This window comes from Georgenia subflava (assembly GCF_009193155.1).
Classification (GTDB): Bacteria; Actinomycetota; Actinomycetes; order Actinomycetales; family Actinomycetaceae; genus Georgenia; species Georgenia subflava.
In genome coordinates this window covers 630,141-744,216 of record NZ_VUKD01000002.1, presented here as the reverse complement: position 1 = coordinate 744,216, position 114,076 = coordinate 630,141, and the positions used below count along the sequence as shown (strand labels likewise).

100 protein-coding genes, 6 tRNA genes and 2 pseudogenes (1 of these 108 running past the window's edge) are annotated in these 114,076 nt (G+C 72.8%); 48 read left to right on the top strand and 60 right to left on the bottom strand.

From position 1 onward, the window contains the following. Nucleotides 1-600, bottom strand: partial view of a CoA-acylating methylmalonate-semialdehyde dehydrogenase gene (locus GD748_RS09910; protein WP_152194977.1) — the beginning only. It extends 903 nt beyond the left edge of the window; 600 of the gene's 1,503 nt are visible here — the first part of the coding sequence; it begins with the start codon at nt 598-600; the stop codon falls past the left edge of the window. A gap of 252 nt (nt 601-852) precedes the next feature. Here GD748_RS09910 and GD748_RS09905 point away from each other — a divergent pair, with 252 nt between their 5' ends. Beyond that, the gene (locus GD748_RS09905) at nt 853-1,089 is read left to right on the top strand and encodes a FitA-like ribbon-helix-helix domain-containing protein (protein WP_152194976.1); all 237 of its coding nucleotides are present in this window, start codon (nt 853-855) and stop codon (nt 1,087-1,089) included. Then, a complete protein-coding gene (locus tag GD748_RS09900) occupies nt 1,086-1,484 on the top strand; it encodes a type II toxin-antitoxin system VapC family toxin (RefSeq protein ID WP_152194975.1) in 399 nt (132 codons plus the stop codon). Before GD748_RS09905 ends, GD748_RS09900 begins: the two co-directional genes overlap by 4 nt. A 57-nt stretch (nt 1,485-1,541) precedes the next feature. On the opposite strand, the gene GD748_RS09895 is transcribed toward GD748_RS09900, so the two are convergent. The 8 genes from GD748_RS09895 to ileS all read right to left on the bottom strand — a co-directional run bounded on the left by GD748_RS09895 (nt 1,542) and on the right by ileS (nt 11,278). Continuing rightward, on the bottom strand, nt 1,542-2,351 hold the full coding sequence (locus GD748_RS09895; protein ID WP_152194974.1) for an LLM class flavin-dependent oxidoreductase: 810 nt from the start codon (nt 2,349-2,351) through the stop codon (nt 1,542-1,544). Nucleotides 2,352-2,453: 102 nt separating this feature from the next. Further along, on the bottom strand, nt 2,454-2,888 hold the full coding sequence (gene ndk / locus GD748_RS09890; protein WP_152194973.1) for a nucleoside-diphosphate kinase: 435 nt from the start codon (nt 2,886-2,888) through the stop codon (nt 2,454-2,456). 170 nt (nt 2,889-3,058) lie between these two features. Beyond that, on the bottom strand, nt 3,059-3,706 hold the full coding sequence (locus GD748_RS09885) for a DUF4233 domain-containing protein (protein WP_152194972.1): 648 nt from the start codon (nt 3,704-3,706) through the stop codon (nt 3,059-3,061). A gap of 112 nt (nt 3,707-3,818) precedes the next feature. Further along, on the bottom strand, nt 3,819-4,643 hold the full coding sequence (gene dhaM / locus GD748_RS09880) for a dihydroxyacetone kinase phosphoryl donor subunit DhaM (protein WP_226921065.1): 825 nt from the start codon (nt 4,641-4,643) through the stop codon (nt 3,819-3,821). Beyond that, nucleotides 4,640-5,281 carry a dihydroxyacetone kinase subunit DhaL gene (gene dhaL / locus GD748_RS09875; RefSeq protein ID WP_152194971.1) on the bottom strand — a complete coding sequence of 214 codons (642 nt, stop codon included), beginning with the start codon at nt 5,279-5,281 and terminating at the stop codon, nt 4,640-4,642. Before dhaL ends, dhaM begins: the two co-directional genes overlap by 4 nt. 15 nt (nt 5,282-5,296) lie before the next feature. Beyond that, complete coding sequence (gene dhaK / locus GD748_RS09870; RefSeq protein WP_152194970.1) at nt 5,297-6,298, bottom strand: dihydroxyacetone kinase subunit DhaK; 1,002 nt, start codon at nt 6,296-6,298, stop codon at nt 5,297-5,299. Nucleotides 6,299-6,407: 109 nt separating this feature from the next. Continuing rightward, nucleotides 6,408-8,003: a bifunctional folylpolyglutamate synthase/dihydrofolate synthase gene (locus GD748_RS09865; protein ID WP_152194969.1), complete on the bottom strand. Its 1,596-nt coding sequence runs from the start codon at nt 8,001-8,003 to the stop codon at nt 6,408-6,410. Continuing rightward, nucleotides 8,000-11,278, bottom strand: coding sequence for an isoleucine--tRNA ligase (gene ileS, locus GD748_RS09860; RefSeq protein ID WP_152194968.1), 3,279 nt, complete (start codon nt 11,276-11,278; stop codon nt 8,000-8,002). The genes GD748_RS09865 and ileS overlap by 4 nt, the downstream gene beginning before the upstream one ends. A 507-nt stretch (nt 11,279-11,785) precedes the next feature. Here ileS and proC point away from each other — a divergent pair. The 3 genes from proC (at nt 11,786) to GD748_RS09845 (ending at nt 16,004) form a co-directional block, all read left to right on the top strand. After that, nucleotides 11,786-12,601, top strand: a complete 816-nt coding sequence (gene proC / locus GD748_RS09855) for a pyrroline-5-carboxylate reductase (protein WP_152194967.1) — start codon at nt 11,786-11,788, stop codon at nt 12,599-12,601. Nucleotides 12,602-12,735: 134 nt separating this feature from the next. Continuing rightward, nucleotides 12,736-14,448 (top strand): DUF222 domain-containing protein, encoded by a 1,713-nt coding sequence (locus GD748_RS09850; protein ID WP_152194966.1) that lies wholly within the window; start codon nt 12,736-12,738, stop codon nt 14,446-14,448. 281 nt (nt 14,449-14,729) lie between these two features. After that, entirely contained in the window at nt 14,730-16,004 is a 1,275-nt protein-coding gene (locus GD748_RS09845) for an endonuclease/exonuclease/phosphatase family protein (RefSeq protein ID WP_152194965.1), read from the top strand. 159 nt (nt 16,005-16,163) lie between these two features. On the opposite strand, the gene GD748_RS09840 is transcribed toward GD748_RS09845, so the two are convergent. The 4 genes from GD748_RS09840 to GD748_RS09825 are packed head-to-tail and all read right to left on the bottom strand — an operon-like array spanning nt 16,164 to nt 20,794. Further along, nucleotides 16,164-17,477 (bottom strand): aspartate aminotransferase family protein, encoded by a 1,314-nt coding sequence (locus tag GD748_RS09840; protein ID WP_152194964.1) that lies wholly within the window; start codon nt 17,475-17,477, stop codon nt 16,164-16,166. After that, entirely contained in the window at nt 17,474-18,490 is a 1,017-nt protein-coding gene (locus tag GD748_RS09835; protein ID WP_152194963.1) for a TIGR03842 family LLM class F420-dependent oxidoreductase, read from the bottom strand. Before GD748_RS09835 ends, GD748_RS09840 begins: the two co-directional genes overlap by 4 nt. 13 nt (nt 18,491-18,503) lie before the next feature. Next, a complete protein-coding gene (gene hydA / locus GD748_RS09830; RefSeq protein WP_152194962.1) occupies nt 18,504-19,925 on the bottom strand; it encodes a dihydropyrimidinase in 1,422 nt (473 codons plus the stop codon). A gap of 20 nt (nt 19,926-19,945) precedes the next feature. Continuing rightward, entirely contained in the window at nt 19,946-20,794 is an 849-nt protein-coding gene (locus GD748_RS09825; RefSeq protein ID WP_152194961.1) for a nitrilase-related carbon-nitrogen hydrolase, read from the bottom strand. A 250-nt stretch (nt 20,795-21,044) separates the two neighbouring features. Between GD748_RS09825 and GD748_RS19500 the strand changes: the two genes are divergently transcribed. The 4 genes from GD748_RS19500 (at nt 21,045) to GD748_RS09810 (ending at nt 24,581) form a co-directional block, all read left to right on the top strand. Beyond that, nucleotides 21,045-21,185 carry a hypothetical protein gene (locus GD748_RS19500; RefSeq protein WP_193312904.1) on the top strand — a complete coding sequence of 47 codons (141 nt, stop codon included), beginning with the start codon at nt 21,045-21,047 and terminating at the stop codon, nt 21,183-21,185. A 308-nt stretch (nt 21,186-21,493) separates the two neighbouring features. Continuing rightward, a complete protein-coding gene (locus GD748_RS09820; RefSeq protein WP_152194960.1) occupies nt 21,494-22,531 on the top strand; it encodes a putative F420-0 ABC transporter substrate-binding protein in 1,038 nt (345 codons plus the stop codon). A 158-nt stretch (nt 22,532-22,689) separates the two neighbouring features. Next, complete coding sequence (locus tag GD748_RS09815; protein WP_405002672.1) at nt 22,690-23,814, top strand: putative F420-0 ABC transporter permease subunit; 1,125 nt, start codon at nt 22,690-22,692, stop codon at nt 23,812-23,814. Beyond that, nucleotides 23,811-24,581 carry an ABC transporter ATP-binding protein gene (locus GD748_RS09810; protein WP_152194959.1) on the top strand — a complete coding sequence of 257 codons (771 nt, stop codon included), beginning with the start codon at nt 23,811-23,813 and terminating at the stop codon, nt 24,579-24,581. Before GD748_RS09815 ends, GD748_RS09810 begins: the two co-directional genes overlap by 4 nt. 76 nt (nt 24,582-24,657) lie before the next feature. On the opposite strand, the gene GD748_RS09805 is transcribed toward GD748_RS09810, so the two are convergent. From GD748_RS09805 to GD748_RS09785, 5 genes are all read right to left on the bottom strand, one after another. After that, nucleotides 24,658-25,140 carry a CYTH domain-containing protein gene (locus tag GD748_RS09805; protein WP_152194958.1) on the bottom strand — a complete coding sequence of 161 codons (483 nt, stop codon included), beginning with the start codon at nt 25,138-25,140 and terminating at the stop codon, nt 24,658-24,660. Nucleotides 25,141-25,284: 144 nt separating this feature from the next. Further along, a complete protein-coding gene (gene cofE / locus GD748_RS09800) occupies nt 25,285-26,058 on the bottom strand; it encodes a coenzyme F420-0:L-glutamate ligase (RefSeq protein WP_152194957.1) in 774 nt (257 codons plus the stop codon). After that, on the bottom strand, nt 26,055-27,053 hold the full coding sequence (locus tag GD748_RS09795; protein WP_152194956.1) for a TIGR03557 family F420-dependent LLM class oxidoreductase: 999 nt from the start codon (nt 27,051-27,053) through the stop codon (nt 26,055-26,057). Before GD748_RS09795 ends, cofE begins: the two co-directional genes overlap by 4 nt. A 149-nt stretch (nt 27,054-27,202) precedes the next feature. Then, nucleotides 27,203-27,610 (bottom strand): cupin domain-containing protein, encoded by a 408-nt coding sequence (locus GD748_RS09790; RefSeq protein ID WP_152194955.1) that lies wholly within the window; start codon nt 27,608-27,610, stop codon nt 27,203-27,205. 91 nt (nt 27,611-27,701) lie between these two features. After that, complete coding sequence (locus GD748_RS09785; RefSeq protein WP_152194954.1) at nt 27,702-28,115, bottom strand: VOC family protein; 414 nt, start codon at nt 28,113-28,115, stop codon at nt 27,702-27,704. Between the two features lie 39 nt (nt 28,116-28,154). Between GD748_RS09785 and GD748_RS20260 the strand changes: the two are divergent. Then, nucleotides 28,155-28,325, top strand: a pseudogene (locus tag GD748_RS20260) (hypothetical protein); the annotation flags it as partial. Nucleotides 28,326-28,352: 27 nt separating this feature from the next. Here GD748_RS20260 and GD748_RS09775 read toward each other — a convergent pair. Continuing rightward, the gene (locus GD748_RS09775) at nt 28,353-29,750 is read right to left on the bottom strand and encodes a family 4 glycosyl hydrolase (protein ID WP_152194952.1); all 1,398 of its coding nucleotides are present in this window, start codon (nt 29,748-29,750) and stop codon (nt 28,353-28,355) included. 38 nt (nt 29,751-29,788) lie between these two features. On the opposite strand from GD748_RS09775, the gene GD748_RS09770 reads away from it, so the two are divergent. From GD748_RS09770 to GD748_RS09755, 4 genes are all read left to right on the top strand, one after another. After that, nucleotides 29,789-30,925, top strand: a complete 1,137-nt coding sequence (locus GD748_RS09770) for a PfkB family carbohydrate kinase (protein WP_152194951.1) — start codon at nt 29,789-29,791, stop codon at nt 30,923-30,925. Next, the gene (locus tag GD748_RS09765) at nt 30,922-32,217 is read left to right on the top strand and encodes an alpha/beta fold hydrolase (protein WP_226921062.1); all 1,296 of its coding nucleotides are present in this window, start codon (nt 30,922-30,924) and stop codon (nt 32,215-32,217) included. The genes GD748_RS09770 and GD748_RS09765 overlap by 4 nt, the downstream gene beginning before the upstream one ends. 61 nt (nt 32,218-32,278) lie before the next feature. Next, nucleotides 32,279-34,954, top strand: coding sequence for a valine--tRNA ligase (gene valS / locus GD748_RS09760; protein ID WP_152194950.1), 2,676 nt, complete (start codon nt 32,279-32,281; stop codon nt 34,952-34,954). Between the two features lie 110 nt (nt 34,955-35,064). After that, nucleotides 35,065-36,897, top strand: coding sequence for an AMP-dependent synthetase/ligase (locus GD748_RS09755; protein WP_405002671.1), 1,833 nt, complete (start codon nt 35,065-35,067; stop codon nt 36,895-36,897). A 139-nt stretch (nt 36,898-37,036) separates the two neighbouring features. Here the strand turns inward: GD748_RS09755 and GD748_RS09750 are convergent, their stop codons facing one another. The 9 genes from GD748_RS09750 to GD748_RS09710 all read right to left on the bottom strand — a co-directional run bounded on the left by GD748_RS09750 (nt 37,037) and on the right by GD748_RS09710 (nt 45,876). Beyond that, the gene (locus GD748_RS09750; RefSeq protein ID WP_152194949.1) at nt 37,037-37,402 is read right to left on the bottom strand and encodes a chorismate mutase; all 366 of its coding nucleotides are present in this window, start codon (nt 37,400-37,402) and stop codon (nt 37,037-37,039) included. Nucleotides 37,403-37,411: 9 nt separating this feature from the next. Then, a complete protein-coding gene (locus GD748_RS09745) occupies nt 37,412-38,854 on the bottom strand; it encodes an MFS transporter (protein ID WP_152194948.1) in 1,443 nt (480 codons plus the stop codon). Between the two features lie 146 nt (nt 38,855-39,000). Next, nucleotides 39,001-40,233, bottom strand: a complete 1,233-nt coding sequence (locus tag GD748_RS09740; RefSeq protein WP_152194947.1) for a baeRF2 domain-containing protein — start codon at nt 40,231-40,233, stop codon at nt 39,001-39,003. A 177-nt stretch (nt 40,234-40,410) separates the two neighbouring features. Continuing rightward, nucleotides 40,411-41,688, bottom strand: coding sequence for an ATP-dependent Clp protease ATP-binding subunit ClpX (gene clpX, locus GD748_RS09735; protein WP_152194946.1), 1,278 nt, complete (start codon nt 41,686-41,688; stop codon nt 40,411-40,413). 240 nt (nt 41,689-41,928) lie between these two features. Then, nucleotides 41,929-42,576 (bottom strand): ATP-dependent Clp protease proteolytic subunit, encoded by a 648-nt coding sequence (locus tag GD748_RS09730; RefSeq protein WP_152195098.1) that lies wholly within the window; start codon nt 42,574-42,576, stop codon nt 41,929-41,931. Between the two features lie 77 nt (nt 42,577-42,653). Next, nucleotides 42,654-43,262 carry an ATP-dependent Clp protease proteolytic subunit gene (locus tag GD748_RS09725; RefSeq protein ID WP_152195097.1) on the bottom strand — a complete coding sequence of 203 codons (609 nt, stop codon included), beginning with the start codon at nt 43,260-43,262 and terminating at the stop codon, nt 42,654-42,656. Nucleotides 43,263-43,486: 224 nt separating this feature from the next. Beyond that, on the bottom strand, nt 43,487-44,935 hold the full coding sequence (gene tig / locus GD748_RS09720) for a trigger factor (RefSeq protein ID WP_152195096.1): 1,449 nt from the start codon (nt 44,933-44,935) through the stop codon (nt 43,487-43,489). 169 nt (nt 44,936-45,104) lie between these two features. Further along, nucleotides 45,105-45,626 carry a GNAT family N-acetyltransferase gene (locus GD748_RS09715; RefSeq protein WP_193312903.1) on the bottom strand — a complete coding sequence of 174 codons (522 nt, stop codon included), beginning with the start codon at nt 45,624-45,626 and terminating at the stop codon, nt 45,105-45,107. 173 nt (nt 45,627-45,799) lie between these two features. Beyond that, nucleotides 45,800-45,876: transfer RNA gene (locus tag GD748_RS09710), tRNA-Pro, on the bottom strand. 153 nt (nt 45,877-46,029) lie between these two features. Between GD748_RS09710 and GD748_RS09705 the strand changes: the two genes are divergently transcribed. After that, nucleotides 46,030-46,103, top strand: a tRNA-Gly gene (locus GD748_RS09705). A gap of 252 nt (nt 46,104-46,355) precedes the next feature. Here the strand turns inward: GD748_RS09705 and rpmF are convergent. Continuing rightward, complete coding sequence (gene rpmF / locus GD748_RS09700; protein WP_043496948.1) at nt 46,356-46,523, bottom strand: 50S ribosomal protein L32; 168 nt, start codon at nt 46,521-46,523, stop codon at nt 46,356-46,358. Between the two features lie 184 nt (nt 46,524-46,707). Between rpmF and GD748_RS09695 the strand changes: the two genes are divergently transcribed. The 5 genes from GD748_RS09695 to epsC all read left to right on the top strand — a co-directional run bounded on the left by GD748_RS09695 (nt 46,708) and on the right by epsC (nt 50,608). Further along, entirely contained in the window at nt 46,708-47,343 is a 636-nt protein-coding gene (locus tag GD748_RS09695) for an IMPACT family protein (RefSeq protein WP_226921060.1), read from the top strand. A 52-nt stretch (nt 47,344-47,395) separates the two neighbouring features. After that, complete coding sequence (locus GD748_RS09690; RefSeq protein WP_152194944.1) at nt 47,396-47,755, top strand: GntR family transcriptional regulator; 360 nt, start codon at nt 47,396-47,398, stop codon at nt 47,753-47,755. Then, entirely contained in the window at nt 47,752-48,759 is a 1,008-nt protein-coding gene (locus tag GD748_RS09685) for an SdpI family protein (RefSeq protein WP_152194943.1), read from the top strand. The genes GD748_RS09690 and GD748_RS09685 overlap by 4 nt, the downstream gene beginning before the upstream one ends. A gap of 321 nt (nt 48,760-49,080) precedes the next feature. Next, nucleotides 49,081-50,016, top strand: a complete 936-nt coding sequence (gene cysK, locus GD748_RS09680) for a cysteine synthase A (protein ID WP_152194942.1) — start codon at nt 49,081-49,083, stop codon at nt 50,014-50,016. Between the two features lie 22 nt (nt 50,017-50,038). Further along, complete coding sequence (gene epsC / locus GD748_RS09675) at nt 50,039-50,608, top strand: serine O-acetyltransferase EpsC (protein WP_152195094.1); 570 nt, start codon at nt 50,039-50,041, stop codon at nt 50,606-50,608. A 46-nt stretch (nt 50,609-50,654) separates the two neighbouring features. Here epsC and GD748_RS09670 read toward each other — a convergent pair whose 3' ends face one another. After that, nucleotides 50,655-51,617, bottom strand: a complete 963-nt coding sequence (locus GD748_RS09670; RefSeq protein WP_152194941.1) for an Fpg/Nei family DNA glycosylase — start codon at nt 51,615-51,617, stop codon at nt 50,655-50,657. Next, nucleotides 51,610-51,972 (bottom strand): MGMT family protein, encoded by a 363-nt coding sequence (locus GD748_RS09665; protein WP_152194940.1) that lies wholly within the window; start codon nt 51,970-51,972, stop codon nt 51,610-51,612. Before GD748_RS09665 ends, GD748_RS09670 begins: the two co-directional genes overlap by 8 nt. Before the next feature lie 21 nt (nt 51,973-51,993). On the opposite strand from GD748_RS09665, the gene GD748_RS09660 reads away from it, so the two are divergent. Further along, complete coding sequence (locus GD748_RS09660) at nt 51,994-52,680, top strand: hypothetical protein (protein WP_152194939.1); 687 nt, start codon at nt 51,994-51,996, stop codon at nt 52,678-52,680. Between the two features lie 252 nt (nt 52,681-52,932). Beyond that, nucleotides 52,933-54,234 carry a GNAT family N-acetyltransferase gene (locus GD748_RS09655; protein ID WP_152194938.1) on the top strand — a complete coding sequence of 434 codons (1,302 nt, stop codon included), beginning with the start codon at nt 52,933-52,935 and terminating at the stop codon, nt 54,232-54,234. A 175-nt stretch (nt 54,235-54,409) separates the two neighbouring features. Here the strand turns inward: GD748_RS09655 and GD748_RS09650 are convergent, their stop codons facing one another. Both GD748_RS09650 and GD748_RS09645 read right to left on the bottom strand, forming a co-directional pair. Next, nucleotides 54,410-56,476, bottom strand: a complete 2,067-nt coding sequence (locus GD748_RS09650; RefSeq protein WP_193312902.1) for a cytidylate kinase family protein — start codon at nt 56,474-56,476, stop codon at nt 54,410-54,412. 247 nt (nt 56,477-56,723) lie between these two features. Then, nucleotides 56,724-57,173 (bottom strand): ribose-5-phosphate isomerase, encoded by a 450-nt coding sequence (locus GD748_RS09645; protein ID WP_152194937.1) that lies wholly within the window; start codon nt 57,171-57,173, stop codon nt 56,724-56,726. A 172-nt stretch (nt 57,174-57,345) separates the two neighbouring features. Between GD748_RS09645 and GD748_RS09640 the strand changes: the two genes are divergently transcribed. Continuing rightward, nucleotides 57,346-59,364, top strand: coding sequence for a M13 family metallopeptidase (locus GD748_RS09640; RefSeq protein WP_152194936.1), 2,019 nt, complete (start codon nt 57,346-57,348; stop codon nt 59,362-59,364). 16 nt (nt 59,365-59,380) lie between these two features. On the opposite strand, the gene GD748_RS09635 is transcribed toward GD748_RS09640, so the two are convergent. From GD748_RS09635 to GD748_RS09620, 3 genes are all read right to left on the bottom strand, one after another. Next, nucleotides 59,381-60,607 (bottom strand): MFS transporter, encoded by a 1,227-nt coding sequence (locus GD748_RS09635; protein WP_226921058.1) that lies wholly within the window; start codon nt 60,605-60,607, stop codon nt 59,381-59,383. Between the two features lie 4 nt (nt 60,608-60,611). Then, nucleotides 60,612-61,205, bottom strand: coding sequence for a hypothetical protein (locus GD748_RS19495; protein ID WP_193312901.1), 594 nt, complete (start codon nt 61,203-61,205; stop codon nt 60,612-60,614). A 337-nt stretch (nt 61,206-61,542) separates the two neighbouring features. After that, entirely contained in the window at nt 61,543-62,166 is a 624-nt protein-coding gene (locus GD748_RS09620; protein ID WP_152194934.1) for a mycothiol-dependent nitroreductase Rv2466c family protein, read from the bottom strand. Nucleotides 62,167-62,555: 389 nt separating this feature from the next. Here GD748_RS09620 and pepN point away from each other — a divergent pair, with 389 nt between their 5' ends. Continuing rightward, nucleotides 62,556-65,135, top strand: coding sequence for an aminopeptidase N (gene pepN / locus GD748_RS09615; protein ID WP_152194933.1), 2,580 nt, complete (start codon nt 62,556-62,558; stop codon nt 65,133-65,135). 499 nt (nt 65,136-65,634) lie between these two features. Here pepN and GD748_RS09610 read toward each other — a convergent pair whose 3' ends face one another. Genes GD748_RS09610 through GD748_RS09600 form a run of 3 tightly spaced genes read right to left on the bottom strand, consistent with a single transcriptional unit; the run spans nt 65,635 to nt 67,000 of the window. Further along, nucleotides 65,635-66,318, bottom strand: a complete 684-nt coding sequence (locus GD748_RS09610) for an HAD family hydrolase (RefSeq protein WP_193312900.1) — start codon at nt 66,316-66,318, stop codon at nt 65,635-65,637. Next, complete coding sequence (locus tag GD748_RS09605) at nt 66,315-66,773, bottom strand: PTS sugar transporter subunit IIA (protein ID WP_152194932.1); 459 nt, start codon at nt 66,771-66,773, stop codon at nt 66,315-66,317. The genes GD748_RS09610 and GD748_RS09605 overlap by 4 nt, the downstream gene beginning before the upstream one ends. Next, the gene (locus GD748_RS09600; protein ID WP_152194931.1) at nt 66,770-67,000 is read right to left on the bottom strand and encodes a glucose PTS transporter subunit EIIB; all 231 of its coding nucleotides are present in this window, start codon (nt 66,998-67,000) and stop codon (nt 66,770-66,772) included. Before GD748_RS09600 ends, GD748_RS09605 begins: the two co-directional genes overlap by 4 nt. 328 nt (nt 67,001-67,328) lie before the next feature. On the opposite strand from GD748_RS09600, the pseudogene GD748_RS09595 reads away from it, so the two are divergent. Further along, nucleotides 67,329-68,657, top strand: a pseudogene (locus tag GD748_RS09595) (PTS transporter subunit EIIC); the annotation flags it as partial. A gap of 413 nt (nt 68,658-69,070) precedes the next feature. On the opposite strand, the gene malQ reads toward GD748_RS09595, so the two are convergent. Beyond that, nucleotides 69,071-71,233, bottom strand: coding sequence for a 4-alpha-glucanotransferase (gene malQ, locus GD748_RS09590; protein WP_152194929.1), 2,163 nt, complete (start codon nt 71,231-71,233; stop codon nt 69,071-69,073). A gap of 96 nt (nt 71,234-71,329) precedes the next feature. Further along, complete coding sequence (locus GD748_RS09585) at nt 71,330-71,560, bottom strand: glucose PTS transporter subunit EIIB (RefSeq protein WP_152194928.1); 231 nt, start codon at nt 71,558-71,560, stop codon at nt 71,330-71,332. Nucleotides 71,561-71,877: 317 nt separating this feature from the next. On the opposite strand from GD748_RS09585, the gene ptsP reads away from it, so the two are divergent. Genes ptsP through GD748_RS09570 form a run of 3 tightly spaced genes read left to right on the top strand, consistent with a single transcriptional unit; the run spans nt 71,878 to nt 75,026 of the window. Beyond that, on the top strand, nt 71,878-73,611 hold the full coding sequence (ptsP, locus tag GD748_RS09580) for a phosphoenolpyruvate--protein phosphotransferase (protein WP_152194927.1): 1,734 nt from the start codon (nt 71,878-71,880) through the stop codon (nt 73,609-73,611). Between the two features lie 35 nt (nt 73,612-73,646). Then, entirely contained in the window at nt 73,647-74,045 is a 399-nt protein-coding gene (locus GD748_RS09575; RefSeq protein WP_152195090.1) for a globin, read from the top strand. A 42-nt stretch (nt 74,046-74,087) separates the two neighbouring features. Continuing rightward, nucleotides 74,088-75,026 (top strand): acyl-CoA thioesterase, encoded by a 939-nt coding sequence (locus tag GD748_RS09570; RefSeq protein WP_226921056.1) that lies wholly within the window; start codon nt 74,088-74,090, stop codon nt 75,024-75,026. Between the two features lie 67 nt (nt 75,027-75,093). On the opposite strand, the gene GD748_RS09565 is transcribed toward GD748_RS09570, so the two are convergent. From GD748_RS09565 to GD748_RS09535, 7 genes are all read right to left on the bottom strand, one after another. Then, complete coding sequence (locus tag GD748_RS09565) at nt 75,094-76,668, bottom strand: family 10 glycosylhydrolase (protein WP_152194926.1); 1,575 nt, start codon at nt 76,666-76,668, stop codon at nt 75,094-75,096. Between the two features lie 158 nt (nt 76,669-76,826). After that, complete coding sequence (locus tag GD748_RS09560) at nt 76,827-77,789, bottom strand: N-acetylmuramic acid 6-phosphate etherase (RefSeq protein WP_152194925.1); 963 nt, start codon at nt 77,787-77,789, stop codon at nt 76,827-76,829. Then, on the bottom strand, nt 77,786-78,979 hold the full coding sequence (locus tag GD748_RS09555) for an anhydro-N-acetylmuramic acid kinase (protein ID WP_152194924.1): 1,194 nt from the start codon (nt 78,977-78,979) through the stop codon (nt 77,786-77,788). Before GD748_RS09555 ends, GD748_RS09560 begins: the two co-directional genes overlap by 4 nt. Next, on the bottom strand, nt 78,976-80,505 hold the full coding sequence (locus GD748_RS09550; protein WP_152194923.1) for a glycoside hydrolase family 3 N-terminal domain-containing protein: 1,530 nt from the start codon (nt 80,503-80,505) through the stop codon (nt 78,976-78,978). The genes GD748_RS09555 and GD748_RS09550 overlap by 4 nt, the downstream gene beginning before the upstream one ends. Further along, the gene (locus GD748_RS09545; RefSeq protein ID WP_226921053.1) at nt 80,502-81,326 is read right to left on the bottom strand and encodes a carbohydrate ABC transporter permease; all 825 of its coding nucleotides are present in this window, start codon (nt 81,324-81,326) and stop codon (nt 80,502-80,504) included. The genes GD748_RS09550 and GD748_RS09545 overlap by 4 nt, the downstream gene beginning before the upstream one ends. After that, nucleotides 81,323-82,321, bottom strand: coding sequence for a carbohydrate ABC transporter permease (locus tag GD748_RS09540; protein ID WP_152194922.1), 999 nt, complete (start codon nt 82,319-82,321; stop codon nt 81,323-81,325). The genes GD748_RS09545 and GD748_RS09540 overlap by 4 nt, the downstream gene beginning before the upstream one ends. Next, nucleotides 82,321-83,640: a sugar ABC transporter substrate-binding protein gene (locus GD748_RS09535; protein ID WP_152194921.1), complete on the bottom strand. Its 1,320-nt coding sequence runs from the start codon at nt 83,638-83,640 to the stop codon at nt 82,321-82,323. Before GD748_RS09535 ends, GD748_RS09540 begins: the two co-directional genes overlap by 1 nt. Before the next feature lie 154 nt (nt 83,641-83,794). Here GD748_RS09535 and GD748_RS09530 point away from each other — a divergent pair, with 154 nt between their 5' ends. From GD748_RS09530 to GD748_RS09520, 3 genes are all read left to right on the top strand, one after another. Further along, nucleotides 83,795-84,787, top strand: coding sequence for an N-acetylglucosamine kinase (locus GD748_RS09530; protein WP_193312899.1), 993 nt, complete (start codon nt 83,795-83,797; stop codon nt 84,785-84,787). Next, on the top strand, nt 84,780-85,403 hold the full coding sequence (locus GD748_RS09525; RefSeq protein ID WP_152194919.1) for a GNAT family N-acetyltransferase: 624 nt from the start codon (nt 84,780-84,782) through the stop codon (nt 85,401-85,403). The genes GD748_RS09530 and GD748_RS09525 overlap by 8 nt, the downstream gene beginning before the upstream one ends. A gap of 67 nt (nt 85,404-85,470) precedes the next feature. Continuing rightward, nucleotides 85,471-86,487 carry a DNA topoisomerase IB gene (locus GD748_RS09520; protein WP_152194918.1) on the top strand — a complete coding sequence of 339 codons (1,017 nt, stop codon included), beginning with the start codon at nt 85,471-85,473 and terminating at the stop codon, nt 86,485-86,487. A gap of 110 nt (nt 86,488-86,597) precedes the next feature. Here GD748_RS09520 and GD748_RS09515 read toward each other — a convergent pair whose 3' ends face one another. The 8 genes from GD748_RS09515 to GD748_RS09480 form a co-directional block, all read right to left on the bottom strand. Continuing rightward, nucleotides 86,598-87,116, bottom strand: a complete 519-nt coding sequence (locus tag GD748_RS09515; RefSeq protein ID WP_152194917.1) for an acyl-CoA thioesterase — start codon at nt 87,114-87,116, stop codon at nt 86,598-86,600. 153 nt (nt 87,117-87,269) lie between these two features. Beyond that, nucleotides 87,270-89,705, bottom strand: coding sequence for a glycoside hydrolase family 31 protein (locus tag GD748_RS09510; RefSeq protein WP_152194916.1), 2,436 nt, complete (start codon nt 89,703-89,705; stop codon nt 87,270-87,272). Nucleotides 89,706-89,796: 91 nt separating this feature from the next. After that, nucleotides 89,797-90,885 carry a serine hydrolase domain-containing protein gene (locus tag GD748_RS09505; protein WP_226921050.1) on the bottom strand — a complete coding sequence of 363 codons (1,089 nt, stop codon included), beginning with the start codon at nt 90,883-90,885 and terminating at the stop codon, nt 89,797-89,799. Nucleotides 90,886-91,081: 196 nt separating this feature from the next. Then, nucleotides 91,082-92,764, bottom strand: coding sequence for an energy-dependent translational throttle protein EttA (gene ettA / locus GD748_RS09500; protein WP_152194915.1), 1,683 nt, complete (start codon nt 92,762-92,764; stop codon nt 91,082-91,084). Nucleotides 92,765-93,017: 253 nt separating this feature from the next. Continuing rightward, nucleotides 93,018-93,563: a single-stranded DNA-binding protein gene (locus tag GD748_RS09495; RefSeq protein WP_193312897.1), complete on the bottom strand. Its 546-nt coding sequence runs from the start codon at nt 93,561-93,563 to the stop codon at nt 93,018-93,020. A gap of 129 nt (nt 93,564-93,692) precedes the next feature. Continuing rightward, nucleotides 93,693-95,132 carry a GTPase gene (locus tag GD748_RS09490; RefSeq protein WP_152194913.1) on the bottom strand — a complete coding sequence of 480 codons (1,440 nt, stop codon included), beginning with the start codon at nt 95,130-95,132 and terminating at the stop codon, nt 93,693-93,695. Then, complete coding sequence (locus GD748_RS20135; protein WP_152194912.1) at nt 95,129-96,733, bottom strand: GTPase; 1,605 nt, start codon at nt 96,731-96,733, stop codon at nt 95,129-95,131. The genes GD748_RS09490 and GD748_RS20135 overlap by 4 nt, the downstream gene beginning before the upstream one ends. An 83-nt stretch (nt 96,734-96,816) precedes the next feature. Beyond that, a tRNA-Arg gene (locus GD748_RS09480) sits at nt 96,817-96,889 on the bottom strand. 208 nt (nt 96,890-97,097) lie between these two features. On the opposite strand from GD748_RS09480, the gene orn reads away from it, so the two are divergent. Further along, on the top strand, nt 97,098-97,796 hold the full coding sequence (gene orn / locus GD748_RS09475; protein ID WP_152194911.1) for an oligoribonuclease: 699 nt from the start codon (nt 97,098-97,100) through the stop codon (nt 97,794-97,796). Between the two features lie 105 nt (nt 97,797-97,901). Further along, nucleotides 97,902-97,977 (top strand) — tRNA-His (locus GD748_RS09470). Nucleotides 97,978-98,042: 65 nt separating this feature from the next. On the opposite strand, the gene GD748_RS09465 is transcribed toward GD748_RS09470, so the two are convergent. Beyond that, nucleotides 98,043-98,957, bottom strand: coding sequence for an ATP-grasp domain-containing protein (locus GD748_RS09465; RefSeq protein WP_152194910.1), 915 nt, complete (start codon nt 98,955-98,957; stop codon nt 98,043-98,045). 436 nt (nt 98,958-99,393) lie between these two features. Between GD748_RS09465 and GD748_RS09460 the strand changes: the two genes are divergently transcribed. From GD748_RS09460 to GD748_RS09420, 9 genes are all read left to right on the top strand, one after another. After that, on the top strand, nt 99,394-100,710 hold the full coding sequence (locus GD748_RS09460; protein ID WP_405002675.1) for an ABC transporter substrate-binding protein: 1,317 nt from the start codon (nt 99,394-99,396) through the stop codon (nt 100,708-100,710). A gap of 77 nt (nt 100,711-100,787) precedes the next feature. Next, entirely contained in the window at nt 100,788-101,792 is a 1,005-nt protein-coding gene (locus tag GD748_RS09455; RefSeq protein WP_152194909.1) for a carbohydrate ABC transporter permease, read from the top strand. Continuing rightward, on the top strand, nt 101,789-102,700 hold the full coding sequence (locus GD748_RS09450) for a carbohydrate ABC transporter permease (protein WP_152194908.1): 912 nt from the start codon (nt 101,789-101,791) through the stop codon (nt 102,698-102,700). Before GD748_RS09455 ends, GD748_RS09450 begins: the two co-directional genes overlap by 4 nt. After that, the gene (locus GD748_RS09445) at nt 102,697-104,160 is read left to right on the top strand and encodes a GH1 family beta-glucosidase (RefSeq protein WP_152194907.1); all 1,464 of its coding nucleotides are present in this window, start codon (nt 102,697-102,699) and stop codon (nt 104,158-104,160) included. Before GD748_RS09450 ends, GD748_RS09445 begins: the two co-directional genes overlap by 4 nt. A 92-nt stretch (nt 104,161-104,252) precedes the next feature. Next, a complete protein-coding gene (locus tag GD748_RS09440; protein WP_152194906.1) occupies nt 104,253-105,284 on the top strand; it encodes a LacI family DNA-binding transcriptional regulator in 1,032 nt (343 codons plus the stop codon). Nucleotides 105,285-105,482: 198 nt separating this feature from the next. Beyond that, nucleotides 105,483-106,379 (top strand): MetQ/NlpA family ABC transporter substrate-binding protein, encoded by an 897-nt coding sequence (locus GD748_RS09435; protein WP_152194905.1) that lies wholly within the window; start codon nt 105,483-105,485, stop codon nt 106,377-106,379. A gap of 25 nt (nt 106,380-106,404) precedes the next feature. Then, nucleotides 106,405-107,472 carry a methionine ABC transporter ATP-binding protein gene (locus GD748_RS09430; RefSeq protein WP_152194904.1) on the top strand — a complete coding sequence of 356 codons (1,068 nt, stop codon included), beginning with the start codon at nt 106,405-106,407 and terminating at the stop codon, nt 107,470-107,472. Next, nucleotides 107,469-108,131: a methionine ABC transporter permease gene (locus GD748_RS09425; protein WP_152194903.1), complete on the top strand. Its 663-nt coding sequence runs from the start codon at nt 107,469-107,471 to the stop codon at nt 108,129-108,131. The genes GD748_RS09430 and GD748_RS09425 overlap by 4 nt, the downstream gene beginning before the upstream one ends. A 247-nt stretch (nt 108,132-108,378) precedes the next feature. Beyond that, nucleotides 108,379-108,786, top strand: a complete 408-nt coding sequence (locus GD748_RS09420; RefSeq protein WP_152194902.1) for a DUF6632 domain-containing protein — start codon at nt 108,379-108,381, stop codon at nt 108,784-108,786. Between the two features lie 56 nt (nt 108,787-108,842). Here GD748_RS09420 and GD748_RS09415 read toward each other — a convergent pair. Then, nucleotides 108,843-108,915, bottom strand: a tRNA-Lys gene (locus GD748_RS09415). A gap of 238 nt (nt 108,916-109,153) precedes the next feature. Here GD748_RS09415 and GD748_RS09410 point away from each other — a divergent pair. From GD748_RS09410 to GD748_RS09385, 6 genes are all read left to right on the top strand, one after another. Further along, on the top strand, nt 109,154-109,855 hold the full coding sequence (locus GD748_RS09410; protein ID WP_193312896.1) for a GAF and ANTAR domain-containing protein: 702 nt from the start codon (nt 109,154-109,156) through the stop codon (nt 109,853-109,855). Nucleotides 109,856-109,981: 126 nt separating this feature from the next. After that, nucleotides 109,982-110,446, top strand: coding sequence for a DUF6098 family protein (locus tag GD748_RS09405; protein WP_152194900.1), 465 nt, complete (start codon nt 109,982-109,984; stop codon nt 110,444-110,446). Between the two features lie 91 nt (nt 110,447-110,537). Further along, nucleotides 110,538-111,014 (top strand): peroxiredoxin, encoded by a 477-nt coding sequence (locus GD748_RS09400; protein WP_152194899.1) that lies wholly within the window; start codon nt 110,538-110,540, stop codon nt 111,012-111,014. A 54-nt stretch (nt 111,015-111,068) separates the two neighbouring features. Further along, nucleotides 111,069-111,150: transfer RNA gene (locus GD748_RS09395), tRNA-Leu, on the top strand. A 320-nt stretch (nt 111,151-111,470) separates the two neighbouring features. Further along, nucleotides 111,471-112,007: an NUDIX hydrolase family protein gene (locus tag GD748_RS09390; RefSeq protein ID WP_152194898.1), complete on the top strand. Its 537-nt coding sequence runs from the start codon at nt 111,471-111,473 to the stop codon at nt 112,005-112,007. Continuing rightward, entirely contained in the window at nt 112,007-112,411 is a 405-nt protein-coding gene (locus GD748_RS09385; RefSeq protein ID WP_152194897.1) for a DUF3054 domain-containing protein, read from the top strand. The genes GD748_RS09390 and GD748_RS09385 overlap by 1 nt, the downstream gene beginning before the upstream one ends. 156 nt (nt 112,412-112,567) lie before the next feature. Here GD748_RS09385 and rdgB read toward each other — a convergent pair whose 3' ends face one another. Together rdgB and rph are read right to left on the bottom strand one after the other, a co-directional pair. Further along, the gene (gene rdgB, locus GD748_RS09380; protein ID WP_226921046.1) at nt 112,568-113,218 is read right to left on the bottom strand and encodes an RdgB/HAM1 family non-canonical purine NTP pyrophosphatase; all 651 of its coding nucleotides are present in this window, start codon (nt 113,216-113,218) and stop codon (nt 112,568-112,570) included. A gap of 11 nt (nt 113,219-113,229) precedes the next feature. Then, nucleotides 113,230-114,006, bottom strand: a complete 777-nt coding sequence (rph, locus tag GD748_RS09375) for a ribonuclease PH (protein ID WP_152194896.1) — start codon at nt 114,004-114,006, stop codon at nt 113,230-113,232. Nucleotides 114,007-114,076 lie beyond the last annotated feature (70 nt).

Sequence of the window (114,076 nt, the reverse complement as noted above, 5' to 3'; positions counted from 1 at the left end):
GCTGAACACGCCGTCGGGCAAACCGGCGGCGGCGAAGAGGTCGGCGAGCACGACGGCGGCCCCGGGGTCGCGCTCGGAGGGCTTGAGCACGAACGCGTTGCCGGCGGCGATGGCCAGCGGTGCCATCCAGAGCGGCACCATCGCGGGGAAGTTGAACGGGGTGATGCCGGCGCAGACGCCGACGGGCTCGCGGTAGGAGTAGGTGTCGACGCCGGTGGAGACCTGGTCGGCGTACTCGCCCTTGAGCAGGTGCGGCAGCCCGCAGGCGAACTCCACGATCTCCAGGCCGCGGGTGATCTCGCCCTGCGCGTCGGGCAGGGTCTTGCCGTGCTCGCGGGAGATCACCGCGGCCACCTCGTCCCGGCGGGCGACGAGCTGGTCGCGCAGCGCGAAGAGCACGGCTGCCCGCGCAGTCAGGGACGTCTGGGCCCACTTCTCCTGGGCCGTCCGGGCGGCCGCCACCGTGGCGTCGAGCTGCTCCGCGGTCGCCGCCGCCACCTCGGCGATGACCGCACCCGTCGCGGGGTCGGTCACCGGGATGCGGCGGCCGCCGTCGGCTGAGCGCCGGCCGGCGATGACGTGCTCGATGGTCGCACTCATGGCGCGGACCTTTCGTCGTGTCCGGAGGTGCGGCGGCTGCGCTGGGGCGCCGCGGCACAGCCCCGGGCGTCGGTGCCCGGGGTGCCTCACATGCTACGTCGCAAAGGTACGGCGGGCTGCCGTCCTGGCACCCCATCACCTGCGCCGTCGACGCAGCGCCTGTCGTCCACCGGCCCTGGAGCCGCACCCGTCGGGACGATCCGACCGTGACGACTACTGCCAACCTGTCGGCAACGCTGCTAGAATAGCTGCATGGGTGTTGCCGTCACCGTTCGGGACGTCCCGGACAAGGTCAGGGACGAGCTAGCAGCGCGGGCTGCCCGCGCCGGGATGTCGCTGCAGGAGTACCTCCGCGGCATGCTCGTCGCGACTGCGTCCCGTCCGGTCGTCGATGACGTCATTGCCCGCGCTCGAGCGCGAGTTGAGGCCACCGGTGTCCGAGTCGACGCCCAGGCGATCCTCTCCGCGCGAGACATCGACCGCCGGTGAGACCGCGGGTCGTCTGCGATGCCTCGGCAGTGGTCGCGATGCTGCTCGACGCGGGAGCCGATGGACGTTGGGCCACCAACGCTCTCATCGGCGCAGATCTCGCCGTGCCCAGCCTGTTCGCCTTCGAGGCCGCGAACATCATCCGCCGACACGAGGTCGCGGCGCTCATCACGGCCGACCAGGCGGCCCAGGCTCACGCCGACCTGCTCGACCTCACCATCGAGCAATGGCCGTACGAGCTCCTGGCGTCCAGAGCATGGCAGCTTCGCCACAACCTGACGACGTACGACGCCGGCTACGTCGCCCTGGCCGAGCTGCTCGACGTCGTGCTCGTGACCCTCGACCGTGGCATCGGCCGTGCCCCCGGCCTGCGCTGCACCGTCGCGACACCGTAGGCCGACCTGCCGGCTGCCTCGTCCGCCTGTTGAGTGCCACCTCGTGGGCGGAGGTGATCAGTCGGCGTGCTCCCGCTCGGCGAGCGCGGCGACAAGCGGGCGCGGGTCGGGGTCGTCTGCGTCGGACTGCAGGATCACGGAGTCGGCTCCGGCCTCTACGAGCCGGCTGACTCGCCCGGCGACGCCGTCGGCAGAGACTTCGGCGGTGGCGATCTCGGTGTAGGCCGCGACATAGGTGGCGCCGGCGCGACCCGCGGCCTCCCGACCCTCCTGGGCGGTGGCGCGGCCGCGGACGACAACCTCCGGCTCGACCACGCCGTCGAGCAGGACGCCGTCGGCGACCTCGCCGGCCAGCCGGACCGTCTTCGGGCCTCGGGCGCCGACCAGCAGGCGCGGTGGCTGCACCGGCGGCCAGTCGAGCGTGACACCGTCGAGGTGCACATAGTCGCCGGCGACATCGACGCGCTCGCCGGAGAGCAGGTCGCGGACCGATGCCGTGTGCTCACGCAGCAGCGTCATGGGCGACGCGGCACGCGCACCCACCTGCGCCATCCAGTCGAGCACGCCGTGCCCGAGGGCGACCACGAAACGGTCGGGGAACAACCGGGCCAGCGTCGCGATCTCCATGGCCGCCAGCGCCGGGTTGCGCAGCGGCACCGGCAGCAACCCCACGCCGACCCGGACGTGCGTCGACCACGCCAGGGCCGCCGCGGCCGTGGTGAGCCCACCCTCGAGGAAGCAGTCCTCCCACACCCAGAGCTCGTCGACGCCGCCCTCGGCGGCCGCGGCGTCGGCGGCCTCGACCACGGCCCGCAGGTGCTCGGGCGGCGACTGAGGGCGGAAGACGACTCCGGTGACGGTGCCCATGTCGCCACCCTGCCGCAGCCGGCCGACATCCGCACGGGCCGTCACGCCGCACGGCAGGCCCCTGCGGTCACCCCGTTGCGCGCGCGCCGTCGGGTGCGAAGGTCACAGAGCGGGGAACCACAGGCCGATCTCGCGGGCCGCGGACTCAGCGGAGTCGGAACCGTGGACGAGGTTCTGCACGACCGTGGTGCCCCAGTCGCGTCCCAGGTCGCCGCGGATGGTGCCGGGTGCGGCGGCGGTTGGCTCGGTGGTGCCGGCCAGGCTGCGGAAGCCCTCGATGACGCGGTTGCCCTCGACGACGGCGGCGACGACGGGGCCGGACATCATGAAGTCGACCAGGGGGTCGAAGAACGGCTTGCCCTGGTGCTCGGCGTAGTGCTCGCCGAGGAGCTCTGTGTCCGCGGAGCGCTGCTCGAGGGCGACGATGGTGTAGCCCTTGGCCTCGATGCGGCGGAGGATCTCGCCGGTGAGGTGGCGGGCGACGCCGTCGGGCTTGATCAGGACGAGGGTGCGCTCAGGCTGCGAAGGGGTGCTCACGTGGAGCCAGCCTACCGGGCGGTCGACACGTCCGGTCACCGAGTGGCCGGCAGCCGACCAGCCCGGTCATCGGGTAGCAGACGCCGACCACGTCCGTCGTCGGGGAGCCGGCAGGCCGACGACGTCAGGTCGGTGAGGTGCCGATCGTTCGGCTCCGGCTCACCGGTGTGTCATCGGTGAGTCTCGTAGTACTCGACCTCGGCCCGGTACCGCTCCTCCCGCTCGACGTCGATCCGGGCCCCCACGGTCAGGCTGGCGGCCCACAGCACCGCGAAGATGCCACCGACCACGAACATCGTCGGCAGGACCAGCCCGGCGACGACGAGCAGCACCTGGACCACCGAGCCGATCACGTAGCCGACCCGGTGCCGCAGCAGCCCCGCGGTGACGGCGCAGGCCACCATGGCGGCGCCACCCACGCCCCAGACGGCCGACCGGTCGGCCAGGTCGAGCCCGTGGGCGACGAGAGTCGCGAAGAGCACCACGAGCACCTCGCTCACCAGGACCGTCATCGCGAACATGCGACGCGCGGAACCCGGGCGGCGGGGCGGTCCTGCCGGCGCCGACCCGTCGACCGGCGACTGCTCCGCCGGGGCCGACCCGTCGACCGGCGAATGCTCCGCCGCAGCAGCTCCGACCGTCGGCTCCTCGCGGGCCGCCCCCGCAGCCGCCGACCCGGTCGTCGCTGCCGGTCCGGCGGCAGCCGAGCCGGCGGCCGCGTCAGGGACCGAACCGGCGGCCGTGCCGGCGGGTTCGGCGGGTCGTGCGGGGACGTCGCCGGCGGCCTCGTCGTGGGAGGTGGGGGACGGTGTGGTCACCGCACCAGGCTACCTACTGCGCTGCTGCTGCCCCGCCCACGGCTGCCGCACGCCTCCCGCCGCTCACGGCTGCCGCACGCCTCCAGGTGCGTCGCCCACGGCCGCCGCGCCGTCACTGCTCGCCGAAGCCGTCCGCCACCGCCTGCTCGACGGCCTCGAGCGCGGCAGCCGCCTCGGTCCCGCCGGCGCGGACCTCCATGCGGTCGCCCTTCTCCAGGCCGAGCCCCATGAGGGCGAGCACGCTCGCCGCGTCCACCTCGTTGACGGTCACGCGGGCGTCGAAACCTGCGACGAGCCGGGCGAGCAGCGCAGCCGGTCGGGCGTGCAGCCCCACCTCGTTGTGCAGGGTGAGCGACCGGGCAAGGACCTCGCCGTCCTGCGCGGGTGACTCCGGATGCCCAGCCCCGGCGGGTTCCGTTCCGGGCTCAGCTGCCGCGGCACCTGGACCTGCCCCCGCGGATGCGCCTGCCTCGTGAGCAGGTTCGCCCCCGGCCGGCGCCGCTCCAGGCGGCGCCGCTGCGGACGCTCCCCCGCCGAAGCTGCCGGCCGCCTCCGCGACCGTGCGTGCCACCGCGGCGGCGTCGGCCCCGCCCTGCGCGGCCACGGCCCCGGCGACGGCGCCCTCGACCAGCGGTCCGTCGGCCAGCACCACCCGGGCCGCGACGTCGTCGTCGAGCATGTCGAGGACCGACTCGGCAGTCATGGTGGCCGAGCCGAGGTCGGTCAGGACGACCACACCGGCAACGCCGCCGTCGTCCAGGAGCTCGGCGACGGCGGCCTCGACCTTCTCGAAGCTGGTGCCGATGCCGCCGTCGTCGGTCCCGCCGGCGGCGCGGAGCGCGACATCGGGCGCCATCTGGGCGGCCACCTCGACGACGCCCTCCGCCAGGCGCGCGGAGTGCGAGACGACGACCAGCCCGGTGCCGGGACTGCTCACGCCTGCGCCTCGGCCGCCTCGGCGGCGGCGACCAGGAGCAGCGCCGAGGACTGCGCGCCCGGGTCACGGTGCCCCGCGGACCGCTCCCCCAGGTAGCTCGCCCGCCCCTTGGTGGCGACCAGCGGCTCGGTCGCCTCGGCGCCCGCGGTCGCGGCGTCGGCGGCCGCGCGCATCGCCTCGGCCGGACCGGCGCCCGAGCCGGCGGCGGACCGAGCGGCCTCGGCGGCGGGGAGCCAGGCGTCGACCATGGTCTTCTCCCCCGCCTCGGCCTTGCCCCGGGCCTTGATGCCCTCCAGCGCAGCCTCGAGCACCCCGGCGACGCCGGCCGCGTCGAGCTCGCCGTCGGCCACCTTCGCCCCGCGCAGGAACGCGGTGCCGTACAGCGGGCCGGCCGCGCCGCCGACGGTGGACATCAGGGTGGTCGCCACGGTCTTGAGCACCTCCGCGGCGTCCGCGGGCCGGGCGTCGGCCAGCTTGGCCGTCACGGCGGTGAAGCCCCGGTCCATGTTCTCGCCGTGGTCGCCGTCGCCGATGGCCCGGTCGAGCTCGATGAGCTCGATCCGGTTGGCGGAGACGACCTTGGCGGCGCGGGCCATCCAGTCCAGTGCCCAGGCGGTGCCCAGGGTGGCAGCAGTCATGCGTCCTCTTTCTCCTCAGACGCCGCGGCGCAGCGCGGCAGTGTTGACCGGGGCGTCCCACAGCTCCGTGAGCGTGGAGTCCAGGCGCAGCACGGTGATCGAGGCGCCCTGCATCTCCAGCGAGGTGATGTAGTTGCCCACCAGCGAGCGCGTCACCTCCACGCCACGGGAGTCCAGGACGTCGCGGGCGTGGTTGTAGACGAGGTACAGCTCGGACAGCGGGGTGCCGCCCATGCCGTTGACGAACAGCAGCACCTGCTCGCCGTCCGCGAGCTTCAGGTCCTCAAGGACGGGCTCGAGCAGGCGGTCGGTGATCTCGTCCGCACCGGCCATCGCGATCTTGTGCCGGCCCGGCTCGCCATGGATGCCGATGCCGATCTCGATCTCGTCGTCGGCCAGGTCGAAGGACGGCTTGCCGGCGTGCGGCACAGTGCAGGCGGTCAGCGCCACGCCCATGGAGCGCACGTTGCCGATGACCTGCTCGGCCACGGCGACCACCGCGTCGAGGTCGTCGCCGCGCTCGGCGGCGGCGCCGGCGATCTTCTCCACGAGCACCGTGCCGGCCACGCCGCGCCGGCCGGCGGTGTAGAGGGAGTCCTCCACGGCGACGTCGTCGTTGACGACGACGGAGCGCACCGTGACGTCCTCGGCCTCGGCGAGCTCGGCCGCGGTCTCGAAGTTGAGCACGTCGCCGGTGTAGTTCTTCACGATGTGGAGCACGCCGGCCCCGCCGTCGGCAGCCTTGGTGGCCTCGAAGATCGGCTCGGGCGTGGGCGAGGTGAACATCGCGCCCGGCACCGCGGCGTCGAGCATGCCGACCCCGACGTACCCGGCGTGCAGCGGCTCGTGCCCGCTGCCGCCGCCGGAGACGAGTCCGACCTTCCCCTGGACCGCACCGCCTGCGCGGGAGACGAACAGCGGGTCCTCGTTGACCCGCACGAGGTCCGGATGGGCGAGACCGAAGCCCCGGACGGACTCGGTGACCACGTTCTGGGGGTCGTTGATGAGCTTCTTCACCGACGGGCTCCTCTCGGGACGGGGCGGGGTCCGCACCGGACCCCGCCCCCATCTTGGCCCCTGCGGCCCGCCGCGGCTACGGCTTCGGTGGCCTCCTCTGCGCCGTCCCTCAGGCCCGGCCCATGAGGGCGCGCACCTCGGCCGCGAGCAGCACCGAGCCCGCCACCAGCACCCCGGTGGTCGTGACCACCTCTTCGACGTTCGCCTCGGCCAGCGTCGCGGCGGTGTCGATGGCGTCCTCGAGTCGCTCGGCCACGTGCACCCGGTCCTCGCCGAAGACGTCGCGCGCCACCTCGGCGAGCTCGTCGACGTCCATCGCCCGGTCGATGCTCGCCCGGGTGATGACGACCTCGGCCAGCATCGGCTCCAGGCCGGCGAGGATGCCGTCGGCGTCCTTGTCCGCCATGACGCCGACGACGCCGACCAGGTGGGAGAAGTCGAAGGCCTCGTCGACGGCGGCCCGCAGGGCCTCGACCCCCGCGGGGTTGTGGGCGGCGTCGACCAGCACGGTGGGGCTGCGGCGCACGACCTCGAGCCGCCCGGGGCTGTCCACCCCGGCGAAGCCCTGCTCGACGACGCCCGCGTCCAGGGCTCCGCCGCCGAAGAACGCCTCGACGGCGGTCAGGGCGAGCAGCGCGTTGCGTGCCTGGTGCTCGCCGTGCAGCGGGAGGAAGACGTCGGTGTACACCCCGCCCGGGGTGCGCAGGGTGAGCAGCTGCCCGCCGACCCCGAGCTGGCGGTCGAGCAGGGCGGCGTCCTCGCCCTCGCGCAGGAGCTGGGCGCCCTGCTGGGCCGCGGCGGACATGACGATGCCCGCGACCTCCTCGTCCTGCTCGGCCACCACCACCGTGGAGCGGGGGGTGATGATGCCGACCTTCTCGGTGGCGATGTCCGCGAGCTCGTGGCCGAGCCAGCGCTCGTGGTCGCGGGTGACGGTGGTCAGGACCTCCACCGTCCCGTCGGCGACGTTGGTGGCGTCCCAGCGTCCACCCATGCCGACCTCGACGACCGCGACGTCCACGGGTGCGTCGGCGAAGGCCGCGTAGGCCATGACGGTGAAGACCTCGAAGAAGCTCAGCCGCGGCCCGCCGGCGGCCTGCGAGCGCTCGTCCACCATGGCCACGTAGGGCGCGACGTCCTCCCAGGTGGCCACGAAGACCTCGGGGGCGACGGGCTCGCCGTCCAGGGCGATGCGCTCGCGCACGCTGTGCAGGTGCGGGGAGGTGAAGCGCCCCGTGCGCAGCCCCTTCTCGCGCAGCAGCCGCTCGATCATCCGGGCGGTCGAGGTCTTGCCGTTGGTGCCGGTCAGGTGGATGACCGGGTAGGCGCGGTGCGGGTCGCCCATGAGCTCCAGGACACCCTGGACCCGCTCGAGGCTGGGCTGGACGTCGTGCTCGGGCGCGCGGGCGAGGATGTCGTTGTAGATCCGGCGGACCTCTTCCTCGGCCTGGGCGTCGGCGACCGCCGCGGCATGCTGCGCGGCGTCGTCGGCCGGTCCCTCCCCCTCGGCCACGACCTCCTCGGCCACCTCGGGGTCCGGGCCGGTGAACAGGGCCGAGGAGAGCAGCGTGCGCAGGCTGGCGTCGTGCTCCTCGTCCGCCGCGGCAGCCGCCTCGGCGGCCTCGCGCGACGCGTCGTCGCCCTCCAGGCCGGCGAGGCGCTCGCGGGTCTCCCGGTCGGCGTCCTCGGGGGTGCGCTCGGTCATCGTGCCTCCACCTTCGTCACGCCCACGCGGGGCGCCTCGACGTCGTCGACGGCGAGGTCCAGCTCGACGGCGAGGGTCTCGCCGGCGAGGAGCTCACGGTGCGCCTCGACCCAGGCGAGCCGGTCGGCGGGGACCGTGACGGCCAGGGCGATGCGGTCCGCGACGTACAGGCCGACGGCCTTGCGCTCGTCCTGGACCTGGCGGACCAGGTCGCGCACGTACCCCTCGGCGGCGAGCTCGTCGTCGAGGGCGGTGTCGAGGACGACGAAGCCGCCGTCGCCGAGGACGTCCGCGGCCGCCTCGCCGGCCTGCTCCCCCAGGTCGATGCGGGTGGAGAGGTCGTACTCCCCGGCCACCAGGGTGAGCGGTGCGCCGTCGAGCATCAGCCCCTCCAGGGCGATCTCGCCGTCGGAGGCGGACCAGCGCCCCTCCCGTGCGGCGGCGAAGATCTGCTGGGTGTGCCGGCGCTTGGCCGGGTCGAGCTCGCGCGGGAGCACCTTGAGCTCGGTGGTCAGGCGCAGGTCCGACTCGGCCGGGGTGATGAGCTCAACGTCCTTGACGTTGACCTCGGAGGCGATGAGCCCGGTGAACGACGCCAGGGCGGCCGGGTCCTCGACCACGACGGTCAGGGTGCGCAGCGGCTGGCGCACCCGGATCTTGGCGGCCTTGCGCAGGGCGTGGGTGGTGGAGACGACGTCGCGCACGGTGTCCATCGCGGCCACCAGGGCGTCGTCGGCGGCCGGGTCGGCCCCGGCGGGCAGGACGGGCCAGTCGGTCAGGTGCACGCTGCGTCCGCCGGTCAGGCCGCGCCAGACCTCCTCGCTGACGAGGGGGGCCAGCGGTGCCATCACCCGGGTGAGCACCTCCAGCGCGGTGTAGAGGGTGTCGAAGGCGCCGCGGTCCTCGTCCCAGAAGCGCTGGCGGGAGGTGCGCACGTACCAGTTGGTCAGCAGGTCGAGGTGCTCGCGCACCGCCTGCGTGGCGCCGGGGACGTCGTAGGCCTCCATCTGCTCGCGCACACCGGCGGCGAGGTCGCGCGTGCGGGCGAGGAGGTAGCGGTCCATCACGTGCAGGCCGGCGACCTTCTCGGCGTCGTGGAGGTCGACCGGCCGCGCGAGGTACCCGGCGCCGTCGTCCACCGTGCCGGCGTATAGGGCGAAGAAGTACCAGGCGTTCCACAGCGGCAGCAGCACCTGGCGCACGTTCTCGCGGATGCCCTCCTCGGTGACGACGAGGTTGCCGCCGCGCAGGATGGGCGAGCTCATGAGGAACCAGCGCATGGCGTCCGAGCCGTCCCGGTCGAGCACCTCGGTGACGTCCGGGTAGTTGCGCAGCGACTTGCTCATCTTGCGCCCGTCCGAGCCGAGCACGATGCCGTGCGAGACGGAGGTGCGGAAGGCCGGGCGGTCGAACAGCGCGGTGGCCAGGACGTGCAGCGTGTAGAACCAGCCGCGGGTCTGGCCGATGTACTCCACGATGAAGTCGCCGGGGTAGTGGTCCTCGAACCACTCGCGGTTCTCGAACGGGTAGTGCACCTGGGCGTAGGGCATGGAGCCCGAGTCGAACCAGACGTCCAGGACGTCGGGGATCCGGCGCATCGTCGACGCGCCTGTCGGGTCGTCCGGGTTCGGGCGGGTCAGGTCGTCGATGAACGGCCGGTGCAGGTTGGGGTTGCCGTCGCGGTCGAGCGGCAGCCGTCCGAAGTCGGCCTCGAGCTCGGCGAGGGAGCCGTAGACGTCGATGCGCGGGTGGGCCGGGTCGTCGGAGACCCACACCGGGATGGGGGTGCCCCAGTACCGGTTGCGGGAGATCGACCAGTCGCGGGCGCCGGCGAGCCAGTGGCCGAACTGGCCGTCCTTGATGTGCTCGGGGACCCAGGTGATGTCCTTGTTGAGCTCGACCATGCGGTCGCGGAACTCGGTGACCCGCACGAACCAGCTGGAGACGGCCTTGTAGATCAGCGGTGTGCGGCAGCGCCAGCAGTGCGGGTAGGAGTGGTCGAAGGTCTCCTGGCGCACCAGCACGGCGCGCTCGCCCTCGGGCCGGCGGGCGACGGGGCCGGTGGCGTGCTTGAGGTCGGCGATGATCGCCTTGTTCGCCTCGAAGACCTGCATGCCGGCGTAGTCGGGCACCTCGGCGGTGAACTTCCCGGCCTCGTCGACCGGCACCACGGTGCCGATGCCGGCGGCGGCGGACACGGCCATGTCGTCCTCACCGAACGCGGGCGCCTGGTGGACGAGACCGGTGCCGTCCTCGGTGGAGACGTAGTCCGCGGCGAGGAGCTGCCACGCGTTCGGGCCGGGGGTCTCGTCGTCGGGGCGGCCCATGAAGTAGTCGAAGATCGGGGCGTAGCGCCGCCCGGCGAGGTCGCGGCCCTTGACGGTGGCGAGGACCTCGGGCTCCTCGCCGAGCTCACGGGCGTACGCCGCGAGCCGGGAGGCGGCGACGACGACCCGCTCGCCGGCCAGGGCCCCCTCCGCGGGTGCGACCGTGACGTAGTCGATGTCCGGCCCGACGGCGATGGCGAGGTTCGACGGCAGGGTCCACGGGGTCGTGGTCCAGATGAGGGCGAGCTCGCCGGTGTCCAGGCGCACCCCGACCGTGACCGAGGGGTCCTGACGCATCTGGTAGACGTCGTCGTCCATGCGCAGCTCGTGGTTGGACAGCGGGGTCTGGTCGTGCCAGCAGTACGGCAGCACCCGGTAGCCCTCGTAGGCCAGGCCCTTGTCGTACAGCTGCTTGAACGCCCAGATGACCGACTCCATGAAGGTCACGTCGAGGGTCTTGTAGTCGTTCTCGAAGTCGACCCAGCGAGCCTGGCGGGTGACGTACTCGCGCCACTCGCCGGTGTAGCGGAGCACCGAGTCCTGGCAGGCCTTGTTGAAGGCCTCGATCCCCATCTCCTCGATCTCGGACTTGTCGGTGATCCCGAGGATGCGCTCGGCCTCGAGCTCGGCGGGCAGGCCGTGGGTGTCCCAGCCGAACCGGCGCTCGACCCGGCGCCCGAGCTGGGTCTGGAACCGTCCGACGACGTCCTTGACGTAGCCGGTGAGCAGGTGACCGTAGTGCGGCAGGCCGTTGGCGAACGGCGGGCCGTCGTAGAAGACGAACTCGTTGTCACCGTTCTCGCCGGCCGAGCGGTTGTCGATCGACGCCTGGAAGGTGTCGTCGCTCTTCCAGTACTCCAGCACCTCCTTCTCCAGCGCGGGGAAGGACGGCGAGGCGTCCAGGGCGCCCGGACGGTGCAGGGGGTAGCGCTGGGGCTGGTCGGCCAATGGTGCTCCTCGGTCGGTGCGGCGGTGCGTGCACTGCTGCGAGGACGATCGTCTCGGACGCCGGCCGTGCCGGCGACCCGCGACCGCGGTACCACCCCGCTTGCCGCGTCCTCGCGTGAGGACGTGACCGCTCGAGCAGGCTGTGACGGGCCCTCCCGTCCGGTTCTACTGAGGGCCCGCCGGGGCGGGTCCTGTTCTTCCGGAGGCTCGCCGGTGATGGCCGGGTCGACGCCTGTGCCAAGCAGTCTAGCGTCGTCGGCACGTTGCTGGCGGTGAGCGCTCGCTACGCCGAAGTCGTCCGGCCCGCGCGCGGGCGGATCCGCCGCAGCCACGCGCCGACCACGGCCTGGCCTCGACCTGGCTTCCAGGCCGTGACCGCCACGGTAGCGCGCTGCCCCAAACACCTGGGAAGCGGTTTGTCCCTCCGTGGGACGCACCGCGGTGGTCCGCAGCGGAACTCGGTCGTGGCAATACTCTGGCGCCAACACAGACGAGCGAGGAGCAGGAATGCGAGTCGGATTCATCGGTGCCGGGAACATGGCGGGCGCGATCGTGCGCGGGATCGTGGCCGAAGGCACGCTGCCCGCGGAGGACCTTGCAGTCACGAGCGCGCACGGGCGCTCGGCCCAGGCGCTGGCTCGGGAGACCGGGGTGGATGCACCCGGCTCCAACGAGGAGCTGGTTGAGCGGACCGGGCCGCGTGGCGTCGTCGTGCTCGCCGTGAAGCCGCACCTGATCGCCGAGGTCCTCGAGCCGCTGGGCGATCTCCTCGCCGAGCAGGACTCCCTGGTCGTCTCGCTCGCCGCGGGCACTCCCCTGGCGACGCTGGAGTCGTTCCTCCCGCCCGGGCAGGCGGTGGTGCGGGTGATGCCGAACGTCAACGCCCTGGTCGGCGCCGGGATGGCGGCGGTGTGCGGCAACGCGAGCACCAGCGAGGACCAGGTTGACGCCGTCGTCGGGCTCTTCGAGACGGTCGGGAGCGCCATCGTGCTGGCGGAGCGCGACTTTCCCGCCTACACGGCGATCGCCGGCTCGGCGCCCGCGTTCGCGGCCCACTTCGTCGAGGCCCTTGCCCGCGCTGCGGTGCGCAACGGCCTGCCGAAGATGCTGGCCACCCGGATCGCGGCGCAGACCATGCTCGGGACGGCCCGCACGATGCTCGAGCGTGGCACGACGCCGGCCCAGCTCGCGGACATGGTCTCCTCCCCCGGCGGGACGACCATCGCCGGGAGCCTGGCGATGGAGGACGCGGGCTTCTCGCCCGCCGTGGTGCGCGGCGTGCAGGCGGTCATCGACCGGGACCGGGAGATCGCGGCGGGCTGACCGGCCCAGCTCCCACTCGCAGCCACGATCCGCAGCTCAACCGCGTTGGCGTCTCTCGACGATCTGGCTCGCACTCGCAGCGATGATCCACAGCCCGATTCTGGATGTCAGTGGTTCGAACTAGTGTCTGGATCATGGTCGAGGACGACGCCGCGGGAGTCATCGGGGACGGGTGCCCGGTGTCGGTCGTGGTGCGCGCGAGCGACGACGGTCCGCAGCTGGAGCTGGTGGTGCCGGAGTCCGCGGTCGGGACACCTGAGGCGGACGTGGCCCGCGAGATGATGCGCCTGGAGATGGGCCTGCCGTGGTGGGAGTGCGAGCCGGGGCTGTCGGTGCGCGATCCGGACGCGTCGGTGGTGCGTGCGGCGGCGGGGGTGGCGGCTGCTGGGTTCACCTCGCCGGCGGCGCGGCTGCTCGCTTCGACTGCTCCCGGTCCGACGTTGGTGGACAGGTTGGACCGGACCTCGCTCGCCGATGCCGATGACGCGGCGGTGGTGGAGCTGGTCGCGGCGTGGGAGCGGATCGGGTCGTGGGCGGTGTCGCAGCAGGCCCGGGCGATCACCGAGCTCGGGGCGCGGCGGCGGGCGGCGAACAGCAGCGCGGGGGCGAGGTCGGCGGTCTTCGAGGTCGAGGCCAGGTTGGGGGTCACTCAGTACGCCGCGGAGTCCAAGACCTCTCTCGCGCTGGGGCTGGAGGACTACCCGGTGGTGGCCGACGCGCTGAACAGTGGGCATATCGATGCCCGTAAGGCCGAGGTCCTCCTCCACGCCGAGCCGGGTCTGCCTGCCCGGGTGCGCCGGACGGTCCTGGACGAGCTGGTGCCGGAGGCGGACACGCTGACGGTGCCGCAGCTGCGGGAGAGGATCCGCGCGGCCGCCCTCGCGGCGGACGCGGCGACGGCCAGCCGGCGTCATGCCGAGGCGGTGGCCCGCCGGCACGTGTCGATCGAGCCGGCCGGGGACGCGATGGCCTGGGTCAGCGCGTTCGTGCGCGCCGACCACGCCATGGCCGCCCGCACCGCCCTGGACGCCCTCGCGGTGGCCGCGAAGACCCCCGGGGACACCCGCACGCTGGACCAGCGTCGCGCGGATTCGTTCACCGATGTCTTCACCTCGATCCTCGACAACGGCGTCGACTTCTCGGGGCGGGCGTTGCCGGTGCTGCAGCGCCGCCGCCCGCACCTGCAGGTCACTGTCGCCGGTGGGACCCTGCTCGGGCTGGACGACCAGCCGGGCGTGCTGGGTGGGTACGGGCCGATCCCGGCCGAGCTGGCGCGGCGGATCGCGCAGGACGCGACCTGGCAGGCGTTGTTCACCGACGCCGGCACCGGTGAGTTCGTCGCGCTCGGGACGAAGGCGTACCGCCCGGGTGCGGACCTGACCCGCACCGTGCTCGCCCGCGATGTCACCTGTGTCTTCATGGGGTGCCGGATCCCGGCGTGGCGGTGTGAGATCGACCATCAGAAGTCCTACGACAGGGCCCTGGCCGACAGCGTCGTCCAGACCGATCAGGACAAGGTCGATGTCAAGTGTCACTCCCACCACGACGTCAAGACCGCCAAGCTCTGGGACACCTCGCGCGACCCCACCACCGGTATCACCTGGTGGAGAGCACCGACCGGACACCGCTACGCACGCAAGCCCGTCCGACCGCCCGGGCCACGGACCGGGGCGCCACCTACTGGCCCGCCGCCTGCTAGACCACCGACGGGTCCAGGTGCCGGGCGACCGCCCGCGGGCCCAGCCCCGGGCCGGCCACCCAGGAGCACACCGGCGACTGACAAGCCACCTGCCGCGGGCGGATCAACCGACCCCCGGGGTACGCCAGATGACGACGTCCCGTTCTGACCTGAGTTCGGCGGCGCGCGTCTGGCCGGCCTGACGAGTCGTCATGCCGAACTGCGGTGTGCATGGCTGCAGACATGCACACCGGCACTTCGCCCAAACCTGCCGGGGATTGAGTCGCCCGACCGAGGATCGAATGGACCTCGCGCGACAGCTCTCAGGCTGCGGTGCACTCCTCGAGCAGGATGACCACGCGGTTCCCGCCGCTGGGGACGTTCGACGGACCGCCCACCGAAACGGTCAACTGGGTTCCCCCGTGCTGTCACGGCGGCTACGGTGGACATATGCGCAGGTCGCGGGGTGTGCTCGGCGGGCTCGCGGCAGTTCCCCTCGCCGTGGGCGGCCTCGTTCTGCCGATCGCTGCCGCACCGGCGTCTGCCGACGAGAGCCCGGCGACCACGGTCAGCGTGCGACCGGACCAGGCTGCGGCGCTCCGTGTCGCCACGTACAACGTCTCGTTGAACCGACCGGAGGCCGGCCAGCTCGTCACCGACCTCACCGGTGGGGCGGACGAGCAGGCCCGCGCGGTGGCGCAGGTGCTGCAGACCACCCGGCCCGACGTCGTGCTCCTCAACGAGTTCGACCACGACGCCGACGAGGAGGCGATCGACCTGTTCCGGTCCGAGTACCTCGCGGTCTCCCAGCACGGCGAGGCGCCGATCCGGTATCCGCACGTCTACACGGCGCCGGTGAACACGGGTGTGAGCTCAGGTCTCGACCTCGACAACGACGGTGAGGTCGCGGGCCCGGACGACGCTTACGGGTTCGGGGAGTTCGAGGGCCAGTACGGGATGGTCGTGCTCTCCCGGTACCCGATCGACACCAAGAACGTGCGCACCTTCCAGCACTTTCTCTGGAAGGACATGCCCGGCGCGCTGCTGCCGGACCAGCGGACGACCGATGCACCGCGGGACTGGTACTCCGCGACCGAGTTGGCCGCCGTACGCCTGTCGAGCAAGTCGCACTGGGACGTGCCGGTCAAGGTCCGTGGCAGGACCGTGCACGTGCTCGCCTCGCACCCGACGCCCCCGACTTTCGACGGCCCCGAGGACCGCAACGGACGGCGTAACCACGACGAGATCCGCTTCTGGGCCGACTACGTCGCGGACGACAGCGCAGGCGACTACATCTACGACGACGCCGGGGAGACCGGCGGACTGCCGGCTGGCGCACTCTTCGTGATCCTCGGCGACCAGAACGCGGACCCGGTCGACGGCGACTCCTACCGGGGTGCAATCGACCAGCTGCTCGACCACGACCTGGTGCGCGACCCGGAGCCGACGTCGAACGGTGCGGTCGAGGCCGGCGCCGTCCAACGGGGGGCGAACGTCCGCCACGACGGCGACCCGGCGCTGGACACCGCCGACTTCGCGGACGACGCGCCCGGCAACCTCCGGGTCGATTACGTCCTGCCGTCGCGGAACCTCCCGCTGCGCGGCTCCGGGGTCTTCTGGCCGGCCGCCGACGAGCCTGGCTCCGAGCTCACCGGGGTGTACCCGTTCCCCACATCGGACCACCGCCTGGTCTGGGTGGACGTACGGATGCCCAGCCGCCGCTAGCGGCTCGCTACCGCCCTGATGGGCACGGAACTTGTTCTGCAGGCGCTCTTCCGCGGCGGTTCACCTCGCGACGGCTGCACGTCCGCAGCGGTCACTCACAGCAGTCGCCACTCCACGGCGGTCACCTCTCACAACAGGCGCACCTCCACAGCGGTCACCTCACAGGAGGCGCTCTTCCGCGGCGGTGAGCACCTCGTCGTAGATGTTCAGCGCGCGGGCGACCTCGTCGTCGGTGACCACGCACGGCGGCACCACGTGGATCCGGTTCTCCGCCGTGAACGGCAGCAGGCCGTTCTCGATCAGCGCCTGCTTCATGGCACCGACCTCGGCCGTGGGTACGGGCTCGCGGGTCTCCCGGTCGAGGACGAGGTCGAGGGCCCAGAACACCCCCACCCCACGCACCTCGCCCACGAGCGGATGACGGTCGGCGAGGTCGTGCAGACCCGGGCCGAGCACGTCGGCGCCGATGCGCGCGGCGTTCTCGACGACCCCCTCCTCGGCCATCGCGTCCAGCGTCCCGACGATCGAGGCCGCGGCGAGCGGGTGGCCGGAGTAGGTCAGCCCGCCGGGAAAGACACGCTCGTCGAAGGTGGCGGCGATCTCGGCCGAGATCATCACCCCGCCGACGGGCACATACCCGGAGTTGACCCCCTTGGCGAAGGTGACGAGGTCGGGCACGACGTCGTGCTGGTCGAGCGCCAGCCAGGACCCGGTACGCCCGAAGCCGGCCATCACCTCGTCGAGGATCAGCACGATGCCGTACCGGTCGGCGATCTCGCGCACCCCGGCGAGGTACCCGGGCGGCGGGACGAGCACACCCGCCGTCCCGACCACCGTCTCGAGCAGGAACGCGGCGATCGTGCCCGGCCCCTCCGCCTGGACGACGCGCTCGAGGTGGTGCAGGGCGCGCTCGCACTCCTCGGCCTCGGTGCTCGCCCAGAACTCCGAGCGGTACAGGAACGGCCCGAAGACGTGCACGTGACCGCGCGCGTACTCGTTGGGGATGCGGCGCCAGTCCCCCGTGGCGACGATCGCCGCGCCGGTGTTGCCGTGGTACGACCGGTAGAAGGAGACCACCTTGTCCCGGCCGGTGTGCAGGCGCGCCATCCGGATGGCGTTCTCGTTGGCGTCGGCACCGCCGTTGGTGAAGAACACCTTGGTGATGCCCTCGGGGGCGTGTGCGAGGATCCGCTCGGCCGCCTCGCCCCGGGCGAGGCTCGCGGCCGTGGGTGCGACCGTGGTGAGCAGGTCGGCCTGGGCATGGATCGCCTCGACCACCTTCGGGTGCTGGTGGCCGATGTTGAGGTTGACCATCTGGGAGGAGAAGTCCAGGTAGGTGCGGCCCTGCTCGTCGACCACCTCACAGCCGGACCCGGTCACGAGGGTGATCGGGTCCAGGACCGCCTGCGCGGACCAGGAGTGGAAGACGTGGCTCCGGTCGAGCTCGTACGCGCGGCCCCGCTCGCCCGTCATGCCTTCGCCACCACCGTCTCGCGCATCGCCGGGATGATGTGCTCGCCGTACATCCGCAAGGTCTCCTCCTTGTTGTCGTGCATGAGATAGCCGGCGAAGTGGGTGACTCCCAGCTCGCGCAGCTCCGTCAGCCGGGCGACGTGCTCGGGCCAGGTGCCCAGCATGCAGAACCTGTCGACCACCTCGTCGGGAACGAAGTCGGTGTGGGTGTTCGACGCCCGGCCGTGCTCGTTGTAGTCGTAGTCGGTGCGGCCGGCGACGTAGTCGGTCAGCGCCCGCGGCAGCGTGGAGTCCTGCCCGTAGCGGGCGACCAGCTCGGCGACGTGGTTGCCCACCATCCCGCCGAACCAGCGGGTCTGCTCGCGCATGTGGGTGCGGTCCTCACCAACGTACATCGGCGCCGCCACGCAGAACTGCAGGGAGGCAGGGTCGCGGCCGGCCTTCTCGGCCGCCTCGCGCACGACGGCGATCGTCCAGGCCGTCACGTCCGGGTCGGCGAGCTGGAGGATGAACCCGTCGGCGACGTCGCCGGTCAGCGCGAGGGTCTTCGGCCCGTACCCCGCCACCCACACCTCGAGCTGGGAGCCCACCGACCACGGGAAGCGCACCGTGGAGCCGTTGATCTCCACGGCACGCGAGCTGCCGAGCTCGCGGATCACGTGGACCGCGTCCCGCAGCTGCGCCAGGCTCGCCGGACGCCCGTTGAGGACCCGGACGGCGGAGTCGCCCCGGCCGATCCCACAGACGGTCCGGTTGCCGAACATCTCGTTGAGCGTGGCGAAGGCCGAGGCGGTGACGCTCGGGTCCCGGGTCACCGGGTTGGTGACCATCGGCCCGACCTTCACGCGGCGGGTCGCGGCGAGGATCTGGCTGTAGACGACGTACGGCTCCTGCCAGAGCAGGTGGGAGTCGAACGTCCACACGTGGCTGAAGCCGTGGGTCTCCGCCTGCCGGGCGAGGTCGACCACGCGCGCGGCGGGCGGGTCGTTCTGCAGGACGACGCCGAAGTCCATCAGGTTCGCTCCTTCACAGCAGGTACTGGGAGAGCCCGCGCCGGACGTACCTGCCGTGGCCGGCCCGGCCGAGGAAGGTGCCGCCGTCGACGACGACCGTGCCCCGGGAGAGCACGGTGTCGACGTGGCCGTCGATCTCGAAACCCTCGTAGGCGGAGTAGTCCATGTTCATGTGGTGGGTCTTGCCGACCCCGATGCTGGTGTGCCCGTTCGGGTCGTAGACGACGACGTCGGCGTCCGCGCCCGGGGCGATCACGCCCTTGGTGCCGTAGAGGCCGAACATCCGTGCCGGCGTCGTGGAGCACAGCTCGACCCAGCGCTCGAGCGTGATCTGGCCGGTGACGACACCTTGGTAGAGCAGGTCGAGGCGGTGCTCGACCCCGCCGATGCCGTTGGGGATCTTGGAGAAGTCCCCAATCCCCATGTCCTTCTGCCCCTTCATGCAGAACGGGCAGTGGTCGGTGGAGACGACCTGCAGGTCGTTCGTGCGCAGCGCCCGCCACATGTGGTCCTGGTGCCCCTCGGCCCGCGAGCGCAGCGGCGTCGAGCACACCCACTTGGCTCCCTCGAAGCCGGGCGCGCCGAGCTGCTCCTCCAGGGAGAGGTAGAGGTACTGCGGGCAGGTCTCGCCGAAGACGTTCTGGCCCCGGTCCCGCGCCTGCATGATCTGCTCGGCGGCCTGCTTCGCCGAGACGTGCACCACGTAGAGGGGCGCCCCGGTGAGGTCGGCGAGCATGATCGCCCGGTGGGTGGCCTCCTCCTCCACCTGCCACGGCCGGGTGAGGCCGTGGAAGTACGGGGCGGTGTCGCCGCGGCCGACGGCCTGCTGGACGAGGAGGTCGATCACCGAGCCGTTCTCGGCGTGCATCATGATCATCGCGCCGTTGTCGGCGGCGCGCTGCATGGCCTTGACGATCTGTCCGTCGTCGGAGAGGAAGACGCCCTTGTAGGCCATGAACAGCTTGAAGCTGGACACCCCCTCCCCGACCAGCTCGTCCATCGCGGACAGCGAGGAGTCCTGGACGTCGGAGAGGATCTGGTGGAAGCCGTAGTCGATGGCGCAGTTCCCGGCGGCCTTCTCGTGCCACTTCGCGAACTGCTCCAGCGGCTGCTCGCCGGCGTACTGGACCACGAAGTCGACGATGGTCGTGGTCCCGCCCCAGGCGGCCGCCGTCGTCCCGGTCTCGAAGGTGTCCGAGGCGAACGTGCCGCCGAAGGGCATCTCCATGTGGGTGTGGGCGTCGATGGCACCGGGGATCACGTACTTGCCGGTGGCGTCGATGACCGTGTCGACCGAGGTCGCCAGGTCCACGCCGAGCAGCGTGGAGCTAGGCGCGAGGACTGCGGCGATCCTCTCGCCGTCGATGAGCACGTCCGCCTGGCTGCGCCCGGTGGCGCTGACCACGGTGCCACCACTGATGAGCGTCGTCGTCATGGGAGTCCTCCCGGCCGCGCTCAGGGAGCGACGAGCGAGTCGTAGGCGTCGGGGCGGCGGTCGCGGTAGAACTGCCAGCGTTCACGGACCTCGCGGATGAGGTCGGTGTCGACCTCCCAGATCTTCAGTGCCGCCTCGGTCGAGGAGGCCCACTCGTCGACGAAGTTCCCGTCCGGGCCCACCACGTAGGAGCTGCCGTAGAAGGTCACGGCATCGTCGCCGTACTCGTTGGTCTCGGCGCCGACGCGGTTGCACGCCGCGACGAAGTAGCCGTTGGCGATGGCGGCGGCGGGCTGCTCGATCTCCCAGAGCTTGTTGGAGATCCCGGGGGCCGTGGCGTTGGGGTTGAACACGATCTGGGCGCCGGCGAGGCCGAGCGCCCGCCAGCCCTCGGGGAAGTGGCGGTCGTAGCAGATGTTGACGCCGATCCGCCCGACGGCGGTGTCGAAGATCGGGTAGCCGAGGTTGCCGGGGCGGAAGTAGAACTTCTCCCAGAACTTCGGCAGGTTCGGGATGTGGTGCTTGCGGTACTTGCCGAGATAGGTGCCGTCGGCGTCGATCACCGCGGCGGTGTTGTACAGGACCCCGGGCTGCTCCTCCTCGTAGACCGGCAGGACGACGACGATGCCGAGCTCCTTGGCCAGCGCCGAGAAGCGCTCGGTCGTGGGACCGGGGACCGACTCGGCGTACTCGTAGTACTTCGGGTCCTGGGTGATGCCGAAGTACGGCCCGTAGAACAGCTCCTGGTAGCAGATGACCTGGGCGCCGGCCGCGGCGGCCTCGCGGGTCTTCTCCTCGTGCCAGGCGGTCATGGACTCCTTGTCGCCCGTCCAGGGAGTCTGGGTGAGGGCGACCTTGACGAGCGTCATCGACTTCTCCTCCACGTCTTCCCGTGGTGGCCGGTGTGCGAAGTGCCGGTCAACCACGTTCGTTTCACGCCTTGGTCCTGCACATCGTTGTGAGGTTGACCACCGAGTGTATGACCATCGCAGCAGGTCGCGAGCGTATTTCGGCGCGGCCGCGGGTGAAGGACCTCGACGCCGGACCAGCGCTGGCGGGCCGGCCCCGGCGGACCTACCGTCGAGGTTCTCGACCACCGTGCATCACGAAGGAGCGACCATGCGATTCCTCCGAGGGGCGCTCAAGGGCGCCCTCGCCGCGAAGGCGATCCAGATCGTCCGCCGTGAGGCGGCGAAGCCGGAGAACCAGCGCAAGGCCAGGGAGCTGCTCGCGCGCGCCCGCCGTGGCCGCCGCCGGTAGGCGCCGGTAGGCACTCCTGAGCCCGCCGGTGGACACCGGTAGGCACTCCTGAGCCCGCCGGTGGACACCGGTCGGCACCCTGGAGCACGCCGCGTGCCGCCGGCAGCTGCACCGGAAGCCGTCGCTGGGCCGTCCAGGCTCGAGACCGCCGGTCGCCCCGGCAGGAAGGAGTCGGCCGGCACTACGATGGTGGCGGATCCCGGGTCGGCACTGACCCGGAGCCCGGGCCCGGACGTGGGCCCGCCGGTCCGGCAAGGCGCAGCGCAGTGACTGCGGCGACACACATCCGACGACCCCGGAGCCCTGCCGTGCGCACTCACGTCCGTCCCTTCCTCGCCGCGCTCGCCGGCACCGTCCTCCTCACCGGCTGCGCCGGGTCCGGTGCCGCGGCGCCCGACGGCGGAGCCGACGAGACGTCGCCCGCACCAGCTGCCGGGAGCACCGCCGCGGCAACGGGCGTTACCGGGTTCCCGCTGACCGTGTCCAGCTGCGGCGTCGACGCCACGCTGGAGGCACCGCCGGAGCGGATCGTCACGATCAAGTCCTCCGCCACCGAGATGGTGCTCGCCCTCGGCGCCGGGGACCGGCTCGTAGGTACCGCGTTCTCCGACGGCGAGGTCCCGTCCGACCTCGCGTCGGCCGCCGCGGACGTCCCGGTCCTGGCGGAGAAGAACCCCGCCACCGAGGCCGTCCTCGATCTCGAGCCCGACCTGGTCTACGCCGGCTGGGAGTCCAACCTCTCTGCCGACGGCGCGGGCGAACGGTCCATGTACGCGGACCTCGGAGTGGCCACCTACGTCTCGCCGTCGGCGTGCAAGGGCGCCGAGCACCAGCCGGACCGGCTCACCCTCGACCTCGTCTTCGACGAGATCACCGAGGTCGGCCGGCTCCTGGGTGAGGAGGACGCCGCCGGCGAGCTCGTCGCGGACCAGCGGGCCGAGCTGGACGCCGTCGTCCCGTCCACGGAGGGCCTGACCGCCCTGTGGTACTCCTCCGGCTCCGAGACCCCGTTCGTCGGCGCCGGCATCGGTGCGCCGCAGATGATCATGGAGGCCGTCGGCCTGGAGAACATCGCCGCCGACGTGGCCGACACCTGGACGTCGCTGGCCTGGGAGGCCGTGGCCGAGCGCAACCCCGACGTGATCGTGCTGGTGGACTCGGCCTGGAACACCGCCGAGCACAAGATCGACGTGCTCGAGGCCAACCCCGTCACGGCGGCGCTGCCGGCGGTGCAGGAGGGCAGGTACCTCACTGTCCCGTTCCCCGCCACGGAGGCCGGGGTGCGCAACGTCCCGGCGATCACCGACCTTGCCGCCCAGCTCGACGAGCTCGAGGCGGGCTCCTGAACGGCCCGGGCGCCCGGCCGGCCGGTGCGCAGACCGACGGCCCGCAGGCTGACGGTGCGCAGAACGACGGGCCGCTGGCCGACAGGCCGCAGACTGACGGTGCACAGGCCGACGTGCCGCAGACCGACAGGCCGCAGACTGACGGTGCACAGGCCGACGTGCCGCAGGCTGACGGTGCGCAGGCCGATGCGCCACGGAACATCGGGGCGACGCCCCACGGCGGCCCGGCCGCGCCGCAGCGTCGGCGCCGCGCGCCGCTCGTCGTCGTCCTCCTGGTTCTGCTGACCCTGCTGGTCGTCGTCGCCGGCTGGGCCCTGACCCTCGGGCAGGCGGACATCAGCACGGCCCAGGTGTGGACCTCCGCCTGGCACCACGCCTGCTCGCTCGTGGCCCAGCCCGGCAGCGGGATGTGCCCGGCCAACCCCCTGACGACGATCCAGGACGCGATCATCTGGGCGGGGCGGGCGCCGCGGGTGGTGGGGGCGGCCGCCGTCGGGGCGGGTCTGGCGCTGGCCGGAGCCGTGATGCAGGCGCTGACCCGCAACCCGCTCGCCGACCCGTACCTGCTCGGCGTCTCATCCGGCGCCTCGGTGGGCGCGGTCCTGGTTCTCGTGCTCGGCCTGGCGGCGGCCCTGCCGGTGGCGGCGTTCGCCGGCGCGATGGCCGCCCTGGTGCTCACGCTCGCCCTGGCTACCGGGCGCGGCGGCGGACTGAGCCCGGTGCGCACGGTCCTGGCCGGCGTCGCGGTGGCCCAGGTCGGCTCGGCGGTGGTGAGCTTCGTGATCTTCTGGTCGGCGACCGGGGACTCCTACCGCGAGATCCTCACCTGGCTCATGGGGTCGCTCGGCGGCGCCACCTGGCCCGAGGCGCTGACCGCACTGGGCGCCACCGCGGTGATCGGCACAGTGCTGGCCGCACAGGGCCGCACGCTGGACGCCTTCACCTTCGGCGACGTCTCGGCTGCCTCGCTGGGGATCGCCGTCACCCGCTCCCGTTGGGTCCTGCTCTCGGCCGCCGCGCTGCTCACCGGTCTCCTCGTCTCGGTCTCGGGCGCGATCGGGTTCGTCGGCCTGGTCGTCCCGCACGCGGTGCGTCTGCTGGTGGGCGAGCGTCACCACCGCCTGCTCCCCGTCGCCGCCCTGGCCGGCGCGATCTTCCTGCTGCTCGCGGACACGGGCGCCCGGAGCCTCTTCGAGCCCCGCGAGCTGCCGGTCGGCATCCTCACCGCGGCGATCGGCGCACCGGTCTTCGCCGTCCTCCTGCGTCGGCGGGCCTCGGCATGAGCGCCGTGGAGGTCGCCGGGCTGCAGGTGCGCGCCGGGGCCGTGACCATTCTCGACGGCGCCACCGCCCATGTCCCTGCCGGCGCCGTCACCGCCGTCGTCGGGCCGAACGGTGCCGGCAAGTCGACCCTGCTGCGGGTGCTGGTCGGTGCCCTGCCGGCCGCTGCCGGGACGGTCCTGCTGAGCGGTCGCGACCTCGGCACGCTCACGCGCCGGGACCGCGCGCGTGAGCTGGCGCTGGTGGAGCAGGACTCCCCCGCCGAGGTCTCCCGCGAGGTCCTCGACGTCGTGCTGCTGGGCCGGACCCCGCACCGGCCGCGCTGGGGCGCGGACTCGACCTCCGACGTCGAGACCGCCGCAGCCGCTCTGGACCGGGCCGGTGCGACGGTGCTGGCCGGCCGTGACTTCGCCACCCTCTCCGGCGGCGAGCGCCAGCGGGTGCACCTGGCGCGTGCGCTCGCCCAGGAGCCGCACGTGCTGCTGCTGGACGAGCCAACGAACCACCTCGACGTCGCGGCCCAGCTCGACGTCCTGGCCCTGGCTCGAACGCTGGCCGCCGACGGCGTGACGGTCGTCGCGGCCCTGCACGACCTGAACCACGCACTGCGGTTCGCCGACCACGTGATCGTCATGGCCGCCGGCCGCGTCGTCGCCACGGGGAGCCCGCTCGAGGTGCTCAGCGAGGACCTCGTCGGCGAGGTCTACGGAGTGCGCGCGCACCGGGTCACCGCGGGCGGGCACGAGCTCCTGGTCCTGGACCCTGCGTGACCTCATTGGACGTTGCGTGAGTCCAGGGGGCGCCTCCGACGCCCGAGAGGCGTTCCGGACGGCCGAGGGGCGCCCCTCAGGAGTTGGCGCCCTGCCTGGTCGCGAGCCCGGCACCCGTCCATGCCTCGTCGGCGGTGACGTCGGCGACGACGTCCAGCCAGGAGGGCACGGGCACCGGCGGCCCGTCGCCGTCGTCGATCTCCGCGAGCAGCGTGCCGTCCGCCAGCTCGTCGACCGCCATGTCGATGCCGTCGCGGCGGACATGGTGGCGCCGCTTGTGCAGGACGCGGCCGGGCAGCCGGCTCAGCAGCGCCCACTCTGCGTCGTCGAGGTAGATCGACGTGCAGGCCACCTCTGCCGTGCCGTCACCCAGCCGGATCTTCTGCCCGAGCTTTCGCACGACGTCGCCGTCGGCGCCACGCACCTCGCGCAGCCGGAGCCTGCTGCCCTCGATGTACCGGTCCGTGATCGTCGACACCCGCTCGACGCCGTCGGGGACCGACCGGACCAGGAACCTGCGCTCACGTTCGACGAGCGCGTACTTCAGCGACAGTGCCATCCGCCCAGTCTGGCCCCTGGCGGAGCGAACGCGTACGACGTCCGGAGCCTGCGTCGCGACTGACACGGCCGGGCCCCCTACGGCCACCGCCGGACGCCGGGCAAGCCATCGGGCGGCGAGCGCCCGTCGGGCGCGGAGGGCCGGTCAGCCGCCGTGGCGGAAGAGGTCCTCGGCGGGCGGGCGGATCAGGGACGCGGCGCCGTCGCCGTCCTCGCGGGTGACGGCGTGGCCCATGCCGCGCACGACGGCGACGGGCCGGCCGGAGACCTTGCCCTTGACGAGCTCCGCTGCGGCGGCGATCTCGTCGGCCACCGCGACCACCGTCGAGGTCAGCTCCCGCCCGTAGGCGTCGGCGCGTCCGCGCAGGTCGGCCAGGAGCTGCACCCCGGCGGCGCCGATCGCCAGGTCGACGACGCCGCGGCGCCAGGGCCGCCCCACGGTGTCGGTGATCAGTACCCCGGGCCGGACGCCGGTGCGCGCGTTCAGGCCTCGGCGCAGTCGCCGGGCGGAGTCGTCCGGGTCCTCGGGCAGCAGCAGGGCTGTGCCGGCGGGCACGTCCGAGGTGTCCACCCCCGCGGCGGCCATGACCAGGCCCTGCCGGTTCTCCACGATGCGCAGCGTCGTGCCGTCGGGCCGGGCGCGTTCGGCGACCACCCGCACGGTCTCGCCCGCGATGACCTGGTCACGCTCGGCGTCGTCACGGGCGGCCACGAGGCGCCCCTCGGCCTTGGCGACGATCTTCGACGCCACGACGACGACGTCGCCCTCCGCGAGCCCGGTGGACCCGTCCGGCCAGGTCAGGGCGGCGAGCACCGGGGTGAGGAGTGCGGCGAGGTCGTCGCCGCTGGTGATGGTGGGGACGCCGTCGGGCGCCTGGGCGAGCAGGACCGGCGCGGAGCCGGGGGTGGACGCGCTCACCGTGCGAGCTTGGGCAGGACGTCGCGGCCGAAGACCTGCAGCCAGTCGGTCTGGTTGCGCCCGACGTTGTGCAGGTAGATCCTGTCGAAGCCGAGGTCGACGTAGCGCTGGATCTCGGCGCGGTGCGCGTCGGGGTCGGCGGAGATCACCATCCGCCCGGCGAAGTCCTCCTCGCGCACCAGCTTGGCCATGGCGGCGAAGTCGAACGGGGAGCGGATGTCCGCCTTGGGGAACTTCATGCCGCCGTTGGGCCACTGGTCCATGGCGTTGGTCAGGGCCTCCTCGTCGGTGGCGGCCCAGGACAGGTGCAGCTGCAGGACCTTGGGCATGGCGTCGGCGTCCTTGCCGGCCTCCTTGGCGCCGGCGGCGAACTTCTCGAACAGTCCGGCGATCTTCTCGATCGGCGCCCCGACGGTGATCAGCCCGTCGGCGTGCTTGCCCGCACGCTTGGCGGTGACGGGTCCGCCGGTGGCGACGAAGATCGGTGGCGCCTGCTCGGGCATGGTCCACAGCCGGGTGGACTCGAGCTTGTAGTAGTTCCCCGAGTGCTTGGTGTCCTTGCCTGCGACGGAGTTCGCGAAGAGCTTGCGGATGATCTCGATCGCCTCGAACATCCGGTTGATGCGCTCGGGCGCCTCGGGCCAGTACTGGCCGAGGATGTGCTCGTTGAGGGCCTCGCCCGAGCCCAGGCCGAGCCAGTGCCGGCCGGGGTACATCGCCGCCAGGGTCGCGCTGGCCTGGGCGACCATCGCCGGGTGCCACCGGAAGGTCGGGGCTGTCACCCCTGGGCCGAGGTCACCCGCGGTGCGCTCGGCGACGGCGGTGAGCACGTTCCACACGAAGCCGGCCTGGCCCTGGGCCGGGGTCCACGGCTGGAAGTGGTCGGCCGCCATGACCCCCGAGAAGCCGTGCTCCTCGGCCTGGACCGAGTACTCCACCGCCTCGGTGGGATGGAACTGCTCCAGCGCGGCCGCGTACCCGATCGTCAAGGACATGGCGCCATCCTTGCAGGACGGGCCACCGATCCGGCAACAGCGGGAGGCCGACGACGGACCGACCGCCGTCGAGGTGCGGTCCCCCTGGGCGCTGCTCCCGCCGTCGGGGTGCGGGGCCGCAGGGCGCTGCTCGCCGTCGCCCGTGCTCGTCAGCCGGCCCCGCCCGGCGGCGGCTCGTCCTGGCCGGACTCCTCCGCCTCCTCGGCGGCGTCCTTGGTGGGGTGGACGGCGTCCGGCGCGTGGTGGGCGGGGCCGTAGATCGTGTAGAGCACGAGCGGGTTGGGGCCCACGTTGATGAAGTTGTGCCGGGCGCCCGCCGGCACGGCCACGATGTCCCCGGGCGCGACGAACTGCTCCTCGCCGTCGACGACGGCCTTGCCGGCGCCGGAGACGAAGCTGAGGATCTGGTCGTTGTCGGGGTGGGTCTCCTCGCCGATCTCCCCGCCAGGCTGGATCGTCATGACCACCAGCTGGCTGTGCTCACCGGTCCACAGCACCCGTCGGAAGTCCTCGCTCTCCTCGGGCTCGGCCTCGCGGGACCAGAGGTTGATGGCCATCGTTCCTCCTCACGACCGGTCGCCGGGTGCGCCGGTGCGGTCCCACCTTCTCGCAGTGCGAGCCGGTGCGCAGCGTGACAAGTGGCGTGGGTCAGCCGCTGATGAGGCAGAAGGGGTGACCGACCGGGTCGAGGTACACCCGGAAGGAGCCGTCCTTCGACGGTTGGTGCTGGTGGACTCGGGCGCCGGCCGCGACGACGGCGGGTTCGGCCGCGTCGATGTCCGGCACCCACAGGTCGAGGTGGACCTGCTGCGGGTGGCTGCCGCCCGGCCACGTGGGCTCGACCCAGTCGTCGATGCGCTGGAACCCGAGACTCGTTCGACCGTCGGGACTGTCCGTGGTGAGCCCGCCGCCCGTCGGGGCGAGAGTCGTGAAGTCGGCATCGGACCCGTCCTCCACGTCCCAGCCGAGCACCTGGGCGTAGAACCGGCCCAGAGCGAGCGCGTCCGGGCAGTCGAGGACGACAAGGTCGAGCTTCGGTCTGGGCTGTGCCGCGTCACTCATCCGGTCGGCTCCTCTGCCGTTGGTGCGTGAGGCCGGGGCATGGCCGCGCCGCGTCGGGTCAAGGCGATCATGCTTTCCCGGCACCACCCGTGCGTCAAGGGCCAGACCGGCGTCGCCCGGTCGCTACTCGCCGGCAGGCTGACCGACACCCTGATCGCGGCCACGGCCGTCACCCACGGGTTGCCGGTCGTGACGCAGGACGCGGACTTCGACCGGATCGCCTCCGCTCATCCCCCGCTACGCGTCGTCAGGGTCTGCCCCGTACTGCTCCCCCGACTCCTCGGCCGGCCAGCACGCCTCGACGAGCCGGTGGGCGACGCCCGCGGAGTCCACCAGCGGGTGGTGCGCGAAGGCCAGCCAGGCGCTGCGCCGTGACCTGGTCCGGGCGGCGTCGATGATCAGCCGCTCGCAGGCCTTCACGGCGGCCACCAGGGCGAGCCGCTCCGGCGGGAGCTGGCGCGCCACCGGCAACGGGTGCACGCCGTCGGCGTCGACACGCACGGGTACCTCGACGACGGCGTCCGCGGGCAGGCCGGTCAGCAGCGGCTGCCCGTCGGTGGCCGTGTTGGCGACGTCGAGGATCATCCGGTGCTCCTCGCCGCCGAGCAGCGCCGCCATGAGGTCCACCGCCACCTCGTGGTAGCCGCCGCCGAGGTCGGCCGCGGCCCGCTCCCCCGCCTGCTGCGTCTCGCGCTCGGTGGCCATGTAGGTGGCCTCCCGCTCGGCCAGCGTGGCACGCCACAGCTCCAGCGCCCGGGCCGGCTCCGCCGTCGCCGCGTCGTAGAAGGCGCCCTGCTGCGCCTGGAGGAACTCGCCGCGGGTGCGCTCCTGCGCGGCGATGCCCGCGACCGCCTCGCGGGTGAAGTCGTAGTAGTACAGGTACTCGTTGGGCAGCGCACCCGTGGCGCGCAGCCAGTCGGCGCCCATGAGGCGCGCCTCCTCCAGGTCCGCGAGCGCCGCGTCGTCGGCGAGCAGGCCGGGTAGGTGGTCGGTGCCGCCCGCGCGCAGTCCCTGCAGCCAGCCGAGGTGGTTGAGCCCGGCGTAGTCGACCTCCGCCTCGCCGCGGTCGAAGGCGGCCGGGTCGAGCCCGCAGCCGAGGAGGGCGCGGCGGACGAGGGCGATCGGGGTGTCGCAGATGCCCACCACCCTCTCGCCCAGGTGGCTGCGCATCGCCTCGGTGACGATCGAGGCCGGGTTGGTGAAGCTGATGGTCCAGGCACCGGGCGCCAGCGCGGCGATGCGGGCCGCGACCCGGTCGACCTCGGGCACGGTGCGCAGGGCGTAGGCGAGCCCGCCGGGGCCGACGGTCTCCTGCCCGAGGAGCCCCTCTGCCAGCGCCGTCCGCTCGTCACGCGTGCGACCCGTGGTCCCGCCCACCCGGATCGCGGAGAAGATGACGTCCGCCCCGGTGACCGCCTCGTCGAGGTCGGTGGTCGCCCGGACTGCGGGCGCGGCGCCGGGCTCCCCGAGCTCGCGGCCGAGCTGCTGCAGGACGTGGGACATCACCGTCAGCCGGTCGGGGTCGGCGTCGAGGAGGACGACCTCGCTCACGTCCACCCGGGAACGTGCGGCGGCGACTGCCTGGTAGACGAGCGGGACGCGGAAGCCCCCGCCGCCGAGGATGGTGAGGATCACCGGCCCACGCTATCCAAGGTGGCAGGATCGGGAGCACCATGAGCGCACCCACCACGCCCGCAGCCCCGCTCGACGTCCTGGTCGCCGGTCCCGTGTTCTTCGACCTCATCTTCACCGGGCTGCCCGGCGGCCCGGTGCCCGGCACCGAGGTGTGGGCGGACGGGATGGGCTCGGCGCCGGGCGGGATCGCCAACCTCGCCGTGGCCGCCTCCCGGCTCGGTCTGCGGACCGGCCTGGCCGCGAGCTTCGGGGACGACGCCTACGCCGACTGGCTCTGGACGGTGCTCGGCGAGCAGGAGGCGGTCGACCTGAGCGCCTCCCGGCGCTACCGACGCTGGCACACCTCCGTGACCGTCTCCCTCGCCCTGGACGGCGACCGTGCCATGGTCAGCCACGGCCACGCGGACCCCGAGCCGGCCGCCGCCCTGATCGCCGCCGCGCCGCCGGCGCGCGCCGTCGTCGCCGACCTCGCCGACCCCACCGAGGGCGACCCGTGGTGGCGGGCGGTCGCCGCAGCCGGCTCGCTCGTCTTCGCCGACGGCGGGTGGGACCCGTCGCAGACGTGGGACCCGGCCCGGCTGGCGATGCTGGAGGGGTGCCACGCCTTCACCCCCAACGCGGTGGAGGCGATGGCGTACACCCGCACCCGGACGCCGGCCGAGGCGGCGCGCGTCCTGGCCGAGCACGTGCCGCTCGCCGTCGTGACCCTGGGCGCCGACGGGGCGCTCGCCGTCGACGCCGCCAGCGGTGAGGAGGTGCACGTCGAGCCGCTCCGGGTCCGGGCGCTGGACGCGACAGGCGCCGGGGACGTCTTCGCCGCGGCGCTGGTCACGGGCACACTCCAGGGGTGGGACCTCACCCGCCGTCTGCGCTTCGCCGTGCTCTGCTCCGCGCTCGCGGTCCAGCACTTCGGCGGCTCCCTGGCCGCACCGGGCTGGGGCGACATCGCCGACTGGTGGGACGCCACCGTGGGCGCCGCCCGCACGGGCGACCCGGCCGCGCGCGACACCGCCGACCGGTACGAGTTCCTCACCGACGCCCTGCCCGGGCACGCCCTCTCCCGGGTGCGCCGGGCCGAGGCCACCATCGCCCGCCTGTCCGACGCGACGCCGTCCGAGGCGGGCACCGCCGACGATGCCCGCTCCACGGCCCCGACCCTGCACGGGGGGCGGTGACCGTGCAGACGCAGAGCCACCGGATCGACGGCCACGACGTCCTCGAGCACGTCCTCGACGTCCCGCTCGACCACGCCGCGCCGGGCGGCGAGCGCATCGAGGTCTTCGCCCGCGAGATCGTTCGCGACGGCGGCACCGACCGGCCGCGCCTGCTCTACCTCCAGGGCGGCCCCGGCGGGCGGGCGGACCGGCCCGCCCAGGTCTCCGGGTGGGTCGACCGGGCGCTGGAGGACTTCCGGGTCGTGCTCCTGGACCAGCGCGGCACGGGACGCTCCACCCCGGCCGACGCCCTGACCGTCCCCGCGCGCGGGGACGCCGTCGCCCAGGCCGGCTACCTCGCCCACTTCCGGGCCGACGCGATCGTCGCCGACGCCGAGGCGCTGCGCGCCGCGCTCGGCAGCGCCCCGTGGACCCTGCTGGGCCAGTCGTTCGGCGGCTTCGTCATCACGCACTACCTCGGCGCGGCGCCGCACGGCGTCCGGGCCGCACTGGTCACCGGGGGCCTGCCCGGCCTGACCGCGAGCGCCGACGACGTCTACCGCCGCACCTACGCCCAGACGGCGCGCCGCAACGAGCTGTACCTCGCGCGCTACCCCGGCGACGGCGCCCGGCTGCGCGAGGTGGCCGCGCACCTGGCCGGCACCGAGGAGCTGCTGCCGACCGGCGAGCGGCTCTCCGCCCGCCGGCTACGGCAGATCGGCATCCGGCTGGGCGCCGACCTCGGCTTCGACGCCCTGCACTACGTCCTCGAGAACCCGTTCGTGACGGTGGGCGGCACGCGCCGGCTGACGCGGGCGTTCCTCGCCGACGTCGGGACGCTGCTCTCCCACGCGACCAACCCGCTGTACGCCGTCCTGCACGAGGCGATCTACGCCCAGGGCGCTCCCACCCGGTGGGCCGCGCACCGGCTGCGCGAGGAGTGGGACGGGTTCGCCGAGGACGCCGACCCGACGGACGCCGCACGCCCGTACTACCTCACCGGCGAGCACGTCTACCCCTGGCAGCTGCGGGAGGACCCGTCGCTCGCGCCGCTGGCGGACGCCGCCGACCTGCTCGCCGACAAGGCCGACTTCCCGCCGCTGTACGACCCGGCGGCGCTGGCCGCCAACGAGGTACCCGTCGCAGCAGCCGTGTACGTGGACGACATGTTCGTCCCGTACGACCTCTCGGTGGCCACCGCCGCGGCGATCCGCGGGGCACGCCCGTGGATCACCAACGACTACGCCCACGACGGCATCCGTACCGACGGCGAGCACATCCTGGACCGGCTCCTCGCCCTCGCGGCACGTTGACCCGCCGGCAGCCCGGAGCGCGACGACAGGCACCGTCGCCGTCGTGGGAGAATCGGGCACCATGAGCGATGCATCCCTGACCACCTCCGTCGACGTCGAGACCCTCCCGGCCCCGTCGGTACCGGAGAAGGTCAGCCTGGACGGCCTCGAGGACCGCTGGAACGGCACCTGGACGCAGGCCGGCACCTACGCCTTCGACCGCACGGCCACGCGCGAGCAGGTCTACTCGATCGACACCCCGCCCCCGACCGTCTCGGGCTCGCTGCACGTCGGGCACGTCTTCAGCTACACCCACACCGACGTCGTCGCCCGCTACCGCCGCATGCGCGGCAAGGCCGTCTTCTACCCGATGGGCTGGGACGACAACGGCCTGCCCACCGAGCGCCGGGTGCAGAACTACTACGGCGTGCGGTGCGACCCGTCGCTGCCCTACGAGCCCGACTTCACGCCGCCGCACGACGGCGGCGAGGGGAAGTCGGTCAAAGCCGCCGACCAGGTCCCGGTCAGCCGCAAGAACTTCATCGAGCTGTGCGAGCGCCTGACCGCCGAGGACGAGCAGCAGTTCGAGGCGCTGTGGCGCCACCTCGGCCTGAGCGTGGACTGGTCGCACCACTACCAGACCATCGGGAAGGACGCCCAGCAGGTCGCCCAGGCCGCCTTCCTGCGCAACCTCGCGCGCGGCGAGGCCTACCAGGCGGCCGCCCCGGGCCTGTGGGACGTCACCTTCCAGACCGCCGTCGCCCAGGCCGAGCTCGAGGCGCGCGACTACCCCGGGCACTACCACAAGGTCGCCTTCCACAAGCCGGACGGCTCCCCCGTGCACATCGAGACCACCCGGCCGGAGCTGCTGCCCGCCTGCGTCGCGCTGATCGCCCACCCCGACGACGAGCGCTACCAGGACCTGTTCGGCACCACCGTCACGTCCCCGGTCTTCGGGGTCTCGCTGCCGGTGCTGGCCCACCCGGCGGCCGAGATGGACAAGGGCGCCGGCATCGCGATGTGCTGCACCTTCGGTGACCTCACGGACGTCCAGTGGTGGCGCGAGCTCGACCTGCCCACCCGGCCGGTGCTCGGCCGCAACGGCCGCATCCTCACCGAGACGCCGGAGTGGCTCGTCGACGACGGCGGCCGCGCCGCCTACGGCCAGATGGCCGGCAAGACCACGTTCTCCGCCCGCCAGGTGGTCGTGGACGCGCTGCGCGAGTCCGGCGACCTGGCCGGCGAGCCCGTCCCGACCCAGCGCAAGACGAACTTCTTCGAGAAGGGCGACAAGCCGCTCGAGATCGTCACCTCGCGGCAGTGGTACATCCGCAACGGCGGGCGCTCGTACACCGAGGCCGACGGCGCCGAGCTGCGCGAGAACCTCATCGCGCGGGGCAAGGAGCTCGACTTCCACCCCGACTTCATGCGCGTGCGCTACGAGAACTGGGTGAACGGCCTCAACAGCGACTGGCTCGTCTCGCGGCAGCGCTTCTTCGGGGTGCCGATCCCGGTCTGGTACGCCGTCGGACCCGACGGCGAGGTCGACCACGACCAGGTCCTCACCCCGGACGAGGCCGCCCTGCCGGTCGACCCGTCGATCGACGTCCCGGCCGGCTACACCGAGGACCAGCGCGGCGTGCCCGGCGGGTTCGTCGGCGAGGTCGACATCATGGACACGTGGGCGACGTCGTCGCTGTCCCCGCAGATCGCCGGCGGCTGGCTGCGCGACGAGGACCTCTTCGCCCGGGTCTACCCGATGGACCTGCGCCCGCAGGGGCAGGACATCATCCGCACCTGGCTGTTCTCCACGGTCGTCCGCGCGCACCTGGAGTTCGGCGGCCTGCCGTGGCAGCACGCGGCCATCTCGGGCTGGATCCTCGACCCGGACCGCAAGAAGATGTCCAAGTCCAAGGGCAACGTCGTCACGCCGATGGGCCTGCTCGAGGAGCACGGCTCGGACGCGGTGCGCTACTGGGCGGCCTCCGCCCGGCTGGGCACCGACGCCGCGTTCGAGGTCGGGCAGATGAAGATCGGCCGCCGCCTGGCGATCAAGATCCTCAACGCCTCCAAGTTCGCGCTGACGATGGGCGGCGACGCGGAGCTGGTGCTCGACCCCGCGGCCGTGACCGCGCCGATCGACCGCGCCATGCTCGCCGGCCTCGCCGACGTCGTGGACGCGGCGACTGCCGCGTTCGAGGCGTACGACCACACCCGGGCGCTGGAGACGACCGAGACGTTCTTCTGGACGTTCTGCGACGACTACCTCGAGCTGGTCAAGGACCGCGCCTACAACCGCGACGGCGCCCTGGCGACGGCGGATGCGGACTCCGCCCGGGCGGCGCTGGCCATCGCGGTGGACACCCTGCTGCGGCTGTTCGCCCCCGTCCTGCCGTTCGCCACCGAGGAGGTGTGGAGCTGGTACCGCACCGGCTCCGTGCACCAGGCCGCCTGGCCGACCGCCGCACCGCTGCGCGCCGCGGCCGCCGACGGCGACCCGGCCCTGATCGGCGCCACCGGGGACGCCCTGGCCGCGCTGCGCAAGGTCAAGTCCGAGGCGAAGGTCTCCCAGCGCACCACGTTCGCGCGGGTGCGCCTCCAGCTGCCGGCCGGCTCGATCGCCGCCGTCCAGCAGGCCCTGGGCGACCTGCGCGCCGCCGGCCGGGTCCGGGGCGACCTGGAGATCCTCGGCGGCCAGGACGGCGAGGGCGCCGTGGTCACCGACCACGAGCTCGACGAGGCCGAGCCGCGTCGCTGACGCCCGGCCACCGCCGTGCCGCCGCGAACCCGGCGGCACGGCCGACGAACCACCCGCACCGCGCCGGCCGACCGGGCCGGCGCACCCGCGGCGACGAGAAGGGAACACCGATGGCGCACACGCCAGGGACGACGCCGGGGCTGCCCGAGGCCCACACGCCCGGGACCGGGACGATCACCCCGGAGATGTCCATACCGAAGATCCTGGCCGGCCGGCTCGGGCGGGCGCCGGAGGAGACCATCTTCGAGCGGCAGTCGGCGCTCGGCTCCAGCTTCGTGCCGGTGACCACGCGGATCTTCGCCGAGGAGGTCCGGGCGGTCGCCAAGGGCCTGGTCGCGCTGGGCGTCGCCGCCGGCGACCGCGTCGCGATCATGAGCCAGACGAGCTACGAGTGGTCGGTGCTGGACTTCGCCGCCTGGTCGGCGGGCGCGGTGCCCGTGCCGGTGTACGAGACGTCCTCCGCCGAGCAGGTGGAGTGGATCGTCTCCGACGCCGGCGTGAAGATCCTCTTCGCCGAGACCCGCGCCCAGGCCGCGCTGGCCGAGCCCCTCGTCGAGAAGCTGCCGGACCTCCAGAAGGTCCTAGTCATCGACGAGTTCGCCCTCTCCCAGGTGGCGGCCGAGGGCACCGAGGTCGCCGACGCGGAGATCGACGCACGCACCGACGCGGTCGTGATGGACACCCTCGCCACCATCATCTACACCTCCGGCACCACCGGGCGGCCCAAGGGTGTCGAGCTCACCCACGGTAACTTCGTCGCCCTGGTGGTCAACGGCTCCGACGACGCGAACTTCTCCCAGGTGGTGCGCGGCGGGGACAAGCGCACGCTGCTGTTCATGCCGATGGCGCACGTCTTCGCCCGCTTCGTGCAGGTGCTGTGCGTGTACTCCGGCGCCGTCATGGCCCACGTGCCCAACGCCAAGAACCTGGTGGCGGACCTCGACGCGTTCAAGCCCACCTTCCTCCTCGCCGTCCCGCGCGTCTTCGAGAAGGTCTACAACTCGGCCGACGCCAAGGCCGGCTCCGGCTCGAAGCAGCGCATCTTCCGGTGGGGCGCGAAGGTCGCCATCGAGTACTCCCGGGCCCTGGACCGCCCGGCCGGGCCGTCGGCCGCGCTGAAGGCCCAGCACGCCCTGGCGAGCCGGCTCGTCTACGGCAAGATCCTCGCCGCCATGGGCGGCAACCTGGACTACGCGGTCTCCGGCGGCGCTCCGCTGGGCGAGCGCCTCGGCCACTTCTACCGCGGCCTCGGCGTCGTCGTCCTCGAGGGGTACGGCCTCACCGAGGTGGGCGCACCGACCACCGTCAACCGGCCGGGACTGGTCAAGATCGGCACGGTCGGCCCGCCCTACCCGGGGACGTCGGTGCGCATCGCCGAGGACGGTCAGGTCATGGTCCGGGGCGGGAACGTCTTCCGCGGCTACCACAACAACCCGGAGGCGACGGCCGCGGCGTTCGACGACGGCTGGTTCGTCACCGGCGACCTCGGCGCCCTGGACGAGGACGGCTACCTGCGCATCACCGGCCGGCAGAAGGAGATCATCGTGACCGCGGGCGGCAAGAACGTCGCCCCGGCCGTGCTCGAGGACCGGCTCCGCGGTCACCCGCTCGTGTCGCAGGTGGTCGTCGTCGGGGACGCCAGGCCGTTCGTCGGCGCGCTGGTGACCCTGGACGAGGACATGCTGCCCGGCTGGCTGGCCAACCACTCGCTGCCGGCGATGAGCGTCGCCGAGGCGGCCGAGAACCCGCAGGTGCTCGCCGCGCTGGACCGGGCCGTGACCCGCGCGAACGAGGCCGTCTCGCGGGCGGAGTCGATCCGCAAGATCCGGGTGCTCACCCAGGACTTCACGATCGAGAACGACTACCTGACGCCGTCGCAGAAGGTCAAGCGTGCCAAGGTGCTCGCCGACTTCGCCGACGAGGTGGAGAAGATCTACGGCTGACGGCGGGCGGTCACGACCCGGTCGGGAGGGTGCCGCGACGGCGTCGCACGCACCGCTCGGCGGCCCCGTGCGACGTGGCCCTGCGTAGGGTCTCCCGGGTGGCGGCCGGGTCGCGCGGCGCTGGGGGGCCGGGCGCCCGTCAGGCCTCGGGGCTCGCTCCGGGCGCCGCGCCGTCGCCGCTGGCGTGCGCCTCGGCGATGTCCGCGTGGTGCCGGATGACCTCCTCGACGATGAACGCGAGGAACTTCTCGGCGAAGACGGGGTCGAGGCCCGACTCCTCCGCGAGCGCCCGCAGCCGCGCGACCTGGCGGCGCTCCCGCGCGGGGTCCGACGGCGGGAGGTCCAGCCGGGCCTTGAGCAGGCCGACCTGCTGGGTGCAGCGGAACCGCTCGGCGAGGAGGTGCACGAGGGCCGCGTCGATGTTGTCGATGGTGAGGCGGGCCGAGCGCAGGCCGGCCGGGACGTCGTCGGGCTCGGTGCTGCGGTGGGTCCCCGAGGTGCTCATGCCGCGATCCTACGGTTCGGGTCGCTCGGGCTCCGCGGCCCGTCCACCGGCGGTGGCAGAGCTCTCGGCCGCCCGGACCTCGATCGCGCGTCGGGACGGTACGAGCACCGCCGCCAGCACGGCCCCGGCCAGCAGCAGGCCGGCGCACCACCACATCGCCGCGCGGTAGCCGGTGTCGAAGACGCCCGGCTGCTCGTAGTCGTCCCCGGCCAGCCCCACCATGGCGGGCAGCGCGGCGACGGCGAGGAGGCTCGCCCCGCGCGCGACGGCGTTGTTGATCCCGCTGGCGATACCGGCCCGGGCGTCGTCCACCGCCGCCAGGACGGTCGCCGTCAGCGGTGTGACCATCAGGGTGATCCCGGCGCCGAAGACCACGACGCCGGGCAGCACGTCACGCACGTAGGAGGCGTCGAACGTCACCCCGGCGAGGAGCGCGACGCCGCCCGAGGCGATCGCGGGCCCGAGCGCCATGAGCAGGCGCGGACCGGTGCGTCTCATGAGGGCCCCCACGCGGGGCGAGAAGATCAGCATGAGGACCGTGAACGGCACGGTCGCCAGGCCCGCGGCCAGGGGTGAGTACCCGGCGACCACCTGCAGCTGGAGGATGAGGAAGAACATGAGCGCACCGAGCGCGCCGTAGACCACCAGGGTCACGAGGTTGGCCGCGGTGAAGGTGCGGTCGGCGAAGAGCTCCAGCGGCAGCATGGGCGCCGGGCTGCGGCGCTCGACCAGGAGGAAGGCCGCCATGCCGAGGAGGCCGACGGCCAGCGGCAGCCAGCCGCCCTGGATGAGGGCGAAGGTGATCCCGCCGAGAGCCACCACGCCGAGTGCGGCACCGACGACGTCGAAGTGCGGGCGTGTCTCCCGGGCGGAGCCGCCGGACTCGGGGACGTGCCGCAGTCCCAGGACGATAATCACGACGGCGACCGGGACGTTGATCAGGAAGACCCAGCGCCAGGACACGGCCTGGATGATCCAGCCGCCGAGCAGCGGGCCCACCGCGGCGGCCACGCCCGACCATGCCGACCAGATGCCGATGCCCCGCGGCCGGTCGTCCGGGGACAGGCTCGCCTGGATCAGCGCGAGGCTGCCCGGGGTCAGCAGCGCGCCGCCGATGCCCTGGATCCCCCGTGCCACGATCAGCTGGCTCGCCGTCTGCGCGAGTCCGCACCCCAACGAGGCGACGGCGAACCAGGCCACACCGACGAGGAACACGCGGCGGCGGCCGAGCCGGTCCCCCAGCGAGCCGCCGACCAGGATCAGCGACGCGAGCGCGAGCATGTAGGCGTTGACCACCCACTGCAGCTCGGCGAGCGAGGCGTCGAGCTCGACCCCGATCGGGCGCAGCGCCACGTTGACGACCGTGCCGTCGAGCAGGGCCATCCCCGACGCCAGGACCGTGACGAAGACGACCCGCCGCCCTTGCGCCGATCCGAGGCTGAGGTCGGGCATGGGGGCCATGCTCCCACCAGGTGCGCGACCTGGCGAGGGCCGTGCCCGGCGGCGCCGGCAGCCCTGCCAGGCACCGCCAGCCGGCCCTGCCAGGCGGCGCCGGGCACTCCGTCCCGGGGCGCAGCCGGGCTACCGACCGGGCCCGGTCACGAGCGCGGTTCGGTGACCTCCTGGGTGCGGCCCACTCGGCTGCGGCCCTCGCGGTGCGGGTCGGCGCTCTGCGTGAAGACGTGGTCGTTCGGCGTCGCGGCGTCGTTCCACCGCAGCAGGGCCCCGACGCCGTCGGCGAGCTTGACGCTCGCCTCGTCGACGACGGTGATACCGGCGCCCTGGGCCAGCGCGGCACGGCCGAGCGCGAGGTCGGCCCGCACCTCGTGCGGGGCGGTGGCGCCCATCTCGACGACGTCCGCGTGGTTGCCGATCTGCAGGGGGTCGTCGCCGGCCCACAGCTTCTTGCCCGCGAGCGACGACGGCGGCCCGGCGACCGCCTCGGTGATGACGAGCTCGGCCACCTGACCGCGCCGCAGCACGTCGAGCACGCCGTCCCGCCCGGAGACCGCGGCGCCGTCCTGGCCGTGGATCTGCCGGAACCGGTCCAGGACGCCCTCGCGGCGGCGCAGCCGGAACTCGTCGAGGGCGGCCACCACGTTGGCCCGGAACGTCTCCGGCTTGACGCCCTCGGAGCGGGACCCGCCCTCGATGGCGGCCAGCAGCCCCTTCGCCGTCTGCCCGACCGCGTCGGCCACGAGCGCCCGGGCACGCACGTCCCCGGTCAGCAGGACGACCTCGGGACGGCGCTCGGTCACGATGCGGTCCAGCTCGTGGGCCACCGCCTCGGCGTTGCGCTCCCACGAGTCCTCCGCGCGGGACTCGTAGCGCTTGTGCGAGCGCCCCCCGGTGTTGGTCTTGGTCAGCTCGTCGTGCCCGCCCTCGTAGGACGTGCCGCCGTCGTCCGCGGTCGACGCGGTGGCCGACTCGTGGAACGTCACGTCCATCCCCGACCGGTCGACCGACGCGAGGAGGTAGCGCACGTGCTCGTCGGCCACCCGCGCCAGGGCGAACGCGTTGACGCCCTGCTCGTATAGGGCCTCGTCCGTGGCCGGCGGCGTGGCCAGGGCACAGTCCAGCAGGACCTCGCCGCGGGCGCCCACGAGCACGCGGCCGTGCTGGCCGGCGGCGTTGCTGATCGTGCGGATGCGCTCCCCGAGCGCCTCCAGGGTCGCCTCGTCGGCACCCTGTCCCTCGAGGCCCCGGCGGAGGTCCTTCCACCGCGTGAGCACCGCCTGGTTGCCCGTCTCGCTCTCCCTGGTCGCGTCCATCACGACGGTGACGAGCGGGACGTCGGTCGGAAGGTCGGCGGTGATCCGGTCAAGTCGCATCAGGCACCTCACTGAGTCGGGGACGATCTTGATGTCCCACTCTGCAGCACCCGTCCTCGCCGCGCCAGGGCTGCAGGAGCTGCGCCGCCGGCCTCCTCCGGGTCCCCGTCGGGGCGTCGGCCGCAACGAGCGACGGGCCGGCTCCCCGAGGGGAACCGGCCCGTCGTCGAGCTGGTGTCAGGCCGACTTCTCGCGCGGCGCGCGGCGCTTGGTGGCCTTCTCGCGGGGCACGAGCGTGGGGTTCACGTTCTCCAGGACGACCTCGCGAGTGACGACGACGCGGGCGACGTCGTCACGTGAGGGCACCTCGAACATGACCTCGCGGAGCACCTCCTCCATGATCGCGCGCAGCCCGCGGGCGCCGGTCCCGCGCAGCAGGGCCTGGTCGGCGATGGACTCGAGCGCGTCGTCGGTGAACTCGAGCTCGACGCCGTCGATCTCGAACATGCGCTGGTACTGCTTGACCAGGGCGTTGCGCGGCTCGGTCAGGATCCGCACGAGCGCCTCCTGGTCGAGTTTGCCGACCGTGGCGACCACGGGGAGCCGGCCGACGAACTCGGGGATGAGGCCGAACTTGTGCAGGTCCTCGGGGTGCACCTCGCCGAAGAGGTCGACCTGGGTGTCGGCCTCGCGCAGGGGCGCGCCGAAGCCGATGCCGCGCCGGCCCGAGCGGGCGGAGATGATCTCCTCCAGCCCTGCGAAGGCGCCGGCCACGATGAACAGCACGTTCGTGGTGTCGATCTGGAGGAACTCCTGGTGGGGGTGCTTGCGCCCGCCCTGCGGGGGCACCGAGGCCTGCGTGCCCTCGATGATCTTCAGCAGCGCCTGCTGCACGCCCTCGCCGGAGACGTCCCGGGTGATCGACGGGTTCTCGCTCTTGCGGGCGATCTTGTCGATCTCGTCGATGTAGATGATGCCCTTCTCGGCCTTCTTGACGTCGAAGTCAGCGGCCTGGATGAGCTTGAGGAGGATGTTCTCCACGTCCTCGCCGACGTAGCCGGCCTCGGTCAGCGCGGTGGCGTCGGCGATCGCGAACGGCACGTTGAGCATCTTCGCCAGCGTCTGCGCGAGGTAGGTCTTGCCGGTGCCGGTGGGTCCGATGAGCAGGATGTTCGACTTCGAGATCTCGATGCCGCTGTCGTCCTGACCGCTGTTCTCGCGCGCCTGGACCCGCTTGTAGTGGTTGTACACGGCGACGGCGAGCGATCGCTTGGCGCGGTCCTGGCCGACGATGTACTCCTCGAGGAACTCGTAGATCTCCCGCGGCTTCGGCAGGTCGACGAGGCCCAGCTCGCTCGCCTCGGCCAGCTCCTCGTCGATGATCTCGTTGCACAGGTCGATGCACTCGTCGCAGATGTACACGCCAGGACCTGCGATGAGCTTCTTGACCTGCTTCTGGCTCTTCCCGCAGAACGAGCACTTGAGCAGGTCCGCTCCCTCACCTGTGCGAACCACCGGGCTCCACCACCGTCTCGTCGTCTCGTCTCCGGCCGCTGCGGCCGGCTCCAACCCATTCCACACCACCAGGTGCGGTCCTGTCCTGCTCGCCGCGCGGGCATTGTCCGCGGGCCACGACCGGCACGCTCGCGAGGCGCCGACCGGCACGCCGGCGAGCCGGCGCGTGCCCCCGCACCCGACGCGCGCGCACGCCGGGTGCGGCGCCGCGAGGCACCGTACCCGGCGTGGCTGCCCGGATCAGACCTGCGGCAGGACCGCGGCCTTGCGCGACTCGAGGACCTGGTCCACGAGCCCGTAGTCCTTGGCCTGCTCGGCCGTGAGCATCTTGTCGCGCTCGATGTCGTTGCGGACCTGCTCCACCGGCGTGCCCGAGTGGTGCGCGAGGGTCTCCTCGAGCCACTCGCGCATGCGCAGCACCTCGTTGGCGTGGATCTCGATGTCCGACGCCTGGGCGTAGCCGCCGCCCTCGAGGGCGGGCTGGTGGATCATCACGCGCGCGTTGGGCAGTGCCAGCCGCTTGCCGGGCGAGCCGGCGGCGAGCAGCACCGCGGCGGCCGAAGCCGCCTGGCCCAGGCACACGGTCTGGATCTGCGGCTTGATGTACTGCATCGTGTCGTAGATCGCCGTCATCGCGGTGAAGGAACCACCGGGCGAGTTGATGTACATGGTGATCAGACCGTCGGGGTCCTGGCTCTCCAGCACGAGGAGCTGGGCCATGACGTCGTCGGCGGAGGCGTCGTCCACCTGCACGCCGAGGAAGATGATGCGGTCCTCGAAGAGCTTGGTGTACGGATCCTGGCGCTTGTAGCCGTAGGCGGTCCGCTCCTCGAACTGGGGCAGGACGTAGCGGGCGCTCGGCCCGGCGGGGGCCGTGGAGGACGGCATCCTGCCGGCCTGGGCGAAGAAGTTGGTGCTCAAGGGTGCTCCTGTGGTCGAGGGGGTCGGCGGTGTGCGGCGGCCCGTCAGTTCTTGCCGGTGCCGCCACCGCCGGGCACGGAGGCGGAGTGCTCGACGACGTGGTCGATGAAGCCGTACTCGAGAGCCTCGGGTGCGGTGAACCACCGGTCGCGGTCGGCGTCGGCGTTGATCTGGTCCACGGTCTTGCCGGTCTGCTCGGCGGTCAGCTCGGCAAGCACCCGCTTCATGTGCAGGATCAGCTCGGCGTTGATACGGATGTCGGTGGCGGTCCCGCCGATGCCGCCGGAGGGCTGGTGCATCATCACGCGGGCGTGCGGCGTCGCGAAGCGCTTGCCCTTCGCCCCGGAGGACAGCAGGAACTGCCCCATCGAGGCGGCCATCCCCATCGCGACGGTGGAGACGTCCGGTTGGATGAACTGCATGGTGTCGTAGATGGCCATCCCGGCGGTGATCGAGCCGCCCGGGGAGTTGATGTACAGGAAGATGTCCTTGTCGGGGTCCTCCGCGGCCAGCAGCATCATCTGCGCGCAGATGGCGTTGGCGTTCTCGTCGCGCACCTCCTGGCCGAGCCAGATGATGCGCTCCTTGAGGAGCCGGTTGTAGATGTTGTCGTTCAGGCCCATCCCGGCGTTCTCGACCCTTGCCTGCGGCATCTGCTCGCTCACGTGCACGCTCCTTCGTCGCCGGGGTCGCACGACCCCGGCCGTCTCGGCCTGTTGTGGTCCGTTCCAGCGACACTAACGCCGCGGCGCCGCCAAACCTCGCCCCAGCCGTCGCTTTTCGCTCACGGCGCACGGCCCCGGGGCGACGGCGGCCCCCGGGTGCGCGACGGGCCCGGCACCACGTGGTGCCGGGCCCGCGGGCGGTGCGGTGCCGCCTACTTCTCGTCGGCGTCCTCGGCCTCGTCGGCGGAGTCGGCGGACGCCGGGGAGTCGGGCGAGTCCGGCGAGTCGGCGGACTCGGCACTCTCGGCGGACTCAGCACTCTCGGCGGACTCGGCGGACTCTGCCTCGGCGACCTCGGCCTCAGGACCGGCGGCGTCGAGCTCGTCCGAGCCGATGTACTCGCTCAGGTCCACGACGTTGCCCGAGCCGTCCTTGACGGTGACGTTGCGCAGCGCGACGGCGAGCGCCTTGTTGCGGGCGATCTCCCCCATGAAGGCCTGGAGCTGCCCGGCCTGCGAGGCGGCCTGGATGAACTGGTTCGGCTCCATGCCGTACTGCTGGGCGCTGGAGACGAGGAACTCGAGGAGCTCGTTCTGCGTGACGCCGACGGAGAGCTTCTCCACCAGTGTGTCCAGGAGCATCTGGTCGCGGAGCAGGTCGGTGACCTCCTCGCGGACCTCCTCGCCGTGCGGGTCGTCGGCCGGCTTGCCCTCGGCCTCGAGGTGGCGGCCGATCTCGGCGTCGACGACGCCGGCGGGGACGGGGATGTCCAGCTCGCCGTGCAGGCGCTCGAGCAGCAGGTCGCGGGCCTTGACGGCCTGGTCGGCGCCGCGGTCCTTGGCGGCCTGACCGCGCAGGTCCTCGCGCAGCTCGTCGATCGTGTCGAACTCGGAGGCGAGCTGGGCGAAGTCGTCGTCCACCTCGGGCAGGTCGCGCTCCTTGACGGCGGTCGGGGTCACGGTGACCTCGGCCTCCTCGCCGGCGTGCTCGCCGCCGGCCAGGGCGGTGGTGAAGGTGGTGGTCTCGCCGGCGGAGCGGCCGGTGAGGGCCTCGTCCAGCCCGTCGAGCATGTTGCCGGCACCGATCTGGTAGGAGACGCCGGAGACGGAGTCGACCTCCTCCTCGCCGACCTTCGCCGAGAGGTCGATCACGACGTAGTCACCCTCGGCCGCGGGGCGGTCCACGCCGACGAGGGAGCCGAAGCGCTCGCGCAGCTCGTCCAGCTTGGCGGCGACGTCCTCGTCGGTGACGGCGGCGTCCTCGACGGTGATCTCGATGCCGTCGAGGTCGGGCAGGGTGATCTCGGGACGCACGTCGACCTCGGCCTCGAAGACCAGCTGGCCGCCGGGGGTGCCGGTCACGGCCGGGATCTCGGTGACGTTGATGCTCGGCTGCCCCATCGGCCGGACCTCGGTCTCGGCGACGGCCTGGTTGTAGAAGTCCGGCACGGCGTCGTTGACGGCGTGCTCGATGACGGCGCCGCGACCGACGCGCTGCTCGAGGACGCGCGGCGGGACCTTGCCCTTGCGGAAGCCGGGCACGTTGACCTGCTCGGCGATGTGGGAGTAGGCGTGGTCGAGGCTCGGCTTGAGCTCGTCGTACGACACCTCCACGGTCAGCTTGACCCGGGTGGGCTCAAGGTTCTCGACGGCGCTCTTCACTGCGGTGCTCTCCACTCATCGGATGATTCGGTGCGGTCCCGCCCGGGGCGGCGGGGAAGTTCTGGCGTACGCACGGCGTGCCGAGACGCACGGACCGACCAATCTTAGGGCACGGCACCCCTTGCCGGCACACCGGCACCTCGCGGCCGGGGGCAGGACGGAGTCCGGGTCAGCCCGGTGCCACGCGCTGGAACAGGGCGAAGTCCTGCCACCGGCCGGCGATCTTGAGGTAGTCGGGGGCGACGCCGATCTGCGCGAACCCGTTCCGTTCGAGCACCCGTCGGGACCGGTGGTTGTGCAGCAGGGTCTCGGCCTGGACCCGGTGCAGCCCGAGCTCGTCGAAGGCGACCCTGGTGATCTCGCCCACGGCCGCCGTCGCCAGGCCACGTCCGTTGCTGGCGGAGTCGACCCAGTACCCCACGCTGCAGGACTGGAAGGCGGCGCGCACGATCCCGTTGAGGGTGATCCGGCCGACGACGTCGCCGGTCGGACCGAGGATGACGTGCGGCAGCATCGCGCCCTGCGCGGACCGCGCGAGCGCGTCCTCGACGAGTGCCCGTTGTCCGTCGACGGTGAAGTAGTGGTCGTCACGCTCCGGCTCCCACGGGGCGAGGAACTCGCGGTTCGTCCGGAGCAGCTCCGTCAGGAGCGGGACGTCCTCGAGCGTGACGAGACGGGTGACGGGTGGCACCCACCCATCCTGGCAACCACCGTGCGACGGCGCCGTCGGAGAGCTCCGCCCTGGCTTCATCGAGACGGACCTCCGCCCCGGCCTCGTGAGGTCGAGAGCGCCGCCACGGCCACGGCCTCGTGAAGCTGCGGCCACGGCCTCGAGGTCGAGAGCTCCGTCCCGGCCTCGCGAACTGGTCGGGATGGACGGATTCGAACCGACGACCTTCCGCTCCCAAAGCGGACGCGCTACCAAGCTGCGCCACATCCCGGCGCGCCGGACGGGCGGCGCCACCGGGATTCTACGGGTTGCGACAGCTTCGCCAGGACACCCCCGGCCCGCCGCACACACCGCGGTGCGGGCAACCCCTGTGTCATGGGTGCCGGCCGACTCTGGTTAGAATCCTCGTGCGGCTCAGGCCCGCGCGGGTGTAGCTCAATGGTAGAGCCTCTGCCTTCCAAGCAGATGGTGCGAGTTCGATTCTCGTCACCCGCTCCAGCTCGACCTCCTCGACCGGCGACCTGCGGTCGTCGCCCGCCTACAGGCGGCTCTCGGAGTGCGGCCCGCGCTCCGGCAGCGTCCGGCACGCCGTCCGACGGCTGCCTCCTCGTCGCGGCGGTCTTTCCGCCGCCGCGACGTGCCCGGCAGCGAACGCGAAGACAATGGCCCCTCACCGGCCCCTTTCCGAGAACGACGAAGGCCCCCTCACCGAAGTGAGAGGGCCTGCGTGCACCAGTGGCGCGGCGAGGATCAGTCCTCGACCAGCATGCCCTTCTGGTAAGCCTTGGCGAGCCGCCGCGGCACCTTGACCTCGCGGCCCTGGACGCGGACGGCGACGAGCTCGGTGAGCTCGGCCTTCCACTGGGACCGGCGAGAGCGGGTGTTGCTGCGGGACATCTTGCGCTTGGGAACTGCCATGCCCTTGCCGCTCCTTCCGTGTGTAGAGGGGATTCTTGCCGACGCATACCTTCCCACGAGAAGGGGTCGCGTGGCCAACCGGAGCAGTCTACCCCGGGTGTGACGTTGCCGACCCACACGGACCGGCGCAGACCTGGGTTGCCCGGTCGCCACCCCCGGTCGGTCGAGCGGCGATACTACGGGTGTGACCGACCTGCGACTCGCCCGTGGGGCCGACGTGCGCGCGGAGATCGAGGTCCGTCGCTCGCGCTTCCTCACGCTGCTGCGTCGCGTCGACGACGAGGACGCCGCCCGCGCCCTGGTCGCCGACGCCCGGTCCCGCTACCCGGACGCCCGGCACCACTGCTCGGCCTTCGTCGTCGACGTCGCCGGCGCCAACCCGGTCGAACGTTCCTCCGACGACGGCGAGCCCGCCGGCACCGCCGGGATGCCGATGCTCGAGGTGCTGCGCGGGTCGGGGATGAGCGACGTCGCGGCGGTGGTCGTGCGCTGGTTCGGCGGCGTCAAGCTCGGCACGGGCGGGCTGGTGCGGGCCTACTCCGACGCCGTGCAGGCCGCCCTCGACGTCGCCCCCGTCGTCAGGCTCGAGCGCCTCGACCTGTGGGAGGTCGACCTCGAGCACGCCGACGCCGGACGCATCGAGGCCGAGCTGCACGGTCGCGGCCTGACCGTGCAGGACGTCGCCTACGCCGCAACCGGGGTGCGGGTCACCGTGGCCACCGACGACGGCGACGCCCTCGTCTCGCTGCTCGCCACGCTCACCTCGGGCGCTGCGAGCCCGCGCCGGGTAGGGACCACTGTCGTCGAGCACCCACGCTGAAGCGCCGCTCACAACTTGCTCTAGTTGGGCTAGAACAAGTACGCTCTGCGTCATGCTCCTCCGTATCGACCCGACGTCGCCCCAGCCGCTGTTCGAGCAGCTGGCCGGGCAGGTGCGCGCCGCGGTGGTCGCCGGCGAGCTGCACAGCGGCGAGCGCCTCCCGTCGGCCCGCGAGCTCGCGACGTCGCTGGACGTCAACCAGCACACCGTGCTGCACGCCTACCAGCAGCTGCGTGACGAGGGCCTGCTCGAGCTGCGGCGCGGCCGGGGCGCCGTCGTCACCGCGCACGCGGCCGAGCACTACGAACGACTGGGCGACGCTCTCGCCCAGGTACGCAGCGAGGCCGAGGCCCTCGGTCTGCCGCTGACCGCCGTTGCCGCCATGATCGCCAGACCCGAGGAGAACCAGTGACTGCCCCGACGGACCGTATGCCACTCCCCCACCGCGGCCGTGCCTGGGCGCTCGGCGTGATCCTCCCCGTGCTGATCACCGGTACGGGCTGGGTCCTGGTGGCGTCGATGCTCCCGCGCCTGCCCGAGCAGGTCGCGCTGCACTGGGGCGTCGACGGCGTCGACCGGGTGGGCCCGGTCAGCGAGCTGGTGACGGTGAACGCGGTCCTGGGCGGCATCAGCCTGGTCGTCCTCGCCGTCCTGGCAGTGGTCACCGGCCGCACCTCGCTCACCCGCCGCCTGGTCCTGGGCCTCGCCACCGGCTCCGCCGTCTTCTTCACCGGACTGCTGCTCACCCAGGTGCTCGCGCAGGTCGACCTCACCGACCCGTATGCCGCCCGCGAGCCTGACCTCGCGATGACCCTGACGACGGTCGCGGCCGTGGTTGCGGGCGGTCTGGCGGCCGCGCTGGCCGGCGGAGACCCGGACCTGCCGGCGACGACCGCCCTTCCCGGGGACGCGCCGCGCACCGCGCTCGGTGCGGGCGAGCGCGCCGTCTGGACGCGGCGGGTCACGGCCACCCGCTCGATGCGGCGCTGGGGCGGGCTGGCCCTCGCCCTCTACATCGGGTTCAGCCTGTGGCTGGCGCTCGTCACCGACAGCTGGTTCGTCGCCCTGCTCATGCTGGCGATCGTGCCTCTCGTCCTCACCATGCTCGTCTGGGACGTCCGCGTCGATGCCACCGGACTCGCCGCCCGCGGCGCCATGGGCTGGCCGCGCCAGCACGTTCCGGCCAGCGAGGTCGAGCGGGCCGAGGTCATCGAGGTCTCCCCGTTCGCCGAGTTCGGCGGGTGGGGGCTGCGGACGAACGTGACCGGCGCGACCGGCGTCGTCATCCGCCGCGGCGAGGCCATCTCGGTCGCGCGCAGCGGGGGCCGGCGCTTCGTCGTCACGGTCGACGACGCCGCCGCCGGCGCGGCGCTGCTGAACACCTTCGCCGAACGGGCCCGGACCGCCGCGCACTAGGTCGCCGGTGCGCGTGACGCGACTCACGCGCTAAGGTGATTGAGGCTTCAAGGCCGATGACGTTCGCGTCCCGATCGAGACGTGACGCCGTGGCCGCATCGAGGAGAGAGGACCCGCAGTGCGCACCACGTCCGCTGCCCGCCCGGCCCTCGTGCTGCCCGTCTGCTGCTGCCTCTGTCGGTAGAGCGCCTGGCTCTAGCGTGCGGCCGAGGCCCGCATGCCGGGCGCTCCGGCCCCACCCACGGCGCGCTGCGCCGTACCCACCCCCACCCTCCGGAGCCGGCGTCCCCGGTCCGGCCGCACCCCAGGAAGAGGACCACCATGGCCACGATCTACAACAACGTCACCGAGCTCATCGGCCGTACCCCGCTCGTCCGGCTCAACCGGCTGACCGACGGCGCGGGCGCGACAGTTCTCGCCAAGCTCGAGTTCTACAACCCCGCCAACTCCGTCAAGGACCGCATCGGAGTCGCGATCATCGACGCCGCCGAGGCGTCCGGCGAGCTACCGGCCGGCGGCACCATCGTCGAGGCCACGTCCGGCAACACCGGTATCGCGCTGGCCATGGTCGGTGCCGCGCGCGGGTACAAGGTCGTCCTCGCGATGCCGTCGTCGATGTCCAACGAGCGCAAGGCCCTGCTGCGCGCCTTCGGCGCCGAGCTCATCCTCACCGACCCCGCCGGCGGCATGAAGGGCGCCGTCGAGAAGGCCAACGAGATCGCCGCCGAGCGCGAGGGCGCCGTCCTCGCCCGCCAGTTCGCCAACCCCGCCAACGTCGAGATCCACCGCAAGACCACCGGCGAGGAGATCTGGGCCGACACCGACGGCGGCGTCGACGTCCTCGTCTCCGGCATCGGCACCGGCGGGACGATCACCGGGGCCGGTCGCCTGCTCAAGGAGCGCAAGCCCGAGGTCAAGGTCGTCGCCGTCGAGCCGGCCGAGTCCCCGATCCTCAACGGCGGCAAGCCCGGACCGCACAAGATCCAGGGCCTGGGCGCGAACTTCGTCCCGGAGATCCTCGACACCGACGTCTACGACGAGGTCGTCGACGTCGACGTGGCGACGGCCGTCGAGTACGCCCGGCGCGCCGCTACCGAGGAGGGCCTCCTCGTGGGCATCTCCTCCGGTGCCGCGCTCGCCGCCGCCGCACAGCTGGCAAAGCGCCCCGAGCTCGACGGCAAGACGATCGTCGTCGTCGTCCCCGACTTCGGTGAGCGCTACGTCTCCACCCTGCTGTTCGAGGGCCTGGCCGACTGACGTGCACGACTCCCGCGTGCCGATGCGCCAGCTCCTGCTGGATGACCTGCAGGCTGCGCGCCGCCGCGACCCGGCGGCGCGCACCCTGCTCGAGGTCGCCCTGGCGTACCCCGGCGTGCACGCCCTGTGGATCCACCGGGTCGCGCACCGGATGTGGCACGCGAGCCCGCTGCTGAAGCTGCCGGCCCGGCTGATCTCCCAGGCTGCCCGGACCCTGACGGGCATCGAGATCCACCCGGCGGCGACGCTGGGCCGGCGGCTGTTCATCGACCACGGCATGGGGGTGGTCATCGGCGAGACCGCCGAGGTGGGCGAGGACGTCGTGCTCTTCCACGGCACCACCCTCGGCGGGATCTCGATGAGCCGGGGGAAGCGGCACCCCACGGTCGGGGACCGGGTGGTCATCGGGGCCGGCGCGAAGGTGCTGGGACCGGTGCGGATCGGCTCCGACGCCAAGGTCGGCGCCAACGCCGTGGTGGTGAAGGACGTGCCGCCCCGCGCCGTCGCCGTGGGGGTGCCGGCCCGCCCGCGCCCCGCCCACCCGGCAGCCCGCGAGCTCGACCCGTGGGCCGATCCCGCGATCTACATCTGAGGCCAGCCCCTGGGCCTCGCTACCGCCGCGCCCGTCCGCGCAGCGATCACGACCGACGCGGCGCACGCTGGCAGCGCGGGCACCAGAACAGCCGGCGCCCCTGCATGAGCGCCTCGGCGACCTTCGTCCCGCAGACCAGGCAGGGCCGGCCCGACCGCTGGTAGACGTACCACCGGTCGTCCTCCTCCTGGCGGTCCTCCGGCCTGGTCGTCACGATCCTGCCGGTGGCCACGCCGTCGGCCATGAGCTCGGCCAGGTCCTGCCACACGCGGCGCAGCCGTGCGGCGGGGACGTCGCGGCCCAGCCGCAGCGGGTGCAGGCGGGCGCGGTAGAGAGCCTCGGCGCGGTAGATGTTGCCGACCCCGGCGATCACCGCCTGGTCCATCAGGAGCTCCCCGACGGCGCGGCGACGCGCACGCACCCCGGCGACGAACGCCGCCTCGTCACCGTCGGGCCGCAACGGGTCCGGACCCAGCCGGGCGTGCACCTCGTCCTTCTCCTCCGCGGTGACGACCTCGCACGCCGTCGGGCCCGTGAGATCGGCCACGCCGTTGTCGCCGAGCAGGCGCACGCGCACCGCGCCGCGCGGCGCGGGCGGGTGCCAGACCCCGTTCGACCCCGGCGCCTGCGGGCCCCCTCCGTCGGTGCCCGCCGCGTCGGACTCCTCCGCTCCTGCGGGCAGCGGTGCGGCGACCTCCTCCTCGGCGACGCGACGGCGCGGCGCCCCGATCGCGTGCGGGGCGTGGAAGGTCTCGTCGCCGTCGAAGGTCCAGGAGCCGTACAGGCCCAGGTGCACCCGCAGCCAGCGGACGTCGGCGAGGTCCGCCGGTGCGGCGAACCCCAGGAACAGGTGCTTGCCGTGCGCCTCGGTCGCGGCGAGCACGCGCCCGTCCAGAAGCGCCGCACCTGCCGCGAACCGCCCCTGCGGCGAGCTGACCTGCAGCTGCGTCCCGCCGAACAGCTCCGCGAACGCGTAGCCGAGCCGGTGGACGGTGTGCCCCTCAGGCATGCGTCTCCCCCGTCGTCGCCGGCGCGTGCCAGCGGGCCGGCGCGTCCCACAGCGCCCGCTCCAGGTCCACCCGCACGGGCACGAGCAGGCTCAGGGGCGTGCCCTCGGCGCGGTAGTGCTCCAGCGCCCGGCCCCGCAGCTGGCGCGGGAGCGTGCCGTCCGCGCGCACCACCCGCCACCAGGGGACCTCGGCGCCGTACGCGGCCATCACCGAGCCCACGTGCCGGGGATGTCCGTGCCCCGTGAGCGCACGCACGGCCTCCGCGACCAGCCCGTAGGTGGTCGCCAGACCCGGCGGGACCTGGTCGGCGACGTCGAGCACGAGCTCCGCGAGCTCCGTCCGTTCTTCGTCCACCCGCCTATGATCGCAAGCACCATGAGCATGCACACCACCGAGACCCCGCAGCACTCCACCCGCTGCGAGCACTGCGACGACTCCGTCCCCCACGAGCACCTGGACGTCAGGGCCCTGGTGACCCGGTCCGCCGACCGGGCGCGCACGCGGGCGTTGCGCATGCTCGCCGTGGCGGGCGGTCTCGCCGTCGTCACGGCCGTGGTCGGCGTGACGATCGCCGGCCCGGGTCGTGCGTTCGGCGCCCTCGGCGTCGCTGTCCTCGGGTGGCTGCTGGTCACCGCGGTCGCCGTCGCCGCCGTCGGGGTGGGGCGGGCCCGGACGTCGGACGCCCGGGCCCTCGTGCTCGCGGCCCTGGTCTCGGCCGGTCTGGCCCCGCTCGTCGCGCTCGCCGTCGCCGCACTCGGTGGCGGCTGGTCCGGCGCGCTGGTGGCCGGCTCCGCCTGGCTGCTGTGCGGTGCGGTGGCCGACGTCGTCCGGTCCCGGACCTGGCGTCGGCTCCTGCTCACCCCCGGCGAGGCGGGCGAGCACGCCCGCGCCCGTGCGGTCGCCGAGCGCGACAGCTCGCGGGACCTCACGCGCTGGCTCGCCCAGGGCGTCCTGGTCGGTGCCTCGACCTGGCTGCTGGGGGTGCTGCCCCTCGCCGTCGTGGTCCTGGTGCCGCTGGCGGTGGCCCTCGCCGCCGTCACCGCCCGTCCCGTGGCGCGATAGTCCGTCACCGCCCGTCCCGTGGCGCGATAGTCCGTCACCGCCCGTCCCGTGGCGCGATAGTCCGTCACCGCCTCCCGTGGCGGCGCGACGGGCCGGCAGCGCGCGGGACGTGTCAGGCGTTCTCGGCGCGCACCGACGGCACGGGACCGACGGCACGGGACGCTCGTCGCACGGCAAACGTCTCGTGGTCCCCGTCGCCCGGCAGTCGATAATCCGTCGCCGCGCGGGGCGCCCACCTGCGACGCTGGGCGCATGACGACCCTGCACCGCACCACCTCGACAGTCACGCCGACGGCGGTCCCCGCCGGTTACCGGATCGCCGAGCTCGACGACGTCGCGGACCGTGCGGCGACCATCGAGCTCGACAAGTGGGCCTTCGCCTTCGAGCTCACGCCGGAGGACGACGCCGTCGCCGTGTGGGAGCTCGAGCCCGGCCGCACCGTCGGGGTCTGGGACGAGCGCGACGCCGGTGCGCCCCGGCTGGCCGCGGTGCACTCCTCCTTCGCCTTCACCCTTCCCGTGCCCGGCGGGGAACGGCTGCCCACCGCCGGGCTGACCTGGGTGGGCGTCCACCCCGGGCACCGTCGGCGCGGCCTGGCCCGCGCGATGCTCACCACCCACCTGGCCCGCTCGATCGAGCGTGGCGAGGTGCTCTCCGCCCTCTACGCGGCCGAGACCGGCATCTACGGCCGGTACGGCTACGGCGTGGCCACCCAGCACGCCAGGCTGACCGTGGGCCGCGGTGCGCAGCTGCGGGACGTGCCCGGCGCCGACGAGCTCGTCGTCGAGCTCGACCGGCTCGACCCCGCCCGGCACGGCGAGGCGATCCAGCGGGTCCACACGGCTGTGGACCGTCCGGGCTGGATCCACCGCGACACCGAGGCGCTGCGTGCCGGCCACCTGCTGGACTGGCCGTCGGCACGGCGGGACGCCGAGAGGGTCAGCGTCGCCCTGGTCCGCACCCTCGACGGCGAACCGCGCGGCTACGCCCTCTTCCGGCGGCAGGGCAAGTGGTCCGACGCGGGCGTGCCGGAGGGCATCGTGAAGCTGCGTGAGTCCGTGGCGCTGGACGCGCCCGCGGCGCGGGCGCTGTGGGGAACGCTGACCGACCTCGACCTCATGGCGAGCGTCGAGACGGCGGCCCTGCCGGTGGACGACGCCCTGCTGCACCTGCTGACCGACCTGCGCGGCGCCAAGGTGCGGATCTTGGACGACGTCTGGATCCGGCTGCTCGACGTCCCTGCCGCCCTGAGCGCGCGCCGGTACCAGGCGCCTGTCGACGTCGTGCTCGAGGTGCGTGACGAGCTCGTCCCCGCCAACGCCGGACGCTGGCACCTGCGCGGGGGCCCGGAGGGTGCCACCGCCGAGCCCACGCCCGACGCGGCCGACCTGGTCCTCGACGTCGCCGACCTCGCATCGGCCTACCTCGGCGGGACGTCACTCGCGGCGCTCGCCGCGGCGGGACGCGTCGAGGAGCGCACCCCCGGTCGCCTCGCACCGACGGCGACCGCGTTCGGGTGGCCGGTCGCGCCGGTCAACAGCTGGGGGTTCTGACCCCGACGGGACCGCCGCCCGAGACCGGGACCGGGAGCGGGAGCGGGGAAGATCACCACGACCAGGGTGATCTCCCCCGGTCTCTTGGTGCGATGCAGCGTGCTGGGGTCAGGAGAAGGCAGCGGGCTGGATGGCAGCAGCGGGCTGGGTAGGAGCAGCGCGCTGTGTCGCGGCATCAGGCCGGGTACTTGTGCCGGTAGGCCTCGATGATGAGGTCCACCACGTGCCCGTAGGTGAACGTGCCGGTGTTGATGACGAGGTCGTAGTGCTCCTCGTCGTCCGGGTCCCAGCCGTAGAGCCGCCGGGAGATCTCCGCACGGATCTCGTCCTCGTGCGCCACCAGCTCGCGCGCACGCTCTGGCGCCACTCCGACGTCGGCCGCGACGCGCGAGACCCTGAGCTCCGTCGGCGCCGTGAGGCGGATGTGCAGGGCGCCGACCGCCTTGCCCAGGATCACGGTGCCGTTGCGGCCGACCAGCACGCCGCCGTCGCGCAGAGAGTCGATGACGCTCCGGGTGTTCTCCACGACCATGGCGTAGTCGGAGGTCGCCTCGGCCCCTCGAGCCAGGTCCGTGTCGTTCGTCGCGGTGTACGCGACGCTGCGCACGAAACGCTCCCAGGCCCCGGCCGACCTCAGTCCGGCCGGGGCGGTGGCCGCGACCTGCGCGGAGCTCATGGCCTGCCCCACGAACGGCACGTCGAGCCGCTCGGCCACCCTCGCGGCGATGGTGGTCGCCCCGGAGCCGTACTCCCCGAAGAAGGTGACGACCGGTCGGATACCGCGCGATGTGACGATCGTGGTGCGGCCGTCCCCCAGCTGCGCGTCCGCCGGCACCGCCCCGCCGCCGGTCGTCGCCGCCACGCCCTGGGTCCGCCGTTCGGTGAGCTCGGCGACGAGCTCGCGGTGCTGCTGCGTGGTGAGCGGATAGAGGAGCATGATCAGGGCCGCGACGACACCCAGCACCGCCGGCACCGCACCGGTGGCGACCCGGATGCCGAGGACCGCGTCCGCGGTCTGGGTCGGCGCGGCAGCCACGTAGCCGAAGGCGCCGATGACCGCGGCGCCGATCGCTCCCCCGAGCCCCTGGCCCGACTTGCGCACGAAGGAGAGGACGGAGTAGCTGCCGCCCTCGGAGCGCACGCCGGTGCGCCACTCGCCGTAGTCGACCGTGTCGGCCTGCATCGAGAACATCAGCGCGTTCGAGCCGCCGGAGCCGACGCCGAAGATGAACCACGCGATGATCGCGATGAGCAGCGCCTGGCCGCCGGCGGGCACGAGGAAGACGAGCACGTACCCGAGCACGGCCACGCCCGCCATCGTGACGTATCCCCCTCGCTTGCCGAGGCGCACGGTGATGGTCGGGACCAGCGAGGCAGCGAGGACGGTCCCCACCGTCTGCCCGAGCATCAGGAACGTGAAGTACCCGGCGTTGCCGAGCACGTCGCGGGCGTAGTACATGCCCACGGCACTCATGGTGAACATCGCGCCGAGGAGGAAGAACGCGCCGGCGCACAGCACGAGGAGAGGCTTGTTGTGCCGGACCATCGACAGGGTCCGCGCGAGCTTGACCTTGCCGGGACTGCGCGGCACCACCTCGCGCGTGTTGCGGAAGCAGAGCAGGTAGAGCACCACCGCGATCACGCCGAGCGCCGCAGCCGTGAGGGTGAACCGCAGGCGGACGCCGTCGGCGGCGGTGTCCTGGAACTGAGGCGAGACGACGGCGGACAGCACCACCCCGGTGACCGCGGAGGCGATCGAGCGCGCACCGGAGAGCCGTGAGCGGTCCACCGAGTCCTGCGTCATCGCGGCCGCGAGCGAGCCGTAGGGGATGTTCACGAAGGAGTAGACGAGCTGGAAGAGCGCGTCGAACAGGAACACCCAGGCGATCGCCTGGGTCACGGTGAGGTTCGCGGGTGCGCTGAACAGCAGCACGAACACGATCGCGAGCGGCGTGCTGCCCCACAGGATCCACGGACGGAGCCTGCCCCAGCGGGTGTTCGCCCTGTCCACCGTGCTGCCGGCGAGAAGGTCCGTCACGCCGGCCCACACCTTCGTGACGGCGTAGATCGTGCCTGCCGCGGCGGCAGGGATACCGGCGATGTCCGTCATGTAGACCATGAGGAACGTCGAGGTCATCAGGAAGGACAGGTTGTTCGCCACATCGCCGAGCGCGTAGGAGAGCACCCTCGGCCTCGACAGCCTGGGTGCCGCCTCCGGCCGTGCCGTGGTGGATGTGGTCATGCCCCCGCTCGTCCGCCCCTCCTCAGGTGGCGGAGCCGTCGCACCGCGCGCCGGGACGCCACCCCTGCTCGATCATGACTTGCCCGGGCGGCGTCCGCACTGCCAGGACGCGACGACGGCGCGCGCGAGCGGGGAGGATCACCTCAGCCTTGGCGCAGGTGATGTTCCCCGGCCGCTCTCGGGACCGAGGTCATCGCATCTTCCCGACGCGGCGCCAGCACGACCCAAGAAGCCGCCGCCCCGATCGTCAGCGCCCGGCCTCGAAGGCGCTCAGCAGGTCGATGCGGCGCTGGTGGCGCGCCTCGCCGGAGAACGGCTCGGCCAGGAAGGCCTCGACCAGCCCGATCGCCTCGTCCACGGAGTGCTGGCGCGCCCCGATCGAGATGACGTTGGCGTCGTTGTGGGCGCGCGCGAGGGTGGCGGTCTCGGTGTTCCAGGCGAGCGCGGCCCGCACGCCCGGGACCTTGTTGGCCGCGATCTGCTCGCCGTTGCCCGAGCCCCCCAGCACGATGCCGAGCGAGCCGGGGTCGGCCACCACGGCCTGGCCGGCGGCGAAGCACATCGGCGGGTAGTCGTCCTCGGCGTCGTAGGCGGCCGCGCCGTGGTCGACGACGTCGTGGCCGGCTGCCGACAGGTGCTCGACGATGGCGACCTTCAGCTCGAACCCGGCGTGGTCGGCGGCGATGTGGATGCGCATGGGGTCATTGTGCCGCGTACGGCTCCCGCCCGCGGCGCTCCACCACCGCCGCGCCGCGCACCGGGGGACGTCACCGCCCTTCCGCACGGTCCGGCATCCTGTCCTCGCGCCGACGCGGTGCCGTCCGCGCAGCGACGTGTCCACGTCGCGGTCCCTGCCGTAGGGTCGGAGGATGACCACGACGAACGTGAGCGACTCCGCCCCTGCGATGAGCGACCTCGAGGCCATGGACACCTCGGTGCGTCCGCAGGACGACCTGTACCGGCACGTCAACGGCAGCTGGCTGGCGAGCCACGTCATCCCGGCCGACCGGTCCCGGGACGGCTCCTTCCACGCGCTCCGCGACCGCAGCGAGGAGCGGGTCCGCACGATCATCGAGGAGGCCGCGGCCGGCACGTCGAGCTCCGGCAGTCCCGAGAACGCCCGCAAGATCGGCGACCTGTACTCCTCGTTCATGGCCACCGAGCGCATCGAGACGCTCGGCGCCGCACCGCTGCGCGCCGACCTGGACCTGCTGACCGCGGCCCTCGACAAGGACGCACTCACCCGGGCGATGGGCGCGCTGCAGCCCACCGGTGTGGGCGGCGCCGTCGGCTACGGCGTCGACACCGACCTCAACGACCCGGAGAGCTACGTCGTCTTCTTCTGGCAGTCCGGCCTCGGCCTGCCGGACGAGTCGTACTACCGGGAGGACACCCACGCCGCGACCCGCACCGCGTACGTCGCGCACGTGGCCACGATGCTCGCGCTGACCGGCCTGGTGACCGAGGCCGAGGCCATGGGCGCCGCCGAGCGGGTCATGCAGGTGGAGACCACGCTCGCCGCCGGGCACTGGGACAAGGTCAAGTCCCGCGAGGCGGACCTCATCAACAACCCGATGAGCTGGGCCGAGCTGGTCGCGAGCGCCCCGGGCTTCGACTGGGAGACCTGGCGCGACGCGCTCGGCGTGCCGGCGGGGGCGTTCGACCGGCTGATCGTGGCGATGCCCTCGTTCCTCACCGACTTCGCCCGCGCCTGGGCATCCCTCGACGCCGACTCGTTGCGCCTGTGGCTGACGTGGCACGTGGTGCACGCACGCGCCCCGTACCTGCCCGAGGCGTTCGTCGCGGAGAACTTCGACTTCTACGGGCGCGAGCTCACCGGGGCCGAGGAGCTGCGCGAGCGGTGGAAGCGCGGCGTGTCCCTGGTCGAGGGCGCCCTCGGCGAGGCCGTGGGCGAGCTCTACGTGGCGCGCCACTTCCCGCCGGAGCACAAGGCCGCCATGCAGCGGCTCGTGGACAACCTCATCGCCGCGTACCGCGAGTCGATCTCCGGGCTCGACTGGATGGGCGCGGAGACCAAGGTGCGCGCCCTGGACAAGCTCGAGGCGTTCACCCCCAAGATCGGCTACCCGGACAAGTGGCGTGACTACTCGGCCCTGGAGATCGCCGAGGAGGACCTGCTCGGCAACGTGCGCGCCGCGAACCTGTTCGAGGAGCGCAGGGACCTCGCCAAGCTGGGGAAGCCGATGGACCGGGACGAGTGGTTCATGCCGCCGCAGATGGTCAACGCTTACTACAACCCGACCATGAACGAGATCGTCTTCCCCGCCGCGATCCTCCAGCCCCCGTTCTTCGACCCCGAGGCCGACGACGCCTGGAACTACGGCGGTATCGGTGCGGTGATCGGGCACGAGATCGGGCACGGCTTCGACGACCAGGGCTCGAAGTATGACGGCACCGGGCGGCTCACGGACTGGTGGACCGAGACGGACCGCACCGAGTTCGAGCAGCGCACCAAGGCCCTGATCGAGCAGTACGACGCGTTCTCCCCCACCCAGCTCGACGGCAGCCACAAGGTCAACGGAGCGCTGACGATCGGCGAGAACATCGGCGACCTCGGCGGGCTGTCGATCGCCATCAAGGCCTACGAGATCGCGCTGCGGGAGCAGGGTAGGTCAGGGCTCGCCGACGCACCCGAGGTGGACGGTCTCACCGGGCTGCAGCGGGTCTTCTACTCGTGGGGCCGGATCTGGCGGGAGAAGGCTCGCGATGCCGACGCGATCCGGCTGCTGAGCATCGACCCCCACTCGCCCGCAGAGTTCCGCTGCAACGGGGTGCTGCGCAACATGGACGCCTTCGTGGAGGCATTCGACGTTCAGCCCGGCGACGCGCTGTACCTCGGCGCCGAGGAGCGCGTGCGCATCTGGTGACCGACCGGCCGGCCCCTCAGCCGATCAGGGTCGAGGGGCCGGGCGTACCGGTGCGGCGCTCGAGCAGGACCGCACCGACCGCCAGGAGCAGGCCCGCCAGCGCCAGCACAACACCGGCCCAGGCCGGGGCGAGGAAGCCGTGGCCGGCGGCGATCACGAGGCCACCCACCCAGGCCCCGAGCGCGTTGCCGATGTTCAGCGCGCTGTGGTGCAGCGCCGCCCCCAGCGAGGGGCCCTCGCGGGAGACGTCGAGCAGCCGGGTCTGCAGCGCGGGGCCGATGAACTGGCTGCCGACGGCGACGGCGAGGACGAGCACCAGGGCGGGCACCGGGGCGGTCGCCCAGGCCGCGAAGGCCGCCAGCGTCACCGCCATCGCCGCGAGCCCGGTGAGGATCGCGCCGTGCACCGACCGGTCGGCGAGCCGGCCACCCAGCAGGGTGCCGAGGGTCATCCCGACGCCGAACAGTGCGAGCACCCAGGGCACGTGCCCCTGCGCGATCCCCGCGACCTCGGTCATGGTCGGCGTGATGTAGCTGTAGACGGCGAACATGCCGCCGAACCCGATGGCGCCGGTGCCGACGGCCAGCCACAGCTGGGCCGAGCGCAGGGCGGTCAGCTCGCGCCGCGCCGTCGCGCCCGCCCGCACCGGGACGGCGGGAACCCGGCGCCAGACCGCGACGGCGCCGACCAGGGCGACGACCGTGACGAGCCAGTACAGGGAGCGCCAGCCCAGAGACTGACCCAGCGCCGTCGAGACGGGCACGCCGAGCATCGTGGCGACGGTGAGGCCCACCATCACCATGGAGACGGATCGGGCGCGCCGCTGGGGCGGCGAGACGGCCGAGGCCACCACGGCCGCGATCCCGAAGTACGCCCCGTGCGGCACTCCGGCGAGGAAGCGGGCACCGAGCGCGGTCGCCAGGGTGGGGGCCAGCGCCGAGAGGGCGTTGCCGACGGCCAGGGCCAGTGCGAGCGCGACGAGCAGCCCGGTGCGCGGTGCGCGCGGCGTCGCCAGGATGATCACCGGGGCGCCGACCACCACGCCGAGGGCGTAGGCGGAGACGAGCCAGCCGGCCTGCGGGATGGTCGCCGAGAAGGTGTCGGCGATCTGGGGCAGCAGTCCCATGGTCGCGAACTCGGTGGTCCCGATGGCGAAGCTGCCCACGGCCATGGCGAGCAGCGCCGCCGACAGCCTGCGGGACGGGAGCGCACCGGTCAGCCCGGCGGACGGGGCCGTCGTCACGCGGTCACGACAGGGTGTACGCCGCGCGGCGCAGGGCGAAGGAGTAGCCGCTCTCGTCGTGGGTGCAGGTGATGCCGGTCTCGTCCGAGTCGCAGGTGAAGCCCTGGGCACTCTCCTGCTCGCCGTAGCCGAGGGCGGGCACTCCCGCGGCGTCGATGCTCAGCTCCTGGCCGGAGGTGTCGCACACCAGGGCGGCGCCCTCCTCGGTGACCTCGATGAAGTGGCCGACGGTGCCGTCGCACTCCTCGACCTCCGCCTCCGGGATCTCGTCGGCGTACTCGAACGCGGAGATGCCGCACAGCGCACGGTCCGCGTCGATGCTGCAGCCGATGTTGCCGCTCGGGCTCACGAAGTCCCACGTGACGGCGGACAGGTCCTCGCCGGGGGGCTCGGTGGTCTCCTCGGTCACGGTGGGGGCAGGCGTGGCGGGCGTGGTGGGCGTCGTCGGCGCGGCGGACGCGGGGCTGGGATCCTCGGTGGTGGCGCCGTCGCCCAGCCGCAGGGCGAGCATGACGGCGAAGGCGAGGAGCAGGACGACGGAAAGGACGACGACCGCGATCTCGCCGCCGCGCAGCCGCCCGTTACCTGCCTGGGCCATCCACAACTCCTCGTTCGCGATACAGGTCGCCGGACACGCTACGCCGCCACGCGCGCAACCTCACGTCCCGCTGCGGTTCCGTGGTGCACCTCTCAGCAGACCCGGGACGGTGCCAGGTGCCGCGCCGTCGCCGATCGAAGGCCTGGCCGTCGCCGGTCGAGCGACCCGCCGTGGTCGATCGAAAGCCGCGCCGTCGTCCGGTCGAAGGCCCCACCGTCGCCGGTCCAGCGCCCCGCCGTCGTTCGGTCTCGAAGGTCCCGCCGTCGCCGGTCCAGCGCCCGGCCGTCGCCGGTACGGTCGAGCGCCCCGCCGTCGCCGGTCGAGGACCCCGCTGTCGTCAGTCGAAGACGGGACCAGAGGTGCGGCTGCGCTTGAGCTCGTAGAAGCCCGGGGTCGAGGCGACCAGGACGGCCCCGTCCCAGAGCTTGCCGGCGTCCTCGCCCTTCGGCGCGGGCGTGACCACCGGCCCGAAGAAGCCCACGCCGTCGACGGACACGACCGGGGTGCCGACGTCGTCGCCGACGAGGTCGAGGGCGCGCTGGTGGGAGGCGCGCAGCGACTCGTCGTACTCGTCGGAGTCGGCGTAGCGGGCCAGCTCGGCCGGCAGCCCCACCTCGGCGAGAGCCTCGCTGATGACGGCCTCGAGGTCGTCGCCGCGCTCCCCGGGGTGGATCCGGGTGCCGAGTGCGTCGTAGAGCGGCTTGACGACGTTCGCGCCGTGCTGCTCGCGGGCCGCGTTGACCACGCGCACCGGACCCCAGGAACGGTCCATGAGGGCGGCGTAGTCCTCGGGCAGGTCCCGGCCCTCGTTGAGCACCGAGAGGCTCATCACGTGCCAGCGCACGTCGATGTCGCGGACCTGCTCGACCTCACCGATCCAGCGCGACGTCATCCAGGCCCAGGGGCACATGGGGTCGAACCAGAAGTCGGCGGTGTGGGTGGTGGTGTTCGTGTCGGTCATGGGCTCATCCTGCGTCAGGTCCGCCGTCGCGCGCGAACCGTCCCACCGCTTGGTGGACACACGGTGCCGTCGCAGCGACGGGACAGCGGGCGCGGCGCTGCGCGGCGCGCGGCGCGGCGCGCGGCGCGGCACGCGGTGCCACGGCGTGGCCTGCGGAACGGAGCCGGCAGGGCACCGGCCGGCAGGGACTGGCCAGCAGGGACTGCCCGGCACGGTGGGCCGGCAGTTCACCCGTCCCCACTCGCTCACCGTCGGTCATCTCCCCCGCGGACCGGTGGGAATTGGTTCGGCCCGCTGCTACGGGCGGTGGCAGGATCGGGGCCGGTGCGCCACCGACGCACCGCCCGCCCGGGTCCGGCCACCGCCGCGCCCGCACCCGAAGGAGCGCAATGCCCGGAGAGAACCTCACCCGCGCCGAGGCCCGGCAGCGGGCCGCGACAGTCACCACCTCGGCCTACGACGTCGTCCTCGACCTCACCCGCGGCGCGAAGGCCTTCGGCTCGACGACGACCATCCGGTTCGACGCCGAGCCGGGCGCCAGCACCTTCGTCGACCTCATTGCCGAGTCGGTGGAGCGGGTGGTGCTCAACGGGGACGAGGTGGATCCGGGTGCGTTCGACGGCACGCGCATCGCGGTCGAGGGCCTGGCCGCCGAGAACGTGCTGGAGGTCGTCGCGACCTGCCGGTACATGAACACCGGCGAGGGGCTGCACCGGTTCGTAGACCCGGTCGACGACGAGGTCTACCTGTACTCCCAGTTCGAGGTGGCCGACTCCCGGCGAGTCTTCGCCGTCTTCGAGCAGCCCGACCTCAAGGCCGCGTTCACGTTCACGGTCACGGCACCGGCGCACTGGACCGTCGTCTCCAACACCGCGACACCCGAGCCGGAGCCGGTCGGTGACGACGTCGCGACCTGGCGGTTCTCCCCCACCCAGGTCATCTCCTCCTACCTCACGGCGATCGTGGCGGGCCCGTACCACCGCGTCACCGGCGAGCTGACCTCCACGGACGGGCGCACGATCGACCTCGGCGTGTACTGCCGGGCCTCGCTGGCCGAACACCTCGACGCCGAGGAGATCATGGCCATCACCCGGGCCGGCTTCGCCTTCTACGAGGAGGCGTTCGACTGCCCGTACCCGTTCACCAAGTACGACCAGCTCTTCGTGCCCGAGTTCAATGCCGGCGCCATGGAGAACGCCGGCGCGGTGACCTTCCTGGAGAACTACGTCTTCCGCTCCAAGGTGGCCGAGGCCACCGTCGAGCGACGGGCGGTGACGATCCTGCACGAGCTCGCGCACATGTGGTTCGGCGACCTGGTCACGATGCGCTGGTGGAACGACCTGTGGCTCAACGAGTCCTTCGCCGAGTACGCCTCCCACCTGGCCACCGCCGAGGCCACCCGCTGGACCAGCGCCTGGACCACCTTCTCCTCGCTGGAGAAGTCCTGGGCGTACAACCAGGACCAGCTCCCCTCCACCCACCCGATCGTCGCCCCGATCAACGATCTCGAGGACGTCGAGGTCAACTTCGACGGCATCACGTACGCCAAGGGCGCCTCGGTGCTCAAGCAGCTCGTCGCCTGGGTCGGCAAGGACGCCTTCCTCGCCGGCGTGCGTCGGTACTTCGCCCGGCACGCCTACGGCAACACCGAGCTGTCCGACCTGCTCACCGAGCTCGAGGCCACCTCCGGACGCGAGCTCACCAGCTGGTCGAAGGTGTGGCTCGAGGAAGCCGGCGTCACGCTGCTGCGCCCGGACGTCGCCACCGACGAGACGGGCACCATCACCTCCTTCGCGCTCGTCCAGGAGGCCCCGGCCGAGCATCCGACCCTGCGCCCGCACCGCCTGGTGGTCGGCGGGTACGACGTCGTCGGCGACGGCGCCGCCGCCCGCCTCGAGCGGGTGGTCCGGGTCGAGATCGACGTCGACGGCGCCCGCACCGAGGTGCCGGACCTCGTGGGCCGCCGCCAGCCGGACCTCGTGCTCGTCAACGACGAGGACCTCGCCTACGCCAAGGTTCGCCTCGACGAGGCCTCGCTGGCGACGGCGGTGGAGCACCTGGGCGGCTTCACCGACTCGCTGCCGCGGGCGCTCGTGCTCGCCGCCGCCTGGGACATGACCCGGGACGGGGAGTGGTCGGCCAGGGAGTTCGTGGACCTGGCGCTGCGGGCCGTCGCAGGCGAGTCCGACTCCTCGGTCGTCCTGGTGCTGCTGCGGCAGGTGGCCACCGCGCTCGGCTCGTACGTGGCGCCCGAGGCCCGTGACGAGGTCGGCCACTCGGTCGCCGCGCGGCTACTCGAGCTCGCCCGAGGCGCCGACGCCGGTTCCGACACCCAGCTCCAGCTCGTCCGGGCCCTCGCCGCGCACGCGGTCGCGGACGAGCACCTCGACGTCCTCGCCGGACTCCTCGACGGAAGCGCGGAGCTGCCCGGGCTGCGCGTGGACACCGACCTGCGGTGGACGCTCCTGCAGGGGCTGGTCGCGGGCGGACGGGCCGGCACCGGTCAGATCGACGCCGAGCTGGAGCGCGACGCCACCGCCACGGGTCAGCAGCAGGCGGCCCGGGCCCGGGCGGCGGTCCCGACGGCGGAGAACAAGGCGGAGGCATGGCGCGACGTCGTCGACTCCGACACCCTGCCCAACGCAGTCCAGGCCAACGTCATCGGCGGCTTCGGGCAGGTGCACGACCGCGCCCTGCTCGTACCGTTCGCGGAGCGCTACTTCGCGGCGCTGGAGCAGGTGTGGGAGCAGCGCACCAACGAGATGGCGCAGAACATCGTCACGGGCCTGTACCCGGGCAAGCTCGCCGGGCTCGCCGATCGGCACGGTGTCGACGTCGTGGCCCTGACCCAGTCCTGGCTGGACGACCACCCGACGGCGCCGCCGGCGCTGCGGCGGCTCGTCGCGGAGAACCTCGACGCCGCGCGCCGCGCCCTGCGCGCCCAGGAGGCCGACCGCTCCCGAGCCTGACCGCCACCGGTCGCCAGCCGCAGACGCGCAGGAGGCCACCGCGCCCCGAGCCCCGACCACCACCGGTCGCCGGTCGCCCACGCGCAGGAGGCCCACCGCACCTGAGCGCCAACTGCAGCAGTCACCGGCCCGCCGACACACAGGGTGCCCACGGCCCCGAGCCCCGACCGCCAGCAGTCGCCAGCCAGCCGACGGCGCCAAAGCCACCGCAACCGCCACCGCCACCGGCCTCGGACCCGTTCAGGCCGAACCCACCAAATTTGACTGCTGATGTGGTCGTTATAGCGACCAGATCGGCAGTCAAGTTTGCGGGTAAACGTGAATCAGAGCTGGGGGCGACAAGGGCGCAACACGGCCAGCCCGTCTCAGCGCGACCAGCTCGTCAGGGCGGCCTCCCGTCACCGCGACCAGCCTGTATCAGCGCGGCCAGACCGGCAGCGCGGCCGCGCGGCGGGGCGGCCGCGCGGCGGGGCGGCCGCGCGGCGGGGCGGCGACCCAGTCAGCGCGGGACGAGCTCGGTGAGGTCGGGCACCACGGCGTGCGCCCCGGCCCTGCGAAGGGTCTCGTCGTCGTGGCTGGTGCTCACCCCGAGCACCAGCCCGACACCGGCACCGCGGGCCGCGGCGAGACCGGCGGGCGTGTCCTCGGCTGCCACGCAGGCGGCCGCGTCGACGCCGAGCACCTCCGCACCGAGGCGGTACGGGGCGGGGTCGGGCTTGCCGACCTCGACCAGCTCGGCGGTGACCAGGGCGACGCCGAGGTCCGCGACGCCGAGCAGCTCGAGCGCCGCCGTCGCCCAGGCCTCGGTCGCCGAGGTGACGACGGCCACCGGCACGCCGGCCCCGCGCCAGCCGGCGACGGACTCCGCGGCACCGGGCACGGGCGCGGCCGGGTAGCGGCCGACGTCGAGGCAGGCGATGACCTCGTGGGCCAGCGTCATCGGGTCCTCACCCGTCCACGGCCCCTCCACGGAGGCGAAGACCTCCGCACCCCGGCGCCCGGCGAAGGCGTGGAGCATCTGGTCGGTGACGTCCCACCCACGTCGGGCGAAGTAGGTCTGGAACGCCGCCCGGTGCGTGGGCTCGGAGTCGACGAGCGTGCCGTCGAGGTCCAGGAGCAGCGCAGCGCCGGGCGCCCGCAGCGCGGCGTCCAGCCGCGCCGTCAGGGCGCCCGGACCACTCACTCCCAGGAGAAGAGCTCGTCGCCGGCCGCCACGGCGTCGCCCGGGGCGACGACGGTGGTCAGGGCCTCCGCGGAGCCCTCGAGGGCGATGACAGGGGTCACCGGGGAGCGGCCACCGGCGGCGACGTCCTTCGGCGACCAGGTGACGAGCAGTTGGCCGGCCGTGACGGCGTCCTTCTCCGCCGCGTGGAGCGTGAACCCCTCGCCGCCGAGCTGGACGGTGTCCAGGCCGAGGTGGACGAGCACGCCCTGACCCTCGCCCGTGAGGACGACGAACGCGTGCGGGTGGAGCTTCATGATCGTGCCGTCCACCGGCGAGCGCGCCTCGACCGACGCGACGTCGCCGGGGTCGACGGCGATCCCGGGACCGACGATCGCCCCGGAGAAGACCGGGTCGGGCACGTCCTCGAGCGCGAGGACCGTGCCGGCCACGGGTGCGAGGACCCGCAGGGTCACCGCAGGTCCTCGATGTCCTCGGCGATGGTGTCCGCCTGCGGTCCGACGACCACCTGGACAGCGGCACCCTGCTGGACGACGCCGTACGCACCGGCCGCCCGCAGGCCGGCCTCGTCGACCTTGGCCGGGTCCTCGACCTCCACCCGCAGCCGGGTGATGCACGCCTCCAGGTCCAGGACGTTCCCGTCCCCACCGAGCGCCGCGAGGATCTGCTCCGCCTGGCTCATGTTCCGCTCCCTGTCATCACGGTCGTGTCCGTGATCCTCCAGGCGGGGATCTCCCCGCCGTGCGCTCTCGCGCGCTCGCGCCAGACCGGGCCGGTCCAGTGATCCTGATGACACCGCGCGGCGCCGAGTGCTGTCAAGGCGAACGGCCCGCCAGTCCGACGGCGCGCTTCCTTGACAGGTCCTGCGGCCCGCGCTTCAGTGTGCGCGTCGGCCCGGGACGTCGGGTGCTGCCCGTCGCGCGGCGCCGTCGACGCCGGAGCGTCCCGGCGGTGCGCGTCCCACGCGCACGGGCTGTCGGGACGCCCCTCGACCTTTGGAGTCACCGACGATGACCACTGCAGCTGCAACCGGCACCGCCCGGCAGAAGCGCCATATCCCTGGCTTCGCCCAGGCCCAGCGGGTGGGCCGCTCGCTCATGCTCCCGATCGCGGTGCTGCCGGCCGCCGGTCTGCTGCTGCGGTTCGGTCAGCCCGACATGCTCGGCTCCGAGGGGGTGTCGAGCTGGAACGGCATGGGGTGGATGCAGCCGGTCGCCGACGTCCTCGCCGCGGCCGGCAACGCCGTGTTCGGCAACCTGCCGATCATCTTCGCCCTCGGCGTGGCGATCGGTTTCGCCAGGAAGTCGGACGGGTCGACGGCGCTCGCCGGCATCGTGGGCTACCTGACGTTCGCCGCGGTCCTCGACGCGCTCGCGCCGTACTTCGGTGCCGGCGCCGAGGGCGAGGAGACGATCAACTACGGCGTCCTCGGCGGCATCACGATCGGCATCATCGCCGCGGTCCTGTGGCAGCGGTACTACCGCACGAAGCTCCCGCCGTACCTGGCGTTCTTCGGCGGGCGCCGGCTGGTGCCCATCATCACCGCGTTCGTCGCGGTCATCGTCGCCGTGCTGTTCGCGCTGGTCTACCCGGCCTTCAACTACGTGATCGGCGGGTTCGGCGAGTGGGTCACCGACGAGGGCAACACCGTCATCGGCGGCTTCGTCTTCGGCACGGTCAACCGCCTGCTGATCCCGTTCGGCCTGCACCACCTGCTGAACAACCTCCCGTGGTTCCAGTTCGGTGAGTTCACGAACCCGGACACGGGGCAGGTGGCCCAGGGCGACATCTTCCGGTTCTTCGCCGGCGACCCCACGGCCGGCACGTTCATGACCGGGTTCTTCCCGATCATGATGTTCGCGCTGCCCGCCGCGGCCCTGGCGATCTGGCGTCACGCCAAGCCGGAGCGCCGCAAGGTGACCGGCGGCATCATGGTCTCGGTCGCGCTGACGGCGTTCCTCACCGGCATCACCGAGCCGCTGGAGTACGCCTTCGCCTACGTGGCGTTCCCGCTGTACGTGGTCCACGCCGTGCTCACCGGCACGTCGCTGGCCCTGGTCAACTGGCTCGACCTGCACCACGGCTTCACGTTCTCCGCCGGCGCGATCGACTACCTGCTCAACTTCGGCATCGCCACCGGCCCGATCTGGATCATCCCGATCGGCCTGGGCTATGCGGCGATCTACTACCTGATCTTCAGCTTCGCGATCAAGCGGTGGAACCTGCGCACGCCCGGGCGTGAGGAGGACGGCGACGTCGGCTCCGGGGCGCCCTCGGTGTTCGACGAGGCACAGGAGGCGGCCGCGGTCTCCACGGGCAAGCGTGCCACCGACGCGGAAGCGCCCGCCTCGCGGCGCCCGGACCCCGCCGGCGCGATCGCCGAGGACGTCTCCAAGGCCGCGCCCGAGCAGCGACGGGACCGGCCCGAGCCGGGCGACGCGACTGACCACCACGGCCGGGTCGAGACCACCGACCCGTCCATCTACGACGACCCGGCCCGCGCGACCGGGAAGGCGTACGAGGAGCGACGGCGCGACCGCGAGAAGGGTGACGGGACCACGCCGGCCTGATCGGCGCAGGGTCCCGACGCCTGCTCAGCGCGGCGCCACGGTGCCCCGGTCCTCAGCGGAGGACCGGGGCACCGTTCGCGTCCCGGCCGAAGGTCCGGCGGGTCCATGCCCGGATGTCCGTGACCGCGCCGTGCCGGACAAGGCCGGGCCGGACAGCGATGCGCCTCTCGTCCGGCGACGCCTCAGGCCAGCCGGTCGTCCTCGCCGAGCGCGCCGCGCACCGTCGCGACCAGCGAGAGCAGCCGGGGTGAGTCCGGCAGGTCCTCGATGAGCACGACCTCCTCGGCGCCGTCGGCCAGCGGCAGCTTCCAGTTCGGGTACTCGGTGTCCGTGCCCGGCTGGTTCTGCGCGCGCCGCTCCCCCACCGCGTCGGTGAGCGAGACCCCGACGAGGACCGCCGGGGTGCGCACCACGTAGGCGTGCAGCGCCTCGACGACCTCACGCTCGGTCGGGTCTGTCCCGACGAGGCCGTGCTGACGGAGCCGGGCGATCGTGCGTCGCCGCTCGGTGCCCGCCTCGGCGCGGACCGCCTCGACCGGTTCGGAGAGCAGGCCGAGGCGCTCGCGCAGGTCCACGTGCTCCTCGGCGAGGTAGCCCGCGACCGGCGGCAGGTCGTGGGTGTCGACGGTGGCGAGCACGAGCCTGCGGTAGTCGTCCGGCTCGAGCGGGTGCCCGTGGGCGTCCTTCTCGAACCACAGCACCGAGGTGCCCAGCACCCCGCGGTCGGCCAGGTAGTCCCGCACCCACGGCTCGACGGTGCCGAGGTCCTCGCCGATGACGGCGGCACCGGCGCGGGCCGCCTCGAGGACGAGGACGCCGACCATCGCCTCGTGGTCGTAGCGCACGTACGTGCCGTCCTCGGCGCCCATGCCGTCCGGGATCCACCAGAGACGGAACAGGCCGAGGATGTGGTCCACGCGAACCGCGCCGGCGTGCCGCAGCACGGTGCGCAGCATCTCGCGCAGCGGGGCGTAGGCGGTGCGGGCCAGCGCGTCGGGACGCCAGGGCGGCTGGGACCAGTTCTGCCCCTGCTGGTTGTACATGTCCGGCGGGGCGCCGACGCCGATGCCCTGCGCGAAGGCATCGCGCATCGTCCACGAGTCCGCGCCGCCGGGGTGCACCCCCACAGCGAGGTCGTGCATGACGCCCAGACCCATGCCGGACTCCTTGGCGACCCGCTGCGCACGGGCGAGCTGCTCGTCGGCCACCCACTGGAGCCAGACGTGGAAGTCGATGCGCTCGGCGAGCTCACGGCGGGCGCGGGCCACGAAGGGCGAGGCGATGTCGGACAGCTCGGCCGGCCACTGCCGCCCGGCGTAGCGCTCGTGCAGGGCGGACCACAGCGCGAAGTCCTCCAGACCCTGCCCCTCCTCGGCCCGGAAGCGCTCGAGCGAGCGCTGCCGGGACCGGGTGCGTCCGGCCGCATGGACGACCTCCAGCGCCTCGCGCTTGGTGGACCAGGACGCGTCGCGGTCGATCGGCGCGTTGGTGCGGTTGGCCGGCCGGACCTCCTCGGCCGCCCACTGCACGAGGGCACGCTGCGGGCCGGTGAGGTAGGCGGCCTCCGGCACCTCCTCGGGCCGGATGTACAGCGGGTTCACGAATCGGCGGGTCACCGGCAGGTACGGCGACGGCGTCATCGGCCCGCTCGGCTCGGCGGCGTGCAGCGGGTTGATGAGCAGGAAGTCGGCACCGAGGTCGCCGAAGCAGCTCGTCAGCTCGGCGAGGTCGGCCAGGTCGCCGACGCCCCAGGAGCGCTGCGAGCGCACCGAGTACAGCTGCGCCATGACGCCCCAGCCGCGGCCGGTCGCCACGGCCGGGCCGGGCAGCCGGTCCGGCGTGACGGCGAGCGGCGCCCGGCTCACTCCGGCGCCGGCGACCTCGGCGACGATCTCGTGCCAGCCCTCGGGCAGGTCCGCGGGGAGGACGAAGGTCGCGCGGCCGGTGCGGACGCCGTCGACCTCGCGCGGCTCGACCCAGTCGTCGCGCTGCGTGAGCTCCCAGCGTCCGCCGTCCTCCAACGCCACGTGCACGCTCACGGCGGCGCCGTCCGGCAGGTGCACGCGGAGGTCGTGCTCACGCCCGGCCCGCACGACGACGGAGGGCGGCAGCACCGAGCGCCACGGGGCCAGCTCGACGTCGACCAGGGCGAGCCGTACCTCGTCCTCCGTGCCGGCCACGACACCGAGTGCGCCGAGCACGGCCCGGATCGTCGGCGCCGAGACCACGCGGTGGTGACCGGTGAAGTCCCAGAACTCCGTCGCCACACCCAGGGCGTCGGCGAGCTCCCGCAGGGCGGGGGTGGGTGACTCGGTCGCCGGGGCCGGCACCGGGGTCGAGGTCATGGGGCTCCTAACTCCGCCGCGACGATCGCCTGCATCAGTCGCCGATCCTGCCAGAGCAGGCACCGCCCCGGACGCACCGCCGGCGGCGGTGCGGGCTCACAGCAGCCCGGAGATCTCCTCGGCGAGCCCGTCGGCCTCGGGGCCGATGACGATCTGCACGACCCGGCCCGAGCGGACCACCCCGAACGCCCCGGTGGCCTTGAGGTCCGCGTCACCCACGACGGCCGGGTCCCGGACCTCCACGCGCAGACGGGTGATGCACGGCTCGACGTCGACGACGTTCGGCGCACCTCCCAGGGCGGCCAGGATGCTCTCGGCCTTGCTCATCGGTGATTCCTCCACAGGTCTCAGCGGCGTGTGCGGGTCCGGTCCCCCGGCTGCCCGCCTCCGACGAGCCTACCTGTGCAGCACCCGGCGTCCCACCTGATCGAGGACGTCCACCAGGCGCTGGCCCCTCGAGAACAGGGGCGCCGAGGGAGCACAGCCCCAACAGGGACCAAGGCTCCCGCCGGGCACAGCTCCAGCCAGAACCAGAGCTCCCACCGGACACCGCCCGACCCGGAACCACGGCTCCGCCGCGCGGCATCGCGCCGCCGGCGCGCCAGGCGGCATGATGGCGGCAGCATCAGGGACAGGAGCACGCCATGAGCACCGACCGACGAGGCACCGACGCCTCGCCCACGGGCACCCGGGAGTCCGCGCAGCGAAGCGCACTGCTGCAGGGGGTCGGCGTCAGCCCCGGCCTCGCCGCGGGCGGGGTCGCACAGGTGAGCCCGCCGGCCGGGGAGCCGCCGGCCGACCCGCCGCCACCGGGGACCGCCGAGGCCGACGCCGACCGCATCCCGACCGCGGCGCAGGCGGTCGCCGCCGCCCTCGAGGCCGCGGCGGCGACCGTGGACGGCGAGCGCAAGGAGCTGCTGGAGACCACCGCCCAGATGGCCACCGACCCCACGCTGGTCGGTGCGGCCGTGAAGCAGGTGCGCGAGGGCGGCACCTCGGCGCCGCGAGCCGTCTGGGAGGCCGCCGCCGGGGTGGCCGAGCAGCTGCGCGCCCTCGGCGGTTACATGGCCGAGCGGGCCCGGGACGTGGCGGACGTGCGAGACCGGATCATCGCCGAGCTCACGGGTGCAGCGGTGCCGGGAGTCCCGCACCGCACCGAGCCGTTCGTCCTGGTCGCCACCGATCTCGCACCCGCGGACACCGCCCTGCTGGACCCCGCCCAGGTCCGGGCCATCGTCACCGCCGAGGGCGGCCCGACCTCGCACACGGCGATCCTCGCGCGCGGCCTCGGCATCCCCGCCGTCGTCGGCCTTCCGGACGCGCTCGCGGCGCTGCCCGAGGGCACGGTCGTGCTCGTCGACGGCGGGGCCGGCACCGTCGAGATCGATCCCGACGCCGAACGCGTGCGCCAGGCGGAGGAGCGCTCCGCCGTCGTCCGCACGTTCGACGGGCAGGGCCGCACCGCCGACGGGCACCGGGTCTCCCTGGTCGCCAACGTCGGGGACCCGGCGCAGGCCCGGGCCGCCGCCGAGGCGGGGGCCGAGGGCGTGGGGCTGTTCCGCACCGAGTTCTGCTTCCTCGACCGCGACGCCGAGCCCTCGCTCGAGGAGCAGGTGCGCGCCTACCGCTCCGTGCTGACCGAGTTCCCGGGCCGCAAGGTCGTGGTGCGTACCCTCGACGCCGGCGCCGACAAGCCCCTGCCCTTCGTCACCGACGTCGACGAGGCCAACCCGGCGCTGGGGGTGCGCGGGCTGCGGACGGCGCGGCGGGCGCCGGACGTGCTGGAGAACCAGCTCGCCGCGATCGCAGCCGCGGCCGCCGCGGAGGAGGCCGACGTCTGGGTGATGGCGCCGATGGTGGCGACCGTCGCCGAGGCCGAGGACTTCGTCGAGGCGTGCGCCCGGCACGGTCTGGACACCGCAGGTGTGATGGTCGAGGTGCCGAGCGCCGCGCTGCTCGCCGGCCCGATCCTCGCGCGGGCCGCCTTCGCGTCCATCGGCACCAACGACCTGACCCAGTACGCCATGGCGGCGGACCGGCTGCTGGGCTCGCTGGCCGAGCTCAGCGACCCGTGGCAGCCGGCCGTGCTGCGCCTGATCGAGGCCACCTGCACCGGCGGCGCCCAGCAGTCCCGGCCGGTGGGGGTGTGCGGGGAGGCGGCCGCCGACCCGGCCCTCGCCGTCGTCCTGACCGGTCTGGGAGTCTCCAGCCTGTCCATGACGCCCCGCGCCCTGGCCGACGTCGCCGCCGTGCTGGCGGCGACGGATCTGGCCACGTGCCGGCGGCTGGCCCGAGCCGCCGTCGACGCAGAGTCGGCGCTGGAGGCGCGCACGCGGGTCCGCGACGGTCTGCCGGTGCTGGCCGAGCTCGGTCTGTGAGGGATGATGGAGCGGTGAGTACGCAGCCGGACGAGATGAGCAACCTCTTCGAGGCCATGGGCGGCCACCAGACGTTCCGGCGGCTGGTGCACCGCTTCTACCAGGGTGTGCGTGAGGACGAGGTCCTCGCCCCGATGTACCCGCAGGACGACTGGGAGGGCGCCGAGGAGCGCCTGACGATGTTCCTCGAGCAGTACTGGGGCGGACCGACCACCTACCAGGAGCGGCGGGGACACCCGATGCTGCGCCGTCGGCACCTGCCCTTCACGGTGACCCCCGAGGCCCGGGACCGGTGGCTGGCGCACATGCGGGTCGGCGTGGACGAGCTGGAGCTCGCGGCCGACCTCGAGGAGCTGCTCTGGGACTACCTCGAGCGCGCCGCGCACATGATGGTCAACTCGCCCGTGCCCGGCGGTCGGTCGTCGCTGCTGTAGCGCGGCCCCCTCGCCCTGTCACTTCTCCTCCCGAGGACCACGATGCCCGAGCTGCCCGACGCCCCTGCCACAGAGGTCCTCGACGTGCCGGAGACCGACGTCGAACCCATGGCCTCGGTGCTGGCCACCCTGCGGCTGCGGCGGCTCGGGCCGGACGAGTTCACCGGCACGTCGCTGCCCCAGCTGAACAACCGGGTCTACGGCGGCCAGGTGCTCGCCCAGTCGGTGCTGGCGGCCGCCGCGACGCTCCCCGGCTCCCAGCGCCAGCTCCACTCCGTGCACGGCTACTTCCTGCGCCCGGGCAAGCTCGAGCTGCCGATCAGCTTCGCGGTCGAGCGGCTGCACGACGGCCGCTCCTTCAGCACCCGCCGCACCCACGCCCTGCAGCAGGGCAAGCCGATCCTCTCCCTGATCAGCTCCTACCAGGAGGACCAGCCGGGCCGCGAGCACGCGGCGACGGCGCCAGCGGCGCCGGACCCGGAGACGCTGCCCAGCGCGATCGACCTGTTCCGCGAGGTCGACCATCCGGTCGCCGCCTTCATGTCCTCGATCGCCGCCTTCGACATCCGGCACGTCGGGGAGAGCCTCTACCTGCGCCCCTCCTCGGAGCCCGCCGAGTCGCAGATGCTGTGGATGCGGGCCCGGTCGCCGCTGCCCGAGGGCATCACCCAGCTGCAGCACCGCGCGCTGCTGGCCTACGCGTGCGACCAGGTGCTGCTCGAGCCGGTGCTGCGCCGTCATGGGCTGAGCTGGCGCACCAAGGGCCTGAGCGTGGCGAGCCTGGACCACGGGATGTGGTGGCACCGGCCCGTGCACGTGGACGAGTGGCTGCTGTACGTCCAGGAGTCCCCGAGCGCCCAGGGCGGGCGCGGTCTGGGCCTGGCGAAGGTCTTCGACACCGCCGGGCACCACGTGGCGACCATCTCCCAGGAGGGCATGGTGCGCGTGCCCGCCGACGCGGACACCACACCGACGGCCTGAGCGACTCGGGTGCCGGACAGCGCCCGGGGTGCGCCGCACGAGGGCGACGCACCCCGAGACCCTGCGGCTAGCTGAGCGACTCGGCCCGCACGTCGACCTCGGCAACCTCGCCCGCGCCCACGCGGACAAAGGTCGACGCGGTGCCCTCGGCGCCGTCCTCGACCACCTGGACGCGGTAGCGGCCGGGGGCGAGGTCCACGGCACCGAACCAGCCGGAGCCGTCGGTGCGCACGAAGACCTTCTCCCCGGGTGTCCCGGCGACGGGGTGCAGGACGACGTCGACCTGGTCGGCCGCGTCACGCGAGCCCAGCGTCACGGTGCCCGAGACGTTGCCCGTGGTGGGCGCGGTCTTCCAGGTCATCTCCGGCACGACGACGTCCTCGGCGAAGACGTCTGCCCGCAGCGCGTCGACCAGGGCCGCCCGCTCGGCGTCCTTGACCGCCGGGTCCCCAGACGCGGTCGCGTCCTGGGTGGGGTTGGCGTAGGAGTAGCCCATCCAGCCGTCGAAGCCCGCCTCGACGGTCTCCGTCGCCTGGGCGACGGCGTCGTCGATGTCGTTGAGGTACAGGGCCGGGCCGTTGACGACGTGGCGGTCCGCGCGGTAGTCGATCAGCGCGTCGTTCCACTCGGTGAACATCCGCGCCTGCTCGGGCATCCAGTTCCGCTTGTAGTTCATCGCGGTCACGGTGTCGACGATCCCCTCGTCGAGCCAGCCCTTCCAGTCCTGCAGGACCTCGGCGTAGGGACGCGTACCCTCCCAGCCGCCGTAGCTCGCCGGCCCGTAGGCGTACGTGATGCCGTTGATGCTGAGCCGGTCGGAGTCGTCGACCTGGTACATGGCGACGAAGATCTTGCGCACCAGGTTGGAGACCTGGTCGCGGCGCCAGTCGCTGAACTGCTCGTCGTCGGGTGCGGGCACGTCGGTGCGCCCGGTCTCGGCGGCGAACCGGCTCAGCGAGGTGTCCGAGTAGCCCCAGTCGTTCACGAAGACCCCGGCGGTGTTGTAGTCGGGGTAGCGGATGTAGTCCAGGTTGACGCCGTCGACGTCGTAGTTCTCCGTGATCGACGTGACGGCGTCGACCACGTAGTCCACGGCGTCGGGGTTGGCGGGGTCGATGTAGGTGTTGTTGCCGATCTTCTCGGAGCCGTCGACCCGCTTGTTCAGCCACCGGTCGCGGCCCTCGGCGTCGAGGCCGTGGGCGTTGAACGCGTGCTCGGGCGAGCTCGGCGGTGTGGCGGAGTTCCACAGCGTCGTCGCGTTGACCCAGGCGTGCACCTCGATCCCGGCGGCGTGGGCCTGGTCGATGACCTCGGCCAGCGGGTCGTACGGTGCCGGGTCGATGCCGGCGTCCGTGCGCGGGTAGAGCGCGTCGTTGCAGAAGCAGTCGAAGCGGCGCCCCACCTGGACCACGAGAGCGTTCGCCCCGAGATCCTGGGCCTCGGACACCAGCTCGGTGACCTCGGCGGCGTCGTAGATGCCCTCGTTGAACGCGTCGACCCAGTAACCGCGCCACTGCTCCTGGGCTGCTGCGGCGTGCTCGACGTCGGTGGACTGGGCCGTGGCCGGTGCGGCCAGGGCCAGTGCGGGCAGAAGTGCAAAACCCCCCAATGCGGCGATCGTCCGTCTGGTCGGTCGTCTCATGTCCTGCTCCTTCGTTCTCGTCTCGTCGGTGGCGCCGCCACGCGTCGTCGGGTGGCGGGGCCGGCGGGCGGGTGCCCTGTTCGCGGATGGCCTCCTTCGATCGGGTTTGGATGGACGTCTCGGGGCGAGGTGCCTCGCCGGTCAGGGCGCGGCGACCGTCATACCTGCGCCTCTGCCATGACGGCGACGGCGGAGCGGACCCCGGCCGGGTCGGACACCCGTCGCGGGTCGGGCGGGAAACCGTCGGCGACCAGCGCCGCGGTGCTCACCTCGGCGCCCGAGAGCAGGGCGACGAGTGCGACCCGGACGTCGCCGTCGGCCCCCTCGAGGACGGCCGCGCAGGTCTCGGGACTCTTGCCGGTGGCCTGGACGAGCATCCGCACGGTCCGTGCGCGGAGCTTCTTGTTGGTGGGCCGCACCTCGATCATGAGGTTGGAGTAGGTCTTCCCCAGACGCACCATCACGGCCGTGGAGAAGGTGTTCAGGACGAGCTTCTGGGCGGTGGCGGCCTTCATCCGGGTCGACCCGGTGATCACCTCGGGACCGGTGTCCACCAGGACCGCGACGTCTACGTCTGTCGCCAGCGGGGCGCCGGGGTTGGTCGAGACCAGTGCCGTCGTCGCCCCGGCCTCGCGGGCGCCTGCCAGGGCCCCGGCCACGAACGGGGTCCGGCCGCTGGCGGTCAGCCCGACGACGAGGTCACCGGCCGCCACCGACCCGCCGAGCTCGTGGCCGGCGTCGACGTCGTCCTCGGCCCCCTCGACGGCCACCATCATCGCGCTCGGCCCGCCGGCAAGATGCGCCCGGACCGTCTCCTCGCCGACGTCGTAGGTGGGCAGCAGCTCGACGGCGTCGAGCACCCCGAGCCGGCCGGAGGTGCCGGACCCCACGTAGTGGACGCGGCCGCCGCCGACGATCGCGGCAACCGCGCGATCGACCATGTCCGCGACGGCCCCGGCGGCGAGCTCCACCGCCGCGGCGACGGAGCGGTCCTCGGTCATGATGAGCCGGACGAGGTCGGCGGCGGGCAGCTGGTCGATCGCCTCGGTGCGCGGGTTGCGGTCCTCCGTGGGTGAGCGCAGCCCCAGGACCTGCCGCCAGTCGTTGTCCGGTCGGCTCATGGGTGCTCCTTGACGATCACGAGGCGACGCACGGCCGCCGTGGCCGGTGCGCACGGTGCGGGCGCGGGCGGGGTGAGGGACCCCAGGACCGCCGGGTGCCGCGCACCGGTGGCTCGCGGGCCGTCCGGCTCGGCGGTCGTCCGCGGCGCCGTCCCCGGCAGAGCGCGGACGCCGAGGTAGCCCAGGACGGCGAACAGGTAGGCCTCCTTCGCATCACCGTCGAGGCCGAGCTCGGTCGCGGTGACCACCGGTGGGAGGAGGTCGCGCAGGCGTGCCATCAGCACGGGGTTGTGGGCGCCGCCGCCGGAGACGACGACGCGCTCGACGCCGGCGCCGCGAACCTGGTCGGCGACCGTCCGCGCGGTCAGCTCGGTGAGGGTGGCCACCAGGTCCGGGCCGGACAGCCTTAGGCCGGCGGCGCCCAGCCGCTCGGCGACGTAGCGGGAGTGGAAGTGCTCACGGCCCGTGCTGCGCGGCAGCTCCCGGCGGTAGAACGGGTCGGCGAGCAGGACCTCCAGGGCGCCCCCGTCGACGGTGCCGGCGGCCGCCAGTTCGCCGCCGGCGTCGTAGGGGCGGCCGGTCAGGTCCGCGACGGCGGCGTCGATCAGGCAGTTGCCGGGGCCGGTGTCTCCGGTGACGACCCGCGCGCCCGCCGTCTGGCCGGCCGGACCGACGACCGTGATGTTGGCGATGCCGCCGACGTTCAGGGCCGCGGTGCGGCGCTCCCCGAGCCAGAGGTGGTCGAGCAGGCTGACCAGCGGGGCGCCGTGGCCGCCGGCGGCGACGTCGGCGCTGCGCAGGTCGTGCACCACGGGCACACCGGTGCGCTCGTGGATCCAGGCCGGCGCCCCGACCTGGAGGGTGCCGCGGGCGCGGCCCTCCTCGACCCAGTGGTAGAGGGTCTGGCCGTGCGAGGCGATGAGGTCCGCCGGGCCGAGCCGCTCGAGCCCGTACGCCGCCGCCTCGGCGAACGTCTGCCCGACGAGCGTGTCCAGCCGGCACCACTCCCCCACGCCGATCTCAGCGGGCGGCAGCGCGGCGAGGATCCGCTCGCGCAGCTCGGCGGGCCAGGGCACCTCGGTGTGGCCGAGCGGGGTCAGCGCCAGGGTGCCGGCATCGTCGTCGAGCTCGGCGAGCGCGACGTCGATGGCGTCGACAGAGGTCCCGGAGGACAGGGCGAGGACCTTCACGACGTGATCCGTCCGACGGCTTCCTCGGCGTTGGCGCGGCCGACGCCGTGCGCGAGCACGAGGTTGGGGACGTCCGGCGCGGCGGCGGACGTGCCGGCGTGGACGACGACGGCGTCCGGGCGCGCGGCGAGCACGGCGTCGAGGTCGGCGTGCTCGCCGTCGTCGGCCAGCGGCTCCCGGGTGAGGACGACCACCGGCCGCCCGGGGTCGATCCGCTCCAGCGCCATGCCGACCGGGGCGGCGGCTGCGCGGCCGGTGGCCACCACCTCGGTGCCCGGGCGGCGCCTTGCGAGGGCGTCGGCAAAGGCCGTGGACGTCCGTCCGGCGGCGTGGTCGAGCTGGCGGCGCAGGTCCAGCAGCACCGGGGTGCCGCTCCGGGCGACGTCGCCGCGGGTGCTGACGGCCCGGCGGGCGGTCTCGGCGCCGACCGCCGCCAGCCGGGTCGATGCGGTCTCGGACGGCACGGCTGCACCGGCGGCGGCACGGTAGGCGGCCACCCGCTCGGGCAGCCGGTCGGTGCGCGCCGCGGAGGCCGTCAGCTGCGCCACCGCGAGTCGGCCCGTCGCCAGCGCGTCGGTGACGGCGCCGAGGGCTGTGCGGAAGAGGCGCTCGTCGTCGCGGCCGGCAGTGGTGCCGAGGCAGAGCAGGTCGGCACCGGCCTCCAGGGCCTGCACGCAGGCCTCGCCGAAGCCGGGGTCGCGGGCGACGGCGCCCATGTCGAGCGCGTCGGTGATGACCGGCCCGTCGAAGCCGCCGGCGAGGCCGCGCGCCAGGGCTGTCACGGCCGGCTCGAGACTCGCCGGACGTGGCCCGAGGACGGGCACCCGGACGTGCGCGGTGAGCACGGCGTCCATCCCGGCCGCGGCTGCGGCCTCGAAGGGCGGCAGGTCCCGGCGGGCCAGCGTCGCTGCGTCGACGTCGAGCTCCGGCAGGTCCAGGTGGGAGTCCGTGGTGGTCGCCCCGTGACCGGGGAAGTGCTTGCCGCAGGCGGCCACCCCGCCGTCGTGCAGGCCGGCGACGAGCGCGGCGCCGTGCCTCCCGACGAGCGCCGGGTCGGCGCCGAGGGAGCGCACACCGACGACCGGGTTCCGCGGCTCGGACGCGACGTCGAGGACCGGGGCGAGGTCGAGGTCCACCCCGGCGGTCCGGAGCAGGGCGCCCAGGGCGGCGCCGGTCCGGCGGGTCAGTTCCGCGTCGTCGACGACGCCGAGGGCTGCGAGGCCGGGCAGCGCCGACCCGGTCGCAGCCTGCAGACGGGAGACGTCCCCGCCCTCCTCGTCGACCGCGACGACCAGCTGGCCGGCGGCGTGCAGGGCGTCGGTCAGGGCCCGGGTGGTGGCGATGTCGGGGGTGTTGCCGGCGAAGAGGACGACGCCGGCCAGCCCGTCGCGGGCGGCGTCGAGCAGCCACGGCGGCGGCTGGGTGCCGGTGAAGCCGGGCATCAGCACGCCGAGGACGGCGCGGCGGACGTCGTCCGCGCCTACGGTCGGGACCACTGCGGGCCGGCGGGCAGGCATCCCGGTCATCCCTTCACCGCCCCGGCCGCGAGCCCCGAGGAGAGGTTGCGCTGGACGAGGGTGAAGAAGACGACCACCGGAAGCGTGATCAGCGTGGAGGCAGCCATGACGGCGCCCCAGTCGGCGGTGTTCTGCCCGAAGAACTTCTGCAGGCCGATCGCCACCGTGTACCGGTCGGAGTCCTGCATGAAGGTCAGCGCGAAGATGAACTCGTTCCAGGCCGTGATGAAGGCGAACACGCTTGTCGCCACCAGGCCGGGCGCCACGAGCGGCAGCAGCACCGACCAGAACATCCGCCCCCAGGAGGCGCCGTCCATGTAGGCGGCCTCCTCGACCTCCTTCGGCACCGCTGCGACGAACCCGCGCAGCGTCCAGATCGCGAACGGCAGCGAGAACGCCAGGTAGACGATGACCAGGCCGATCAGGGAGTTGAGCAGCTGGAGGTTGCGCGCCTGGAGGAACAGCGGGATGACCAGCGCCTCGAGCGGGACCATCTGGACGATGAGGATCATCACCAGGACGGCCTTGCGGAAGGAGAAGGTGAACCGGGCGACGGCGACGGCGGCGAGCAGCGCCACGAGGGCCGAGATCAGCACGGTGCCGGTGGCGACGAGCACCGAGTTCTTGATGTAGGTGCCGAAGCCGCCCTGGTCGAGGACGCGGTCGAAGTGCGCCCACGTGAGGTCGGTGGGCAGCAGCGACGCACCGCGGGTGGCGGCGTCGGCGTCGATCGCGGTGGTGAACATCCAGTACGCCGGGAAGAGCGAGAAGACCAGCAGCGCGACGATGCCGAGCACCTTGCCGGTCCGGCCGAGCACCTTGCGGCTCACAGGTCCTCCTCCTTGAACAGGGTGCGCATGTACACGACGGTGATCGAGAGCAGGATCAGCGTCAGCAGGACGGCGATGGCCGAGCCCATGCCGTACTTGCCCTGCGCGAAGGACTCGATGTAGCTCCACACGCCGAGGTTGAAGACGGCCGGGTTCCCGCCGTTGCCGCCGGGCATGAGGTAGATCTGCGTGAAGACCTTGAAGTCCCAGATCGTCGAGAGGATCGTGACGACGGCGAAGACCGGCTTGAGCATCGGCACGGTGATCTTCCAGAAGCGCCGCCACGCGCCGGCGCCGTCGATCTTCGCCGCCTCGTAGAGCTCGGTGGGCACGGTCATCAGGCCGGCGAGCACGGTGATGGCGATGAACGGGAAGCCGTGGTGGACCACGTTGAGGGTGGCGATGGCGTAGAAGCCGAGGCGGTCCGTGAACCAGTTGACCGTACCGGCCTCGATGATCCCGACGTCGGCCAGGACGTTGGCGACCAGGCCGTTGAGCGGGTCGAAGATCCAGATGAGCACGTAGGTGCCGGTGACGGCGGGGACCGCCCAGGCGACCATGATCGCCGTCGAGCACAGCACCCGCCACGTGTTGCCGAGCGTGTTGAGGAAGAGGGCGACGACGGTGCCGAGCGTGACGGTCAGGACCACGCAGACGAATGCGAAGCCGACCGTGTTCGGCAGTACCGTGCGCCAGAGGAACTCGGAGCCGAGGATCTCGAGGTAGTTCGCGAACCCGACGTAGTTCGTCGTCCCCGAGGCGAGCTCGCGCAGCCCGTAGTCCTGGAAGGAGAGCTGCGCGACCCGTACGAGCGGGACGAGTAGCAGCACGGCGAGCAGGACCAGGGCCGGGGAGAGCAGCACCCACGGCCGGGTGGTCCGTACCAGCCGGCGCCTCGCGTTCTTCCGGGCCGGCCGGCCGGAGCGGGTGCTCCGGCCGACCGGTGCCGGCCCGGACGGTCCGAGGACCGCCTGGGCGGGGGCTTCCTGCGACATCAGCTGCCGGCGAAGATCTCGTCCATGTCCGCGGCGGCGGTGTCCGCCGCCTCCTGCACCGAGGCGCCGCCGGACAGGATGGACTGGAGCATCGTCTCGACGGTCTTGGCGCCCTGGATCTGGCCGAAGATCGGCGTCACGGGGACCGAGCGACCACCCTCGAGCATCTGCTTCGCGAACGGGGCGACGAGCGGGTCGTCGGTAGCGGCCTTCTCCTCCATGAGGCTCGCCTGACCCGGGAAGTAGCCGGTCTGGCTCGCCCACGCGTCGGCGAACTCGCCGGTCGTCATGAGCTCGACGAACTCCCACGCCAGGTCGGGGTTCTCAGAGTCGGAGAACACGCCGAGGTGCGAGCCGCCGAGGAACGACCCGGCGACGCCGCCGTCCTTCGCCGGGATCGGGAAGGCGGCGATCTTCTCGGCCAGGTCCGGCGCGTCCTGGGCGATGCGCCCGGGGGTCCAGCTGCCGGAGACGATCATGCCGACGTTGCCCTGCATGAAGGCCTCGAGCGAGCCGGCCTCGTTCCAGGTGGTGGCGGCGGCCGTCGAGGAGTCGTGCTCGAGGGCGAGCCCGGTGTAGAACTCCAGGCCCTCCACCGACTCCGGGGAGTTGATCGTGGCGGTCCAGGTCTCGCCCTCCTGCTCCGCGATCTCCCCGCCCGCACCCCAGATGAACGGGTAGGCGCCGTACTGGCTGTCGCCGGGCACCGGGAACGGGATGACGTCGGGCTGGCTGGACTTGATGGCCTCGACGGCGCTGAGGAGCTCGTCCCAGGACGTCGGCGGCTCGGTGATGCCCGCCGTCTCGAAGATCTCCGTGTTGTAGATGATCGAGCGGACGCCGGCGTACCACGGCATGCCGTAGAGACCGCCGTCGAACGTGCCCGCCTCGACCAGGCCCTCGACGAGGTCGGCGTCGAGCCCGGCCTCCTCGATGCGCGGGGTCAGGTCCTCCAGCGCGCCGATCTCGGCGAACTCCGGGGTCCAGGTGGTGCCGACCTCGGCGACGTCCGGCCCGGTACCGCCGGCGATGGAGGTGACGAACTTGTCGTGGGCGCTGGCCCACGGCTGGAACTCGACGTTCAGGGTGGCGCCGGTCTGCTCCTCGAAGGCGGCGCCGACCTCGTCGAAGAAGCCGCTCGCGTCGGGGTTGGTGCCCTCCATGATCCAGACGTCGAGGGTCTCGCCCGAGTAGTCGGCCCCCTCCGTGCCGCCGGTGCCGTCCCCGCCGGCCGGCGTCTCTTCGTCGCCGCCGCCACCGCAGGCCGCGAGCGTCAGCGCGATCGCGGCTGCCGCCGCCACTGTCACACGTCGTCTCATGCTCTCTCTCCTTGTGCGTGGCGTACCCGGTGCAGCTCTGCACCGTGGGAAGCCGGGTCTGCTGGTTGGATGGGACCAGGACCGTCGGGGAACAAAGTTTCCCGATTGGTCTCAAGCCGGAAAGTTACCACCAAACTGTGATGTGAGGAACACCGTGACGTCATCCGTGCGTGCCGTCGTCGGGCTCGACGTCGGCGGGACGTCCTCGACGGTCGTCGTGCTGGCGGAGCACGGCGAGGTCCTCGGTCGGGCAACGGGGCCCGGCGGGAACTTCCGCTCCTCGCCCGGCGCCGTGACAGCGAACCTCGGGGCGGCGCTCTCCGAGGCGACCGACGCTGCGTCGACGGCGCTCGGCTCGCGCGCGTGGGCGGTCGAGGCCCTGACCGCCGGCATCGCCGGTGCCGGGCCGGCGGGCCGGGACCGGGCCGCGACCGTGCTCGGCGAGGCCGTCGCGGGTGCGGGGCTGCCGGCGCCGCGCCGCCTCGACGTCGTCACCGACCCCGTGGTCGCCTACGCTGCCGGCGCCCCGAGACCCGACGGCGCCCTGCTGCTGGCGGGCACCGGCGCGGTCGCGTGCCGCCTGGCCAGCTACGCCGAGGTCGCCCGTTGCGACGGGCTCGGCTGGCTCCTCGGGGACGTCGGCTCCGGGGTCTGGCTCGGGCTCGAGGGGCTGCGGGCCGCGGCGGCGCACCTGGACGGCCGCGGCCCGGCGACCGCGCTCACCGACGCCGCCGCCCGGCTCGCCGCCGACCTCGGTCCGACGACCGGCGACCCGCGCCAGGACCTCGTCCGCCTCGTCGACGCGCGTTCCCCCAGCGAGCTCGGCGGCTTCGCGTCGGCGGTGAGCCGCTGCGCGGACGACGGTGACGCCGTCGCCGCCGCGATCGTCGACCGCGCGGTGACCGCGCTGCTGGCGGCCCTGGGCGTCGTCGCGGACCGCGCGTCCGACGTCGCCGACGTGGTGCTCGCCGGCTCGGTCCTCACCTCCGCAGGCCCGGTCCGGGACGGCGTCGTCGCCGGGCTGTCCGCGTGGCGGGTGCACGACGCCGCCGCCCCGGTGGTCGGCGCGTTGCGGCTGGCCATGGTGGCGGCCGGGTGGCCGGCCCCGGAGCCGGCGGACCTGGTCGTCGAGGTGCAGCGTGGCTGAGAGCTACGTCGTCGACCGGTACCGGCCGTCCGACCACGACACCCTGTACGAGATCTGCCTGCGCACCGGCGACGCGGGCCAGGACGCGAGCGGCCGGCACGACGACCCTGCGCTGCTCGGTCACGTCTACCTCGGTGCGTACCTGCACCTGGAGCCCGGGCTGGCCCGGGTGCTCCGCGGGGTCGACGGCGTCGCCGCCGGCTATGTGGTCGGCACCGCGGACACGGTCGCGTTCGAGAAGGCGTGCCACGAGGTGTGGTGGCCGCCGCTGCGTGCGCGCTACCCGCTACCCGCGGAGACCGATGACTCCCCGGACGCGGACCTCGTGCGCACGATCCACCGGGGGCTGCGCACCACCGGCGACTGGCTTCCCCGCTACCCGGCGCACCTGCACGTCGACCTGCTGCCGCCGGCGCAGGGCAACGGGCACGGCCGGGCGCTGCTGGAGACGTTCTTCGACGCGGTCGGCGCGCGCGGCGCGGCCGGGGTCCACCTCGGGGTGGGGTCGCAGAACGTGGCGGCGATCGGCTTCTACGAGCACCTGGGCCTACGGACCGTCGAGCCCCGCGGGTGGGGACAGGTGATGGCGGCGCAGCTCCCGCTGACCGCCCGGTGATGCCTCGGGAGCTTCCACGCGCGCCGTCGGGACGCCACCGCCACACTTGCCGCATGCGAGGTAGACCATGAGGCTGCGGCGGGTCGGCGCCAACGAGCCCGGGCTGACCCGGCGGCGCTCCGGACGCGGTTTCGTCTACCTCGACGCCGACGGGGCCCGGGTGACGGACCCGACGGTGGTGGCCCGGTGCAAGGCCCTGGTCATCCCGCCGGCGTGGCGGGAGGTATGGATCTGCACCGCGGCGAACGGGCACATCCAGGCCGTGGGCACCGACGACGCCGGCCGCCGCCAGTACCTCTACCACCCGGCCTGGCGCGAGAGCCGCGACGCCGCCAAGCACGAGCGGGTCCTCGACCTCGCCCGCCGCCTGCCGCAGGCCCGCCGTCAGGTGACGATGGACCTGTCCCGGCCCGGGATGCCGCGCGAGCGCGCGATGGCCGTCGCCTTCCGGCTGCTCGACCGCGGCTTCTTCCGCATCGGCGGCGAGAGCTACGCCGAGAACAACGGCAGCTTCGGGCTGGCCACGCTCCGCAAGGACCACGTCCGGATCGGCCGCGACGGCGACATCACGTTCGACTACCTCGCCAAGTCCGGTCAGTCGCGGGTCCTGACGCTGCGCGACGAGGCGCTCGTCGCACCGCTCACCCGGCTGCGTCGGCGGCGCACGGGCGGGCAGGAGCTGCTCGCCTTCGTGCGCTCCGGCGAGTGGAGCGACGTCACCAGTGCCGACATCAACGAGTACGTCAAGGACCGGCTCGGGCCCGAGGCCTCGGCGAAGGACTTCCGCACGTGGCACGGCACGGTGCTGGCCGCACTCGAGCTGGCCGTGCGGATCCCGGGGGCGACGTCCCGCACGGCGCGCAAGCGCGCGGAGCGCGAGTCGGTCAGCGCGGTGGCCGAGTACCTGGGCAACACCCCGGCGGTGTGCCGGGCCTCCTACATCGACTCCCGCGTGCTCGACCTCGCCGAGCGGGGCAAGACCATCGACACCACTCTCGCCCGGCGCGCCGACAACCCGGACGAACCGGTCGCCCCGGACACCCACGGCGCCGTCGAGCGGGCCGTGCTCGACCTGCTGGGCTGAGGAGAGCGGATCCTCGACGGCGGCGCCGTGCGGACTCGCGTCACGGTTCGTGTCCGCGAGTGCTGAGCCAGGGTCGGCAACCAGGGCGCTCGCCCCGTGATGGCCGAGGCTCAGGTGTCCTGGACGGGGCGACGGCGGAAGGGGATCGGGTCGTCGAGGTAGTGCGACCAGCTCTCCCGCTCGGCCGCCGTCATCCGGCGGGGCCTCTCCGTCTCCTCGTCGATCAGGACGAGGGTCGTCATCGCCCGGGCCGCTGGACCGTCGGGGCCGGGGATCTCGTAGCAGATGTCCAGACTGGCGCCGCCGAGGTGGGAGATCCAGAGCTGCACGGGCACCGGCCGCAGGGTGTAGGGCAGCGGCGCGAGGTACTCGATCTCCTGCCGGGCGATGTAGGTGTTGGTCCCCGAGCCGGGCCCGGTGTCCAGCACCTTCGTCCCCGGCACCGCTGCGCCGTGCGCGGGGTCGACGCCGCCGCCGACGGGCTCGAACCCCTTGTCTCCCGGCGTGGAGGCCCAGAACGCGGCGATGCGCGCCTCCTCCAGGAGGGTGAACATCCGGGCGTTGTTGACGTGCTGGTAGCCGTCGATGTCGCTCCAGCGCATCTGCACGTCGATGGTGAGCCGTGCCATCGCAGGTCCTTCCGGTCGGGTCGTGCTCAGCCTAGACATCTCGGCGGCGCGCTGGTCCCGGCCAGGGCCATCACGTGCGCGCAAGGGTTTGCGCTGGTCCCGGCCGGGGCCATCACGGGCGCGCTACGGCGGGCGCTGGTCCCGCCCGGGCCGTCACGGACGCGCGGCGGTGAGCACCTCCAGCAGGGCGCCGTAGAGCGCGTCGGGCAGATCGAGGGCGTACAGCGAGCCGGCGAGCGCGGAGTCGTCGAGCTCCTGGCTGGCGCGGTGGGCCATCTCCTTGTCGCGGTAGTCGATCTCGGCCTCGTCGAGCAGCCGGAAGATCTCGCTGCGGATCTCGGGCTCGGCGGGCCGGACGTCGCTGAGCCGCACCGCGTACCCGCCGGCGAGGTCGACCTCGCCGAGCTCGATCGTGAGCACCGACGGCGACGGCGTCACTGCTGGCGCGGCGAGCTCGGCGAGGTCCTCGCCCGTGCCCACGCGCACCCGCGCGGCGGCGATCCCGACGAGCTCGACGGTCAGCGTCCGTCGGGTCAGGACCCCGGACCCGCGGGGTAGAGCGATCGTGAGCTCGGCCCGCACGCCCGACTCCTGCCACCGCACCGGGGTCTCGTGCCGGTTCTCGGCAGTCACCTCCCCCGCGCCGTCGTCCTCGAGGAGGGTGAGCTCGCCGTCCGCGCCGGCGTGCACGCGCAGGACGAGTGCCGCAGGGTTCGCGGCGACGTCGGCCATCGGGTCGGCCGCGAGCGGCAGGATCGAGCCGGCACGGGCGAGCACAGGCACGGCCTCCAGCGACCGGTGCAGGGCGAGCCGGCGTCCGGTCGACCCGCCGTCGTAGCGGCGCGAGCTGAGCAGGTCGTACCAGGTCCCGGGCGGCAGCCACGCGTCCACGCGGGCCTGGTGGCTGCGCCGCTCGGCCGGCTCGGTGATCGGGGCCACGAGGAGCGATGGTCCGAGGAGGAACTGGTTCGGCACCTCGTACGCCTCGGGGGCGTGGGGGTGGTCGTGGTACATCGGCCGCACCGGCGGGGCGCCGTCGGTGTGGGCGAGCCAGTTCACCGTGTACAGGTACGGCACCAGGCGGTGGCGCAGCCGCAGGAAGCGGCTCATGACGGCGGCGGCCCGGTCGGAGTAGCGCCACGGCTCCTTGGCGTTGAAGGTGCTGGCCGTGGAGTGCAGCCGGTTGATCGGCGACAGTGCGCCGAGCTGGACCCACCGGGTGGCGAGCTCGTCGTCCTTGGTCCCGCCCAGGTGACCGCCGACGTCGTGGCTCCACCAGAAGTAGCCGACGTTGGCGGCGGTCGCGGTGAACTCCGGCTGGAACCGCAGGGAGTCCCAGCTGACGACGGTGTCGCCGGAGAAACCCACCGGGTAGCGGTGGGAGCCGTGGCCCGCGTACCGGGAGAAGGTCAGGGGCCGCCGTCCGCCGCGGGCGGAGTCACGGAAGTGGAGGTGGTTGAGCAGCCACAGCGGGTCCAGCCCGGGGATGCGCGAGTAGCTGCCGGACTGCCAGTCCAGCCACCAGAAGTCCACCCCGAGCTCCTCGTGCGGGTGGTGCAGGCGGGCGAGATAGCTCTCCGCGAAGGCTCGGGAGGTGATGTCGAAGGGGATCGTCTGGTGCGAGTCCGGGTCGATGCCGAGGTCACGGGCGACGTCGGCGTAGGCGTCCTCGTAGCCGCGCACGCCGTCGGCCGGGTGGACGTTGAGGGTCACCCGCAGGCCGCGGTCGTGCAGCTCGTCGAGGAAGGCGGCCGGGTCGGCGAACAGGTCCCGGTTCCAGGTGTAGCCGGTCCACCCGGTGCCGTACCTGGGGTCGACGTCGACCACGTGCCAGTCCACGTCCAGCACCGCGACCGAGAACGGGATCCCCTCGGCGGCGAAGCGGTCCATCAGTGCCAGGTACTCCGCGTCCGAGTACGGGTGGTAGCGGCTCCACCAGTTGCCGAGCGTGAAGCGTGGCAGCAGCGGCGTCGGACCGGCGAGGCGGAAGTAGTCGCGCAGCGCGGCCGGGTAGTCGCGGCCGTACCCGAAGAAGTACACGTCCTGCCCGGCGCCGTCGGGGCGCGGGACGAGCCAGCCGTCGTCGGTGAGCAGCAGGGAGCCGGAGTCGTCGACGGTCGCGTGGCCGTTGCCCGAGAGCAGCCCTGTTCCCAGGTCGGTCCGGCCGTCGACGTCGTCCAGGGTCCGGGCCGTGCCGCCGAGGTTGCCCGGCCGTCCGGGCAGCCCGGGGTCGAGGTTGCCGTAGTGCCAGGTGGAGCGGTGGCTGGACTGGACGCGTCCGAGCATCGTCACGGTCAGGCCCGAGGGCGTGAACGCCTTCTTGTCGTAGGACAGTCGCAGGTGCTCGGTGCGGATCTCCAGCGAGGCCTCCGACTCCGTCACCTCGAACGCCGGCACGTCGAACTGCCGGTCGACGGCGAGCTGGCTCGGCGCGTCGACGAAGACCCCGGACTCGCTGTGCTCCATCCGCACGAGCCGGGAGGTGAGGACCGTGAATCGGTAGGTCGGGCCCTGCACGACGGCCTCGCGTCGGGCCGGCGCCCTGCCCAGGGCGGGCGGGCCGGAGGACTCGGGTGCGCCGTCGCTCATGGACGGCGACGCTACGGAGGTTCCCCGGCCCGGACAACAGGGGCCCCGACCGCTCCCCGCCCCGGGCGACCGGCACTCCCGCCCCGGCGGGTCAGGCAGTGACGGCGTCGTCGATCGCGGAGAACGGGTCCCAGACGGCGTCGGCGCTGTTGGCGACGATCGCCACGGTGATGCCGGGCCGGACGTAGTGGCGCACGATGGCACTCGCACCGGTGTTGATGCCGTCCTTGTCGTAGCAGCGCAGCGCGCCGCCCGGCTCGACGACGAACTCCAGACCGTAGCCGTAGTGGAGCTCACGATCGTCGTCCGCGTCGTGCAGGACCTGCGGTGTCAGGAATGCGCTGGTGAGCTCGGGCCCGAGGAGCTCACCGCCGCGCACCGCGTCGATGAACCGGACCAGGTCGGCGGCGGTGCAGTGGGCTCCGCCGTCAGGAGACCCGATGGGCGGGTAGCTGTAGATGTTCTGCGTCCAGCCGGTCACCTCGCCGCCCTCACCGGTGACCGGTTCCCACCCCTCGGCGACGTCGGGCACGGCCGAGCGCATGTCGAAGAACCCGGAGGACGTCATGCCGGCGCGGGCGAAGACGTGCTCCGTCACGTGCTCGCGGTAGGGCGTGCCGGTGACGGCCTCCAGCGCCAGGCCGGCGAGGATGTAGCCGGCGTTGCAGTAGCGGCAGTCGGTCCCCGGCTCCACGCGCGGCGGCTTGTGCGCGAAGCCGGGCAGCAGGTCGGCCGTCTCGGTGACCGCGTAGTTCGGACGGTCCGCCCAGAGCGCCTCGTAGGACTCCCCTGCCTCCTCGTCGGCGTCGTCGGACAGCCCGGAGGTGTGGGTGAGCAGGTGCCGCAAGGTCACGGTCGCCGGCACGGTCGTGCCCGTCAGGTCGACGCGCGACGTGACCGGGTCGTCGAGGTCGAGCGTCCCCGCCTCGACCTGCTGCAGCACCGCGACGGAGGTGAAGAGCTTGGTCACCGACGCGACGTCGAAGCGGGTGCCGGCGTGGACGGGGACCTGCCAGCGCCGCGACGCGACCCCGTAGGCGCCTGCGAAGAGCACGTCCGGGCCACGAGCGATGTGCACGGCGCCGGATAAGTGGTCGCGCTCCGCGGCAGTCGTCAGCGCGGCGGCGACGGCGGCGGTGTCGATGCTGGTGTCCATGGTGTCCGTGGTGTTCGTGCGCACCCGGCGAGCCTATCCACCGGACCGCAGCCGTCGGCAACGATCGCGGCGGCCGCGGTCGCGCGGTGCGGCATCGCTCCGCGGCGCGGCATCACTCCCAAGGGTGTGTGCCGGCATCCGACCCGGGCCCGTTGGCCCGGGGAAAGCCGTCGGCCGCCACCGGGTCCCGGTGGCGGCCGACTGGGAGCTTCCGCGGAGGTCAGTCCCGCGTGAGCTTGCGGTAGGTGACGGAGTGCGGCCGTGCCGCCTCGGCGCCCAGCCGCTCGATCTTGTTCGCCTCGTAAGACTCGAAGTTGCCCTCGAACCAGTACCAGGCGGCGGGGTCCTCGTCCGTGCCCTCGTAGGCCAGGATGTGGGTGGCCACCCGGTCGAGGAACCACCGGTCGTGGGTGATGACGACCGCGCAGCCGGGGAACTCCAGCAGGGCGTTCTCCAGGGAGCCGAGGGTCTCGACGTCCAGGTCGTTCGTGGGCTCGTCCAGCAGCAGGACGTTGCCGCCCTGCTTGAGGGTCAGGGCGAGGTTGAGCCGGTTGCGCTCGCCGCCGGAGAGCACCCCGGCCGGCTTCTGCTGGTCCGGTCCCTTGAACCCGAAGGCCGAGACGTAGGCGCGCGACGGCATCTCGACGTTGCCGACCTGGATGAAGTCCAGCCCGTCGCTGACGACCTCCCAGAGCGTCTTGTTCGGGTCGATGCCGGCACGAGACTGGTCGACGTAGGAGATCTTGACCGTGTCACCGATCTTGAGGTCGCCGCCGTCGAGCGGCTCCAGGCCCACGATGGTCTTGAACAGCGTGGTCTTGCCGACGCCGTTGGGCCCGATGATCCCGACGATGCCGTTGCGGGGCAGCGAGAACGACAGCCCGTCGATCAGGACCCTGTCGCCGAAGCCCTTGCGCAGGTCCGAGGCCTCGAGGACGACCGAGCCCAGGCGCGGGCCGGGCGGGATCTGGATCTCCTCGAAGTCGAGCTTGCGGGTGCGCTCGGCCTCGGCGGCCATCTCCTCGTAGCGGGCGAGACGCGCCTTGGACTTGGTCTGGCGGCCCTTGGCGGACGAGCGCACCCACTCGAGCTCGTCCTTGAGCCGCTTCTGGAGCTTGGCGTCCTTCTTGCCCTGGACCTCCAGGCGCGCGGCCTTCTTCTCCAGGTAGGTGGAGTAGTTGCCCTCGTAGGGGTAGAGGCGGCCGCGGTCCACCTCGGCGATCCACTCGGCGACGTGGTCGAGGAAGTACCGGTCGTGGGTGACGGCGATGACGGCGCCGGGGTACTTGGCGAGGTGCTGCTCGAGCCACAGCACCGACTCGGCGTCGAGGTGGTTGGTGGGCTCGTCGAGGAGCAGCAGGTCGGGCTGCTCGAGGAGGAGCTTGCACAGCGCGACGCGACGGCGCTCGCCACCGGAGAGCACGCTGACGTCGGCGTCCGGCGGCGGGCAGCGCAGCGCGTCCATGGCCTGGGCGAGCTGGGAGTCCAGGTCCCAGGCGTTGGCGGCGTCGATCTCCGTCTGGAGCTTGCCCATCTCGTCCATGAGCGCGTCGAAGTCCGCGTCGGGCTCGGCCATCTGCTCGCCGATCTCGTTGAAGCGCTGGACCTTGCCGAGGATCTCGGCCACGCCCTCCTGGACGTTGCCCAGGACGGTCTTCTCCTCGTTCAGCGGCGGCTCCTGCTGGAGGATGCCCACCGAGTAGCCCGGGGACAGTCGTGCCTCACCGTTGGACGGGGTGTCCAGACCGGCCATGATCTTCAGGATCGTGGACTTTCCGGCGCCGTTGGGACCGACCATGCCGATCTTGGCGCCGGGCAGGAAGGCCATGGTGACGTCATCGAGGATGACCTTGTCGCCGTGCGCCTTGCGCGCCCGGACCATGGAGTAGATGTACTCAGCCACTGCTCTCCGCATCACGTACGTGGGGTCGGCCCGCCGATCGGGCGGGCCGCTTCGGGGTCCAGGGTAGGACACGCGCCCCGGATCCCTCCTCCCGGCGTCGTCCCCGCAGGCGGCCGGTCCGGCCCGGCCGGGCCGCCGTCGCGGTCCGCGGCGACCGGGCCTCCCGGACCCGCTCGGCGGCCGGGCCCGCTCGGCACATCGGTCCGGGGGGCACCCAGCGCGCGAGCGCCCGTGGCCGTGGACGCTCGCGTGTTCAGAGCGTCGATGCCATCTCGTAGTCGGTCGACTGCTGACTCTCCAAGGGCGGCTCGTCGGGCAGCTCCTCGCCGGTGAAGCGCACGCCGTCCGGGCCGGTGAGCCCGGCGACGGCGCCGGCACCGCTCTCGTCCTCCGGGTCGTCGGACGCGTTCTCACCGTCCCCATCCGCGGCCGTGGACCGCACCGTCTTGACGAAGTTGGCGGTGCCCGTGTTGAGGTCGGGACCGATCGCGTCGACCTTGACCACGTTGGACGAACGCTCCCCCTGCTCGCTCTGCCAGGTCTCGCTGACGAGAGTGCCGGACAGCACCACCGGCGTGCCCTTGTGCAGGCTGGCCAGGATGTTCTCGGCCAGCTCCTTCCACGCCTTGACCGTGAACCACACGGTGTCGCCGTCCCGGAACTCGCCGGTCGCGCTGTCCCTGATCCGTGACGTCGACGCCACCCGGAACCGGGCGAACGTCTTGCCGCTCGGGACCACGTGCCGCACCGGCTCGCTGCCCACAAAGCCCCGGACGGTGACCTTGATCTCGTTGCTCATGCTCGCTCCTCGGCTCCGTGCCGGCCCGCTGCCGGCCTCGCGAGGAACACTGCCGCCACGCACCACCCGGGCGGTTGCCCCGGACACCATGGCTGTGGACGCCGTGGCACCGACCGGGCCCTGTGGATCTCAGGCGTCCAGGGCGCTGCGGAGCGTTCGGTGCCGGTCCAGGACCTCCGCGGTGGGGCGCACGAGAAGCTCGTCGACGACACCGGCGGTGCGTTCTCGGGCCTCGGCGCGGTACTTCTCCGCCGCCGCCTGGGCGTCCCGACCGCGAACGGTGCCCGACCGGGACACGAGGACGACGGCCAGCACCAGGGCGAGCACTGCGGGCCCGACCGCGGCCAGCCAGCCGAGCCCGGCCAGCAGCGCGACGACGAGGTAGGCCACCGCTGCGGCGGTGAGGACGCCGGCGACGATCAGCAGGCGCCACCCTGTGGTGCTCCGCGAGGGCGGCCGCGGCACCTCGGCGACAGCCTGCGCAACGGCCGCGCCGAGCCGGTCCGGTGGCGCGACGGCCCGCTCGACGGCGGCCGCCCAACGGGCGGGCAGCCCTTCCTGCGCGCGGGCGAGCCAGCCGTCACGGACGGCCGCGACGGCAGCGTCGGCCGGCGGCTCCGGGCTCGCGACCGCTCCGCCCGCCGGCGCGGCGACGGCGGACCGGGCCGAGGCGGCGACGGCCTCGACGCCCGCCGCGCGGCTCAGTGCTGCGGTGGCACGCTCGGGATCGTCCAGCTCGCCGGGTCCGCGTCCGGTCGCAGGCTCCAGCCGCGCGGCGACGGCGTCCAGCTCCGCCGCAGCCGTGCGCACGGCGACCGAGGGCCGGCCGACCGCCTCGCCGAGAACCTTGCGCACCTCGCCGATCCCGGTGTGCTCGAGCGCCGAGGTGAGCAGGACCCGCACGCCGGGCAGCCCGTCGGCTGCGAGCAGCTCGGCGACGTCGTCGCGCACCCGCTCCCCCGCAGCCGGTGGCAACGTGTCCGCCTGGTTGACCAGCACCAGCATGTTCTCGCGCCGCCGGGCCAGCGCCTTCAGGTAACGGTCGTGCAGCGCGCTGTCGGCGTACTTCTGGGGGTCCACGACCCAGACGAGCAGGTCGATCAGCGGCAGCAGCCGGTCCACCTGCTGCGCGTGCTCGACGGCGATGGAGTCGTGGTCGGGCAGGTCGAGGAGCACCATCCCCCGCAGGGCGCGCTCCCGGTCGGCGTCGAGCACGGACTCGCGCTGGATGCGGCGTTCGTGCGAGACGTCCATGAAGTCCAGCAGCGCCTCGGCGTCGCCGCCCCAGACGCACGCGGCGGCGACCTCCGTGGTGGGCCGGAGCTCACCGACGTCGGCGAACGCGAGGCCCGAGATGGCGTTGAAGAGCGAGGACTTCCCGGAGCCGGTCCCGCCGACGAGGGCAACGACGGTGCGGTCCGCGCCGAGCTCGAGACGGGCGGCCACGGCAGCGATGTCATGCTCCGCCCGGGCGGCGACGGCCGGGTCCACCAGGTCACCGGCGGTCTCCAGCGCCGCACTCAGCTCGGCCGCACGGGCCGCGAGCGCGTCGATGTCAGGTTCACTCATGCGTGCTCCCTCAGCTCGGACGCGCGCAGACGCAGCCCGGTGCCTCCGGCTGGGCCCAAGGCGTCCAGCGCGTCCAGGTACGGCTCGACGGCGCCGCGCACGGCGTCCTCGGCGCGGTCGAGCAGGTCGGTCCGGGCCCGCTCGACGGCGGTGGCGTCACCGAGCAGCCGGCGTGCGGCGTCGGACGCGCCGCTCACCCCGGCGGCACCGGCCTGCACGAGCGCGGCGAGCCCGGCGGCGTCGAGGGCCTCGGTCGATCGGGTGGCGTCTGCTGCGGTGTCCTTCCGGACCTGCTCGGCCCACGCACGGACCGCGTCCTCGGCGCGGGCTGCCGGGTCGCTGCGCTCGGCCGTCGCGCCCGTCCGTGCGAGCAGATCGCCCGCGCCGAGCTCGGGCGCCCGCCACGCCTGTCGCAGTGCCGTGTCGGCGGCGCGGACCGCCGACGCCAGGACCATCTGGAGCGCGGCCGCGACCTCGTCGGCCAGCTGCGCGGCGGCCTCCTCTCTGGCCGCCAGGCGGCGGCCCCGCCACCCGCCGCGCGCCGGGGCGCCGTCGTGGGCGAGCCGGGCGAGCGGGCCACCGGTCGAGGCGAGCGAGAGCCAGACGGTGGTCGGCGCGCCGAGCCCGGCCCGTCCCTCGCTCAGGGCGGTCCGCACCGCCTCGGCGGGGACGCCGGCCGCGGCGACGGCGAGGTCGCGCAGCGCCGCCGCGGCCTCGGCCTGGTCGTCGGCGCCGGCGGCGAGCACGAGCAGCTGCTCGCGCAGCGCCGCCCAGACACCCCGCGTGGTCCGGCGCACCACACCGGCGGCTCGGTGCCGGTCGGCGACGAGGTCGAGCCACGCGTCCAGCTCGGTCACCAGGTCGCCCGGCAGCGTCCCCTCGTGCGGTCCGGCGTCAGGGACGAGGAACAGCGGCGCCTCACCGAGACCGAGCCCGTCCAGGCGGGAGAGGAGGTCCTTGCGCACCGGCCCGAGAACCCGGGCCGGCACCCGGTTGAGGACGACCGCGGTGCTGATGCCCCGGGCGTTCGCCTCGGTCAGCAGCCGCCACGGCAGCGCGTCGCCGTAGCGCGCGGCGGTCGTGACGAAGACCCACAGGTCCGCGGTCTCGAGCAGCTGTGCCGCGAGCGAGCGGTTGTCCGCGTGGACGGAGTTCAGGTCGGGAGCGTCCAGCAGTGCGAGACCGGCAGGCACGGCCGGGTGGGTGCGCACGTCGGCGAGGTCGGCGAGCGGCTGCCCGACGAGGGAGGCGGCGTCGTCGGGGTGAACGGCGACGACGGCGCGGCGGGTGGTCGGGCGCAGCACCCCGGCGTCGCTGACCTCCTCCCCGAGGAGGGAGTTGAGCAGGGTGGACTTGCCGACGCCGGAGGAACCGCCGAGGACGACGACTGCCGGCGCGTCGGCCCGGCGCAGGCGGGGCAGCAGCCGGGCGCCGAGCTGGGTGAGCACCCGTTCCCGCAGCTCGCGCAGCTCGGGCGCGTCGGGCAGGTCCAGGGGGAAGGCGACCTTCGAGACCTCTGTCTGCAGGTCGGTGATGACCTCCAGCCGCGGGTGTCGCGGCGAGTCGGCCTCGCTGAGGTCGATGGGGCTGGGCGTGGTCACCCGTCCATTGTGGCCGGACAACGGCCTGAAGCGGGGAGGCTGTCCGTGGCCGCTCGACCACCGTCGACCGACTCCGATCTGCGCGCCCCCGGCAGGACTCGAACCTGCGACCTTGTCATTAGAAGTGACCTGCTCTATCCACTGAGCTACGGAGGCAAGGGTGGGCATCCGGTGGGGACGGAGTCGATGAGCTCCGCAACCGCCCAGCGACCGCTGCCCCGGGCCCGCCGCCCAGTATGCCGCACGGGAACGTCACCCGTGGCAGCGCTCGAGGCAGCGATGTCACCGAGGTGCTGCTCGCTGTGCTCATGCTCGGACGGGGAGGAGTCTGCGGGCGTGTCTGTGACGCACGTACTCTGTGCGGGTGAGCCGAAGCACAGCACCCAAGGACCCGATCGTCTGGATCGACTGCGAGATGACCGGGCTGGACCTCGGCAGGGACGCCCTGATCGAGGTCGCCGTCGTCGTGACCGATTCCGAGCTCCGCCCGCTCGATCCGGGCCTGGACCTCGTCATCGCACCGACGCCGGGCAGCGTCGAGCAGATGAACGAGGTCGTGCGCACCATGCACACCACCTCGGGCCTGCTCGAGGAGCTCGATGCCGGGCTCACGATGGCCGACGCCCAGGAGAAGGTGCTGGCCTACGTCCGCCAGTGGGTGCCGGATCCGCGCAAGGCGCCGCTCGCCGGCAACTCGGTGGGTACCGACCGCACGTTCCTCGCTCGCGACATGCCCGAGCTGGTCGATCACCTGCACTACCGGATCATCGACGTCTCCTCGATCAAGGAGCTGGCCCGCCGGTGGTACCCGCGGGCGTACTTCAACTCGCCGGCGAAGCAGGGCGGCCACCGGGCGCTGGCCGACATCCTGGAGTCGATCGACGAGCTGCGCTACTACCGCACCGTCCTCTTCCCGGCAGGCGACGGACCGGACTCCGACGCCGCCAAGAAGGCGGCTGCCGAGGTGGCTGCCGCGCCGTCCGCGGATGCCCTGGAGGCGCTGGCCCAGGTGTCCGCGCAGGCGGACGACCCGGCCGCCCAAGGTGCGCCCGAGCGCGCCTGACGACGCGCAGGGCGTGATCCACACCACGCCGGACAGGTTTCTGGGCGGGGTCGGTGATCGGCTATGCTCGTCCACTGTTGCCGCGGCTTCGCGGCGGCAGCGATGGTGGGTGTAGCTCAGCTGGTAGAGCGCCGCGTTGTGGTCGCGGATGTCGCGGGTTCAAGTCCCGTCACTCACCCCAGAGCCTCCAGGCAGACGAGAACGGCCGGCCCCCTCGGGAGCCGGCCGTTCTTGTCCCCGCGGCTGTCACCAGAAGGCGCGCACCGCGATCGCGTCGGCGAAGTTGTCCACCGCTCCCGGGGTGGTCGAGAGGTACAGCGAGGAGTCCACGAGGGAGACCTCCATGACGCGCACGCCGCCGTCCTCGCCCTCGACGACGTCGATGCGGCAGTAGGTGAGCTGCTCGTCGCGACCCATGCGCTCCTTGATGAGGGAGTGGATCGCGACGCGGGCCTCCTCCCCGAGCCGCCACTCGGCGTCGGTGGCCTCCCGGGCGTGGGCAACCTCCGCGGGCGCGTCCGAGTGCCGGCGGAACGGCCCGTGGAGCATCGCGTCCTTCTCGACGGCGTGCGAGACGAGCCCGTTCATGAAGATCAGCGCGGTCTCGCCGCGCTGATCCACCGACTCGAGGTAGCGCTGGACCATGACGGAGCGCCCCTCGGCCAAGAGGTCCATGGCGTGACCGATCGCCTCCTGACGGGACTTCGCGTCCACGGCCGTGTAGCGCCCGGTGTCGTGCGAGCCGGACGACACGGCGGGCTTGACCACGAAGTCGCCGCTCGCCGGGAACCGGGTGTGCACCTGGTGCTTGGACAGGTTGCGCTCCGGCTCGAGCCACACCGTGGGGATCGTGGGCATGCCGCGCTTCTCGAGCTCGATCATGTAGTGCTTGTCGGTGTTCCACCGGACCACGTCGGCGTGGTTGACCAGCCGGGGCACGGACTCGGCCCAGCGGACGAACTCGTCACGGCGGGTGGCGTAGTCGTTGACGGACCGCATCACCACCACACCGGCGGCGGACCAGTCGACGTCCGGGTCGTCCCAGACGGCGATGCGTGGCTCGATCCCACGGGCGGCCAGCGCGTCGGGCAGGGGGGCATCATCCTCGGCGAGCTGCGGCAGCGCCGCGCAGGTCGCCAGGGTCACGATCGGCTTCGACACAGGGGTCAACCTACCGTGGTGGCCCCACGACTCGTGCCCAGCGCCCACGCCCGCACGTCCCGCCCGGGGCGCCATCGACCTTCCGCCCTGCTGACCGTGGCCGGCGGGGAGTTCGTCGCCCACGAACCTCCTGCACTGCCCACGCGCCCCCGACGCCGACGCCGGCCCTGACGCCGACGCCGATGCCGCCGATGCCGATGCCGATGCCGATGCCGATGCCGATGCCGATGCCGATGCCGAGATCGAACCGTGACCTCGGGTGGCATCACCGGCCCTTGACGCCCCCGTCCCGGCGCGCCACCATATCCGCATCCCGTGAGAGCGCTCCCACGCTCTGCTCCACCTGTTCGTGAGAGCGCTCCCACGCGAACGGCGGACCGCCCGGTCCGGCGGACGCGCACAAGCCGGCGGCGGTAGCGCCGTGGACGAAGGAGTCATCGTGCAGACCAAGAGGTTCACCCAGGCAGCGGCGGGCATGGCGGCCCTCGCGCTCCTCGCCACCGGTTGTGGTGGCGCCGGCGGGGACGAGTCCGACGCGGGGCCCGGCGGGGCAGACGGCAGCGCCGCCGCGGAGGAGATCACGCTCACCGTGGCGACGTTCAACGAGTTCGGCTACGAGGAGCTCATCGAGGAGTACATGGACGCCAACCCCGGCATCGTCGTCGAGCACAAGAAGGCCGCCACCTCCAACGAAGCCCGCGACAACATGAACACCCGGCTTGCCGCCGGCTCCGGCCTCGCGGACATCGAGGCGATCGAGGTCGATTGGTTGCCCGAGCTCATGCAGTACCCCGACCAGTTCGTCGACCTGGCCGACCCTGCGGTCGAGGGTCGGTGGCTGGACTGGAAGGTCGAGCAGGCCACCACGCCGGACGGCAAGCTCATCGGTTACGGCACCGATGTCGGGCCGGTGGCCGTGGCGTACCGCAGCGACCTCTTCGCCGAGGCGGGCCTGCCCACCGACCGCGAGGAGGTGGCCGCGCTGCTCGAGGGCGACTGGGACACCTACTTCGAGGTGGGCCGCCAGTTCGCCGAGAGCTCGGACGTCCCGTGGTTCGACTCCGGGCAGGCCACCTACCAGGGCATGGTCAACCAGCTGCCGAACGCCTACGAGGAGTCCGACGGCACCCCGGTCGCGCTGGCCGAGAACGCGGCGGTCAAGGACCTGTACGAGGCCGTCGTGACGGCCTCGGTCGAGGACGACCTCTCCGCGCACCTCGAGCAGTGGAGCGAGGACTGGGTCAACGCCTTCCAGAACGACGGGTTCGCCACGATGCTCGCCCCGGGCTGGATGCTCGGCGTGATCGAGGGCAACGCCGCGGGTGTCGAGGGCTGGGACGTCGCCGACGTCTATCCCGGCGGCGGCGGCAACTGGGGCGGGTCGTTCCTGACCGTCCCGACGCAGGGCGAGCACCCGGAGGAGGCGAAGGCCCTGGCGCAGTGGCTGACCGCGCCCGAGCAGCAGATCAAGGCGTTCGTGTCCAAGGGCACCTTCCCCAGCCAGGTCAAGGCCCTGGCGAGCGAGGAGCTGCTCGGTCAGACGAACACCTTCTTCAACGACGCCCCCACGGGCGAGATCCTCGCCAACCGTGCCGACGCCGTCGACGTGACGCCGTTCAAGGGTGCGAACTACTTCGCCATCCACCAGACCGTCTCCGACGCGATCGTCCGGGTGGACGTCAACGCCAGCGACGACGCCGCCTCCTCCTGGGAGAAGGCAGTTACCGCCTTCAGCGAGCTCGGCCTCGGCTGACCTGCCCGGGGTGGGGCGTGTCCCAGGGCCCGCCCCACCCCGTCCGGCCCCCAGCCCGCCCCGTCCGAGGAGCACCGATGGCCACCACCACCTCCGCGGCACCGCCCACCGCCGCGCCACCACCTCCCGAGCCCGAGCGTCGCGTGCGACGGCTCGCGATGCGTCAGCGCGTGGGCCGGTGGGACGTCAGGCTCTCGCCGTACCTGTACATCTCGCCGTTCTTCGTGGTGTTCGCGATCGCCGGACTCTTCCCGATCGCCTACACGGCGTACGTCTCGGTGCACGACTGGCACCTCATCGGCGGCCAGGGTCCGTTCGTCGGGCTGCAGAACTTCGTCGACGTCGTCCAGCAGCCCCGGTTCCTGACGGCGCTGCGCAACACCTTCAGCATCTTCCTGCTGTCCTCGGTGCCGCAGATCGTCACCGCGATCGCCATCGCCGCGGTCCTGGACGCCAACCTCCGCGCCAAGACGTTCTGGCGCATGGGGGTGCTGCTGCCCTACGTGGTCGCACCGGTGGCCGTCTCGCTGATCTTCTCGAAGATGTTCGCCGACCAGTCCGGGATGATCAACGCCCTCCTCGGCGGTGTCGGGATCGACCCGATCGGGTGGCACTCCGACGTCCTGGCCAGCCATGTCGCGATCGCGACGATGGTCAACTTCCGGTGGACCGGCTACAACGTCCTGATCTTCCTCGCCGCGATGCAGGCGGTCCCACGCGACCTGTACGAGGCCGCGGTGATCGACGGCGCCGGCCGGCTGCGCCGGTTCTTCTCGGTCACCGTGCCGATGCTGCGTCCGACCATCATCTTCGTGGTGATCACCTCGACAATCGGTGGCCTGCAGATCTTCGACGAGCCGCGCATGTTCGACCAGCTCGGGATGGGCGGCGCCGACCGGCAGTGGATGACCGTGACCATGTACCTCTACGAGCTCGGGTGGGGGGCCCAGAAGAGCTTCGGCCGGGCCTCCGCCGTCGCCTGGATCCTCTTCCTGATCATCATCGCCATCGGCCTGGTCAACTTCGCGCTCACCCGCCGCATCGCCTCGACCGGCTCCGCACCGAAGCGAGGCAGGCGATGAGCGCCCCCTCCGTCCCGATGATCCGGCAGACTGCCGGCGCCGGTGCCGCCCGGGCGGCCGCCCGGCGGCGGGGCACCGGTGCGGCGAACCGCAGGCCCGGCTGGGTCACCTACGCGATCCTCGCCGCGGTCCTGCTCATCTCGGCCTACCCGATCTACTACGCGGTGCTGCTCGCCTCGTCCGACGCCGCGACGATCGCCCAGAGCCCGGTCCCCGGCCTCCTGCCCGAGGGCAACCTGCTGGAGAACCTGCGTCGCGTCGTCGAGTCGGACATCAAGTTCTGGCCCGCGCTCGTCAACTCCTTGATCGTCTCGACCGTGACGGCCCTGTCGGTGGTGATGTTCTCGACCCTGGCGGGCTACTCCATCGCCAAGCTGCGCTTCCGCGGCCGCGGACCGCTGCTCGTCTTCGTCATCGCCACCATGGCGGTGCCCACCCAGCTCGGCATCGTGCCGCTGTTCATCGTCATGTCGGAGCTGGGCTGGGTGGGCCAGCTCCAGGCGGTGATCGTGCCGGGCATGGTCACCGCCTTCGGCGTCTTCTGGATGACGCAGTACCTGCAGGAGGCGCTCCCCTACGAGCTCATCGAGGCCGCCCGCGTCGACGGCTGCTCGATGATCCGCACCTTCTGGCACGTCGCCCTCCCGGCGGCCCGCCCGGCCGCCGCGATGCTGGCGCTGTTCACCTTCGTCGGGTCGTGGACGAACTTCTTCTGGCCCTTCGTGGTCCTGGGAGCGTCCAACCCGACCCTGCCCGTGGCGATCCAGCTGCTGCAGGCCTCCTACTTCAAGGACTACTCACTCATCATGGCGGGCGTCCTCGCCTCGACGCTGCCGCTGATCCTCGTCTTCGTCGTCGCCGGCCGGCACCTCGTGTCCGGCATCATGCAAGGAGCCGTCAAGGGATGACCACCGACCTGACCACCGCCACGCCCACCACCAGCCGGGTGCTGCCCCCGGGCTTCCTCGTCGGTGCTGCCACCGCCGCGTTCCAGATCGAGGGCGCCGCGTGGACCGACGGGCGCACCGACTCCATCTGGGACGCCTTCTGCCGGCAACCCGGGGCGGTGCTCAACGGCGACGACGGCTCGGTCGCCGTCGACCACTACCACCGCTACCGCACGGACGTCGCCCTCATGTCCGAGCTCGGCCTCGACGCCTACCGCTTCTCCACCTCCTGGGCCCGGGTGCGGCCCGACGACGGCCCCACCAACGCCGCGGGGCTCGCGTTCTACTCCCGCCTCGTCGACGAGCTCCTGGAGAACGGCATCGACCCCTGGCTGACGCTCTACCACTGGGACCTGCCGCAGGCGCTCCAGGAGAAGGGCGGCTGGACCCACCGGGACACCGCCTACCGCTTCGCCGAGTACGCCGTCGCGGTGCACGAGGCCCTCGGCGACCGCGTGCGGAGCTGGATCACTCTCAACGAGCCGTGGTGCTCCTCCTTCCTCGCCCACGCGGCGGGCGAGCACGCCCCCGGCCGGACGGAGCCGACGGAGGCCGTCGCCGCGGCGCACCACCTCCTGCTCGGCCACGGGCTGGCGGTGGAGGCCCTCCGGGAGCGCGACGCCGACGCCGCGCTGGGGATCACCCTCAACTTCACCGTCGCGGACCCGGCGGATCCCGCGGACCCCGCGGACGTCGACGCCGCGCGCCGGGTCGACGGCGCGTTCAACCGGATCTTCCTCGACCCGATCTTCCGCGGGACCTACCCCGCCGACGTGCTCGAGGACATGGCCGCGCACTGGCCCGCCGACCTCGTCCGCGACGGCGACCTGGCGACCGTCGCGGCGCCCGTCGACTTTCTCGGGGTCAACTACTACAACGGCGGGGCGGTGGCCGGACCCGGTACGGACGGCGAACCGGCGGCGCCCGTGGGCGGCCGACAGCTGCGCAGCCCCTACGTGGGCAGCGAGCAGGTGCGCGCGCTCCCGCGGGGCCTGCCGCGCACGGCGATGGACTGGGAGGTCCAGCCCGACGGTCTGTACCGCCTGCTGACCCGCCTGCAGGAGGAGTACACCGGTCCGGCCGGGACGAGCCTGTACGTCACGGAGAACGGTGCCGCGTACGACGACGAGCCCGACTCCACCGGTTTCGTGCAGGACGACGAGCGGCTCGACTACGTCAGGACCCATCTCGCGGCCGTGCTGGACGCGGTGCAGGCCGGCGCCGACGTGCGCGGCTACTTCGTGTGGTCGTTGCTGGACAACTTCGAGTGGGCCTTCGGCTACGCCAAGCGCTTCGGCATCGTCCGCGTCGACTACGACACGCTGGAGCGCACGCCGAAGGCCAGCGCTCGCTGGTACGCCGAGGTGGCCCGGACCCGGACGCTGGAGGGCCCGGCACGCCCGGACGTCACGGGGCCGTGAGGCACCGGCGCGCCGCGACCGCGAGACGGCGGGGCCGCGGCGCGCCGGTTACGACAGAATTCGGTCATGGCGACGAGGCACGAGGGGCAGGCATGACCAGACCGGCCGGCGACGACCGCGCGCCCGCGCCGACCCTGGTGGAGGTGGCCAGGGCCGCCGGTGTCTCACGCGCCACGGCGTCGCGGGCCGTCAACGGCGGCGACCGGGTCAGCCCCGAGGCCCTCCAGGCCGTCCGGGCGGCTGTCCGGGAGCTCGGCTACCGGCCGAACCGGGCCGCCCGCGCTCTGGCGACCCGGCGCACCGACTCGATCGCCGTCGTCATCCCCGAGTCCGACTCGCGACTGTTCACCGACCCCTTCTTCGCCACGGTGCTGCACGGCGTCACGACGGCGCTGGCCAGCACCGACCTGCAGATCGTCCTGCTGATCGGGCACAAGGGCGAGCAGTCCGCGCGGATGCTCGACTACCTGCGCGACGGGCACACCGACGGCGCCATCGTCGTCTCCCACCACCGCATGGACAACGTCGCAGAGGTGCTGGCCGACTCCCCCATGCCGTCGGTGTTCATCGGCCGGCCGTGGGACCCGGCGAAGACCCCCGTCACCTGGGTGGACGTGGACAACTTCACCGGCGGGGTGCTCGCCGTCGAGCACCTCGTGGCGCGAGGTGCCCGCAGGCTCGGGACCGTCGCGGGGCCGCAGGACATGGGCGCCTCGGTCGACCGCCTCGCCGGGTGGCGTGCCGGTGCGGAGGCCGCCGGGCTCGCGACCGACGCCGTCGTCCACGCCGACTACACGGTCGCCGGCGCGACTCGGGCCACCGAGGAGCTCTTCGCGGCACACCCCGACGTCGACGGCCTCTTCGTCGCGTCGGACCTCATGGCCTCGGCTGCCCTGCGGGTGCTCGAGACGCTGGGACGCCGGGTGCCCGACGACGTCCGTCTCGTCGGCTTCGACAACATGGAGCTCGCGACGAGCCTCCGGCCGGCGCTGACCACCCTCGTCAACCCCGCCGCCGAGATGGCCCGGCACGCCGTCGAGATGCTGCTGAGCCAGTTCGGTTCGTCGGGCGGCACCGAGCCGGACCTGCTGGCGACCGAGCTCGTGGTGCGCGAGTCCTCCTGAGCCGCGCCACTGTGAACCTCGCCTCAATGGGCGGACATGGCGTTCAGATGATGAGACACAGCGGATTCGGGCTACCGCCGCTGCCCGCGCGGCGGCGATTCTGGATCCCGACGGCGGCGCCCACCGGCGCCACCTGCCCCCTCGGGAACCGGCCGCACCACGGCCCGGACCGGCCCTGCTCACCACCTAAGGAACGACATGTCCCACCGCCTGCGCCGCGGCGCCGCCCTGGCCGCCTCCGCCGCACTCGCCCTGACCCTCGCCGCCTGCGGTGGCTCCGACGCCGGCGACGGCGAGGCCCGCGGCACCGAGGAGAACCCCGTCCGCATCGGCGTCGTCGGTGCCTCCGACCCGCAGTGGGAGATCTTCTCCGACCTCGCCGAGGAGGAGGGCATCTTCGTCGAGATCATCGACTTCACCGAGTACCCCCTGCCCAACCCGGCGCTGACCGACGGCGACCTGGACCTCAACCAGTTCCAGCACATCCTCTACCTCGCCCAGTACAACGAGGCGGACGGCGAGGACCTCACCCCGATCGGCGCCACCGCCGTCTACCCGCTTGGCGTGTACTCCCTGGAGCACACCGACGTCGCGGACATCCCCGACGGCGGAGAGATCGCGATCCCGAACGACGTCACCAACCAGGCGCGGGCGCTGTTCGTCCTGGAGGAGGCGGGCCTGATCGCCCTCAACGACGACGCCGGCGTGGTGCCCGACCCGACCGACATCGACGAGGCGAGCTCCCGCGTCACGGTCACCCCGGTCGACGCGAACCAGACGGTCGTCGCGCTGGACTCCGTGGACGCCTCGGTGGTGAACAACGACTTCGTCGCCGACGCCGGCCTCGAGCCCGCTGACGCGATCTTCGAGGACTCCGCCGAGTCCGAGGGCGCCCGCCCGTACATCAACATCTTCGTGTCCCGCGCCGAGGACGCCCAGAACGAGACCTACCTGAAGCTGGTCGAGATCTTCCACGACGAGGCCGTCACCGACGCCCTGCTGGAGAACTCCGGCGGCACCGCCTCGATCGCGGACCAGCCCGCCGAGGAGCTGCAGGAGATCCTCGCCGAGGTCCAGGCGAGCCTGAGCGAGTGACCCGCGCTACCTGGATGATGTGCGCATGAGCGCGATGATCCGCTTCGACGGCGTGCACAAGACCTTCGGCGACGGGCCGAGGGCGGTGCACGCCGTCGAGGACGTCACCCTGGACATCGAGCGCGGCGAGATCTTCGGCGTCATCGGCTACTCGGGCGCCGGCAAGTCGACCCTGGTCCGGCTGATCAACGGGCTCGAGCCGGCCACCTCCGGCACGGTGGTGGTCGACGGCGACGAGGTCTCCGCGCTGCGGGAGAAGCACCTGCGTGCGGTCCGCGCCGAGATCGGGATGATCTTCCAGCAGTTCAACCTCTTCGGCTCCAAGACCGTCGCGGAGAACGTCGCGTACCCGTTGCGGGTCGCGGGCCGGGCCAAGGACGACCCCGCGAACGACTGGACGAAGGAGCGGCGCGAGGCGCGGGTGGCCGAGCTGCTCGACTTCGTCGGCCTGGCCGACAAGGCCCAGGCCCGCCCGGCGGAGCTGTCCGGCGGGCAGAAGCAGCGGGTCGGCATCGCCCGGGCGCTGGCCAGGGACCCGAAGATCCTCCTCGCCGACGAGTGCACGTCGGCGCTCGACCCGGAGACCACCCGTGAGGTGCTGGGGCTGCTGCGCCGGGTCAACACCGAGCTCGGCGTCACCATCGTGGTCATCACGCACGAGATGGACGTCGTCAAGCACCTGTGCCACCGGGTGGCGGTGATGGAGAGCGGGCGCATCGTCGAGCGCGGCGCGGTCTACGACGTCTTCTCCCACCCCCGCGAGGAGGCGACCCGACGGTTCGTCGGCACGTCGCTGCGGGACCGCCCCAGCCCCGAGGTGCTGGGCCGGCTCGCCGCGACCCACCCGGGCACGCTGGTGACCGTCGGCGTCCAGGAGGACACCGGCTCCAGCGCCCGGCTCATGCGGACCCTCGCCGAGCACGACGTCGACGGTGCGATCGTCTACGGCGGCATCACCGAGATCGGCGAGCGGCCCTTCGGCTCGCTCACCCTCGCGCTGTCCGGCGAGCAGGCGGCGATCCGTGCCGCGCTGGCCGGCCTGCGCGAGTTCACGACGGTCCAGGAGTACCCCGAGCTGGAGGAGCAGCGATGAAGTTCGACTGGGCGGACAACTGGCCCGTCTTCTTCGAGGCCTTCTGGCAGACGCTCTACATCGTCGGGGTCGCCCTCGGCGTCGGCGGTGTCGTCGGGCTGGTCCTGGGCATCATCCTCTACACCTCGCGCCGGGGCGGGCTGCTGGCGAACTCGTTCGTCTTCAACTTCCTCAACGTGCTGGTCAACTTCGTCCGGCCGATCCCGTTCGTCATCTTCCTGACCGCGATCGGTCCCATGACGATCGCCATCACCGGGTCACGGATCGGGACGGAGGCGTTCATCGTGCCTGCCGCGACGATGTGCGCCTTCGCGACCTCGCGGATCGTCGAGCAGAACCTCGTGGCGCTCGACCCGGGCATGATCGAGGCTGCCCGCTCCATGGGCGCCTCGCCGCTCCGGATCATCTTCACGGTCATCATCCCCGAGGCGCTTGCCCCGTTGATCCTGGGCTACACGTTCATCTTCGTCGCGGTGATGGACATGTCTGCGCTGGCCGGCATGGTCGGCGGCGGCGGGCTCGGCAACTTCGCGCTGGTTTACGGCTACCAACGCTTCGACTGGCCGGTCACGTACATCACCGTGCTCGTCATCGTGGTGATGGTGCAGGCCGTCCAGTTCCTCGGCAACTACCTCGCGCGCCGGGTGCTGCGCCGGTAGCTGCCCGCTGGGCGGCCGGGCGGGTGGGCGGCTCAGGCGGGTCTCCCTATGACCGGTGCGCGAAGTGGTGCGCCGTGATCACGAGCTCCCGCGGTTCTCGAGCCTCGTCAGCCACCGGCGCTGGGTTCTCCTCGGTCAGGCCTGGCAACGACCGCTGCCCGGTGGAACGCTTGGGGACAAGGAGCGTCGGGTCTCAGGGCGGAGGCGCACCGTGACGGCACCTCCCCCGCAGCACACGGGAGCACGAATGCCATCGGCGTACAGACTTCTTCAGCTCGCTCTCGCGGTGTTCGGCGCGGTGTTCCTCCTCGTCTACCCGCTCTCGACGGTCTGGCCGTCCGGGTGGCAGTGGCATGCCGGCCCGCCGCACGCGTCCGAGTACTTCATGATGATCGTCGGCATCTACGCGACGCTGGGTGTCTTCCTGCTGAACGCGGCGCGAGACCCGCGGGCAAGTCGCAGCCTGATCCGGTTCACCGTGTGGTCCAGCGTCGTCCACGGCGGGATCATGGCGGTGCAGTCCTTCAGCGGCGACCATCTGGGCCATCTCTGGGGCGACGTCGCGGGCCTGCTGCTGGTGGCGACCGTCCTCTCGGTGCTCGTGCGCGCGGCCGACGTGCAGCCGGACCGTGACGAGGCCGCGCGCCGAGCATGAGCCCGACACCGACGAAGGTCCCCGCCCTGCTGCGCAGGACGAGGACCTCCGAGATGTACACCGCCTGGGACTTGAACCCAGAACCCACTGATTAAGAGTCAGTTGCTCTGCCAATTGAGCTAGCGGTGCGTGGCCGACACGCGTCCGGCACGGATAGAGACTTTAGCACCAGGCCGCTGACCCCAGCCAACGCGGTTCCTGTGGAACCAGTCACGCTCCTGCCCCCCGAGGAACCAGCCGGTCCGCATCCCCGCGGGCGGTACGTGCGCCGTCTGGTTAGGGTCGTGGGGACGACGGAGTCACGTTGCCGGCCATGTCGGCAGGGATGTCACCAGGCCGCCGTGAGTGCCGACGGAGTGGAGAGCCCGTGTACGACCATCAGCTGTTCGTCCAGACGATCTCCGAGTTCGTCCGAACGTTGGTGCGCCCCTACGACGTCGACACGGTCCTCAACGACCTGGCCGGACGGCTCAACGCCGTGCTCACGATCACGGGGAGCGGGGTGAGCCTCGCCGAGGAGGGCCGCATCAGGATGGTCACCGTCATCCCGCCCGAGCTCGCCGCGCTGGAGCACCACGAGGACGAGACGCAGGAAGGTCCGGGAGCTGCTGCCTACCGGAGCGGCAAGCTCGTGGCGGTCAACGACCTCCGCGAGGTCGCCGACCGGTGGCCGGGGTACTGCCGGGTCGCCCGGGAGAGCGGGATAGCAGCGACCGCGGCCATCCCGCTCGCCCTCGACGGCGACGTCTACGGGGTGCTGAGTCTGTACTCCGCGCCGCCCAGAGAATGGCCCCAGGACGACCTTGCTGCGGCTGCGGTCCTCGCGGACATCGCCACCGGCTACCTCATCAACGCCTCGACCCATCACCAGCAGGAGCAGCTGAACGAGCAGCTCCGCCAGGCCCTCGACACACGGGTGATCATCGAGCAGGCCAAAGGTGTCATCGCGGAGGCCTACACCGTGAGCGTGGACGAGGCGTTCGAGCGCATCCGCCGGCACGCGCGCCGGCACAACGCCAAGATCAGGGACGTCGCCGAGGCCGTCGTGAAGGTCGGGATGCGGCTCTGACCCACTCTTGCGGTGCCTCCCGTGCGCAGTTAACGTTCCTCCATTGCTCCGCCCGTGCCCCCGGCGGACCCTGCCACTCCGGACCTCGGTGGCACCTGATGGTGCCGATGACGAACGGAGCGCACGATGACGTCCGCCGAACTGTTCGAGCTGCCTGGCGGCGCAGACCGCAGGGCCGCCGCCTCGCCGCCCCTGCCCGTCCTGGACTCCGTGAGCGAGATGGTTCAGCTCCAGCGCAGGCGCGGTGAGATGTTCCTGCGGGTGAGCAACGGGCCGGACCTGGACGTCCGCACCGGTGCCCGGCACCCGGAGAGCGGCTACGCGCTGCCGGGCCTGCCGGCCTGGACCATGCAGCCCGAGCCGTGGTGGCCGGCGGGGGCGACCGTCTGGGTGGCCCGCCAGCTCGTCCGCCACTCCTACCTCCTGGGCGAGAGCAACCGCGCCTGGCTGCTGACCGGCCAGGTCGCCGGACGCGGTGCCGACGGCGAACCGCTCGTGGCCGGGGCGACCCCGGTCGCCGTCGTCGGACCTGGAGCATTTCTCGAGGCCGAGAGCATCTACGCCGCGTGGCGGTGCCGCGACTTCCGCTGACCCCACGCACCAGACGTGCGGCACCCCCTGGCCGCGCGCCCGGCGGTGAGAGGATGAGGCTTCCTTGTCCTCTCACCGCACCGGGAGACCCATGAACACCCTCGACGTCGGCCAGCCGGCCCCCGACTTCACCCTGCCCACCGCCGACGGCGGCACGGTCTCGCTCGCCGAGCTCCGGAAGAAGACCGACAAGGGCGTCATCGTCTACTTCTACCCGGCGGCAGCCACCCCGGGCTGCACCACCGAGGCCTGCGACTTCCGCGACTCGCTGGGGGCGCTGCAGGCCGCCGGGTACAGCGTCGTCGGCATCTCCCCCGACGGCCCGCAGAAGCTGGCCGACTTCGCCGCGTCCGAGGGCCTGACCTTCCCGCTGGCCTCCGACCCCGAGCACGAGGTCCTGGAAGCCTGGGGTGCCTGGGGCGAGAAGAAGAACTACGGGCGCACCTACGTGGGCGTCGTCCGCTCCACCGTCGTGGTGGCGCCTGACGGGACGGTCAGTCTCGCCCAGTACAACGTCAAGGCCACCGGGCACGTCGCCCGGCTGCGCAAGCAGCTCGGGCTGGACTGACGAGCGGGGGTCGAGGCGGGTACGGATCCGTCCCCGCGTTAGGCTCTCCCGCGAGCGCGAGTGGCGTAATTGGCAGCCGCGCCAGGTTTAGGTCCTGGTGCCTTCGGGCGTAGGGGTTCGAGTCCCCTCTCGCGCACCGATCCGGTTCCCGACGGCGGAGCCTTCCCCGCCGGCCAGGTCGGCCGTCCGCGACGGCGGACCCCTCCCCGCCGGCCAGGTCGGCCGTCCGCGACGGCGGACCTCTCCCCGCCGGCCCGGTCGGCCGTCCGCGACGCCGGACCTCTCCGCGCCGGCCCGTTCGGCCGTCCGCCGGGCAGCACCGCGCCAACTGGCGAGTCAGTGGGAGGACGGGACGCCGTCGCTCGCCCGGACGACGCAGCGTCCGCGGGCCGGTCGGAACACCGCTGCGGGCGAGGCCGTCTCGCTTCGACGGCCCGGGCACGATACAAAGAACACGTGAGTGATATCGCGAGCGGCGACCTCGGTCCCTGGCTCTCCCCCGAGGACCTCGACCTGGTGCGCCGCAAGGTGCCCATGCTCTACATCGACGCGGTGCCCGCCCGGATGGACGGCCGCGGCGATCTCGAGGCCATCGGGCTGCTGCTGCGGGCGACCTCGGAGGGCACGATGTCCCGGGCGCTGGTCTCCGGCCGCGTGCTGTACCACGAGACGGTCCGCGAGGCGCTGGAGCGGCATCTGGAGAAGGACCTCGGACCGATGGCTCTGCCGCGACTGCCGACCTCGCTCGTGCCGTTCGCCGTCGGCGAGTACTTCCCCACCCCGGGCGGCCCCTTCCACGACCCGCGCCAGCACGCCGTCTCGCTGGCCTACGTGGTCCCCGTGGTCGGCGACTGTCAGCCGAACAACGACACGCTCGAGCTGACGTGGCTCACGCCCGCGGAGGCCGTGACGCCCGAGATCCTCGGTGACATGATCGAAGGCCACGCGATCCTGCTGAAGCAGGCGCTCGCCCACCTGGGGAGGCTGCGCTGATGGACACCCCTCCCGAGCCGGCAGTCCCCGGCTCCCGCCACCCGCTGAAGTGGTTCGCCCTCGACCTGGCCTGCGTCCTGGTGTTCACAGTCGTCGGGATGCTCACCCACGGCACGCCGCCGTCCGGCTTCTTCGAGACGGTGTGGCCGTTCGTGCTCGGGCTCGGCATCGCCTGGGCGCTGCCCGGGGTGCGCTCCCTGCCGCTGATCATCTGGCCGAGCGGGGTGCTCGTCTGGGCGGTGACGACCGTCGTGGGTCTGGTCCTCCGCGGGATCACCGGTGGTGGCGTCTCCGGTGCCTTCCCCTTCGTCACGGCCGGCGTCCTGGCGCTCCTGCTGATCGGCTGGCGCGTGGTGCCCGAGATCAAGGAGCGCCGGCACGAGCAGCAGGCGCGCTACCTCTGAGCCCGGCCGCGGCCCCTACCTGTGAGCCCGGCCCGGCCGCGGCCCCTACCTGTGAGCCCGGCCTGGCCGCGGCCCCTACCTCTGAGCTCGCCCCGGCGCGGGACGCTACCTCTGAGCCCGGCCGACGGCGCTGTCCCCCGAGCTCGACCGACGACGCTACCTCGGAGCTCGGGCGAGGGTGGCGACGACGTGCGGGACGAGTGCCGCGAAGGCCTTGCCCCGGTGGCTGATGGCGTTCTTCTCGGCCGGGCTCAGCTCCGCGCTCGAGCGGGACTCCCCGACCGGCTGCAGGATCGGGTCGTAGCCGAAGCCACCCGTCCCGCGCGGAGCCGTGAGCAGGACGCCCTGCATGGTGCCCTCCTCCACGACCTCGAGGCCCGCCGGCGTCACCAGCGCCGCCGCGCACGCGAAGTGGGCGCCGCGGTGCCGTGCGGGCACGTCGGCGAGCTGGGCGAGCAGCAGCTCGAGATTCGCCCGGTCGTCCCCGTGCCGGCCGGCCCAGCGGGCCGAGAAGACTCCGGGCGCCCCACCGAGCACGTCGACGCAGAGCCCGGAGTCGTCGGCGACGGCGGGCAGGCCGGTCGCGGCCACCATCGCCCGGGCCTTGATCAGCGCGTTCTCCGCGAAGGTGACACCGTCCTCCACGGGCTCGTCAGCGCCCAGATCACCGGCACCGACCACCGCGGCCGGCTCGAGGCCCGGCAGGAACGGGCTGAGGATGGCTCGCAGCTCGCGGACCTTGTGGACGTTGTGGGTCGCCAGGACCAGCCGGGCCCCGGGCGGCGGGGTCACGGGCACGGGCGTCACGGGTCTCGCCGTCACGCGCGTCGCGACAGCGGCTGCGCGAGCGCGTCGGCCTGGAATCGCGCGAGTCGCTCGGTGCCGGCGACAGCGAGGTCCAGGAGCGAGTCGAGCTCGCGGCGGTCGAACGGCGCGCCCTCCGCGGTGCCCTGCACCTCGACGAAGTCGCCCGACCCGGTGACCACCACGTTCATGTCCGTGCCCGCGCTGACGTCCTCGACGTAGGGCAGGTCGAGGACAGGTCGGCCGTCGATGATCCCGACGGAGACCGCGGCCACCGAGTCGGTGAGAACCGGCTTGTTCCGCGACGGCCGGACGTGCCCGGCGTCGGTGCCCCACGCCACCGCGTCGGCGAGGGCCACGTAGGCGCCGGTGATCGCCGCGGTGCGCGTGCCGCCGTCGGCCTGGAGCACGTCGCAGTCCAGGACGATGGTGTTCTCACCCAGTGCCGAGACGTCGATGACCGCCCGCAGCGACCGCCCGATCAGCCGGGAGATCTCGTGGGTGCGGCCGCCGATCTTCCCCTTGACCGACTCGCGCGGGCTGCGGGTGTTGGTCGCCCTCGGCAGCATCGCGTACTCGGCGGTGACCCATCCCTGCCCGCTCCCCTGCCGCCAGCGCGGCACGCCTTCGGTGAAGGAGGCGACGCACAGCACGCGGGTACGGCCGAACTCGACGAGCACGCTGCCCTCGGCCTCGTCGAGCCAGCCGCGGGTGAGCCGCACCTCGCGCAGCTCGTCGGGCCGGCGGCCGTCGGCTCGGAAGGTCGTCTCGGAAGGAGTCAGCTCAGCCATGCACCCGAGGCTACCGGCCGGTGGTGCCGGTGCCCGCCGTCGTCCACCGCCACCGGACGGCTCCGCGGCC

Bases quoted from the DNA above. Each gene is read 5' to 3' on its own strand.
- GD748_RS09405 (WP_152194900.1), top strand. From the start codon at position 109,982: ATGACGTCCGCCGAACTGTTCGAGCTGCCTGGCGGCGCAGACCGCAGG.
- GD748_RS09400 (WP_152194899.1), top strand. From the start codon at position 110,538: ATGAACACCCTCGACGTCGGCCAGCCGGCCCCCGACTTCACCCTGCCC.
- GD748_RS09430 (WP_152194904.1), top strand. From the start codon at position 106,405: ATGAGCGCGATGATCCGCTTCGACGGCGTGCACAAGACCTTCGGCGAC.
- rpmF (WP_043496948.1), bottom strand. From the start codon at position 46,523: ATGGCAGTTCCCAAGCGCAAGATGTCCCGCAGCAACACCCGCTCTCGC.
- malQ (WP_152194929.1), bottom strand. From the start codon at position 71,233: ATGACCTCGACCCCGGTGCCGGCCCCGGCGACCGAGTCACCCACCCCC.
- GD748_RS09510 (WP_152194916.1), bottom strand. From the start codon at position 89,705: ATGAGCGACGGCGCACCCGAGTCCTCCGGCCCGCCCGCCCTGGGCAGG.
- GD748_RS09445 (WP_152194907.1), top strand. From the start codon at position 102,697: ATGACCACCGACCTGACCACCGCCACGCCCACCACCAGCCGGGTGCTG.
- GD748_RS09825 (WP_152194961.1), bottom strand. From the start codon at position 20,794: ATGACGCTCGTCAAGGTCGCCCTCACCCAGACTCCCTGGACGGGCGAC.
- GD748_RS09420 (WP_152194902.1), top strand. From the start codon at position 108,379: ATGCCATCGGCGTACAGACTTCTTCAGCTCGCTCTCGCGGTGTTCGGC.
- ptsP (WP_152194927.1), top strand. From the start codon at position 71,878: ATGAGCACCGACCGACGAGGCACCGACGCCTCGCCCACGGGCACCCGG.
- GD748_RS09745 (WP_152194948.1), bottom strand. From the start codon at position 38,854: ATGCCCGACCTCAGCCTCGGATCGGCGCAAGGGCGGCGGGTCGTCTTC.
- GD748_RS09495 (WP_193312897.1), bottom strand. From the start codon at position 93,563: ATGAGCAACGAGATCAAGGTCACCGTCCGGGGCTTTGTGGGCAGCGAG.
- GD748_RS09840 (WP_152194964.1), bottom strand. From the start codon at position 17,477: ATGACGGGCGAGCGGGGCCGCGCGTACGAGCTCGACCGGAGCCACGTC.
- GD748_RS09440 (WP_152194906.1), top strand. From the start codon at position 104,253: ATGACCAGACCGGCCGGCGACGACCGCGCGCCCGCGCCGACCCTGGTG.
- cysK (WP_152194942.1), top strand. From the start codon at position 49,081: ATGGCCACGATCTACAACAACGTCACCGAGCTCATCGGCCGTACCCCG.
- GD748_RS09865 (WP_152194969.1), bottom strand. From the start codon at position 8,003: ATGACCGAGCGCACCCCCGAGGACGCCGACCGGGAGACCCGCGAGCGC.
- GD748_RS19495 (WP_193312901.1), bottom strand. From the start codon at position 61,205: ATGGCCCAGGCAGGTAACGGGCGGCTGCGCGGCGGCGAGATCGCGGTC.
- GD748_RS09425 (WP_152194903.1), top strand. From the start codon at position 107,469: ATGAAGTTCGACTGGGCGGACAACTGGCCCGTCTTCTTCGAGGCCTTC.
- dhaL (WP_152194971.1), bottom strand. From the start codon at position 5,281: ATGACTGCTGCCACCCTGGGCACCGCCTGGGCACTGGACTGGATGGCC.
- GD748_RS09535 (WP_152194921.1), bottom strand. From the start codon at position 83,640: ATGAGACGACGTGTGACAGTGGCGGCGGCAGCCGCGATCGCGCTGACG.
- GD748_RS09620 (WP_152194934.1), bottom strand. From the start codon at position 62,166: ATGACCGACACGAACACCACCACCCACACCGCCGACTTCTGGTTCGAC.
- GD748_RS09575 (WP_152195090.1), top strand. From the start codon at position 73,647: ATGAGCAACCTCTTCGAGGCCATGGGCGGCCACCAGACGTTCCGGCGG.
- GD748_RS09730 (WP_152195098.1), bottom strand. From the start codon at position 42,576: ATGCCGTCCTCCACGGCCCCCGCCGGGCCGAGCGCCCGCTACGTCCTG.
- GD748_RS09600 (WP_152194931.1), bottom strand. From the start codon at position 67,000: ATGAGCCAGGCGGAGCAGATCCTCGCGGCGCTCGGTGGGGACGGGAAC.
- GD748_RS09895 (WP_152194974.1), bottom strand. From the start codon at position 2,351: ATGGGCACCGTCACCGGAGTCGTCTTCCGCCCTCAGTCGCCGCCCGAG.
- GD748_RS09740 (WP_152194947.1), bottom strand. From the start codon at position 40,233: ATGCGACTTGACCGGATCACCGCCGACCTTCCGACCGACGTCCCGCTC.
- GD748_RS09540 (WP_152194922.1), bottom strand. From the start codon at position 82,321: ATGTCGCAGGAAGCCCCCGCCCAGGCGGTCCTCGGACCGTCCGGGCCG.
- pepN (WP_152194933.1), top strand. From the start codon at position 62,556: ATGCCCGGAGAGAACCTCACCCGCGCCGAGGCCCGGCAGCGGGCCGCG.
- GD748_RS09845 (WP_152194965.1), top strand. From the start codon at position 14,730: ATGCGCAGGTCGCGGGGTGTGCTCGGCGGGCTCGCGGCAGTTCCCCTC.
- GD748_RS09385 (WP_152194897.1), top strand. From the start codon at position 112,007: ATGGACACCCCTCCCGAGCCGGCAGTCCCCGGCTCCCGCCACCCGCTG.
- proC (WP_152194967.1), top strand. From the start codon at position 11,786: ATGCGAGTCGGATTCATCGGTGCCGGGAACATGGCGGGCGCGATCGTG.
- GD748_RS09805 (WP_152194958.1), bottom strand. From the start codon at position 25,140: ATGGCACTGTCGCTGAAGTACGCGCTCGTCGAACGTGAGCGCAGGTTC.
- GD748_RS09455 (WP_152194909.1), top strand. From the start codon at position 100,788: ATGGCCACCACCACCTCCGCGGCACCGCCCACCGCCGCGCCACCACCT.
- GD748_RS09850 (WP_152194966.1), top strand. From the start codon at position 12,736: ATGGTCGAGGACGACGCCGCGGGAGTCATCGGGGACGGGTGCCCGGTG.
- GD748_RS09905 (WP_152194976.1), top strand. From the start codon at position 853: ATGGGTGTTGCCGTCACCGTTCGGGACGTCCCGGACAAGGTCAGGGAC.
- GD748_RS09560 (WP_152194925.1), bottom strand. From the start codon at position 77,789: ATGAGCCGACCGGACAACGACTGGCGGCAGGTCCTGGGGCTGCGCTCA.
- GD748_RS09785 (WP_152194954.1), bottom strand. From the start codon at position 28,115: ATGAGTGACGCGGCACAGCCCAGACCGAAGCTCGACCTTGTCGTCCTC.
- GD748_RS09450 (WP_152194908.1), top strand. From the start codon at position 101,789: ATGAGCGCCCCCTCCGTCCCGATGATCCGGCAGACTGCCGGCGCCGGT.
- GD748_RS09770 (WP_152194951.1), top strand. From the start codon at position 29,789: ATGAGCGCACCCACCACGCCCGCAGCCCCGCTCGACGTCCTGGTCGCC.
- GD748_RS09725 (WP_152195097.1), bottom strand. From the start codon at position 43,262: ATGCCGCAGGCAAGGGTCGAGAACGCCGGGATGGGCCTGAACGACAAC.
- GD748_RS09515 (WP_152194917.1), bottom strand. From the start codon at position 87,116: ATGGCACGGCTCACCATCGACGTGCAGATGCGCTGGAGCGACATCGAC.
- hydA (WP_152194962.1), bottom strand. From the start codon at position 19,925: ATGACGACGACGCTCATCAGTGGTGGCACCGTGGTCAGCGCCACCGGG.
- GD748_RS09570 (WP_226921056.1), top strand. From the start codon at position 74,088: ATGCCCGAGCTGCCCGACGCCCCTGCCACAGAGGTCCTCGACGTGCCG.
- GD748_RS09790 (WP_152194955.1), bottom strand. From the start codon at position 27,610: ATGGCCATCAACCTCTGGTCCCGCGAGGCCGAGCCCGAGGAGAGCGAG.
- GD748_RS09795 (WP_152194956.1), bottom strand. From the start codon at position 27,053: ATGTCCTTGACGATCGGGTACGCGGCCGCGCTGGAGCAGTTCCATCCC.
- GD748_RS09755 (WP_405002671.1), top strand. From the start codon at position 35,065: ATGGCGCACACGCCAGGGACGACGCCGGGGCTGCCCGAGGCCCACACG.
- GD748_RS09520 (WP_152194918.1), top strand. From the start codon at position 85,471: ATGAGGCTGCGGCGGGTCGGCGCCAACGAGCCCGGGCTGACCCGGCGG.
- GD748_RS09810 (WP_152194959.1), top strand. From the start codon at position 23,811: ATGAGCGCCGTGGAGGTCGCCGGGCTGCAGGTGCGCGCCGGGGCCGTG.
- GD748_RS09585 (WP_152194928.1), bottom strand. From the start codon at position 71,560: ATGAGCAAGGCCGAGAGCATCCTGGCCGCCCTGGGAGGTGCGCCGAAC.
- GD748_RS09670 (WP_152194941.1), bottom strand. From the start codon at position 51,617: ATGCCTGAGGGGCACACCGTCCACCGGCTCGGCTACGCGTTCGCGGAG.
- GD748_RS09660 (WP_152194939.1), top strand. From the start codon at position 51,994: ATGAGCATGCACACCACCGAGACCCCGCAGCACTCCACCCGCTGCGAG.
- GD748_RS09435 (WP_152194905.1), top strand. From the start codon at position 105,483: ATGTCCCACCGCCTGCGCCGCGGCGCCGCCCTGGCCGCCTCCGCCGCA.
- valS (WP_152194950.1), top strand. From the start codon at position 32,279: ATGAGCGATGCATCCCTGACCACCTCCGTCGACGTCGAGACCCTCCCG.
- rph (WP_152194896.1), bottom strand. From the start codon at position 114,006: ATGGCTGAGCTGACTCCTTCCGAGACGACCTTCCGAGCCGACGGCCGC.
- GD748_RS09835 (WP_152194963.1), bottom strand. From the start codon at position 18,490: ATGGACTTCGGCGTCGTCCTGCAGAACGACCCGCCCGCCGCGCGCGTG.
- GD748_RS19500 (WP_193312904.1), top strand. From the start codon at position 21,045: ATGCGATTCCTCCGAGGGGCGCTCAAGGGCGCCCTCGCCGCGAAGGCG.
- GD748_RS09655 (WP_152194938.1), top strand. From the start codon at position 52,933: ATGACGACCCTGCACCGCACCACCTCGACAGTCACGCCGACGGCGGTC.
- GD748_RS09645 (WP_152194937.1), bottom strand. From the start codon at position 57,173: ATGCGCATCCACATCGCCGCCGACCACGCCGGGTTCGAGCTGAAGGTC.
- GD748_RS09565 (WP_152194926.1), bottom strand. From the start codon at position 76,668: ATGAGACGACCGACCAGACGGACGATCGCCGCATTGGGGGGTTTTGCA.
- GD748_RS09550 (WP_152194923.1), bottom strand. From the start codon at position 80,505: ATGACCGGGATGCCTGCCCGCCGGCCCGCAGTGGTCCCGACCGTAGGC.
- epsC (WP_152195094.1), top strand. From the start codon at position 50,039: ATGCGCCAGCTCCTGCTGGATGACCTGCAGGCTGCGCGCCGCCGCGAC.
- GD748_RS09750 (WP_152194949.1), bottom strand. From the start codon at position 37,402: ATGAGCACCTCGGGGACCCACCGCAGCACCGAGCCCGACGACGTCCCG.
- GD748_RS09490 (WP_152194913.1), bottom strand. From the start codon at position 95,132: ATGAGTGAACCTGACATCGACGCGCTCGCGGCCCGTGCGGCCGAGCTG.
- GD748_RS09650 (WP_193312902.1), bottom strand. From the start codon at position 56,476: ATGACCACATCCACCACGGCACGGCCGGAGGCGGCACCCAGGCTGTCG.
- GD748_RS09640 (WP_152194936.1), top strand. From the start codon at position 57,346: ATGACCACGACGAACGTGAGCGACTCCGCCCCTGCGATGAGCGACCTC.
- GD748_RS09690 (WP_152194944.1), top strand. From the start codon at position 47,396: ATGCTCCTCCGTATCGACCCGACGTCGCCCCAGCCGCTGTTCGAGCAG.